The sequence below is a fragment of the Leisingera daeponensis genome, assembly GCF_019801465.1.
Lineage (GTDB): Bacteria > Pseudomonadota > Alphaproteobacteria > Rhodobacterales > Rhodobacteraceae > Leisingera > Leisingera daeponensis_A.
The window spans coordinates 325118-438750 of record NZ_JAHVJA010000002.1; the positions used below are offsets into that span (position 1 = coordinate 325118).

Genomic DNA, 113633 nt, shown 5'->3' on the forward strand with positions numbered 1-113633 from the left:
GCAGGCCAGCCATGCACCCAGCGCAGACCGCCCGCCAGGCAGATGCCGCAAAAAAGCCCGCCGCAGGCCCTCCTGCGGCAGGCTGCATCCGCACCGGACCGGCGCGTTTACTTTTTGGCCGCCTCCAGCGCGTCCAGACGGGCCTTCAGCGCCTCGTTCTCCTCGCGCGCCTTCTGCGCCATCGCGCGCACCGCGTCGAATTCCTCGCGGGTGACGAAATCGCGGTCAGCCAGCCAGCGGTCGATCATGCTTTTCATCGCGGTCTCGGCCTCGTCCCGCGCGCCCTGGGCCACGCCCATCGCGTTGGTCATCAGCTGCGAAATATCGTCCAGGATCTTGTTGCGGGTCTGCATCGTCTTCTCCGTGTCAGGCTTGGCCTCTATATGGGCAAGCAAAGCCGCGGCTGCAAGCCGTTGACTTCCCCCGGACAGCAGAGGCATTCAGACGCACATGCAGGCCATGATCCAATTCCCCGAACTTTCGCCCGAGATCTTCTCGATCTCCCTCGGCTCCTTCGAATTCGCCCTGCGCTGGTATGCGCTGGCCTATATCGCGGGCATCGTCATCGCCTGGCGCCTGGCCGTGGCCGCGCTGCGCCGCCCCGGCCTGTGGCCCGGGCAGCAGCCGCCGATGGAGCCCGGGCAGGTGGAGGATCTGCTGACCTGGATCATCCTCGGCGTGATCCTCGGCGGGCGGCTCGGCTTCGTGCTGTTCTACCAGCCGGCCTACTACCTGGCGAACCCGGCGGAGATCCTGAAGATCTGGCAGGGCGGCATGGCCTTTCACGGCGGCCTCATCGGTGTGATCATTGCAACCCTGATCTATGCCGCCCGCCACGGCATCCCGAAGCTGCAGATCGCCGATCTCGTCGCCCATACCGTGGCGCCCGGCCTGCTGCTGGGGCGGCTGGCGAATTTCGTCAACGCCGAACTGTGGGGCCGCCCGACAGACCTGCCCTGGGGCGTCGCCTTCCCCGGCCAGGCGGCGCAGGACTGCGGCCAGGCCCTGGGGGCGCTCTGTGCCCGCCACCCCTCGCAGCTCTATGAAGCGCTGATGGAGGGGCTGATCCTCGGCGCCCTCCTCCTGTATCTCGCCTGGCGCCGCAATGCCTTTCACACCCCGGGCCGCCTGCTGGGCGTGTTCCTGGCCGGATACGGGCTGGCCCGCTTCATCGTTGAATTCTTCCGCCAGCCGGATGCGCAGTTCGTCACCCCCGGAAACCCGCTGGGGCTGGCCTGGCAAATTGACGGCATCGGCCTGACCCAGGGCCAGGCGCTGTCTCTGCCGATGATCGCCATCGGCCTCTGGTTCCTGATCCGCGCCCGCCGCGCCGCCCGGAGCACGGCATGAGCCTGACCGGTCATCTCACCGCCCGCATCCGCACCGATGGCCCGCTGTCGGTGGCGGACTACATGGCGGACTGCCTGCTGCATCCGAAGTTCGGCTATTACACCACCCGCGACCCGCTGGGCGCCAAGGGCGATTTCACCACCGCGCCGGAAATCAGCCAGATGTTCGGCGAGCTGATCGGCCTCGCCCTGGCGCAGGCCTGGCTCGACCAGGGCGCCCCGGCCCCCTTCACGCTGGCAGAACTCGGCCCCGGCCGCGGCACCCTGATGGCCGACCTGCTGCGCGCCACCCGCGGCGTGCCCGGCTTCCATGCCGCGATGCAGATCCGCCTGATCGAAGCCTCCCCCGCCCTGCGCGCGGCCCAGGCCAAGGCGCTGGAAGGCTACGCGCCGGAATGGCTGGACACGGCGGACGCCCTGCCCGATCAGCCGCTGCTCCTGGCGGCAAACGAGTTCTTCGACGCCCTGCCCATCCGCCAGTTCCTCCGCGCAGGCGGCGGCTGGAGCGAAAAGCGCATCGGCCTCACGGACGGCGCCCTCAGCTTCGGCCTCAGCCCCGCCGCGCCGCAGCCCGCGCTGGACCACCGGCTGGCCGACACGCAGGAGGGCGATCTGGTCGAGATCTGCGAAGCCGCCGCCCCCATCACCCAGGCCATCGCCGCCCGAATCGCGGCCCATGGCGGCGCGGCGCTGATCGTGGACTACGGCGACTGGCGGGCGCTCGGCGACACCCTGCAGGCCCTGCGCGCGCATGAACCCGCCGATCCGCTGCAATCCCCGGGCGAGGCCGACCTTACCGCGCATGTGGACTTCGAGGCGCTGGCAATGGCTGCAAAAACCGCAGGTTGCGCCTTTACCCGCCTCACCCCGCAGGGCGTGTTCCTGGAACGGCTCGGCATCACCGACCGCGCCCGCGCCCTGGCCGCCCCGCTGCAGGGCGAGACATTGGACTCCCTGGCCGCCGCACATCGGCGGTTGACGCACCCCGGCGAAATGGGAAACCTGTTCAAAGTGCTTGGCCTCTACCCGCCTCAGACCACCCCTTTGCCAGGATTGAATCCATGACGCTTGAAATCCTCACGTCCGATCTGCTTGCCCCGGTGCGGCACGGGTTTTTCACCCGCAAGGGCGGCGCGTCCTCCGGCATCTACAGAGGGCTGAACTGCGGCCTCGGCTCCACCGACCAGCGCGAGGCGGTGCAGATCAACCGCAACCGCGTGGCCGCCGCGATGGAGGTGCCGCCGGAGAACCTCAGCGCCGTGCACCAGGTCCACAGCGCCGATGTGCAGGTGATCACCGGCCCCTCGCCGGAGCGCCCGCGCGCCGATGCGATGGTCACCAACGTCCCCGGCCTAGCCCTGTCGATCCTGACCGCCGACTGCCAGCCGGTGCTGTTCTCGGACCCCGCGGCCGGCGTCATCGGCGCCGCCCACGCGGGCTGGCGCGGCACCCTCGACGGGGTGCTGGAGGCCACGCTGGAGGCAATGGAAAGCCTCGGCGCGCGGCGCGAAAACACCGCCGCGGTGATCGGCCCGACCATTTCCCAGCGCGCCTATGAAGTCGGCCCGGAATTCTTCGACGACTTCATGATGCAGGACGAAAGCTTCGCCCGTTTCTTCGCCAGCGGCGAAGGCGACCGCTACCTGTTCGACCTGCCGGGCCTTGGCCTGCACAAGCTGCGCCAGGCCGGCATCGGCGCCGCGGAATGGAACCGCTACTGCACCTATTCCGATGCCGAGAAGTTTTTCTCCTACCGCCGCGCCACCCACGCGAAAGAAGCCGACTACGGCCGCCTGATCTCCTGCATCCGGCTTTAAGGCCCCGTTAACCCGCGCAATTGTGGCGGATTTTCTGAATTTCCGCCGCATTCCCTGCTGCCGCTGCAGAAGCCGCCCGGGGCCGTTTGACTTTCCCGTTTGAAATCAGCCACCTGCCGCGCCGCCCAAGTTCGGCGGCAGGCGGCAGGCACGCGCAGGGCCGGGCCGGAAATGCCCCCTGCGGGTCATAATCCGGGCGCAAAGATTACTCATAAACGGGTCAGACCAATAAACACAGCAGCCGCCCGGCGACGCGGGTGCAGCTGCCGGGCGAAGGACGGACCGACCATGAAATTGAACAAGCGTTTCATTGCTTCCATCACCCGCTCTGCCAAGAGCGAAACCGTAACCCTGCCCTGGGTTGCCGCCCGCCGCCGCCGCGGCCGGGTGCAGCTCCAGGAGGCGGTACGGAAACTGGGTTAACGCCGGGGACGGATGCCCCGGAAGCGGCCCCCCTGGCGCAGCCGCGCCAGCCCGGCCAGCCGTCGACGGGGCATCCAACCGGCCTGATCCGGCAGCCTGCTGATGCTGCGTCAGCGCGGCCGCCCCGAGCCGGCCGGGGCGTTAACCAGTTTGCTCCGGAATTTTTGACAATTCGAATTAAATCCTGCCATTTTGGGCACATCATATCGCTCAAGCACGTCTGCGTTGCCGGTGGGGGCCGATGCAAGCGGGCAGTTTGAAAGGAGAGGTCTGCTGTCATGACCATCCCCCAGTCGCTGCACAGGGCTGCAGCCAATGCCGTCGAGGCCACTGCAATCCTGCAGGATCCCGCTGCGCTGCGCAGCGCGAACAAACCGCAGCTGCGCCGCTACGAGGTCAGCTGCCTGCTGCCCGGCGGCGGCATTTCGGAAACCCGCCACATCGCTCCGGCCCTGCCGCTGTTCGAGAACGCCTTCAGCGCCTTCACCCGCGGCTCGCTGGTGGAAACCGCTCAGGGCCCGATCGCGGTCGAGGACCTGCTGCCCGGCGACGAAATCCTGACCCGGGACGGCGGCAGCCAGCCGCTGCTGTGGATCGGCCGCACCAGCGTGCTGCCCGGACGCGGCGGCAGCCGCTCCCGCGGCTGCACCCTGACCAGTTTCATGGCGGACAGCCTGGGGCTGCAGAAACCCTCCGCCAGCCTGGTGGCCGGCCCCGCCGCGCGCCTGCTGCGGACGCCGCCGCACATGCAGGGCTGCGGCGACGGGCAGCTGCTGACCCTGGCATCGGAGTTCCAGGACGGCATGAGCATCTTCGAGACCGCGCCGCCTGCGCCGGTCGATCTCTGCCATCTTTGCCTGCCGCGGCACGCGGTGATCACTGTCGGCGGCCTGGCGTTCGAGACCTACCACCCGGGGCCGGATGCGCTGAAACTGGCGAGCTACGCGATCAAGACACTGTTTCTGAACCTGTTCGCCCACGCCGACAGCATCCAGGGCTTCGGCCCGCTGGCCTTTCCCCGCGCCGACAGCGCCAGCCAGCCGGGGCCTGCCATTCTGTAGTTCAGGACCGGCGGGCGGAAACGCCCGCCCGTGCAGGCTTCCGGGCAGGCCTCAGGCCTCGCGCGCCAGCCGCTCCTCCAGCACCTCGAACGGCACGCCAGGCTCGTCCTTGGCGCCGCGGATCACCAGCGAGGTCTTGACGCTGGCCACATTGGGCGTGGTCAGCAGCTCGCCGGTCAGGAAGCTCTGGAAGGTGCTGAGGTCGGGGGAGACGCATTTCAGGATGAAATCCACCTCGCCGTTCAGCATGTGGCACTCGCGCACCAGCGGCCAGCCGCGGCATTTCTCTTCGAAGGCGCTCAGCTCCGCCTCGGCCTGGCTCTCCAGCCCCACCATGGCAAAGACCTGCACCTCAAAGCCCAGCTCGCGGGAATTCACATCCGCGTGGTAGCCGTGAATCAGCCCGGCTTCCTCCAGCGCCCGCACCCGGCGCAGGCAGGGCGGCGCCGAAATACCGACCCGCTTGGCCAGCTCGACATTGGTCATCCGCCCATCGGCCTGAAGCTCCGACAAAATCTTGCGATCAATCGGATCAAGACGGGTTGTGACCATGCCAGAAACTCCTGTGAGATTTGCGTTTCTTATAGCACCGCCACCGGGCCGCGCAATATTGTTTCATCGCCGCGCAATATTCTTTGCATGTCGAATGTGCAAGCCTTTAAGACCGCCGCGCAGGCGCTTTCTGTATCCCGCGGCATGCAAAGGCTGGGGGTTTAAGCCAGCGGGTCCTGCCGCTATATGCATTTCCTGACGGCGGCAAGCCCGCCATGCTGCTTACGTAAGGGACGAACATGAGCGAGACGCGCCACACCAAGGTTCTGATCATCGGCTCCGGGCCGGCCGGCTACACCGCAGGGGTCTATGCCGCCCGCGCCATGCTGGAGCCCATCCTGGTACAGGGCATCGAGCCCGGCGGCCAGCTGACCACCACCACCGAGGTCGAGAACTACCCCGGTTTCACCGAGGTGCAGGGCCCCGACCTGATGATCAAGATGCAGGAGCACGCCCAGGCGATGGGCTGCGAGGTGATCGGCGACTACATCACTTCGCTCGACACCTCCGCCCGCCCGTTCGTGGCCAAGGCCGACAGCGGCACCACCTTCACCGCCGACGCGGTGATCCTGGCCACCGGCGCCCGCGCCAAATGGCTGGGTCTGGAAAGCGAAGAGAAGTTCAAGGGCTTCGGCGTCTCCGCCTGCGCCACCTGTGACGGCTTCTTCTACCGCGGCCAGGAGATTGTGGTGATCGGCGGCGGCAACACCGCCGTGGAAGAGGCGCTGTTCCTCACCAACTTCGCCTCCAAGGTGACCCTGATCCACCGCCGCGACGAGCTGCGCGCCGAGAAGATCCTGCAGGACCGCCTGTTCAAGAACGAAAAGATCGAAACCCTGTGGTTCCACACCCTCGAAGAGGTCGTCGGCACCGACAACCCGCTGGGGGTTGAGGGCGTCGTGGTCAAGAACGTGCAGACCGGCGAGCTGAAGGAAATCCCCTGCAAGGGCGTCTTTGTCGCCATCGGCCACGCCCCTGCCAACGAACTGGTCAAGGACGTGCTGGAGCTGCACAACGGCGGCTACGTCAAGGTGAAGCCGGGCTCCACCGAGACCTCGATCCCCGGCATCTATGCCGCCGGCGACCTGACCGACCACAAGTACCGCCAGGCGGTCACCTCGGCCGGCATGGGCTGCATGGCCGCGCTCGATGCCGAGCGTTTCCTGGCCGAGCAGGAGTAACCCCGGATGCCGCATGATTTCGACGCGCAGCGGGCCGGAACCGTTGCGGCATTCAAGGATCTGCAGGCCGAACACGGCCTGCCGGAGGTGGCGGACGTGGATTACTTCTTCGTCCCCGCCCGCGCCGGCGCCGACTGGCGCCCGCTGGCCGAGGAGCTGAGCCGCGAAGGCTTTGCCTGTGCGTTCTTCGAAGCCGAAGGCGAAGACCCGCCCTATCTGGCCGCCACCCTGCCGGACCAGATCATCTCGGCCACCGGCATCTGGATCGGCGAGGAGCTGGCCACCCGCGCCGCCCTTGCCCACGGCTTTGCGCCGGACGGCTGGGGGCTGGAGGGCTAACCGCCCCTGCTCCCGCCTGCAACCGGGCATTGACCCCGCCCCCGCGGCCCCGCAGTCTGCTCCCGGAGGCAGCGACACAGGAGGACCAGGGTGGCAAGCGCGCTCTGGCAGGGCAACTGGATCACCCGCACCCGGATCACAACCGGCCTGGTGCTGCTGGCCTTCGCCTTCTTTCACTTCATCAACATCGGCCTCGGCCTGATCTCGCCCGCATGGATGGATGCGTTTCAGGACGCCCGCCAGGTGATTACCCGCAGCCTGTTGGGCAGCCTGATCCTTTATGCCGCGCTGATCCTGCACGCAGGCCTTGCCTTGTGGAACCTGGCCCGCCGCCGGTCCCTGCGGATGCGCTGGGGCGAGGCGCTGCAGACCGCGCTCGGCCTGCTGATCCCGCTGCAGCTGCTGGCCCATATCGTCTTCACCCGCTACTCGCACGAGATCTACGGCACCAACGACGAGATGCCCTATCAGATCGTGCTGATGTGGAACTCCCCCGAAATCTGGCAGCAAAGCCTGCTGTTGCTGGCGGTCTGGATCCACGGCTGCATGGGGCTGCACTACTGGCTGCGGCTGACCCGCTGGTGGCGCCCGCTGGTGCCCTGGATGGCGGGTCTGGCCGTCTTCATCCCCGGCTTTGCCTTTGCGGGCCTTTTGACCGAGGGCCGCCGCATCTACGGGCTGTTCGTCGAGGGCACCGAGCGCGCGGCGCTGATGGAGAATTTCAACTGGCCCAGCCAGCAGGCCTTTGCCCAGATGTTTGCGGCCGAACGCCTGTGGCTGTGGGCCTTCTTTGCGCTGCTCGGCCTCACCGCCGCCGTCTACCTCCTGCGCAAGCTCATCCGCCGCCGCCGCGCGGTCACCATCCGCTATGCCTTCGGCCCCGAAATCCGGGCCGAGCGCGGCATGACGCTGCTGGAGATGTCGCGCGCGGGCGGCGTCCAGCACACCTCGCTGTGCGGCGGCAAGGGCCGCTGCACCACCTGCCGCGTGGTGGTGGATGAGGGCGGCGAGCATCTGCCGCCGCCGGAACCGCCCGAGGCCCGCAGCCTGGAACGGGTCAAGGCCCCCGCCAACATGCGGCTGGCCTGCCAGATCCGCCCGCAGGCGCCGCTGACCGTCACCCGCCTGTTCCGCCCCGACGGCCGCAAGGGCCGCGCCCATGCCAGCCAGGGCAGCGAACAGCAGTTGGCGGTGCTGTTCCTCGACATGCGCGGTTTCACCGCCCGCACTGCCGGCCAGCTGCCCTATGACGTGGTGTTCCTGCTGAACCGCTTCTTCGACGCCATCGTGCCCGCCATCACCGGCGCCGGCGGCACCGTGGACAAATACCTCGGCGACGGGCTGCTGGCGCTGTTCGAGGCGCCCTCCCCCGCCCGCTCCGCCGCCGCCGCGCTGGACGCCGCCGCCGCCATCGGCGACGCGCTGCAGGACTTCAACGCGCGGCTGAACGCCGACGGCGAGCCCGAGGTCCGCATCGGTATCGGCGTGCATCTGGGCGAACTGGTGCTGGGCGAAATCGGCAGCGCCGCCCATGCCCCGCGCACCATCATCGGCGGCAGCGTCAACACCGCCAGCCGCCTCGAGGCCAAGACCAAGGAGCTGGGCGTCGAACTGCTGGTGTCAGCCCGGGTGCTGGAGGCCGCGGGGTATGATTCGGGCCATCTGCCGCTGGAAACCTTCCGGCTGCGCGGCGTTTCCCGGCCGCTGGAGGCGCTGCCGGTCGAATTTGCCGCCGCCCTGCCCCGGACCCTGGCGGGAGAACAGCGTTAGGCCGGGGGCCCGAAGCGCAAAACGCCTGTTTGCCGCGCCGCGCCGCCCCGCGCCAGCCATCCGGCCCGGCACGCCGCGGCAGAACAATCGGCCGCGCGGCCGCAGTCGTTGCAGCCCTGCAACGCGGCAATAAATCGCCACTTCCTGCCAATTCACCCTTTGCAACCGGGCCGAACCATGCAATGCGTTCACGCGTGAACATACTTTTAACCTGCTGACCCTACTGCTGCGCCCGTGACCGACCCCGCATCCATATCCAACCCGGACGGCGAAGACCTGCTGTTCCGCCTCCTGCGCCAGCTCGACACGGCGCCGGACGCCTCGCAGCGCGCGACCGCTGCGGCGGTGGGGATTTCGCTGGGGCGGCTCAACACCCTGCTGCGGCAGGCGGCGGACAGCGGCCTGATCGCCATCAGCGCCCGCCCCGGCCCGGACAAGCGGCAGCGGTTCGCCTATTCGCTGACCACCCGCGGCGCGGCGGAAAAAGTGCGGCTCACCGATCAATTCCTTGCCCGCAAGCTCGCAGAATACAACGCGCTGCATGCGGAACTCACCGGCTCCGCTAGCGGCCTACCTCCTCTCAAACACAGGACCAACCCGATGCAAAGCAACCTGGCTCCGATTCCTGAGCTTTATGTCTCCTACGAAAGCGCCCAGAAACTGAAGGTCGAAGCAGCCGACCTGGTCAGCTGGGACCTGACCCCGCGCCAGATCTGCGACCTGGAACTGCTGATGAACGGCGGCTTCAACCCGCTGAAGGGCTTCCTGACCGAGGCCGACTACAACAGCGTCGTCGACACCATGCGCCTGACCGACGGCTCGCTGTGGCCGATGCCGATCACCCTGGACGTGTCCGAGGACTTCGCATCCAAGCTGGAAGCGGGCCAGGACATTGCCCTGCGCGACCAGGAAGGCGTGATCCTCGCCACCATGACCGTCACCGACAACTGGGTGCCGAACAAGGCGAAAGAGGCCGAGAAGGTCTTCGGCGCCGATGACGATGCCCACCCGGCAGTGAACTACCTGCACAACACCGCAGGCAAGGTCTACCTGGGCGGCCCGGTGACCGGCATCCAGCAGCCCGTCCACTATGACTTCCGCGCCCGCCGCGACACCCCGAACGAACTGCGCGCCTATTTCCGCAAGGTCGGCTGGAACAAGGTCGTCGCCTTCCAGACCCGCAACCCGCTGCACCGCGCCCACCAGGAGCTGACCTTCCGCGCCGCGCGCGAAGCCCAGGCCAACCTGCTGATCCACCCGGTGGTCGGCATGACCAAGCCGGGCGACGTCGACCACTTCACCCGCGTGCGCTGCTACGAGGCGGTGCTGGACAAATACCCGGCCGCCACCACCTCGATGTCGCTCCTGAACCTGGCGATGCGCATGGCCGGCCCGCGCGAGGCGGTCTGGCACGGCCTGATCCGCAAGAACCACGGCTGCACCCATTTCATCGTCGGCCGCGACCACGCAGGCCCGGGCAAGAACTCTGCCGGTGAAGATTTCTACGGCCCCTATGACGCGCAGGACCTGTTCCGCGAGTTCCAGGGCGAAATGGGCATCGAAATGGTCGACTTCAAACACATGGTCTATGTGCAGGAGCGCGCCCAGTACGAGCCCGCGGACGAGATCGAGGACAAGGACAACGTCACCATCCTCAACATCTCCGGCACCGAACTGCGCCGCCGCCTGGCCGAAGGCCTGGAGATCCCCGAGTGGTTCTCCTTCCCCGAGGTCGTGGCCGAGCTGCGCAAGACCAAGCCGCCGCGCGCCCAGCAGGGCTTCACCGTGTTCTTCACCGGCTTCTCCGGCTCCGGCAAATCCACAATCGCCAACGCGCTGATGGTCAAGCTGATGGAAATGGGCGGCCGCCCCGTGACCCTGCTGGACGGCGACATCGTTCGTAAGAACCTGTCGAGCGAGCTGGGCTTCTCGAAAGAGCACCGCGACCTCAACATCCGCCGCATCGGCTATGTGGCCTCCGAGATCACCAAGAACGGCGGCATCGCCATCTGCGCCCCGATCGCGCCTTACGCCACCACCCGCCGCGCCGTGCGCGAGGACGTGGAACAGTTCGGCGCCTTTGTCGAAGTGCACGTTGCCACCTCTATCGAGGAATGCGAGCGCCGCGACCGCAAGGGCCTGTACAAGCTGGCCCGCGAAGGCAAGATCAAGGAGTTCACCGGCATCTCCGACCCCTACGACGTGCCGCAGAACGCCGAGCTGGTGGTTGAGACCGAGAACGTCGACGTCGACAACTGCGCCCACCAGGTGCTGCTCAAGCTGGAAAGCATGGGCCTGATCAAGGCCTGAGCCTGACACCCCGGCGCGAAACTAGAGCGGCCCGCCATCCGGCGGGCCGTTTTCCGTTCCGCGCAGCGCCGGGGCCGCCCTGCCCCGGCCGCGGCCTAGTGGTACGGCTGCGCCCCGCCTTCCGGCGGCGCGGCCTTCGGCGGCGCCCAGGCCGCGCCTGCCGGGGCTTCCGCTCCGCCCCGCGCCAGCACCGGCGGCGCCCCCGTCCAGCCGCGGGTCATCCACAGCGCCGCAGGCTCCGCATCCGCGGCGCGCGGGGTCAGCCCGTCAATGCTCAGGCTCAGCTGCGCGGCATCATGCTGGGCGGTGACGCGCAGACGGTCGCCCGCCGCGGCAGCCACCGGCTGATCCAGCAGATAGGCGGTGCGCCCCCAATGGCCGCCCGACTGCAGCCCGTTCGCCACCAGAATGCCGGGAGCCAGCTGCATTTCGAAGCTGGCGCATACCGCATGGATGGTGCCCGCTTCCGTGCAGGCCAGCTCCCGCGCAACCCGCGCCGGATCGAGCGTGGGCCTGGCGAAATCAAACCGGAACAGCCCGGCAGGCGCCGCCAGCGGCTTCAGCCTGCAGGCCGCCAGATCATTGGGCGTCAGCTGGGCCACCCGGGCAAAGCGGTGGAACGCGCTCAGATCGAAGCCTTCCGCCTCCTGCGGCCGCCACAGGTCCAGCAGCCCGCGGCTTTCCACCGGCTGCGCCAGCAGCGTGCCCCGCTCAGGCACCGCACGGGCCTCCGGCTTGGCGAGAACGGCCATGGCATGGGTCAGGGTCGCCAGCGCCCCCTCTCCCAGCAGCACCGTGTCCACGATCTCGGAAATCACCACATCGGCCGGTTCCGGCATGTCTTCCCCGATCACGATGTCATGCGACCACTTCGGCAGCACCGTGATCCGGCTGCTCAGGCCGTTGGCGGCAATCACCCGCTCCGCCGCCTGCGCGATCAGCGGCTGCTGCTCGCAGGTGTAGACATGCTTCGCCCCGGCCCGCGCCGCCAGCATCGCCGTCAGCCCGGCGCCGCAGCCGATATCCAGCACCACGTCCCCCGGCCTCACCTTGGCCGCGATGGCCCTGGCATAGGCCTGGTTGCGCGCCCGGTCGGCCAGCATCGGGAAATGCCAGCGGGGCACGAACATCTGGTGCAGCCGCTCCTGCAGCACCTGCGCCTCGTGATGGCGGGAATCCCTCGCCAGCGCGTCCGCCAGAATCTCCGACGTCCGGACCCCGCCGTCAGCCAGAGATTGCGACTTTGCCAGCCGGACCAGCTCGTCTGCGTCCAGCGGATCCTGACGGGGGCCGGACTGAGACGGATGCGGCGCTTGATTTTGAAGCAACTTTTACTTTCCTTATTTTGAAGCAAATGCGGTTTTTCCGACTATCCGCCATCCGCTTCTAAAATTCGGTAAAGACAAAGCGCCTCCGGCCCCGTCCGGATACCGCAGCGGCCGCTGCACAGGCGGTGCCTCCACCGAAAGGCCTGCGGCCTGCCCGGCAGATCCGCCATGCCCCGCAGCAGCACAAAGCCCTCGCCCGCGGCCCGCCCCCCGGCCGCCTGCGCCGCGCCGGTCAGCGCGGCAGTGCAGCCATCCCCGATGCCGCTTTCATGAGAGCCCGGGTTTTCTTGATCAGCCCCGCGATGGCCGCGCATTTTTCGCCGCAAGCGGCGATCCGCAATGGGCTGCAGGATGGCCGCGCCGGTCCCCGGCCGGGCAGCCCCCCTACCAGTAGTAGGGAACCCCGAAGTGATCATGCGCCCGGGTTCCATATTGGCGGTCCCGCTCCCAGCCGCGGGGCCGTTCAGGTGCATTCTGCAGTTGTTCCGGGGTGATATCGGTCACGTAGCCATCCAGCCCCGCGTCATAGCGGAGACTGTTCCAGGGGATGGCTTGCTCCTCTTCTCCCATCCCCAGGAAGCCGCCGAAGGTCATGACAGCATAGGCGACCTTGCCCGAATGCTGGTCGATCATCAGATGGCCGATGTCGCCCACCTGTTCGTGATTGCGGCTGTAAACCTTGGCCCCTGTCACGTCCTGGGACGCGACAAGGGCAGCTTGCGAATCCGGCTGAGCCGTCTTCATCTGGCAGTCCTCCTCATTAACGATGTGCAATGGCACTCACCGCACAGTTTCCAACTCGTTACAGAGACCGAGCCTGCCACCCTCCGCGTCAGGCGTCATTCATCTGTGACATAGCCGGGGTTTGCGGTGCCGAAGGGCGGCGCTTTTCCGCCGGGCGCGGCAGGCCGCAGCGGGAACTTTCCGCCGCGTCACGCGTTTCCGCCCCGCCTGATGAACCCGCGCTAACCTGAAAGGCCCGGCATGCCGCACCCCTCCGCTCCGCCTGCCCGCCCCGGGAAACCACCGCAAGCGCCGGCCCCGCCCGGCGATTTCGCCTGGGCAGTTCCCATCATGCGGGCCGGCTACGCCGGACGCGGACTGGTCTACCTTCTGGTGGCCTCCCTCTCGCTCTGGTCAATCTGGCAGGGCGGCGACGCCAAGGGCACCGAGGAGGCAATGGGACGCCTGCAGGGCGGCGCCGGCTTTGCTGTTCTGGTGCTGATCGCCCTTGGCATGTTCGCCTACGCAGTCTGGCGCGCCGTGGACTGCATCTGGGACCTCGAAGACTACGGAAGCGATCTCAAGGGCCTGACCGCGCGGGCCGGCATGATCACCACCGGCCTGATCCATCTTGGCCTCGGGGTGCTGGCAATCACGGTGATGTTCGGGCGCGCCAATGACACCGGCAAGTCGCAGATGCTCGACCGCCTGCTTGCCGCGCCCGGCGGCCAGGCCATGGCCGGACTTGCCGGCGGGCTGACCATCATCGCGGGCGGCTACTATCTGCACAAGGCCTGGACCGAAGGATACCGCGGCCATCTGAAGGGCAACCCGGCCACCGTGCATCTGAACATGGCCCTGAAGGCCGGCGTGGCGGCGCATGGCATTGCGATCGGGATCATCGGCCTGCTGATGGCGCAGGCGGCCTTCCTTGCCTCGCGCAGCCAGGCCGGCGGCCTAGGCACCGCCTTCGACTGGCTGCAGGACAAAACATACGGCCAGATACTGGTCACCCTGCTGTGCCTTGGGCTGCTGGCCTTTGCCCTGGTGTGTTTTGTGAACGCGGCCTGGCGCATCGTGCCAAAGGCAGATGACCGGGGCATCCGGTCCCTCAGCGATATGCTGAACGCGCCGCAGCCGCGGGGGTGAGACGGCGGCTTCAGACCGTGTCCGGCAGATCCACGGTGCCGCGCATCAGCACAAACCCCTCGCCCGCGACCCGCACGCCTTCGATGGCGTCCGCCGGGCCGACCCGCGCCACCCGCGCCTGGCCGGGGCGGCCCATGCCGTGGCCCTGCTCGGCGGTGAATTCCGCCTTGTCCATCAGCCCGTGGCGCCAGAGATAGGACGCCATCGCGCCGGTGGCGGAACCGGTGAAAGGATCCTCCGGCGGGCTCGGCGGCGCCATCAGCAGGCGCGAGAATGTGTCGCCTTCCGCTGTCGCCCCCTCCAGCGTCACCAGGAACGGCTCCATCATGTCGATGCCGTCGGCGCCCAGCGACTTGCCCAATGCGGCCAGCGCCTCCAGGTTCAGCTCCGCCGCCTCCAGCGCCGCGCGGTCCTTCAGCACGGTGATGCAGAACGGCAGTCCGGTGGACACTTTCTGCGGCCGTCCGACGATGGCCTCCACCGGCAGCGACACCGCCGCCGCCACCTGTGCCGGATCGGCAAAGGGGCCGAACTCCGGCGCCACCTGGGTCATTTCGATCAGATCACCGTCCAGCCGCACCGGTACGATGCCGGCGCCGGTTTCCAAAGTGATGCTCTCACCCGCGATCAGCCCGCGGTCGCGCATCGCCGCCACCGTGGCGATGGTCGGATGGCCGGCAAAGGGGATCTCGCGGCTGGCCAGGAAATAGCGCACCTTGACGTCCGCCACCTGCGACGGGCCGGTGAAGGTGCATTCCACCAGCGAGGTCTCCCGCACATAGGCGGTGCAGACCGCCTCCGGCAGATGCGCGCCCTCATGCACCACCGCACAGCCGTTGCCGCCGAAGGCATGGGCCGAAAACGCATCCACCCAGTCGAAATCATAACGCGCCATTTGCATCTCCCGGTTTGCGAGGCATCAAAAAAGGCGGGCCTGCGCCCGCCTCCTGCATCTTGTGGGACAAATGCCCGAAGTCAATCCGCCGGCCCTGCACAGGGCTGCGGACCGCGCCCTGCGGCGGGCGCCTAATGCACCGGCACCGGCGTCATGTCGTTCTGCCGCGCCAGCACAAAGGCGAGGCGGCGGTCGGCCACCAGCGCCAGCTGGCCGCCCTCGGCGTCGTGCACAGCATAAAGCTGCTCCCGCCCGCCGGCGCTGGCCTGCACCTCTTTGGGAAGATCCGCCACCGCAACCGCCTTCACATAGACGGTCCGGTTGCCGGCATCCTTGAAGTCAAACGGTGTATGCATTGCTCTTACCCCTTTCTGATACTGATCGTCTGGACCACAGTTTCCGGCCGCGCACGGGTCAGGTCCACATGCAGCAGCCCGTTCTCCATCACCGCCTCGCCGACTTCGACGCCGTCGGCCAGCACGAACATGCGCTGGAACTGGCGCGCCGCGATGCCGCGGTGCAGAAACACCCGCCCCTCGCTGTCGTCGCGCTGGCGGCCGCGGATCACCAGCTGGCGGTCCTCGACGGTGATCGCCAGGTCCTCTTCGGCGAACCCCGCCACGGCCAGGGTGATGCGGTAGGAATGGTCTGATGTCTGTTCGATATTGTAGGGGGGATAGCCTTCGTTGCCCGACTTGGCCGAGCGTTCCAGGAGGCGTTCAAGCTGCTCGAACCCCAGCATATGCGGGTAAGAGCCCAAGGTTAGTTTCGACACGCTGTTCGTCCTTTATGCCAAAGCGACGGAAAACCGCGGCCCCGCTTCCGGCAGCCGCTTCCCCAAGAATATGGGAAGTTCTTTTTGGATTCACAAGACCATGTGCCCATAGGTCTAGCGGAAAAGCCTTTAACGAAGTATCTTCACCCTCACTTCATTCATAAGCCCGATTGAGTCTCCCATGAATGCACCCACAGATGTGTCGATGAAGACGGATGAAGTCCTGAAGGTCGAGCTGGAAGTTTTCCGCAGGCAGCACCGCGATCTGGACGAAGCCATCGCCGCACTGGAAGAGCGCGGCACCGCCGATCAGCTGACCATCCGGCGGCTGAAGAAGCAGAAGCTGATCCTGAAGGACAAGATCGCCCTGATCGAGGACCGACTGACCCCGGACATCATCGCCTGAGCGCCCCCCTGACCGGACCGCCGCCCGGACCGTCCGGACCGGGCCGCGGCCTGCTGCCAGCCGCCCGCGCCGCCGCCCGCGGCGCCCCTTCCGCGCCGGCCGCCGCCGGCCTTGCAGGACTGCCCTCCGATGTTCTTCGACCTTGGCCCTGCCGCCCCCTATGCCGCGCTGGCGCTGATCCTGGCGGTGTTCGCCGCCTTTCTCAGCGAGCGCCGCCCGGCGGAGGTCACCGCCTTTTTCGGCGCCGCGGTGGCGCTGGCGCTGGGGCTGGCCTCCGCCGATGACGTGCTGGCCGCCGCTGCCAACCCCGCCCTGGCCACCATCGCCGCGATGTTCATCCTCAGCTCGGCGCTGGTGCGCACCGGCACGCTCGAGGTGATGATCGCGGTGCTGTCGCACCTGGCCCGGCGCCGCCCGGCGCTGGCGGTGGCGGCGCTGATGGGCACCGCCGCGGCGGCCTCCGCCTTCCTCAACAACACGCCGGTGGTGATGGTGCTGATTCCGGTGACGATCGGCCTGGCCCGGCAGCTGGGCACGGTGCCGTCGCGGCTGCTGATGCCGTTGTCCTACATGGTGATTCTCGGCGGCACGGTGACACTGATCGGCACTTCCACCAACCTGCTGATCGACGGGGTTGCCCGCGATCTCGGCATGCGGCCCTTCAGCCTGTTCGAGATCGCGCCGCTGGGGCTGCTGCTGGCGCTGTCGGGCGCCGCCTTCCTGGCGCTGGCGGCGCCGCGGCTGCTGCCGGACCGGGGCACCGTGCTGTCCGGCGCCGCCGGGCGCGACAGCCGTGCCTGGCTGGCCGACCTGTTCATCCCCGAGGGCTCGCCGCTGATCGGCACCGCGCCGCAGGCGATCCAGGCGCTGAAACGCGGCGGCGGCCGGGTCGCCGACGTGATCCGCGGCGGCGCCTCGCTGCGCCGCGACCTGGCGGCGGTGCGCCTGCAGGCCGGCGACGTGATCGTGCTCAAGACCCGCGACACCGAGATTGCGGGCCTGCGCGACGGCGCCGCCCGCGGCCTGCTGCTGCCCGGGCTGGAGGCCGGCGGCCTGCGCCGCTCGCGGCTGATGGAGCTGCTGGTCGCCCCCGGCTCCAAGGCGGTGGGCCGCAAGCTGGGCACGCTGCGCTGGCGGCGCCGGTTCGGGGTCTACCCGCTGGCGCTGCACCGGCGCGGCGAAACCGTCGGCGCCCGGCTGGAGGACACCCCGCTGGAGGCCGGCGACACCCTGCTGGTCGACGGCGCCGCCGAGGATATCGCCCGGCTGGCCCGCGACCAGCGGCTGATCCAGCTGGCGCCGAGCACCGCCCGCGCCTACCGCCGGGCCAAGGCGCCGCTGGCGATCGCGGTGCTGGCGGCGGTGGTGCTGCTGGCCGCCATCGGCGCCGCGCCGGTGCTGCCGCTGGCGCTGATCGGCGCCGCGCTGGTGCTGGCCACCGGCTGCATCGAAGCCGACGAGGCGATTGCCGCCGTCGACGGGCGGCTGATCCTGCTGATCGTGTCGATGCTGGTGCTGGGCAAGGCGCTGGACAATTCCGGCGTCATCGCGCTGGCCACCGGCGCCCTCGCCCCGGCGCTGCAGGGCAGCCCGCCCTGGGTGGCGCTGCTGCTGGTCTATGCCGCGACCTCGGTGCTGACGGAACTGGTCTCCAACAACGCCGTCGCGGTGCTGATGACGCCGCTGGCCGCCGGTCTCGCGGCCGCGCTCGGCGTGGACCCCCGGCCTTTCGTGATCGCGGTGATGTTTGCCGCCTCGGCCAGCTTTGCCACCCCGGTCGGCTACCAGACCAACACGCTGGTCTACAACGCCGGCGGCTACCGCTTCACCGACTTCCTGCGCCTTGGGCTGCCGCTAAACGTCCTGGCCGGCGCGGTCTCGGTCGCGGCCATCCCGCTGTTCTGGCCGTTCTGACCGCCGGCGCCCCGGCGGCCGCCGCGCCGCCGGCGGCCAAATGGATGGCCAAACCGCGCATTTGCGGTTAGGAGCAGCGCAATTCCGTGCCGGAGCCGCCCCGGCGGCGGCCCGCGCACGGACCGCAACACCGCAAAGAACGAGCCAAAAATGACCGCCACCAGCGACCATGCCCCGGCGCCTGACAGCCAGAGCGCCGACTACAGATTCACCCCGAAACAGGCCCTTGCCGGCGCCCAGATGCTGTTTGTCGCCTTCGGCGCGCTGGTGCTGGTGCCGCTGCTGACCGGCCTCGACCCCAGCGTCGCGCTGTTTACCGCAGGCCTCGGCACGCTGATCTTCCAGATCGTGACCCGCGGCCAGGTGCCGGTGTTCCTGGCGTCCTCCTTCGCCTTCATCGCGCCGATCATCTACGGCGTGCAGACCTGGGGCATGGCGGCGACCACCGGCGGCCTGGCGGCAGCGGGCCTGCTCTATGTGGCACTCAGCTTTGCCATCCGCGCCTTTGGCGCCGGCTTCCTGCACCGGCTGCTGCCGCCGGTGGTTGTCGGCCCCGTCATCATGGTGATCGGCCTGTCGCTGGCGCCGGTTGCGGTCAACATGGCCACCGGCCTGGCGGGCGACACCCAGGTGATGCCGCGCAACACCGCACTGCTGCTCGCCGCCATCTCGCTCGGCGCCACCATGCTCACGGCCATCCTCGGCCGCGGCATCATGCGGGTGGTGCCGATCCTCGCGGGCATTGCCGCGGGCTACGCCGCCGCGCTGATCCTGGGCGCCGCCACCGGCAGCAGCCTGATCGATACCGCCGCGCTGTCCGGCGCGCCCTGGTTCAAGGTGCCGGGCTTTGTCGCGCCGGAATTCAGCCTCGCCGCCATCCTGTTCATCCTGCCGGTCGCCATTGCCCCCGCGATCGAGCACTTCGGCGACATCATGGCAATCTCCAGCGTGACCAAGCGCGACTACATGCAGAAACCCGGCATCCAGAACACCATGCTGGGCGACGGCCTTGCCACCGCCGCCGCCGGTCTCCTCGGCGGGCCGCCCAACACCACCTATTCCGAGGTCACCGGCGCCGTCACCCTGACCCGCGCCTTCAACCCGGCGATCATGACCTGGGCGGCGGTCTTCGCCATCGCGCTGTCCTTCGCGGGCAAGCTCTCCGGCGCCCTCTCGACCATTCCGATGCCGGTGATGGGCGGCATCATGATCCTGTTGTTCGGCATGGTCACCGTGGTCGGCCTGTCGGTTCTGGCGAAGCTGGGCGAGGCGCTGACCGAGGCACGCAACATGGTGATCATCTCCACCGTTCTGATCATCGGCCTCGGCGGGCTGACGCTGCAGTTCGGCGAGGGATTCACCCTGGCGGGCATCGGCCTGTCCGGCGTCGCCGGCCTGCTGCTGAACCTGATTCTGCCCAAGCAGCGCGACTGAGCCGCAGATGACCAGGGGCCGCCCCGCCGGCGGCCCGGCGCCGCGCCGCCGCGCGGCGCCACCCCCAACCGCAAGGCGGTGCAGCCCGCTGCATCCCGTGCGGGCGGGAGCCGCCCCCTGCGGCATAGCGCCAAAGCCCCCTGAATCCCGCTGAATCCCCCGGTTTTCCGCCCCGAGGCACATTGCGCAAAACCCGAGATTCCCTATAGTGCGCCCTCCACAAGCCGCGACAGGAGCCAAGCCGATGGCCGACATCAAAGTAGGCATCATCATGGGCAGCCAATCCGACTGGCCCACCATGAAGGAAGCCGCGAATATTCTGGATGAACTGGGCGTTGCCTATGAGGCAAAGATCGTCTCTGCCCACCGCACCCCGGACCGGCTGTGGAGCTACGGCAAGACCGCCGCGGAGCGCGGGCTGCAGGTGATCATCGCAGGCGCCGGCGGCGCCGCCCACCTGCCCGGCATGGTCGCCTCGAAAACCCGCGTGCCGGTCGTCGGCGTGCCGGTCCAGACGCGCGCCCTCTCCGGCGTCGACTCGCTTTATTCCATCGTGCAGATGCCCAAGGGTTTCCCGGTTGCCACCATGGCGATCGGCTCGGCCGGTGCCGCCAACGCGGGCCTGATGGCCGCGGGCATCCTGGCGCTGCAGGACCCGGAGCTGGCGCAAAGGCTGGACGACTGGCGCGCGGCGCTCTCGGCTTCGATCCCGGAGGAACCCGCCGATGACTGACATGCTCTCCCCCGGCGCCACCATCGGCATCCTCGGCGGCGGCCAGCTGGGCCGGATGCTCTCGGTTGCAGCCTCCCGCCTCGGCTTCAAGACCCATATCTTTGAGCCCGGCGCCAACCCGCCCGCAGGTCAGGTGGCCGACCGTGTGACCACCGCAGGCTACGAGGACGCAGAGGCGCTCAAGGCCTTCGCCGCCGCCGTCGACGTCATCACCTATGAGTTTGAGAACATCCCGACCTCGGCGCTGGACCTGCTGGAATCGCAAAAGCCGATCCGCCCGGGCCGCGAGGCGCTGCGGATCAGCCAGGACCGGCTGACGGAAAAGACCTTCCTGCAGGATCTCGGCCTGCAGACCGCGCCCTTTGCCGACATCACCGATCAGGCCAGCCTCGACGCGGCGCTGGCAGAGATCGGCGCGCCGTCGATCCTGAAGACCCGCCGCTTCGGCTATGACGGCAAGGGCCAGGCCCGCATCAAGGCGCCGGAACACGCCGCCGAGGCGCTCGCCGCCATGGCCGGCGCACCCTCGATCCTCGAAGGCTTCGTCAATTTCAGCCACGAGGTCTCGGTGATCGCCGCCCGCGGCGTGAGCGGCGAGATCGCCTGTTTCGACCCCGGTGAGAACGTCCACCGCGACGGCATCCTGCATACCACCACCGTGCCGGCGAAACTCAGCACCGGCCAGCGCATGGACGCGGTGCTGATGGCGGGCAAGATCCTGAACGCGCTCGATTATGTCGGCGTTCTGGGGGTCGAGCTGTTCGTCACACCTCAGGGGCTGATCGTCAACGAGATCGCCCCGCGCGTCCACAACTCCGGCCACTGGACCCAGAACGGCTGCACCGTGGATCAATTCGAGCAGCACATCCGCGCCGTGGCCGGCTGGCCGCTGGGCGACGGCCAGCGCCATTCCGACGTGGTAATGGAAAACCTGATCGACGATGATATCGACCGCATTCCGGAGCTGGCCCGCGAAGCCAACTGCGCGCTGCACCTCTATGGCAAGGCCGAGGCCAAGCCGGGCCGCAAGATGGCGCATGTGAACCGCGTGGTGAAGCCGCAGGAGTAAGCTGGGGTTCTGCCCCGGCCCTCCGGTATATTTCCCGCAAGAGGACGGCGCACGCCCTCGCAGAGAAACGCATGTGAAAGCGGCCCCGCCGCTTTCACGCACCGCAAAGAGGGCCATCCGGCCTGATGCGCGGCGCCGCTCCGCTAAGCCAGGAACCGGCCCGCCACCTCCCCCGACATATAGCTGACCCGCCCGCCGGAAATCGTTGCCGCCACCCGCTGGCTCTGCTTGTCCAGCACCAGAATGTCGGCGCGCTTGCCTCCCTCCAGCGTGCCGCGGTCCGCGAGCCCCAGCAACCGCGCAGGCCCGTCCGAGACCAGCCGCCAGGCGCCTGCCAGGTCCAGCAGGCCGGAGCGGTCCAGCATCAGCGCCGCACGGCGCGGGCTGGGATAGTGGTAATCGGAGGCCAGCGCATCGCACAGCCCCATGGCGATCAGTTCGACAGCAGAGGCGTTGCCCTTGTGCGAGCCGCCGCGCACCACGTTGGGCGAGCCGAGGATCACCGGATCGCCCGCCGCCCGCGCGGCCTCTGCCGCCTCCATCGTCTCGGGGAATTCCGAAATCCGGGCGCCGCGCTCGCGCCAGACGGCCCGGTCCGCGGCGCTCTGGTCGTCATGGCTGCCAAGGCGCACATCCAGTGCCGCCAGTTCCGCGCAAAGCGCATCCAGCCTGCCCGGCACCTGATCCCGGCGCGCGTGCATGTCCATCAGCATCTGCCAGTGGACCTCCGGGTTGCGCCCCGCCTTCAGCGCCTGGCCGGTCAGCCGCGGCGGCTTCTTGCCCGCCGCCAGCCGGCCGTGCGGCAGGTGGTCGTTGAACACCACATATGGTACCTGCCACTCCGCCACCTTGGCTGCGAGGGTGCTGTAATCCTCCAGCATGTGGATCTCGAACCGCAGCTGCGGCAGCAGATCGGTCACGACAGAGCCGCGCACCGCCTGAATAGCCTCGAACACCTGCGCCGCGAACTCCGGCCCGCGCAGGCCGCCCTCCCAGGAGTAGAACTGCGCCAGCACCGCGGTGGTGATGCCGTTGGCCGCCAGCTCTGCCTCGGCGGCGACCACCCCCTCCGCCATCTGCTTCATCGCGCCCCGCCGCGGCGCCAGATGGCGCTCGAACCCGTCGCCATGCACGTCCACGATGCCCGGCAGCACCAGATACCCGCTCAGGTCAACGCGGCGCCCGGCGGGCGCCCCCGTCACCAGACCGCCGTCAATGGCAATCTCGCCGCCGCGCTCCAGCCCGCCGGGGCGCAGCACGTCGCCGCCCTGCAAAGTGAGTTCCAAAGTCATTTCTCCGCCTCTCCGCAGCCGCCGTTCAGCTGGCAGGCCTCGCTGATGATTTCATCCACCGCCGCCAGCCAGCCGAGCGACGGCTCAAACCGCCCCTCCTCCAGGAAATGCAGCGCCTGCGCCATCACCTGCGGGCTGTTCATCATGTAGGTGTGGGTGACCGGCAGCGTCAGATGCGCCGCCATGCCGTCCACCCGGGTGCTCTCGACCGAAACCTTGCCGTCATCCGGCCCCGGGATCAGCGCGGAAAACAGCGGGTTCAGCGTCTCATTGCCCGCAATCACCCCCAGCTTGAAATCCGCCGGCGGCAAGCGCCCGGGCAGGCTGTCCGCACCAGTGCCCAGCTGCAGCCCGGCGGGGCCGTTCAGGTAGCCGAAGACCGCCCAGTCGCCCAGCTCATCCACCAGCTCGCTGCCCTGGTTGGGCGGCCCCATCATCACCACCCGGCCCAGGTTTTGCGGGCGGTTGCCCTGCAGCCAGTAGCGCAGCAGGATGCCGCCCATCGAATGGCTGACCACATGGGCCGTTTGACCGCCGCAAGCGGCAAACGCCGCCGGCAGCGTCCGGTCCGCCAGCACCTCCACCGGCTCCTCCGTGGAAGGGTAGCCGGGCCGCACCACATCGTAACCGCGCGACTGCAGGACCTCCTCCATCACCGCAAAGGAGGTTTCGGACCGCGCCAGCCCGTGCAGCAGGATCACGCAATCGGCCGCCGCGGGCAGCGGCAGCAGCGCCGCAGCGGCGGCAAGGACGGGTTTCACAACATCACGCATGACGCCCAGATAAGCGCAACCGGCGGCACAGGGAAGACCCGGACTGGCCGGCGGCGCTACCGGGCGGCCTGCTTCGCGGCCTGCCCCTTGCGCGCGGGCGCGCGCAGAACCACCAGCGCAATGCCGCCCAGCACCGCGGCGGTGCCAAACACCAGCCGCAGCCCGACCGGCTCGCCCAGCAGCACGGCGCCCGCTAGGATGGCGATCACCGGCACGCTCAGCTGCACCGTGGCCGCCACCGCGGGCGCCAGCTGCGGCAGCACCCGGTACCACAGCGCATAGCCCATGCCGGAAGTCACCGCGCCCGACAGCACCGCCAGCAGCACGCCCCAGAGGCTGACCACCGTGCCGCCGCCCGCCAGCAGCAGCACCGGCAGCATCATTGCGCTGGACCAGGCGAAGTTCACCGCCGTCGCCGCCAGCGGCTGCCGGGCGCCGCGGCCCAGCAGGCTGTAGATGCCCCAGCCCAATCCGCTGGCCGCCATTAGCAGCGACGCCATCAGCGGCACGCCCGTTCCGTCCGCAGGCCAGACCACATAGGCCAGCCCCAGAAAGGCCAGAACCGCCCCCGCCACCTGCATGCCCGCCGCCGGATTGCCGCGGAGGGCGCCCCACAGGAACATCGAGATCTGCACCACGCCGAACAGCACCAGCGCCCCGAGACCGGCATCCAGATCCTGATACGCCAGGGTGAACCCCGCCATATACAGCGTCAGCGCCGCCCCGCCCCACAGGGACGCGGGCCGCAGAACCCGCTCACGGCTCCAGGGGTTCAGCCCGCGCGCGGAACACAGCAGCGCCAGCATCAGCGCGCCGGAGACCAGCCGCCACAGGCCGAACCCGGTGGCATCCATATATCCGCCGCCGATCGCCGCCCGGCCAAGGATCGAGTTGGCGGCAAAGGCCAGCATGGTGAGGCAGACGAGGAGAAACAGGCGCATGCAGCAGGGCTACCCCGGCGGCAAACGCAGGGCCAGTGATTTCTTCGTGTCAGTCGGCTGTCTCCAATTGCGCATCCGCCTGCGCCAGAAGACTTTACCCCTTGAAGACATTTTCCCGATGCCAGCGAAGATATGATTTGTGCGGTTTGAATGCCGGATTCACAGGTTCGATCAAGCGCCGGTCCGGCAGCAGCAAGCGCGCCAGGGTCGCCTCATCCACCGCCTGTCTGGCAACAAGAACCTCATTGTCATCGCTGATCGAAAGCAATCCCCGGTCGAACATCCAATGCACGGTTCCCGACAAGGCCAGCCCGTTCCGCACCGTATCCGGGCCGCGCTCCGAGACCGGAACGATATGCGCAGCCTCCACCTCCGGCCGCCCGCCGCCATTGCGCAACTCCAGCCCTGACATCGAACAGCGGCCGCCATAGGCATGTTTGACCTGCCGCGCAAAACTGCGGTCCCGGAAGGCCCGCTGGGACAGCAGCATCTCGCGAACCTGATCCTGCGGTTCAAAGACGGTCTGCGCCTCGGCAAAACCGGGCTCTGCGGTGAAATCTCCGGTTCGCGGAATGGCATTCGGCTCTTCGCGCGCCGCCAGACCGGCGTTGATAATACGCGCAAAATCCGCGTCGGAGATCAGCCGGACCGCGCTGGTGTTGCTGCCGCGTGACCTGGGCAACCCGGTTTCATACGGCCCCTGCCCCTCCACCCATCGGGGCACAAAATTCTCGAAAGACAACTCGCTGGCTGTATCCAGCAGCGCATACGCCAATGCAGGATCTTTCGGATCATCCTGAACCTGAAGCACGCGCTGAACGGAATGGTAGCCTTTGCCGCCGCCGCGCCGCCCCTCATAAAATATAACCCAGTCTCCGACGGTTTGCTCAACCCGGCTCAGATAGTGTTTCTTCGGAAAATGGTAAGCTTTGCCAGGCTGATCGTCATAACCCGAATGCGAAGACTGAATGAAAACTGCTTTGACCATGGCGGCGACTTTAATCGTTGCTTCGAGACCGAAAAGAGGCAGGAAAACCAGCGCCCCGCTCTTTCACCTTTGCACAAATACTCGCGCCGCAGGCAGGCCCGCAAGGCGGGCCTTCATTACCCGCAGAAACAAAAAGGGGCCGCCCTGAGGCAGCCCCAAATCTTGCAGTCATCAGCGGCGGGCTTCCGGCAGATTGGCCTTAACAGCCAATCGCCTGTCGCCTCATCCCAAATCCCAAAGGGATTTGTGATTACATCATGCCGCCCATGCCGCCCATGCCGCCCATGTCGGGCATGCCGCCGCCTGCCGCGCCTTCTTTGGCGGGCTTGTCGGCAACCATGGCTTCGGTGGTGATCAGCAGGCCGGCAACCGAGGCCGCGTCTTCCAGCGCGGTGCGGGTCACCTTGGCCGGGTCGATCACGCCGAAGGAGAACATGTCGCCATATTCACCGGTCTGCGCGTTGTAGCCGAAGTGGTTGTCCGCGGATTCGCGGATCTTGCCGGCAACCACGGCACCGTCAACGCCTGCGTTCTCGGCGATCTGGCGCAGCGGCGCTTCGATGGCCTTGCGGACGATGTTGATGCCCGCGTTCTGGTCGGCGTTGGCGCCTTCCAGGCCTTCCAGGTTCTTGCCGGCCTGCACCAGGGCCACACCGCCGCCGACGATCACGCCTTCCTGCACGGCTGCGCGGGTCGCGTTCAGAGCGTCGTCCACACGGTCCTTGCGCTCTTTCACTTCCACTTCGGTCATGCCGCCGACGCGGATCACGGCAACGCCGCCTGCCAGTTTGGCAACGCGTTCCTGCAGCTTCTCGCGGTCGTAGTCAGAGGTGGTTTCTTCGATCTGGGTGCGGATCTGGGCAACACGTGCTTCGATCTCGGCCTTCTCGCCAGCACCGTCGACGATGGTGGTTTCGTCTTTGGTGATCTGGATCTTCTTGGCGGTGCCCAGCATGTCCATGGTGACGGACTCGAGCTTCATGCCCAGGTCCTCGGAGATCACCTGGCCGCCGGTCAGGATTGCGATGTCCTGCAGCATGGCCTTGCGGCGGTCGCCGAAGCCCGGTGCCTTGACAGCAGCAATTTTCAGGCCGCCGCGCAGCTTGTTGACAACCAGGGTTGCCAGCGCTTCGCCTTCGACGTCCTCAGCGATGATCAGCAGCGGCTTCTGCGACTGGATCACCTGCTCCAGCAGCGGCACCATCGGCTGCAGCGAAGACAGTTTCTTCTCGTGCAGCAGGATCATGCAGTCTTCCAGCTCCGCGACCATCTTGTCGGGGTTGGTGACGAAATAGGGCGACAGGTAGCCGCGGTCGAACTGCATGCCCTCGACCACGTCGGTCTCGGTTTCCATGCCCTTGTTCTCTTCGACGGTGATGACGCCTTCGTTGCCGACTTTCTGCATCGCGTCGGCGATCTGGCGGCCGATTTCAGCTTCGCCGTTGGCGGAGATGGTGCCAACCTGCGCAACCTCGTCGGAGTCCTTCACTTCGCGGGCCATTTCCTTCAGGCTCTCGACGACCTTGGAGGTGGCGAGATCGATGCCGCGCTTCAGGTCCATCGGGTTCAGGCCGGCAGCAACCTGCTTCAGGCCTTCCTTGACGATCGCCTGGGCCAGAACGGTTGCGGTGGTGGTGCCGTCACCGGCTTCGTCGTTGGTGCGGGAAGCAACTTCCTTCACCATCTGGGCGCCCATGTTCTCGAACTTGTCTTCCAGTTCGATTTCCTTCGCCACGGACACGCCGTCCTTGGTGATGCGCGGTGCGCCGAAGGATTTGTCCAGAACCACGTTGCGGCCTTTCGGGCCCAGGGTCACTTTCACGGCGTCGGCCAGAATGTTGACGCCTTTCAGCATGCGGTTGCGGGCATCGGTGTCGAATTTGACGTCCTTAGCAGCCATTTTTCACTCTCCTAGAGAAATTCTGTGGGTTTCAGCGATCAGGGATCAGAGCAGCCGGACGGCTTACTCGATGATGCCCATGATGTCGCTTTCCTTCATCATCAGCAGCTCTTCACCGTCGACGGTGATCTCGGTGCCGGACCATTTGCCGAACATGATGCGGTCGCCGGACTTCACGGCCATCTCGATCAGCTCGCCGCTGTCCTTGCGGGCGCCTGCGCCGCATGCAACCACAACGCCCTCGCTCGGCTTTTCCTTGGCGGAATCGGGGATGATCAGGCCGCCTGCGGTTTTCTCTTCGCTTTCGGTGCGGCGCACCAGCACGCGGTCATGAAGCGGTTTCAATGCCATCTTTGCAGCTCCTTGAAAGGCTCAAAGGTTGTTATCTATTGGACCTCCGCCTCCCCGGCGGGGCCGTTATCACTCACAGGGGGTGAGTGCTAACGAGGGGAAGCTAGGAATGCCCCCGCATCTTGTCAACACGGAATCAGCAAAAAAGTGAGGGCGCCGGAGCGCCCTCTGACTGCCGCGGGTTCACCCCCTTATGCAGCCTTGGTTTTCAGGTGCGGAAAGCTGTCCCTGAAGCGGCCGAATTTATGCGCGCCGCAGGTGACCGGTTCATAGCGCGCGGGGTTCTCCGCGCTGACGCAGCTGTCCAGCGGCTGGAACACCGCATCCGCATCGGCGTCGATGAAGAACGGAATCGAATAGCGTTCCCGGCCGGAGGCATTCACCACCCGGTGCAGGTTGGCCAGATACAGGTCATTGGTCAGCCGCTGAATCAGATCGCCGATGTTGATGACAAATGTCCCGGCAATCGGCGGCCCCTCCACCCAGGCGCCGTCGCGGTTCATTACCTGCAACCCGCCCACATCGTCCTGCGCCAGGATGGTCAGGCTGCCGTAATCGGTATGGGCGCCGATCCCCATCACGCTTTCGTCGATCTGCCCTTCCTGCGGCGGGTAATGCAGCAGCCGCTGGATGGTGATCGGGTTCTGCATCCGCGGCGCAAAGAAATCCGCCTCCAGATCCAGGCTGACCGCAATCGCCCGCATCAGCCGCTGCGCCAGCCCCTTCATCTCCTGATGGTAGCCATAGACCGCGCGCGCAAATTCCGGCCGCGCCGCGGGCCACAGGTTGGGGCCGAAGAACGGCGCGTCCCCGGCCGGGCTTTCCGGCCCGATGTCGAAACACTCTTTCAGGTCCCTGGTCTTCTTGGGGTCGGTGTTCTCGCCGAAGATCTCGATATAGCCGCGCAGGGCAAGGCCCGACTTGGAGATATGCAGGTCCATCTTGTCCTGCAGCGGCAGGTCGAAAAAGCGGCGGGTCTCCTCAAAGGCGCCGTTCACAACCGCCTCCGGCACCCCGTGGTTCCTGACATAGAAGAAGCCGGCGTTGGTCAGCGCCCAGCGGATTTCCTTGGCCACCTCGAACAGGCTGCCGCCTGTGTTCAGCGCGCTGACGTCGATCACCGGGATCTTGTCGAAGGAGACCCGCTGCGCCCGCAGCCGGTCCTGAAGCCGGTCGATATCCTGATCTGCCATTGCTGTCTCCCCTTGTGCAAAGCTGCGCCAGTCATCGGCCGCCGGGGCGGAACGCTCAACAGGGAAAAAATGCCGATCAGGTGAGATAAATTAAACTCAACAGCGCCTAATACCTTAAATAGAAGCGGATTTGAGCATCACATAGAACGGTATTTTCTCAATCAATGGCAGGGGTGGACACGCCCGCCTCCCAGCTCTCCGCCCAATGCACCAGCCCTTCGCGGCCCGCATCGGTCAGCTGGTAAATGCCGGTCTCCACCCGCTCGAACCAGCCATAGTGGTTGCTGGCCATCAGCCGCGTGGCCCGCGCCACGCCGGTGGCCCTGGCGACCGCCGCCCCCTTGCAGGCGCCCGCTTCGGCCAGATGCGCCGCACAGGCCAGCGCGTCCTGGCGGTAGGCGGTGACAATGCCGTGCCGGGTGGCGCCGCCCGCGTTGGGATCGCCGCGCAAGGTTTGAAACTCCCGCAGCAGCCGCGCCTGCTTCTTCTTCGATTTGCGCGGCGCATAGGGCCCCGGGTCGCAATGCACCTCGGCCCGGCCGTCCGCCAGCACCGTGATCAGCCCCAGGCCCAGCCGCCGGCACATCGCCAGATTGTCCTTCATCATCCGCCGCGCCTGCCGCCCCCCGGGCCGCGGCACCGCGATATAAACCTGATCGGTAATGGCCAGCCGCGCGATCGCCTGGTGAAACAGCGACAGCGAGAACTTCAGCTTCAGCTCGACGATCACCGGCGGCTCCGCGCCGCGCACAGCCACCACATCGGCGGCGCCCACCTCGCCCTTCACGGCGTAGCCCTGCCCTTCCAGCAGCGCCTTCACCGGCGCATACAGCTGATCCTCGCGTTCCATGCCCCATGACTGGCAGGAACCGGGCGCCTTGGCAACTCAGTGCCGGTCGCCGCTTTGCCGGTTGGCTTCGCTGATCCAGTCCGCGGCAAAGGCCACCAGCGCGCTGTAGCTGCAAAGGCGGCACTCCGCTGCGCCCAGCCGCCCAGTTGCGACCGCCCCGGCGCCCTCAAACGCCGCCCCCACCAGTGGGAACAGCCGGTTCAGGTCATCGGCCGCATCCGGCGTCTCCATCCAGGGCGCGTCACCGCTGCCGGTCTTGAACCGGCGGATCTTGGTGCGCTTCACCTCCGCCAGGCTTTCCGCGGTGTGCAGCGCCGAGCAGCGGTTCCAGCCCACCCCAACCAGCAGAATCTTCATCTGCCGCCGGTGCCGCAGCCGGCCCATCGGCGTGCCCTCGCCCAGCGCCCAGGCCAGCCGGTGCGGTTCCAGGTGCTCGGCGGCATCCGCCCCGTTCAGGCAGACCGACACCGCCGGGTGGCTGCTGCGCAGGGTGCCGGGCCAGGTCCGGAAAGTCTCGGCGATCACGCCCATTCCCGCGGTCGGCGACCGCTCCGGATCATGGCCGGGAACCGCCCTCTCCGCCTCCGCCGCAGCTGCCTCCGGCAGGCTGTCCCGGTCCAGGTCCGCCGGAAAATAGGCGTCGGTTGAAAACCCCGGCATTGCCAGCAGCCCCGACGGTCCCGCAGCCGCCTGCATCGCTTCAATCACCGCAGCCGCTCCGCCTGCAACCGGCCCCAGCGCCCGCATCGAGGCATGCACGAACAGCCCGTCGCCGGGCGCAACGCCCAAGGCCTGCAGATCCGCGGCAAGGGTATCGGAAGTCAGAAGTGCCATGATGTGACAGGGCCTGTGTCAAAGCGGCCGAGCGCCCGCTGGTTTTTCGCAGACTGCCCGCCGCCGCCCCCGGCGGCAAGCCGGTTTTCACCCGCTGCAAGCTCTCATTCTGAAGGAGACGGAGGGTTTTACATTGCCGCGCCTGCTGCCCCGCCCTAGGCTCATATACTCAGGCCGCAACTGCTGGGGCCGCAACCCAGGCCGCAGTTCCGGCACTTCCGGGGAAAGGGCGCGCGATGAAACGGATAGCACTGGCACTTGCCCTGATTCTGCAGGCCTCTGCCGGGTTTGCCGCCTGCCGCGGCATCGACTACCGCGACCACCTGCCCGCCGCTGCCCGGGCGCATCTGGACCGCGAGATGGCGGCCACCCCGTTCTCCGAGGGCAACCACTGGGTCGCCACCAAGGGCGGCCGCACCATTCACGTGATCGGCACCATGCACGGCGGCGATGCCCGCATGGCCAAGGTGATGCGCACCCTGCGCCCGGCGCTGCGGTCGGCGCAGGCGATCTACCTGGAGACCTCGGACCAGGACATGCAGCGCCTGGACCCGATGCCGCCGGCCCTGGCCCGCAGCTTCCTGCTGCCGCAGGGGCGCGAGCTGCGGCAGCTGCTGCCGCCGGACGCCTGGCGGCGGTTCGAACTGACCGCCCGGGTGGCCGGCGCCAACCTGGAAACCATGAACCGGATGCAGCCCTGGGCGATCTCGATGTTCCTGGTGCAAAGCGGCTGCCGCCCCTACGGCTTCGGCCTGCGCCGCGGGCTGGACGACCGGATCGCCGATTTCGCCCGCCGCAAGCGGATTCCGCTCGGCGCGCTGGAAACCCCGGAGCAGGCGCTGGCCGCGATCGCCAGCCTGCCGCTCAGGGACCAGGCCCGGATGCTGGAGCTGGAGCTGCAGCTGGTGCAGTCGGACAAGCCCGAGGACGCCACCCCGGTTGAGGCCTATTTCGACCAGAGCGTCTGGACCTCCTTCGTGCTGGCGCCCTGGATCAGCGCCCAGTACAGCAGCTTCACCCATGCCGAGACCAAGCGGCTGTGGGCCCAGTACAACCGCCGCCTGCTGGACCAGCGCAACATCCGCTGGATGAAGGTGATCCAGGCCGCCCGCCAGGACCGCTTCGTGATCGCCGTCGGCGCCGCCCACCTGCCGGGCAAAAACGGGCTCTTGAACTTGCTGCAGGCCAAGGGCTTCAGCCTCAGCCGCGCCCCGTGGTAGGCTGCGGCAGATCGGCCTTGCACTTCCCCTTTCAGGATATTCTTTCATGCGTTTTCTCCTCGCCCTTGCCTTCCTGCTGCTGCCCGCGCCGCTTTGGGCCGCCTGTTCCGGCACCGATCAGCGGCTGGCGCTGTCCGCCGTTGAACGGGCCGAAATCGACGCCCGGGTCGCCGCCACACCGTTTGCCGAGGGCAACCACTGGATCGCCCGCCGCGGCAGCCGCACCGTGCATGTGGTCGGCACCATGCACATCAACGACCCGCGGCTGGACGCGGTCACCGAAGCGCTGAAACCGCTGATTGCCGAAGCCGACCTGCTGCTGCTCGAAGGCACCCGGCGCGAGGAGGCCGAGATGATGGCCGCGATCGGCCGCGACCCGTCGCTGACCCTGATCACCGACGGCCCCAGCCTGATCGACCGGCTGGAGCCGCAGGAGTGGCAAAGCCTGGCCGAAACCGCCCGCGCCAATGGCGTCGCGCCCTGGATGGCCGCCAAGATGCGGCCTTGGTTCCTGGCCGTTTCCCTGGCGGTTCCGCCCTGCCTGCGCGGCTCGCCGGAACTGACCCGCGGCCTCGACAAGCGGCTGGAGCAGGCCGCCAACGAGGCCGGCACCGGCACCCGGGCGCTGGAAAGCCCGATGACCGTGTTCGAGGTGTTCAACAGCGAGCCGCTGGAGGAGCAGGTCCGCCAGCTGCGCGCCTACCTGACGCTTCTGGGCGGCGAACAGGATGCGATCCTCACCATGATCGAAAGCTATTTCGACGAGCAGGCTCAAACCTATTTCACCATCTACGAGCGCGACTTCCTGCAGTCGGACGCGCTGCCGCCGGAGGAAACCCGCCGGATCTGGCAGGAGGCGATGGAGGACCTGCTGGACAACCGCAACCGCGCCTGGATCCCGGTGATCGAGGCGGCGGAGGGCGATCTGATCGTGGTGGCCGCCGGGGCGCTGCACCTGCCCGGCGCGCACGGCGTGCTGAACCTGCTGAAGCAAAAGGGCTACGCATTGGAGCGCGCCCCGTTCTGAGCACAACGCCGCATTGCAGCAGCTGCGGGGTGACAAGCCTGCGCGCCAGCCCTATAAGGCGCGCAAATCCCGCATTTCTGACCTTATGCATGAACAGGACAGCCCCATGACCATCCAAGTTTTCGGCCATAAATCCCCCGACACCGATTCCACCGGCTCCCCGATCATCTGGGCCTGGTACCTGAACGAGGTGAAGGGCGTTGCCGCCGCGCCCAAGCTGCTGGGCGAGCCGAACACCGAAGCCGCCTTCATGCTGCAGCGCTGGGGCTTCGAGAAGCCGGAAATCATCGCCGACGTGGCCGATGACGCGGCTGTTGTCATCGTCGACACCAACAACCCGGCCGAGCTGCCCGCCAACATCAACGGCGCCGACGTGCAGGCGATCATCGACCACCACAAGCTGGTCGGCGGCCTGGAAACCAAGGGCCCGATCGACATCACCATCCGCCCGCTGGCCTGCACCGCCACCATCATGTTTGACCTGATGGGCGACGATGCCGCCAAGATGCCCGAGGCGATCAAGGGCGCGGCGCTGACCTGCATCCTGTCTGACACGCTGGAATTCCGCTCCCCGACCACCACCGCGCATGACAAGGCCGTGGCCGAGAAGCTGGCCGCCGACCTGGGCATCAATATCGCCGACTACGCCGCCGAGATGTTCGCCGCCAAGTCCGACGTCTCCTCCTTCTCCGACGCCGAACTGCTGCGCATGGACTCCAAGGAATACGAAGTCGACGGCACCAAGTTCCGCGTTTCGGTTCTGGAAACCACCGCGCCGGCCGTGGTTCTGGACCGCAAGGCGTCGCTGATGAACACCATGACCGATGTCGCGTCTGAGGACGGCGTCGATCAGGTGCTGCTGTTCGTTGTCGACATCCTGAACGAGGAAGCCACCCTGCTGGTGCCGAACGACCTGGTGAAGACCGTGGCCAGCAAATCCTTCGGCGCCGATGCCGCCGGCGACACCGTGGTGCTGCCGGGCATCATGTCCCGCAAGAAACAGATCATTCCGAACCTCAAGGTCTGATCGCGGCCATCCCGCAAACGGATCAAAGGCGCCCTGCGGGCGCCTTTTTCTTTTTGAGGCAAGCTCTGCTGCGGCGGCTGCCGCGGCTGAATCGCTTCCGGCAAGTGCGCCGCCCGGCTCCCCCGGCCGCCGGGCGGCGGATCTTCCGGCACCCCGCCATTCAGGAGCCGTCACCACTCACTCGCTACGCACGCACCCGCCGGAAACGGCCGTCCGGCCCATTAACCGGACGCAAAACAAACATTGCCTGATGGCCCTTGGCCGGCCAACCTAGTGATATTGCTAGGGCTGTGGATTCTCATAAGGCTAAACGACCGACAGATCCGCCCGGTTAAAGTGTGCTCAGCGAGTGAATGGTGCTGCCATGAAAAACGCCTTGATCGACACCCTTGATACGCTGCTGCATCCGCAGGACCCCGGCGGGCGCTGGCTGGCCGCGCAGCAGCTGGCCCGCGAGATGGGCGTGAAAAGCATCCTGGTGGCCCAGATCAGCGGCCCCAGCAAGCACATCGGATGGATCAGCACCGACATGCCTGCGGCCTGGATGGAGGAATACCTCGGCGAGGGCTATATGGCGGTGGACCCCTTTCTGAACGGCCTCGCGGACAAGCCCGGCAGCATGCAGCTGGACAGCGGGGTGCTGCGGCGGTCCGAGGCCGGCAGCAAACAGGCCTGGGCCCTGAACCACGGGCTGAAGGACGCGGGCTTCGGCGGGCTGATCTGCTCGCGCTACGGCGCCGCGGGCGGTCCGGGAAAGCTCGTGACCCTGGCCTTCGACTGCCCGGCGGAAACCGCCAGGGCGGCTGCGCCGCTGGAGGTGCAGCTGTTCTCGGCCCTGCTCGCCAGCACTCTCGGCCAGGACGATCCGCCTGCCGCGGAGCGCTACAGCAGCCCCGGGCGGCCCCTGCTGACCGCGCGCCAGCAGCAGGTGCTGTCGCTGCTGGCCCAAGGCATGATGACGGCCCGCATTGCCGAAACGCTTGGCCTGTCAGAGGCGGCGGTGTCGCTGCATTTTGCCAATGCCCGGAAGGCCCTGGGCGCCGCGACCCGCGAACATGCCCTGGCCCTGGCGCTGAAGCAGGGGCTGATTTCCCTGTAGCCGCGGAAACGGCAGCCCGGATCCGGGCTGCCGCAGGCATGTCCGGGCTGAAGCGGAAGCGTCAGGCCGAGCGGGCCGCCGGGCTGCCGCTGTCAGCCGCGCCGGCGACGGCCTCCCAGGTCCGGTCGGCCCGTTCCTCCGCGGCCGCCTGCGCCTGCGGCTCTGCCCCGGCCGGGGCAGCGGGCGGCTTTCCGTCAAGCAGCACGAACTGGCCGACCATCCGGTTCAATTCCACCGTCTCGCCGCTCATCGCGCGGATGGCGGAGCCGGTTTCCTCCACCATGGAGGCGTTCTGCTGGGTCACCGTGTCGAGCTGGGAGACGCCGATATTGATCTCGCCCAGCCCCTGCGCCTGTTCCGCCGACTGGCGGGAAATGCCGGCCACCAGCTCTGTGATGCGGCCGACCTGGCTGACCACGGTGTCCAGCGCCCGGCCTGCGCCGTCCACCTTCTGCACCCCGTCCTTCACATGGGCTGAGCTCGCGCTGATCAGCGTCTTGATCTCCATCGCAGCGTCGGAGGAGCGCTGCGCCAGCGCCCGCACCTCGGAGGCCACTACCGCAAAGCCGCGGCCGACCTCGCCCGCGCGGGCGGCCTCGACGCCCGCGTTCAGCGCCAGCAGATTGGTCTGGAAGGCGATGTCGTCGATGACGCCGATGATCTGGCTGATCTGGTTGGAGGAAGTCTCGATTTCGTTCATCGCCGCAATGGCGCCCTCCACCACCTCGCCGCTGCGCTCGACGTCGGCGCGGGCGGCCTCGACGGCGCCCTGCACCTCCTGAGCGTTCCGGGCCGAGGAATTGACGCTGGCGGTCATCTGCTCCAGCGCGGCGGCGGTCTGCTCCAGCGTTGCCGCCTGGCTTTCGGTGCGGTTCGACAGGTCCTCCGACGCGGCGCGGATGCCGTCCGCCTGGCTTTGCAGCCGCCCCCCGGCCTGCACCACCTGGGACAGCAGCCCGTTCAGCCTGGCCACGGTTTCATTGTAATTGACCCGCAGCGGCTCGTACTCGCCGCCGAACTGATCGGTGATCTGATCGCTGAAATCGCCGGCCGCCAGCCGCTGCAGCGCCCCGCGCAGGCGCTCGATCACCGCCTCGCCTTCCTCGCGCAGGGCATTCTGCTCCTCCAGCGCCTCGACCACCCGGCCCGAGACCGCATCGATATCCTTGGCGATTTCACCGAAGTCGTCAGCCCGCATCCGGTCCGCGACCTTGAGCCTGATGTCGCCTTCCGCCACCTCCCGCAGGGCGGCACGCAGCCGCTCGATCGGCCGGGTGATGGTCAGCGTCACCGTGCGGGAGTTCCGCAGCATGATGACCGTCGCCGCCGCCGAGATCGCCAGCACCAGATACAGCAGGTTCTGGTCGTTCCGGCGCGCCGCGGAGGCGGTGTCCGCCGCCGAGACCTTGATCGCCGCGCCCAGCCGGGACAGTTTTCCGGAGATATTCGCGGAATAGGACTGGAAGGCCGGCAGCGCGTCGGCCCCCGCCTCAGTATCGGTGAAGGCCAGCGCCATCACCTCTGCGCCGCTGGTGTTGAAACCGTCGACCAGGGGCAGCAGCGAGGCCACCATTCTGCGGATGTCCTCCGGCAGCTCCAGCGCATGCAGCGCGTCCATTTCGGCACGGAATCTCTGCGCCTCCTCCTCCGCCACGGCCAGAAGCTCCGCCTTGCGGGCTTCGGCCCCGTCCTGGCCCAGCACCACCGCCGAGACCACCGCGGCGCTGATGTGGCTGTGGGCGATGTCCGCCGTCAGCTCATGCCGGACCGCCTGGGTCACGTTGATCTGGCGCTCCAGGTTCAGCTCGCTCTGCCACAGGCTGAACAGCGACACCGCGGCGAGGATCAGCACCGATGACATTGCGATAATGCCGGACAGCAGCAGCCGGCGCTTGAGGGATAACGTGCGAAACATGACAATACACCACAGGTTGTTTTGCCCCAGAGAAGATCGCCAAAGTTAATTTTCAAAAAACCTGCGGCGACCGCGCCGTTTTTTACGGTGGCTCAACGGAACGGCCAGCGCCCCGCAACAGCCCGCGCCACTGGCCTTTCGCCGCCGTCTCTGCCATAGCTGGCGGCAAGTGAAATACGCGCGAAGGCCCGGCCATGACCCAGATCGTCACCTCCCTCTCCGACATTTCCAGCCGCTACAGGGCGCTGTTCGTGGACCTGTGGGGCTGCGTCCACAACGGCATCACCGCCTTTCCCGAGGCAGTGGCGGCGCTGCAGGCCTACCGCGCCAAGGGCGGCACCGTGGTGCTGGTGACCAATTCGCCGAAACCGCGCGCGGGCGTGGCGGCGCAGCTGGGGCAGTTCAACGTGCCGGAGGACGCCTATGACACCATCGCCACCTCGGGCGATTCCGCGCGGGCGGCGATGTTCACCGGCGCGGTCGGCAACAAGGTCTATTTCATGGGCGAATGGGAGCGCGATGCGGGCTTCTTTGAGCCGCTGCATGTGATTCATGATCCGGTGGAGATCACCCGGGTGCCGCTGAAGGAGGCCGAGGGCATCGTCTGCTGCGGCCCGTTCGATCCGCAGGCCGATCCGGAGGTGAACCGGCCCGATTTCCTCTATGCCAAACAGATGGGCATGAAGCTGCTGTGCGCCAACCCGGATATCGTGGTGGACCGCGGCGAGAAACGCGAGTGGTGCGCGGGCGCGCTGGCGCGGCTTTACACCGAGATGGGCGGCGAGAGCCTGTATTTCGGCAAACCGCATCCGCCGATCTACGACCTGGCCCGCCTGCGGCTGCAGGAGGCCGCCCCGGGGATCGCCGATTCCGAGATCCTGGCGATCGGCGACGGGCCGCACACGGACATCGCCGGCGCCATGGGCGAAGGCATCGATTCCCTGTTCATCACCGGCGGGCTTGCGGCCAGAGAGACAAAAACGTCAGACCAGCCGGAGGCGGACGCGCTGGCGGCCTATCTGGCGCAGGAGCAATCCGCGCCGACCTATGCCATTGGATTCCTGCGGTAACTTCCGCCTTCCGCACTGCCGTCTGCCGGCCCGCCTCTGCAACCCTGCCCGCACCGGGCGGGGTTTTCTTTTGTCAGAAACCTCTTGATTTTCTGCAACTGCAAAGTAATAAAGTTGCGCAAGGCGTCACGCTGGCGCGCAAAAGTTACAACGCCAAACGGTCAAATGATGCGTTCAGGGCCGGGCGAACGGAGGATGAAATGTTGGACAACATGCCGCGCGGAACCATCTGCATCGAGGACATCGAGATGGGCATGGTGCGTTACCTGCGCAAAGTCATCACCGATGAGGACATCGAGAAGTTCGCCCAGGTGTCGACCGACCGCAATCCGGTGCATCTGGACGACGAGTATGCCCAGGACACCATTTTCGAGGGCCGGATCGCGCATGGGATGCTGACCGCCGGGCTGATCTCGGCGGTGATCGGCGAGCAGCTGCCCGGCCACGGCACCATCTACATGAGCCAGTCGCTGAAGTTCCTGGCGCCGGTGCGCCCGGGCGACCTGGTGCTGGCGGAGGTCGAGGTGACCGACATCGTGATCGACAAGCGCCGGGTCAAGCTGGACTGCCGCTGCATTGTCAACGGCAAGAAGGTACTGGTCGGCGAAGCCATGGTGATGGCGCCGTCGCGCAAGTTCGACTGAGTTTTCCGGTTCACAGCAGTTTCAGCCGCCGGGGGCCTTTGCCCTTGGCGGTTTTTGCTTTGCTGGCCTCTGCTGTTCCGCTCTTTCCGTTCCGTTGTGCCTGTGTCCCAGTTAAGGGGGCGGCGCCGCCGGGCGGAGGTGGACAGACCCCGCCGGGGGCCTGCTCGGACAAGCTCGCTTGGACGAGCCCCTTTTTATCGGGGCCGGTTTCCTGGTGTCGCGCTGGCAGCCGCACAGATGCCTGCGCCTCGTATCATGGCCCCGCGCGCGGGAACCATGGCGGGGGATCGCGATCATTTGAAAGTGTCGCATAGGGCCATGAGGATTGCGTGAAGGCACCGTACGCCGGGTGCGCAACACCCTGCGGATTGCCGCATCTATGGCCTGATGCTGAGGGCGGGCGCCTGCCTGCGGGGCGGCCTGCTCGGGGCAGTTTACCCCTGCAACATCCGTATGAGCAAACGAGGGAGCACTCCCCTCTGCAAAGCACCTGCCCGGCAGCGCTGCGCGCCTTGTTCCGGGCGGGGAAGAAACGTACTTCTCCCGTCCGCCCACTGGCCGCTTGAACCGCCGCGCGGCTGCGGGTACGGATGCGCCATGCGTATCGTCAGAGATTATGAATTCGTCGAACACCAGGACCGGGGCGCCACTGTCGCCATCGGCAACTTCGACGGCGTGCATCTGGGCCATCAGTCGGTGATCGAGCTGGCCCGCAAGGCGGCGCCGGACGCGCCCCTGGGGGTGATGACGTTCGAGCCGCACCCGCGCGAGTTTTTTGCGCCGGACAGCCCGCCGTTCCGGCTGATGCGCGCCGAGACCCGCGCGCACCGGCTGGAGAAGCTGGGGGTGGAGCGGCTTTATGAGCTGAACTTCAACACCGCGCTGTCGAGCCTGACGCCGGAGGAGTTCGCCCGCGACGTGATCGCCAAGGGACTAGGGCTGCGCCATGTGGTGGTCGGGGCCGATTTCTGTTTCGGCAAGGGGCGCGCGGGCAATGCCGAGGATCTGAAGCGGTTCGGCGAACAATACGGTTTTGGGGTCACCATTGCGCCCCTGATGGAATATTCCGAACACGCGGTGTCCTCCACCGCGATCCGCAACGCGCTGAGCGAAGGCCGCCCGGCGGATGCCAAGGAGATGCTGGGCCACTGGCACCGCATCGAGGGCGTGGTGATCGGCGGCGAGCAGCGCGGGCGGGAGCTGGGTTTTCCCACTGCCAACATGTCGATCGACGGGCTGCACCAGCCGCGGTTCGGGGTTTATGCGGTGCTGGTCGATGTGCTGGACGGGCCGCATGCCGGCAGCTACCGCGGCGCGGCCTCGATCGGGGTCAGGCCGATGTTCGGCGGCGTGTTGCCCAATATCGAGACCTTCCTGTTCGATTTCTCCGGCGACCTTTACGGCGCGACGCTGTCGGTGGGGCTGGTGGCCTTCCTGCGGCCGGAGCTGAAATTCGACGGGCTGGAGGCGCTGACCCGCCAGATGGATGCGGATTGTGCCGAGGCGCGTGATATACTGGCGGCGCTATGAAACCTGCAAAAGACGTGATTGACCGTTCTGGCCTGGGCAAGCGCTTCTGGGAGAAGAAGCCGCTGACCGAGCTGAACCAGAAAGAATGGGAAGCGCTGTGCGACGGCTGCGGCAAATGCTGCCTGAACAAGCTGGAGGACGAGGACACCGGCGAGGTCGCGCTGACCCGGGTGGCCTGCCGCCTGCTGGATGACAGCACCTGCCGCTGCGCCCAGTACCCGATCCGCCACCAGTTCATCCCCGAGTGCATCGTGCTGAAGCCGGATAACCTGGACACCCACGCCTACTGGATGCCGCAGACCTGCGCCTACCGGCTGCTGTGGCAGGGCAAGCCGCTGCCGGAGTGGCATCCGCTGCTGACCGGCACGCCCGAGAGCGTGCATGAGGCCGGCGTTTCGGTGCGCGGCTGGACGGTGTCGGAGTTCGAGATTTCCGAGGACGAGTGGGAAGACCACATCATCGACGAGCCCACGGGCTGAATCCGCAGCTCTGCGCCGCATCCGGAACAGTTAAACAGCACTGCAACTTAAAGTTGCATTCCGCTGCCTCCCGCCCCCATGATGAAGGAACCCCAGCGGGTTCCCCATGAGGAGGGCAGCAGATGCCATTTGAGCACGGCACCTATTTCAGCGATAAAGAAGCCTACAAGGCCAGGGAGTTCCTTACGACTTTGGGCCTCAGCAACAGCCAGGCTGCGCAGACCCAGTCCTGGCACCAGTACCAGCTGGGCAGATCCAGTCCTGGCACCAGTACCAGCTGGGCAGGCAGCTGACGGTCTGGGCCACTGTGGGGACCTGCGCCGGCATCGGGCTGGGAGTGCTGTTCGCGCAGATGTTCTGACCCGCCGTCCCTGCGGAACCGCCTTGGCATCGGCGGCGGAACTGCCTACTGCTTGGGGCAGACCCAAGACAGCTGAAGGATCCCGACCGATGCATTTCGCCTCCGACAACTCCGGCCCGGTGCCGCAGCAGATCCTCGACGCGCTGGCGCGGACCAACCAGGGCTATGCCATGGGCTATGGCGCGGATGCGGACATGGCGGAGGTGACGGAGCGGATCCGGGAGATTTTCGAGGCGCCGGAAGCGGCGGTCTACCTGGTGGCCACCGGCACCGCCGCCAATGTGCTGGCGCTGTCCACCCTGGCGCGGCCCTGGCAGACGGTGTTCTGCACCAAGCCCGCGCATATCAACATGGATGAATGCAACGCGCCGGAGTTCTACAGCGGCGGCGCCAAACTGACGCTGGTGACGGACGCCGACAAGATGACCTCCGAAGGGCTGCGCGCCGCCATCGAGGGCGAGGAGACCCGCGGCGTGCACGGGCCGCAGCGGGGGCCGGTGTCGCTGACCCAGGTGACGGAATTCGGCACCGTCTACAGCCTGAAGGAGCTGCAATCGGTCTGTGCTGCCGCCAAGGAATACGGGCTGCCGGTGCATATGGACGGCGCGCGGTTCACCAATGCGCTGGTGTCGCTGGGCTGCACGCCGGCCGAGATGACCTGGAAGGCGGGCGTTGACGCGGTGTCGTTCGGCGGCACCAAGAACGGCTGCATGGGGGTGGAAGCGGTGATCTTCTTTGACTCCAAACACGCGCAGGAGTTCGAGTACCGGCGCAAGCGCGGCGCGCATCTGTTTTCCAAGCACCGCTACCTGTCGGCGCAGATGCTGGCCTATCTGACGGATGGCCTGTGGCTGGAGAACGCCCGCGCCGCCAATGCCAAGACCGCGCTGCTGGCCGAGGGGCTGGAGGCGGCGGGGGCCCGTTTCACCCATCCGGTGCAGGCCAACATGATCTTTGCCGCCCTGCCCCGCGGCAAGCATCAGGAGCTGTTTGCGGCTGGCGCCATCTACCACCTGTGGGACGGGCTGCTGCAGGGGCCGGAGAACGAGATGGTCACTGCACGCTTCGTCTGCGACTGGTCGGTGCCGGAGGAAGATATCCGGGCATTCCTGTCGCTGCTTTGATGTGTTGCAGGGCGGCGGCTACCGCTTGCCCTGCGCCCAGAGGAGCGCATCCTCCAGCCGGTCGTCGCCCCAGAATATCTCTCCTGCGACCGCAAAGCTGGGGGCGCCGAAGATGCCCAGCGCCATCGCCTCTTCCGTGGCATCCGCGAGCATTTTCACGGTCTTGTCCGACACCGCTTCTGCCAGAACCCGGGCCGGGTCCTGGCCCGCGGCCTGCAGGCTGGCGCTGAGGTTCGGGTCCTCGCCCGCCGGCTGGCCGGCCTCGAACCAGCAGCGGTAGGCGGCCTGGGTATAGGCCTCGCCCCAGCCCTCCGCCGCGCCCAGCGCCGCAACCTGGTTGGCCAGCACCAATTCCGGCAGCGGATAGGGCGCGGGCAGCCGCACATGGAGGCCGTAGCGTCCGGCGCGGCGTTCGATATCGCGCCACATATAGGCGGTCTTTTCCGGCTTGTCCTTGAACGGGATGTTGTTCTGCACGGTCATCACGTGGCGCACGTTGAAGGGGCGCCAGCGGACGGGGATGCCTGCCTGCGCCGCCGCATCGCCGATCCGCATCACGGTGAGGTAGCTGTAGGTGCTGCCGATCGAATACCAGAAATCCAGTCCGGGCATGGGAGCCTCCTGTCAGTCTATGCCTGCGGTAGAGTTTAGCGGCGGGGCGCGGTTAATCCACCCGGCCCCGGCACCGCCCCCTGCTGCTGCAGACCGTTTTATGTTAGGATTGCGGCATCAGCGGGTGGCAAGACCCGCGTCCCGGGGCCCTGTGCGAGCAGCATTTGCCAGCGAGGGAGGGGACATTCATGACACGATCCGGAAATGACAGCGCGGCGCTGGAGTATGCCGCGGGCGGCGGGCTGCTGAGCCGCCGGATGCTGCTGGCCTCGGCTGCTGCCGGGACCGCAGCGGGGCTGCTGCAGCCGCGCGGGGCACGGGCAGAGGCGGATATCCCGGAATGGACCAAGGCCGCGGGCGCACGGGCGCGCGGTTACGGCACGCCGGCCGCGGCGGAGGCATCGGTGCAGCGCGCCATCATCGAACCCTGGCAGGACGTGGCGCCGGCCTTCAGCCTGTCGGGCACACCGCATCACCGCCTGCGCGGCACCATCACCCCCAACGGTCTGCATTACGAGGTGCATCACGGCGGCCGGCCCGACATTGACCCGGCCCGCCACCGCCTGATGATCCACGGGCTGGTGGAGCGCCCGCTGCAATTCGACCTGGAGGCGCTGGAGCGTTATCCGATGGCCACAGCCATCCATTTCCTGGAATGCGCCGGCAACAGCCTGTTCAACGCGGTGATGCCGGAGCCGATGCAGGCGGGCTGCGACATGCTGCACGGCCTTGTGTCGAACACCGAGTGGAGCGGCATCCCGGTGAAGGTGCTGATGGAGGAAGCCGGGGTGCAGCCCGAGGGCAAATGGGTGGTGGCCGCGGGTGCCGACGGGCCGAGCCTGGCGCGCTCGGTCCCGATGGAGAAGATCATGCAGGACGGCATGCTGGCGCTGTACCAGAACGGCGAGCGGATCCGGCCCGAGCAAGGCTATCCGATGCGGCTGCTGCTGCCCGGGTTCGAGGGCAACATGAACATCAAGTGGCTGACCAGCCTGTGGGTGACGGAGGCGCCGGTCCATACCAAGGATGAATCGGGGGAATACACCGAGATACTGGCCGATGGCTCCTCGCTCCAGTTCACCTTTGCAATGGGGGTGAAGAGCTTCATTACCCATCCCTCCGCCACCATGACGATGAGCGGGCCTGGGTTTTACGAGATTTCCGGGCTGGCCTGGTCCGGCGCAGGCAAGGTCGCCAAGGTCGAGGTCTCGGCCGACGGCGGCGCCAGCTGGGCCGAGGCGGCGCTGGCCGCGCCGGTGCTGCCGCAGGCGCTGACCCGGTTCAGCCTGCCCTGGCACTGGGACGGATCACCGCTGGTGCTGATGAGCCGCGCCACTGACGAAACCGGTGCGGTGCAGCCTGCGCGCGCCGACTGGAAGGCGCGCTATCACGCCTCGAGCTTCCTGCATTACAACGCCATCCAGCCCTGGCAAATCACGGCAGAAGGAGCGGTTCAGAATGTCTATCTTTAACCTTGCCACCGCCGCCCTGATGCTGACCGCCGCTGCCGCCCGCGCCGAAGGCCCCGGGCTGGGGCAGCCGCTGGAGACCGCGGAGATCCCGTTTTATGCCACCTATGTGAAACCCGATGGCACCGGCCTGCCCGAAGGCAGCGGCACCGCGGCTGACGGGGAGGCGCTTTATGCTGCGAAATGCGCCAGCTGCCACGGTGCGACCGGCAGCGAAGGCCCGGTGATGCCGCCGGTCGGCCCCAATGATATCTGGGCCAAGCCCGCGGGCAGCTATTGGCCCTATGCCACCACGCTGTTCGACTACATCCGCCGGGCAATGCCGCTGGAGGCGCCGAAGTCGCTGAGCGACGACGAGACCTATGCGCTGGCGGCCTATATCCTGGAGCGCAACGGGGTGATTGATGCGGAAACCGCGATGACGGCGGAGACCCTGCCGCAGGTGAAGATGCCGAACCACGGCAATTTCCTGGACGTCTGGGCCAGGCAGGGCGCGAAACCCTGGTGAAGGCGGCCGGGCGTCAGGTGCGGGTCCAGAAGCGGCGCAATTGGGCGGCGGTCTCTGCCGGGCGGGTGACCGGCAGCATGTGGCCTGCGCCCGGCACCTCGGCATGCGCGGCAGAGGCCAGACGGCGGCAGAGGCTGCGGGCGATGGCGGGGATCACCGGCGGGCTGCCGGCGCCGGTCAGGATCTGCACCGGCATGGTGACCACATCCAGCGCGCCGGGGGCCAGGGTGCCGTTTGCGTCCTCATGCAGCACCGCTCGGCTGGCCATCACCACCGGCATCGCGCGGACCATCGCGGCGCGGGCGGGAGCGGGCAGATCGGGCCATTTCGGCTCCCCCGGCCCCCACATGCGGTTGAACAGCCGGGTTGCCAGTTCGCGGTCGCCTGCCGCCCAGGCAGCTTCGGCGGGCCGGCTGGCCTCCTCCAGCGCGGCAAAGGCGGCGGGGTCCTCGTCCCGCGCGGCGGCGAACAGCACCGGTTCGATCAGCGTGAGGCTGCGCACCAGGTCCGGGCGGGCCATCGCCATCCGCAGCGCCACCGTGGCGCCGAAGGAATGGCCTACGAGGTCCAAGGGACCCGTCAGCAGCGCGAGCCCCGCCTGCACGTTCAAGAGCTGGTAGTTGCCCTGCCCGTCCCAGTCCGGGCTGCGGCCGTGGCTGAGCATGTCGAAAGCGGTGAGCGTGATCTCCTCTGCCATCGCCTCTGCCACCCCGCGCCAGGCGCCGGAGTGGGCCAGCGAGCAATGCACGGCCAGCACCGGCCGCGGGCCATGGCCGAAACTGCGGCGGAAAACCTGCGGGGCGCGGCTCATGCGGCCGGCCCTGCGGCGCCCGGAGTTTGACACAGGGTTGAAGGGCCTTGCCTGGATGCCACCAAAAGCTGTTTCTCCCGCTTAGAACTTTGCGCGAGGGTAAGTGCATGGTAAGCGGGGTTCAATATCACGAATCTGACACATTGCCATTGCTGCCTGGGGATCACAGCCAATGCCGACCTTGAACGAACCCAAGCTGATTGCTGGGAACGCCAACCTCCCTCTTGCCCAAGCCATTACCCGCCGGATGAGCATGCACCGCGGTGTTGACCAGGGGCTGGTGGACGCCCGCGTCGAGCGGTTCAACGACGGCGAGATCTTCGTCGAAGTTTACGAGAACGTCCGCGGCGAGGACATGTTCATCATCCAGCCGACCTCGAACCCGGCCAATGACAACCTGATGGAGCTCTTGATCATCGCCGACGCGCTGCGCCGCTCCTCGGCCCAGCGCATCACCGCGGTGATCCCCTACTTCGGCTATGCCCGCCAGGACCGGCGCACCAAGGCGCGCACGCCGATCTCGGCCAAGCTGGTCGCCAACATGCTGACCGGCGCGGGCATCGAGCGGGTTCTGACCATGGACCTGCACGCGGCGCAGATCCAGGGCTTCTTCGACATTCCGGTCGACAACCTCTATGCCTCGCCGATCTTTGCGCTGGATGTGAAAGACCAGTTCAAGGACCGGATGGACGAGCTGATGGTGGTCAGCCCCGACGTCGGCGGCGTGGCCCGGGCCCGCGAGCTGGCCAAGCGCATCAGCGCGCCGCTGTCGATCGTCGACAAGCGCCGCGAGAAGGCCGGCGAAGTGGCGGAGATGACCGTGATCGGCGACGTGAAAGACAAGATCTGCCTGATCGTCGATGACATGTGCGACACCGCCGGCACTCTGTGCAAGGCCGCGCAGGTGCTCTTGGACAACGGCGCCAAGGAAGTGCACGCCTATATCACCCACGGCGTGATGAGCGGCCCGGCGGTGGAGCGCGTCACCAACTCGGTGATGAAATCGCTGGTGCTGACCGACACCATCCAGCCGACCGAAGCGGTGATCAATGCGCCGAACATCCGCATCGTGCCGACCGCGCCGCTGTTCACCCAGGCGATCCTGAACATCTGGCACGGCACCTCGGTGTCGTCGCTGTTTGAGGACAAGACGCTGGTTCCGATCTACGAGAGTCTCTATTCCAACGGCGGCTGAGGCGGCTGTTTGACGAATTTGAAAAGCCCCGCACTTGCGGGGCTTTTTTGCTTTTTAGGCGCTGGCGCGGTGCCGGGCTGGATAGAGTGCGGCAATCAGTGCAGCCGCAGCCATCAGGCCCAGCACCGCGGCGGCGCCTGAAAAGGTGCCGCCATAGCCCCAGCGCACGATGGCAGGGGTGGTGAAAAACGGCGACAGGAACTGGCCGCAGAACACAGACGCGGTGAGGATCGCACCAGCCGTGCCACGCCGTTCTGAAGGAGCCAGCGCCAGCGCAATGGCGACAAAGCCGGGGGAGACCGTGGCGTAGCCGATGCCGACACCCATGGCGCCTGCGAGGGACAGCGCCGCGCTGCCCTGCTGTGCCAGCACGGCAAGACCTGCGGCCAAGGCACAATAGCCGAGGGCAAAGATGGCGGCGTGGGATAGTTTTGATTTCAGCCGCCCGTAGAAAAGTGCGGCGACACCGCCGCAAAGCGACAGCAGACCCAACCCAGCCCCGGTCATAAGCGCGCTGTTGAGGCCCTGGGCGGCAAAGAAGAAGGGCAGCTGTGTCGGCATCATGAAGAACAGGCCGTTGGTCAGCATCTGCAGCGCCGAAACAGCTAGGACCAGTGGCAGCCAGGCCGGGTGGCCCGGAGCCTCTGCCTGCCCTGCCCCGCCGGTGCTGCGACGGGGTTCGGGAGCGTGGCGCCAAACGGCGTAGAGGCACAGGAAAGCCAGCCCGTAGATCAGAAACGGCAGCCGCGGCGACTGCGTGGCCGCCAGCCCGGCAGTGCCGATGAACAGCAGCCCGCCGAAGTTGCGCGCCGAGATCTGCAGGCCGGTTAGCGCCTGGCGGCAGGCACCGGTGAAATAGTCGCCGATCAGCGCGGTCTGCGCGGTCATGATCAGCCCGACAGAGATACCGAGGCCAAAGCGGCTGGCGAGCATTAGCTGCAGGTCTGGCAGGTAAAAGCCCGCGGTGCCGCACAGGAGGAACAGCCAGATGCCCGCCAGAAGAACGCGCCGCCGCCCGTTGCGGTCAGTGAGCCAGCCTGCCAGCGGCGCGGTCAGCATCACCCCCAGCGAGGGCGCGGTGACCAGCAGCCGCACCATAAAGCCCGCATCAGGCACCTCTGCAAACTCCTGCTCCAGCCCTGCCAGCGCCGGGCTGATAGTGGCATTGGCCATCACCGTGAGGCTGGCCGCCATCAGGAGCGCCAGTGCCTGCGGCTGCCGCCAGAGGGGTGTTTCGAATGGTGTCATGCTGAAAATCCTTGTCCGATCCGTTCAAGGCTGGCAGCCTGCCAATTAAAGCCAGCTTGAGGTCAAGGATGAAACTTCTGGATATCGGCGAGGTGGCGGAACGCTCCGGCGTGGCCCCCTCGGCGCTGCGCTACTATGAGGAAATCGGGCTGATCGCCTCGGCCGGGCGCAAGGGGCTCAGGCGGCAGTACGGAGCGGCGACCCTGCTGCAGCTGTCGCTGATAACGCTGGGCAAGGCGGCGGGGTTTTCGCTGCAGGAGATCGCCGGCATGTTCGGCCAGGACGGCCGGCCCGACCTGCCGCGGGACCAGCTGCATGCGCGCGCCGATGCGCTGGAGGCGCAGATCCGCGAGCTGACGGCCCTGAAGGACGCGCTGCGCCATGTGGCGGACTGCCCGGCGCCCAGCCATCTGGAGTGCCCCAAGTTTCAGAAGCTGCTGCGGGCCGGGTCGATTACGGCGGAGGTTTAGCCGACGTCCCAGTCATCGGCATGGGGCAGCTCGCCGATGGCCAGCCAGGCAGCCCGCAGGCGGGCGGCGCGGCTGTCGGCCCAGGTGCGGAAAACGATGTCGAAGCCGTGGCAGGTGATGTTTTCCGCCACCAGTTCGGCGCGGATAGCGGCGGAAGTGTCCATGTCCCAGAGCGACACCGACACATGCACCGCGGGCGGGCGGGCATAGGCCTCGGCGAATGCGACCGCCTTGCGCCGCACCCTCGGGCCGGAGCCGGTCCACATCTCGCCGCCCTTCTCGAAGTCCGAGAAGACTTCGACATCCCCCTGTTCGATCCCGGTGCGGGGATTGCGCAGTCGTTTCATTCCCGTCCTCAAGCTGTTCGGCCGTTTCTCAGGGTAAGTCATACAGCGCGGGAATCCAGAGACCAGCACAAACGCCGTGCGGCCCGTTTCCGGCGGTGCAGCTGTTTTTCCTGAGGGGCAAAAACACCATCTCCAATCGGAAACTTTTCCCGGTTTGCGCACGCAAATCCCCCCATGTCGCAAAAGATACAGATTCCGGCGCACAGGGATCGTGCCCGGGACCGCGATCTCTGGTGTGTGGCTGCATCCGCCGCACGCAGGCGATCTGACCTTAAGGAGGAGACACCCGTGTCACCAAATGATCCCCCCCTTGCCAAGCCCGGTTTCTGGCTGGCGCTGCTGCCCATCGTGCTGACGCTGGCCGTGCTGGGCATGCAACTGTTCTACTTCGGCGATTTCACCCCGCATATCCCGCTGGCGATCGGCATTGCCCTCACCGGGCTGGTGGGGCTGTCGCTGGGCCACAAGTGGGACAATATCGAACAGGGCGTGTTCCACGTCGTGACCATTTCGCTGCAATCGCTGGCGATCCTGATCACCGTGGGCATGATCGTCGGCATCTGGATTGCCAGCGGCACCGTGCCGACGCTGATCTATTACGGGCTGAAGATCCTGTCGCCGGAGCTGTTCCTGGCCGCGGGCATGCTGCTGTGCTCCATCGTGTCAGTGTCGCTGGGCACCTCCTGGGGCACCGTCGGCACCGTCGGCCTGGCGCTGATGGGCATCGGCGCGGGTTTCGGCATCCCGATGTACTGGACCGCCGGCGCCGTGGTCTCGGGCGCCTTCTTCGGCGACAAGATCTCGCCCCTGTCGGACACCACCAACCTGGCACCCGCCGTCACCGGCACCAACCTGTTCGACCACATCCGCAACATGCTGCCGACCACCATCCCGTCGATGCTGATCGCGCTGGTAATCTACCTGGCCGTGGGCTTCACCCTGATCGACACCTCGCAGGTGTCGTTCGAGCGCATCGAGGCGATCACCGCGGCGCTGGACGAGGCGTTCTGGATTTCCCCCGTCATGCTGCTGCCCGCGCTGCTGGTGATCGCGCTGGCGGTGAAGAAGCAGCCGCCGGTGCCGTCGCTGTTTGCCGGCGCCGTGCTGGGCGGCATCATGGCCATCGCGTTCCAGGGCGAAGGCCTGCACGAGACTTTCACCTACGCCAACAGCGGCTTCTCCATCGACACCGGCGTGCCGGAGATCGACCCGCTGCTGAACCGCGGCGGCATCCAGTCGATGATGTGGACCATTTCGCTGGTGCTGCTGGCGCTGGGGTTCGGCGGCGCGCTGGAGCGGACCGGTTGTTTGCAGGCGATCATCGAGGTGATCATCGCCCGGGTGAAAAGCTTTGCCGGCATCCAGACATCGGCGATCCTGACCTCGGTGGCGACCAACACCGTGGCGGGCGACCCCTATCTGTCGATCGCCCTGCCCGGCCGCATGTACGCGCCGGTCTACCGCGGCATGAAGTATTCGCCGCTGAACCTGTCGCGCGCCGTCGAGGAAGGCGGCACGCTGGTATCGCCGCTGATCCCCTGGAACGCCGGCGGTGCCTTTGTGATCTCGGCGCTGGCGCTGGGGATCGCCGACGGCAATTTCGAGAACCTGCTGTACATCCCGCTGGCCTTTGCCTGCTGGCTGTCACCGCTGATCGGTATCTTCTATGCGGTGACCGGGCTGTTCTCGCCCAAGGCCAGCGACGCCGAGGTCGCCGCCTGGGAGGACACCGGCGAAGCGGTGTCCGAAGTTCCCGCCTGAACACACGGCGCGCCGGGGCCGGCCCCCGGCGCGCCTTGATGTGATCCACGCATCTGGTAGGGTACCGTCATGCATCCCCGCAGCTTTGTCCCGAAAGGTGCGGCCAGTTTCCGGGTCGACTACGACGGGCCGCCCAAAGACATCTATTTCCTGCTTCTGCCGAAGCTGACCATGCTGGCCTTCAGCGCCGCGGTGGAGCCGTTGCGGATTGCCAATCAGGTCACCGGCAAAGAGCTGTACCGCTGGTTCCTGATGAGCGAGGACGGCGCGCCGGTGGCCTGTTCCAACGGCATCGAAATCAACACCGGAATGGGGCTGGAGGACCTGCCGCGCGGCAGTTTCGCCTTTGTCTGCGCGGGCACCGAGCCCGCCGCCAGCGCCAGCCCCAAGGCGCTGGCCTGGATCCGGCGCCAGTACGCCCACGGCAGCCGGTTCGGCGGCATCTGCACCGGCGCCTTCGCGCTGGCGCAGACCGGCATCCTGCAGGCGCAGCGGTTCACCCTGCACTGGGAGAACCAGCCCGCCTTCACCGAGCACTTCCCGGAACTGGAGCCGAGCGCCAACCTCTATGAGATCGACGGCGGGCTGATGACCTGCGGCGGCGGCAATGCGGCCACCGACATGATCCTGGAGATGATCGAGACCGACCACGGCAAGGACCTGGCGGTGATCGTGTCGGACATGTGCATCCACTTCCGCTCCAACAACCGCGAGGCGCTGCAGAAGTCGGCCTATTCGGTGGCGCTGAGCAGCCGCAACCAGCATCTGATCACTGCGATGCAGTACATGCACGACACCATCGAGGAGCCGGTGGAAGTCGGCGCGGTGGCCGAGCATGCCGGCATTTCGCGGCGCCAGCTGGAGCGGCTGTTCCAGCGCTATGTCGGAACCTCGCCGGTGCAGTTCTACATCGACTTGCGGGTGGGCCGGGCGCTGGCACTGCTGAACGAGACCAACATGACAGTAGCAGAAATATCCGCCGCCACCGGTTTCAGCAGCGCGACGCAGCTGTCGATCCGTTTCAAGAAGCGCTACGGGCAGTCGCCCGCGTCCTTCCGCAAGAGCTGGGCAGAGCAGAAAACCTGACCGCGGCGGCCGGTCAGGCCTCCTCGCTGGCGAGCGCGTTGCTGAGTTCGGAGATCCGTTCGAGCCGTGCCGATATCCGGTCCTGGAACAGGCCCAGCTCGTCGATGATCGAGTTCAGCGATTCCCCGACATTGCCCAGGCGGGCGCATTCGATCTTGCACAGCACCCGGGTGGTGGTCAGCGCCATGAAATGGCGGTGCAGCGTCTGGCAGGCCTTCTGGATGCGCCCGGCCTCGAAGCGGACGTCCTGCAGGCTGCTGCGGGCCTTGCCGAACTGGATCTCGGTGAGCTGGTTCAGAATGCCCTGCTCGCGGAGGATATCAACCGCTGCGGTGGTGCCTTCCTGCTCCAGCTGGCGGGCGCATTCAGTGAGGATGCGGGCCAGGCCTTCGACGAAGATGGCGGCTGTCACCGTGCCCTTGATGGCGCGGAAATTGCTGTCCTTGCCCCAGACGTGGGCTTCGAACCAGCTCGACATGTCGCGCGACATCGAACTGTAGTTCTGCGACAGCACCGTCACCGGGCCGCCTGCCGGCTCGATCCGCGAGGCAATGACCCGCAGGTTATGGGGAATGGTGCGCATGGATTCGAATTCCTGCACCAGCGCCTCGGTTTCCCCGACCAGCGTGCCGGCGGTGCCGTGCATCGCGCGGCGTTCAGCCAGGCGGGCGCAGGCCGGGCGTTTCAGGCCGGCATCGCGGGCCAGAAGCTCCTCGGCCAGGGCGTGGCCGGCAAAATCATCGTAGGTGGCATAGCCGAGCTCCTTGAGGCGGGCCAGCAGCCGGTCCGCGCTGTCCTGCGGGCTCAGCGCCCCGGCCTGTTCCGCCTGATGCAGTCTGGCATATTCCTGCTGCACCGTCTTGAGCAGCGGGCTGGTCGGCTTGATCCGGGCCGACAGGTAGCCGCCCTCGCAGGGGGTGACCACCGCAAAGACCCAGTAATAGCTGCCGTCGCGGGCGCGGTTCTTGACATAGGCGCCGACGGTGCCGCCGCCCTTGATGGTGTCCCACAACAGCTGGAACACGGCACGCGGCATGTCCGGGTGGCGGATCACCTTGTGCGGCGCGCCCAGAAGCTCCTCCATCCGGTATTTGGCGACCCGGCTGAACACGGCGTTGCCGGCCTGGATCACACCGCGGGGATCGGTGCGGGAAAAGAACACTTCATCGAGGGCAAAGGCCGATTCACGGCCCGAGGATTGAGCTGCCAGAGCGCGGTCTTCAAAGGACACGTTTCGGTTCCTGTCGGTGGTTGTCTCGTGGTGCCACCTGTCTAACGGCCAGTGCTTGTCAAATCGCTAATGCGGGGCGGGGTCCGCAGGCTTATCCCGCCCCGGCGGCGCAACAGTTCAGGCCGCGGCCTCCCGGGCCTGCGCCGGGGCCTGCCCGCGGTCCTCCAGCGTCAGGCCGAGGCTTTCGCAAAGCGGCAGCCGGCGGGCCGCGAAATTGCCCGCGCGGGCGCGCAGGAGGGCAAGGTTTTCCTCCGCGGTCCCCAGAACCCGGCCGTCATACTGCAGCCGCTGGCCCTGCGGCGCCAGGATGCGCCAGACCAGCTCCGCCCACTCCGACGGGGTTTGCAGCCCCTCGCTGCGGGCCAGCAGGAACAGCTGCTCGAACCGGTCCAGCTCCACTCCGCCGCCGGTGACAGGGGACGCGAGATAGCGCAGGGAATCGCTTTCCTCGGCCCGCTTGCAGACCGCGAGGTTGAAGGCGCGGCAGGCGGCGGCGCGGCCCTCAAGCCCTTCCGGCGGCAGGGCCGGGACGATCTGGCCGGTGCCGGCCAGCACCGTCAGCATCCGGGTGATGGCGGACCACTCGAGGGCTCCGAAGGCCCCCTGGTCCAGCAGGCTGCGCACCGTGGCCGGGCCTTTGGCCAGCGCCTGCAGCACCGGCGCGTAGTCTTCCTGCGCAAGCGGCACATCCCGGCCGCGGTGGTGGAACCGGAGCGCGCCGCCGCCGTAGGGGCGGGCCAGCGCCAGCGCCGCGCCAAACCAGGCGCCGATTCCGCCGCGCGGGGTGTGCGGCAGCCTTCCCTTGACGAAGATGTCAGTGCGGAAGTGCTCGTTCAGCAGCACGTCGCGCAGGCCTTCGCGGCGGACCGGCTCGCTCTCGCTTTCCAGCAGCGCGCGCTGCTGCGGCGTGAAGCGGACGCAATCGAGGTTGTCCAGCAGGCTGACGGAGCCTGCAATGCTGAGCTTGGCAGCGCCCAGTTCGGCGGCGAGATCCTCAAAGAAGAACGGAGTCCAGTCCTTGTTGAAATACTCATGCGCCACATAGTTTTCCGGCATCGAGGCCATGTGGTCCAGACGGGCCGTGACGGACGGGTTCCTGCCGAAATAGCCGCCTCCGGCGGTGGCCAGCCGGCGCGCGAAGTCCATCGCTTCGCTGATCCGCTCCTCCAGGGGGCCCCTGCCCTGTTCGGCCCGGGCAGCGAGGATCCGGCGCAGGGGCACGGCAGCGGCCCAGCCGGGCTGGGCGTTGCTGCTGACATAGACCAGGCCGCCCGGTTTCAGCCGGTCGGCGATGAAGCGCAGGATGTGCTGGCGGTTCTCTTCGGAGACCCAGCTGTAGACGCCGTGCAACGCGATGATGTCGAAGGCTGCCGGCAGGCCGGACGTTTCGCCGAAGTTCTCGAAACTGCGTTCGTGGAAGTGCATGTTCTCCAGCGCCGCCTCCTGCGCCAGTTCGCGGGCGCCTGCGATATGCGAGGGGCTGAAGTCCATCGCGTGAAACTGGATATGCGGGTTGGCGGCTGCCAGCAGGTTGGCGGAGAACCCCTGGCCGCAGCCCAGCTCGCAATAGGTGAGGCCATCGCCGTCCAGCCCGTGCCGGAGGCCCTGGGCGGTTGCGGCAAAGCCCAGCAGCGCGGGGGTCAGCTGGCGGTGGAAGTCAAAGGTGTAGTCAATGCCGGCGACATAGCCGGAGGTCCAGTCGGTCACGGAGGCTCCTGCAGATTGGGTAGATGTCATGCAGGGCAATTTCGGAAAATTTGATGAGAATAGGGTTAAGGACGGAGGAATGGTTCCGCGGAGGTATGCATGCCTTGGAAGGAGGTCGGCGGTACCACAGCCCCGCCGCTCTTGCCGTCGCGGGCTTTGGATGAAATTACCTGAATCAGCTGCGCCGCCACGGACCCGTTCAATAAATCCAGATTGAGAGCTCGAGTTCTGCAAGATTAGTCATCCCATTGAGGGTGACAATGTCGCCTTTGCCGAAGTCAAAAACCACAACACCAGAATGTTCCTCACCAAACCGGTCGATAATGTCTCTTGCGGTGAGATGGCCGGTCCAAAGGTTTTTATCTAGTCTCAGCACGTCTGAACCAATTGAAAAATCGGTCACGACATCAGAATCATAACCTGCCTTGAAGATAAACACATCTCTACCCTCGCCGCCGGTGAGCGTGTCACTACCTGCTTCCCCGTACAGGACATCATTACCAATGCCGCCACGTAACAGATCGCTGCCAGCACCGCCGCGCATAAAGTCATTGCCAGCTTCGCCAATCAACCGATCGCTGCCACCGCCGCCGAACAAGACGTCAGCGCCCGCTTCACCGTTCAGGGTATCAGACCCTCTACCCCCGAACAGAGAGTCAATGCCGTCCCCGCCATTCAGGACATCCAAGCCATTGCCGCCATTCATCGTGTCCGCTCCAGCTCCGCCGATCAGGTAATCATTACCGTCGTCACCTCGCAGGCGATCAGTTCCGCTGTTGCCTAGCAAGGTGTCATTGCCGCTTCCGCCAGAAAGCATGTCACGACCGTTGCTGCCATTCAGGTGATCGTTTCCCTGCGCCCCAACTAGAGTGTCATTGCCGTCTGCCCCAATCAGAACATCCGCATCACTGCCACCATTCAAAACATCGTTCCCGATAGCACCATTCAGAAAGTCACGCCCTGAGCCGCCGAACATACTGTCATTGCCAGAACCGCCGCGCAGAGTATCGCTGCCTCCGCCACCGAATAGCCAGTCATTTCCGGCGCGACCATCAAGCGTATCTTTGCCGCCTCTACCGTAAAGTGAGTTGTCTTCGGCATTTCCAAAAAGCCCGTCCGCTCCGTAGTGGCCTTCTGCGCCTTCTATACCGAAAAGGAAATCGTCGGCAGCCAAACCTGTGCTCCTTGCCGGATCAGCGAGATCGACAACAGTACCGTTGCCATCGAGGTAAACGGCTATGTCGTGCCCTTCTCCTCCTCTGAGAGTATCTGCCCCTTGGCCACCGTTGAGACTATCATTGCCGCCACCGCCGTGAAGGCAATCATCGCCGTCATCTCCGGTCAGGTAATCGATGCCAGCGCCACCGTTGAGAATGTCGTTCCCCGTGCCTCCATTAAGCAGGTCCTTTCCGGCACCCCCTGATAGAGTGTCCCGCCCTCCGTCACCGAAGAGGCTATCAGCGCCACTGTTACCATTCAGACTATCCGATCCGCCGCCGCCAAACAGCTGATCGCCAGCAGAAGCGCTGCCGGAATTAGAGCCTACTATCGTGTCGTTGCCCGCTCCGCCGTGCAGTTCCCCGCCTCCAACCAAGACGAAAATGAAATCGTTGCCGCTGCCCCCAAAGACAGTGTCAATTCCGTGCCCGGAGTAACCCCTGATTGTATCGCTTCCGGCGCCTCCAAGGATGCGGTCATTTCCGCCGCCACCTGAAATCATGTCGTTGCCGTCACCACCGAAAATCAAGTCATTCCCGTCGTCGCCGTCCAGACCGTCATTGCCACCACCGCCAAAAAGCGTGTCGTCACCGTCATCACTCATCACCTGATCGTTGCCTGAGCCGCCGTAAATCAAGTCATTGCTCCAAGCAGTAGCGATGTCGTCGTTACCGCCGCCGCCATAAATCGTGACAACTTCACTACTGCCGCCGCCGTGGATTGTGTCGTGGCCTCCCAGCCCCCGAACGAGACGCCCTCCGGTTCCAAACTCAATTCTGTCTGAAAACTCGGATCCGTCAAATTCAGCAACATCAGAAGGCAAGGCATAATTATAGCCCAAGCTTCGGTATGCTATCGTATACTCAAAGAGTTGACCTTCACGGCCGCTCGTTATTGAAAAATGAAGCGGGTTGTCAGGCCCGAAAGATATGCGCTCAGGAAATTCGTGAACAGTGAGTGTTCCATATGTTCCGCCTTCCGGCGCAGGCGCCCAAGGCTGAAACTCCAGATATGTAAAATATCTATCTAATACAGGGGCAAACACTTCCAACCCAACATCCGGTCCAGCTGACCTCCCGCCTTCGTAAGAACAGGTGAAAGTGATTTCATAAATTCGATTTGGGTCCATAGAGATTTCAACCCAATCGGATCTTTCGTTCGCAGTAATGCTTCCCTCGAAGGTGTCGCCGTCTGAAATTGTATAAACAGTCGCTTCCGAATCCGCTGCAGCAACAGCTTCAGTTTCTTGAACTAACGCCAATTAATTGCTCCCTTGGTCGATCTCCCAATTGAACCGAGCCAAGTAATCTGAATGGTGTAACCTGTCGCAACGCGATCAGCGCACGCTTACCGCCGAACACGTTATAGATGTAATTTCCTGATGGTTATCAGCCGATTATCTAGCTGTCCAGTCGCACTGCCGCAGTTCAAATGAATACGTTGCGCCGTAAGGAGAGCGAACGACCGCAAGGTCCAACCGATTTACACGAGATTCGCAGCACCCATCAGGCAATAGAATGGTTTCCACCCAGCCTGTTCTCAATACCCGCACGCCTAAAAAGAAAACCGGCCCCCAAAGGGAGCCGGTTTCCAAATCGTCCAATCCGCGCTCGGATCAGAGGGACATGTGGGTGCCCAGGGCTTCCATGTCGGCGAGCAGCTTGGCTGCGTCCTCGACCAGGCCGTGCGGCTGGTCTTCCTCTTTCGCGGTCTTGTACATCTCGCGGGCTTCCTCGATCAGCGCGTTCATCTGATCGCGGGTCATTTCGGCCATCGGGATCGCGCGTTCGGCCAGTACCGACAGGCTGTCGCCTGCGATTTCGGCAAAACCGCCGGTCACCAGATACTCCGAGTTGCCTTCCGGGCTTTCGACCTTCAGCACGCCGGGGCGCAGGGTGGTGATGGTGGGCGCATGCTGCGGCATCGCCGTCATGTCGCCCTCAGCACCGGGGATCTGAACCGCGCTGGCCTGCAGCGACGCCAGGGCGCGCTCGGGGCTCACGAGGTCGAATTGCATCGTTTGTGCCATTGGGGCCTCCTTTCAGGGTCCCCCCGCACCGCGAGGGCGCGGGGGAAAATCCGTTCTTAGGCGGCTTCCGCAGCCATCTTCTCGGCTTTGGCGAGCACTTCGTCGATGCCGCCAACCATGTAGAAGGCGCCTTCGGGCAGGTGGTCGTATTCACCGGCCACAACAGCCTTGAACGACGAGATGGTGTCTTCCAGCGGAACCTGCACACCGTCAGAGCCGGTGAACACCTTCGCAACGTCGAACGGCTGCGAGAGGAAACGCTGGATCTTACGCGCACGCGCAACGGTCAGCTTGTCCTCTTCCGACAGTTCGTCCATGCCGAGGATGGCGATGATGTCCTGCAGCGACTTGTAGCGCTGAAGGATCTGCTGAACGTCGGAAGCAACCTTGTAGTGCTCTTCGCCAACGATCGCCGGGTCCATCAGGCGCGAGGTGGAGTCCAGCGGGTCCACAGCGGGGTAGATGCCGAGCTCGGAGATCGCGCGGTTGAGAACGGTGGTCGCGTCCAGGTGGGCAAAGGTGGTTGCCGGTGCCGGGTCGGTAAGGTCGTCCGCGGGAACGTAGACGGCCTGGATCGAGGTGATCGAGCCGTGCTTGGTCGAGGTGATGCGTTCCTGCATCGCACCCATGTCGGTGGCCAGGGTCGGCTGGTAGCCCACAGCGGAGGGGATACGGCCGAGCAGAGCCGACACTTCGGAACCGGCCTGGGTGAAGCGGAAGATGTTGTCCACGAAGAACAGAACGTCGGTGCCGGACTGGTCGCGGAACTGCTCGGCCAGGGTCAGGCCGGTCAGCGCAACACGGGCACGGGCTCCCGGAGGCTCGTTCATCTGACCGTAAACCAGGGCCACCTGGGATTCTTCCAGGTTGTCCGGCTTGATCACGTTGGATTCGATCATTTCCCAGTACAGGTCGTTGCCTTCACGGGTCCGTTCGCCAACACCCGCGAACACGGAGAAGCCCGAGTGCACTTTTGCGATGTTGTTGATCAGTTCCATGATCAGAACGGTCTTGCCCACGCCGGCGCCGCCGAACAGGCCGATCTTGCCGCCTTTGGCGTAGGGCGCCAGCAGGTCGATCACCTTGATGCCGGTCACCAGGACTTCGGACTCGGTGGACTGGTCGTTGAATTCCGGTGCGGGCTGGTGGATCGCACGGGTCTCGGTTGCGTTCACCGGGCCCTTTTCGTCCACGGGCTCACCCACCACGTTCAGGATGCGGCCCAGGGTGGCGTTGCCGACCGGGATCGAGATCGGCGCACCGGTGTCGGTGACTTCCCGGCCGCGGACCAGGCCCTCGGTTGCGTCCATAGCGATGGTGCGGACGGTGTTTTCGCCGAGGTGCTGGGCAACTTCCAGAACCAGGGTTTTGCCGTCGTTTTCGGTGTGCAGCGCGTTCAGAATTGCGGGCAGGTGGTCGTCGAACTGGACGTCCACAACGGCGCCGATGATCTGGGTCACCTTGCCTTTTGCTTGTGCCATTTGTTGGTCTCCGGTTGTCTCTTAGAGCGCCTCAGCGCCCGAAATGATTTCAATCAGCTCGTTGGTGATCACGGCCTGACGGGAACGGTTGAACTCGATGGTCAGCTTGTCGATCATCTCGCCCGCGTTGCGGGTCGCGTTGTCCATCGCGCTCATCCGGGCACCCTGTTCGGATGCGCCGTTCTCCAGCAGGCCGGAGAAGATCTGGGTCGCCACGCCGCGCGGCAGCAGGTCCGCGAGGATCTGCTCTTCGCCCGGTTCATAGTCGTAGACGGCGCCAGAGCTTTCACCTTCCTCGGCCTCGAACGACGCCGGGATGATCTGCTGTGCGGTCGGGATCTGGGTCACGACGTTGACGAACTCCGAGAAGAAGATCGTGGCAACATCGAATTCACCAGCATCGAACCGGGTCAGGATGTCCTTGGCGATGGCCTGCGCATTGGCGTAGCCGATGCGCTTGACGTCGCTGAGGTCCACATGGCCGACGAAATCACTGCCGAGGTCGCGCTTCAGGGCGTCGCGGCCCTTCTTGCCGACGGTCAGAACCTTGACCGTCTTGCCCGCGGCCTTCAGCTCGGCCGCCTTTTGGCGGGCGAGCTTGGCAATGTTCGAGTTGAAGCCGCCGCAGAGGCCGCGTTCGGCGGTCATGACCACCAGGAGGTGAACCTGGTCCGAGCCGGTGCCGCGAAGCAGCTTGGGCGCGGAGTCGCTGCCGCCGACCGAGGCCGCCAGCCCTGCCATCACGGCGTTGAACCGCTTGGTGTAGGGCCGGGAATCCTCGGCAGCTTCCTGGGCGCGGCGAAGTTTCGCCGCGGCCACCATTTGCATGGCTTTGGTGATCTTGCGGGTCGATTTGACCGACTCGATCCTGTTTTTAAGGTCCTTGAGAGAAGGCATGTCCCGACTCTCTCCTTATGCGAAGGTGGCGGCGTATTCGTCGATCGCAGCCTTGAGTTTGTCAGCGGCCTCGCCCTTGATCTTGGGATCTTCGTTGGTGATCCAGTCCAGGGTCTCTTTGCCTTTGCCGCGCATATGCGCCAGCAGGCCTGCTTCCCAGCGGCCGACGTCCTTCAGCGCAACCTTGTCGAGGTAGCCGTTGGTGCCGGCGAAGATGACGCAGACGATTTCGGCGTTGGTCAGCGGCGAGTACTGCGGCTGCTTCATCAGCTCGGTCAGACGGGCGCCACGGTTCAGCAGCTGCTGGGTGGCGGCGTCGAGGTCGGAGCCGAACTGGGCGAAGGCCGCCATCTCGCGGTACTGGGCCAGCGACAGCTTAACCGGGCCTGCAACGGTCTTCATCGCGTTGGTCTGGGCCGAGGAGCCCACGCGCGAAACCGACAGACCGGTGTTCACGGCCGGGCGGATGCCCTGGTAGAACAGTTCGGTTTCCAGGAAGATCTGGCCGTCGGTGATCGAGATCACGTTGGTCGGAATAAACGCGGACACGTCGCCGCCCTGGGTTTCGATGACCGGCAGAGCGGTCAGCGAGCCGGCGCCGAAGTCCTCGTTCAGCTTTGCCGAACGCTCCAGCAGGCGGGAGTGCAGGTAGAAAACGTCGCCCGGATACGCTTCACGGCCCGGCGGACGGCGCAGCAGCAGGGACATCTGGCGGTAGGCCACGGCCTGCTTGGAGAGGTCATCATAGATGATCAGCGCGTGCTTGCCGTTGTCACGGAAATATTCGGCCATCGCGGTTGCGGCGTAGGGCGCCAGGAACTGCAGCGGTGCCGGGTCGGACGCGGTTGCGGCAACCACGATCGAGTATTCCATTGCGCCGGATTCTTCCAGCTTCTTCACCAGCTGGGCCACGGTCGAGCGCTTCTGGCCGACAGCGACGTAGACGCAGTACAGTTTCTTGGACTCGTCGTCGCCTGCGGCGTCGTTGTAGACCTTCTGGTTCAGGATGGTGTCCAGAGCCACGGCGGTCTTGCCGGTCTGACGGTCGCCGATGATCAGCTCGCGCTGGCCGCGGCCGATCGGGATCATCGCGTCGACCGATTTCAGGCCGGTTGCCATCGGCTCGTGCACCGATTTACGCGGGATGATGCCCGGCGCCTTGACGTCGGCAACCTGACGCTGCGCGGCGTTGATCGGGCCCTTGCCGTCCAGCGGGTTGCCCAGACCGTCGACAACGCGGCCCAGCAGCTCGGGGCCGGCCGGAACGTCCACGATGGAGTTGGTGCGCTTGACGGTGTCGCCTTCTTTAATGTCGCGGTCGGAGCCGAAGATCACGATACCGACGTTGTCGGCTTCGAGGTTCAGCGCCATGCCCATGATGCCGCCCGGGAACTCGACCATCTCGCCGGCCTGAACGTTGTCGAGGCCATAGACGCGGGCAATACCGTCACCGACGGACAGCACGCGGCCGATTTCTGCCACTTCGGCTTCTTGACCAAAATTCTTGATCTGGTCTTTCAGGATCGCAGAAATCTCTGCTGCTTGGATACCCATTTATCCGACCTCTTTCATTGCATTCTGTAGGGAGTTGAGCTTGGAGCGGATCGAGCTGTCGATCATCTTCGAGCCCACTTTAACGACAAGACCGCCGATGATGGAGGCATCGACGGAAGCATTGATGGTAACTTTCTTGCCCACGCGCTCGGCCAGGGTCTTGGCCAGTTTCTCGCTCTGGGTCTTGGTCAGCGCCTTGGCGGAGACCACTTCGGCGGTCACTTCGCCGCGGGCATCGGCCAGGCGGGCGCGCAGCGCCTCGATCAGCGCAGGCACCACGAACAGGCGGCGCTTGTCGGCCATCAGAGCCAGGGTATTGCGCAGGACGGGATCAATGCCCATCTTGTCCGCCACCGCGGTGATTGCGGCGCCCTGCTCTTCGCGCGACACGAGCGGCGAGTTGATCAGGCTGTTGAGCTCTGGGCTGTCAGCCAGGGCGGCTGCCAGATCATTGATGCTGGTTTCAAGGCTGTCGAGCGCCTTGTTCTCTTCCGCGATGTCGAACACCGCCGTAGCATAGCGCGCGGCAATGCCTGCAGAAATCGAAGCTGGTTCGGACACGTCCACCCTTCCGATATGTTTTTGGCCCCGGTTGGCGTACCTGGCTTCAGGAGGCGTCCGGGGGCGTGAGACATCCCCCTTGGCAGCGGGGCGTTGAAATCAGCGTGGGTCTAGCAGAGCGGATGCGACCTATCAACTGCCTATAACGGTAACAGGGAAAAGCATGTTTCATTTGTTTTCAAAGGCTTGCAGCAAGTGCGGCCCTTTGACCACAGATGAATTATAAAAAAGTGCGGCCGAACTGCAGGATTTGGCGATTCCGGAAAGCGGCATTTGCGGCAAAAAGCGTCACATAACGGTGCCGGAGCCGCCGGAAGGCCCGTTTCGGCCGATTTCGGGAATCGAAATCCGGTGCCGCATTCGCGGCTTCCCTCACACCGGTTCCGGCATCGGGTTGGAGAGGCCTTCCAGCACCCGGATGCGGTTCGGGGCCTTGGTGCGGGTCATGTGGCCCTTCTGCGGGTAGGTCTGCTTGCTGACCTCGACCATGAACACGCCGCCGGCCAGCATCGCGGGCAGCTTGCGGCCCATCTTTTCCAGCATGGCCCCGGATTTCAGCCAGAACCGCTTGTGGCTGGGCAGCCGGTACAGCGCCGCGGTATGCTGTTCGATGGCGAACTGGTGGTCGCGCAGCTGGCCCTCCAGCTGGCGCAGCGTGTAGGGCCGCCCGAACCCGAACGGCGTGAGATCCGAGCGCGCCCAGAGTCCCGCCCGGTTCGGCACAATGAAAATCGCCCGGCCGCCCGGCCCCAGCACCCGCCAGCATTCCTCCAGCAGCTTGCTGGGCCGCTCGGAGGTTTCCAGCCCGTGCATCACCACCAGCCGGTCGGCGCGGCCGGTGTCGATGGGCCAGCTGGTCTCCTCGCACAGGATCGAGACGTTGGGCATCCCGGCAGGCCATTGCATCACCCCCTGCGGGCCCGGCATCAGCGCCATCACCCGGCGCGCCTCCGGCAGGTAGGGCCGCAGCAGCGGCGCGGCAAAGCCGAAGCCTGCCACCGTCAGCCCCTCCGCCTCCGGCCACAGTTCCAGCAGGCGGCCGCGGATCGAGGCCTGCGCCGCGCGCCCCAGGGTGCTGCGGTAGTAGAAGTTCCTGAGATCCTGAACATCAAGATGCATTGCGGGCGCCTGCTGCTTCGGCCAATCTGGGCGCAGTTTAGCAATGTAAAGGCGAATGACCATGCCTCTTGAGATCGTCACCCTGCCCTGCCTGTCGGATAACTATGCCTTTTTGATCCATAATCCGGCCTCCGGGGAAACCGCGCTGGTGGATGCGCCCGAGGCCGGCGCCATCAGGGCCGCCCTGTCGGAGCGCGGCTGGGGGCTGGACCGGATCCTGCTCACCCACCACCACTGGGACCATGTGGACGGGGTGGCGGAGCTGCGCGAAGCCTATGGCGCCAAGGTGATCGGCGCCGCGGCCGACGCCAGCCGGCTGCCGCCGCTCGACATGGCCGTGGAGGATGGCGGCACATACCCCCTGCTGGGCGAAGAGGTGCAGGTGATGGATGTCTCCGGCCACACGGTCGGCCACATCGCCTTTTACATTCCGGGCGCGGAGGCGGTGTTCACAGCCGACAGCCTGATGGCGCTGGGGTGCGGGCGGCTGTTCGAGGGCACGCCGCAGCAAATGTGGGCCAGCCTGTCGCAACTTGCCGCGCTGCCGCCGCAAACTATGGTTTACTCCGGGCATGAATACACCCAGGCTAACGGTGCCTTTGCGGTCACCGTGGACCCCGGCAACCCGGCGTTGCAGTCGCGGATCAGCGATATCGCGGAGGCCCGGGGAAACGGCCTGCCGACAGTGCCGTCCTCCCTGCAATTGGAACTTGACACCAATCCGTTCCTGCGGGCCGCCGACAGAGCCATCAGAGCCCACCTGGGAATGCAAGATGCTGAAGATGCAGAGGTTTTTGCCGAAATCCGCAAGCGCAAAGACAATTTCTGAGCAAATCAAGGGCATCGGGGCGCAACAGGGAGAAAATAATTGTGACCCCAAAATGAAGAAAAGACCTTGAAGCCGGCGCGCTATCAACCAAACTCTAACCTTATAAGCACATGGTTGAACTGAGGGGTTGGTTAATACCGCCCCACCGGCCAACCCAAGATCAGAGGAGCACGCCCGTGCCTTCATTCTCGAGCACCCTGGAACAGGCCATTCACGCAGCGCTGGCGCTGGCGAATGAACGCCGTCATGAATTCGCAACCCTGGAACATCTGCTTCTGGCCCTGATCGACGAGCCCGATGCCGCCCGCGTGATGCGCGCCTGCAGCGTCGACCTGAGCGAATTGCGATCCTCCCTGGTGGAATTCGTGGATGAGGACCTTGCCAACCTGGTGACCGATATCGACGGATCGGAGGCGGTGCCGACCGCTGCCTTCCAGCGCGTCATCCAGCGCGCCGCGATCCACGTGCAAAGCTCCGGCCGCACCGAGGTAACAGGGGCGAATGTGCTGGTCGCCATCTTTGCCGAGCGCGAGAGCGACGCCGCCTATTTCCTGCAGGACCAGGAGATGACCCGCTATGACGCGGTGAACTTCATCGCCCACGGTGTGGCCAAGGACCCGGCCTACGGGGAATCCCGCCCGGTCACCGGCGCCACCGAGCAGGAAGAGGACAACCTGACCGCCGCCCCCGAGGGCGAGAAGAAGGAGTCGGCGCTGGCCAAGTACTGCGTCGATCTGAACGCGAAATCCCGCGACGGCGACATCGACCCGCTGATCGGCCGCGACCACGAGGTCGAGCGCTGCATCCAGGTGCTGTGCCGCCGCCGCAAGAACAACCCGCTGCTGGTGGGCGACCCCGGTGTCGGCAAGACCGCCATCGCCGAAGGTCTGGCGCGCCGCATCGTGTCCGGCGAAACCCCGGAAATCCTGTCGGAAACCACCATCTACTCGCTCGACATGGGCGCGCTGCTGGCGGGCACCCGCTACCGCGGCGATTTCGAGGAGCGGCTGAAGGCCGTGGTCACCGAACTGGAGGATCACCCCGACGCGGTGCTGTTCATCGACGAGATCCACACCGTGATCGGTGCAGGCGCCACCTCCGGCGGCGCGATGGATGCCTCCAACCTGCTGAAGCCTGCGCTGCAGGGCGGCAAGCTGCGCACCATGGGCTCCACCACCTACAAGGAGTTCCGCCAGCATTTCGAGAAGGACCGCGCGCTGTCCCGCCGGTTCCAGAAAATCGACGTGAACGAGCCGACGGTGGAGGATTCCATCGAGATCCTGAAAGGCCTGAAGCCCTATTTCGAGGAGCATCACGGCATCAAATTCACCTCGGACGCAATCAAGACCGCGGTGGAGCTGTCAGCGCGCTACATCAACGACCGCAAGCTGCCGGACAAGGCCATCGACGTGATCGACGAGGCCGGCGCCGCGCAGCATCTGATCATCGAAAGCAAGCGCCGCAAGACCATCGGCGTCAAGGAGATCGAGGCCGTGGTCGCCAAGATCGCCCGCATTCCGCCCAAGAACGTCTCGAAAGACGATGCCGAGGTGCTGAAGGACCTGGAGAAATCGCTGAAACGGGTGGTCTTCGGCCAGGACGATGCGATCACCGCGCTGTCGAGCGCCATCAAGCTGGCCCGCGCCGGCCTGCGCGAGCCGGAGAAGCCGATCGGCAACTACCTGTTTGCGGGCCCCACCGGCGTCGGCAAGACCGAAGTGGCCAAGCAGCTGGCCGACCAGCTGGGCGTGGAGCTCTTGCGCTTCGACATGTCGGAATACATGGAGAAACACGCGGTCTCCCGCCTGATCGGCGCGCCTCCGGGCTATGTCGGCTTTGACCAGGGCGGCCTGCTCACAGACGGTGTCGACCAGCACCCGCACTGCGTGCTGCTGCTGGATGAGATCGAGAAGGCGCACCCCGATGTCTACAACATCCTGCTGCAGGTGATGGACAACGGCCAGCTGACCGACCACAACGGCCGCACCGTGAACTTCCGCAACGTGATCCTGATCATGACCTCCAATGCCGGTGCGTCGGACATGGCAAAGGCCGCGATCGGTTTCGGCCGCGACCGCCGCGAGGGCGAGGACACCGCAGCGATCGAGCGCACCTTCACGCCGGAGTTCCGCAACCGTTTGGACGCGGTGATCTCCTTCGCGCCGCTGGGCAAAGAGGTGATCCTCCAGGTGGTCGAGAAGTTCGTCCTGCAGCTGGAAGCGCAGCTGATGGACCGCAACGTGTCGATCGAACTGACCCGCAAGGCCGCCGAATGGCTGGCCGACAAGGGCTACGACGACCGCATGGGCGCGCGTCCGCTGGGCCGGGTGATCCAAGAGCACATCAAGAAGCCGCTGGCCGAGGAGCTGCTGTTCGGCAAGCTGACCAAGGGCGGCGTCGTCAAGGTCGGCATCAAGGACGGCAAGCTGGACCTGCGGCTGGAGGGTCCGGGCAAGCCGCGGATCTCCGGCGACAAGCCGCCGCTGCTGACCGCGGACTGATGCGCCTCGCAGCGCTGCTGACATCTTTATCGCTCGCCGCGCCCGCCGCGGCGGGCGATTTTCGTTTGCAGTTCCCGCTCGACTGCACCCTGGGCGAGGACTGCCACATCCAGCAGTTCACCGATCACGACCCCGGCAAGGGCGCCACGGATTTCACCTGCGGCACGCTCAGCTACGACGGACACAAGGGCACTGATTTTGCCCTGCCCTACCTGTCGGACATGCAGGCGGGCGTTACCGTGCGGGCCGCAGCAGATGGGGTTGTCCGCGGTATCCGCAACGCAATGCCGGATCAGTATGCTGACGGCGCGAACGATGCCGCCATCGACGGCAAGGAATGCGGCAACGGCGTGGTGCTGAGCCACGGCGGCGGCTGGGAAACCCAGTACTGCCACATGAAGCAAGGCTCTGTCCGGGTGGAAAGCGGTCAGAAGGTCCGGGCCGGCGATGTGCTGGGCGAGGTTGGGCTTTCCGGCAAGACCCAGTTTCCGCATCTGCACCTGTCTGTGCGCAAGGACGGCGCGGTGGTGGATCCCTTCGCCCCGGACAGGCCGGGCAGCTGCGGCGGCGCCCCGGCGCGGACGCTGTGGGCCAAACCGCCCCCCTACCAGCCGGGCGGCCTGCTGGGCGCCGGGTTTTCCGCTGCCATTCCCGGGTTCGGCGCGATCAAGGCGGGTGCGGCTGACCAATCGCCTCTGGCAGCGGACGCGCCCGCAATGGTGTTCTGGGCCTATGCCTTCGGCAGCCGGGCGGGCGACAGGCTGGAGCTGGCAGTGACCGGGCCGGGCGGCGAGGTGGTCTCGCACAGCGAGGCGCTGGAGCGGACCCAGGCGCAGCTGTTCCGCGCGGCCGGCCGCCGTCTGCGCGGCGGCCAATGGCCGGCGGGAACCTATACCGGCACCGCCCGGCTGCTGCGCAACGGCGCGGAAGTGGACAGTTTCTCCCGCAGCATGGTGATCCCGCCCGCGGCGGACGCGGCCTCTCAGTAGCGCAGCGACCGCAGCCGCCGGGGCGTCAGCCCCGGCGGCTGCGCGGCCCAACGGGCGCGGCGCACCCTAAGGGCAGCCTGGCGCCGGGCGGGAGGCCCCTGCCCGCAAGCCGTGCCGGCCCTGTCAGCCGCTTCAGATTTGATAACCCCGTAAATCGCAATAGGTTATAAGGCAGCCCTACTGCCCGGTGGGGCAGCAACCCGTGTGTAACTAGTAGCTTGTCTCCTTTAGTGAAGCGGGTTGCACCCCGCGGGCCGTGGCAGGGGTCATCTCCCGCTCAACGGGTCCGCCGCAGCCTGCCGTCCGTCTGGCTCACTTCTCGGTAAATTTCAGCTCGATCCGCCGGTTCTGGGCGCGCGCCTCCGGCGTGTCCGCCGGGTTCACCGGCTGGTATTCCCCGAACCCGTTGGCGGCCAGCCGCGACGGCGGCACTCCCAGCGCTTCGACCATGTAGCGCACCACTGACAGCGCCCGCCCCTGGCTGAGCTCCCAGTTGTCGGCAAATTTCGGGTGCGCCCCCAGCGGCGTGCTGTCGGTATGCCCGTCCACCCGGATGATCCAGTTGATCTCCGGCGGGATCGCCGTCACCACGCTTTGCAGGATCGACACCACCTTGGCGATCTCCACCCGCCCTTCCGGCGACAGCGTGGCGCTGCCCGGCGGGAACAGAACTTCGGAGGCAAACACAAACCGGTCGCCCTGGATGCGCACGCCTTCCTGAGTGCCAAGGAGATCCCGCAGGCGCCCGAAGAACTCGGAGCGGTAGCGCTCCAGGTCCTGCGCCTTGCTGGCAAGCCGTTCCGCCTCGGCCTGCAGCCGCTTGCGCTCCTGCTCCTCCAGAAGCCGCCGCTTGCGCTCTTCCGAAGCGGCGCGGGCCAGCGCCGCGTTCAGATCCTGCCCCAGGTTCTGCAGCTGCACCTGCTGCGCCGCGTCGCGGGCCTGGTAGTCGTCCAGAATCGCCTGCAGCCCCCCCAGCTGCTCGCGCAGAGCGGCCACTTGCTGGTTCAGGAGCGCTGTTTCGCGGCGGGCTTCCTCGGAAACGGCCCTTTCTTGCGACAGGGCATCCCGCGCCTGCGCCAAAAGGGCCGCGCGCTCTTCCGCCTGGGTCAGCCGCTCCGAGGCTGCTGCCTCTGCCGCCTCCTGCGCCGTCACGGCTGCCAGCAGGCGCTGGCGCAGCACGTCCAGGTCTTCCGCTTGGGTCTCTGCAGCAGCCAGGGCGGCCTTCGCCTCAGCCAGCTCGGCTGCCATCCGGCCGGCTTCCGCATCAGAGCCTGCGCGAGCGGCTTCCAGTTCCGAAAGCTGCGCGTCCAGCTGTTTCTTCGCGGCCTCCGCTGCTGCCAGCAGGGTGAGAGTGTCTTCCGCCTGCTGCCGCTGGGCTTCCAGTGCCAGAGTCATCGCGGTCAGCTCGGCATCCGCCGACTGCAGTTTCGCCCGCAGGGCCTCCGCCGCCGCTGCCTCCACCAGGCGGGCGGCCTCTTCGGCGCTCAGCTGCTCCTGCAGACCGGCGATTTCCTCGGACCTGGCGGCTTCCTCCGCTTCCCGGCTGGCAATCAGCGCCTCCATCGCCTCACGCTCTGCCGCGGCCAGCCGGGCGGCCTCGGCCTGAGCGTCGATCTCGCCGCGGGCCTGCGCTAGTGCCAGGTTCAGGGCCTCCTGCTCGCTCAGCAGGGCGTCGCGGGCGGCTTCCAGGCTTTCACGGTCGGTGTTCAGCTCGGCAACCCGCGCCTGTGCGGCGTCGCGGCTGGCAATCAGGGCGGCCACTTGCGCCTCGAAACCGGTGATGCGGCTGGCGGCTTCTGCCAGCTCGCCAGCCTGGCGGTCACGCTCAGCCGTGAGCGAGGAGATCAGGCTGCGCGCCTGGGTCAGGTCTTCTTCGGCAGTGTTCAGGGTCGAGGCCAATGCCCCGAGCCGGGCGTTCAGGCGCCGGTTTTCGCGCTCCTCCAGCCCCAGGGCAGAGGCCAGCGCGCTGACCTCGGCTGACAGTTCATCCAGCTGGCTTTCCTGGCCGGTAATTGTCTCGCGCAGCACGAACTGCACCACCATGAAGATGGTCAGCACGAACATCAGCACCAGCAGGAGCCCGGTCATCGCATCGACGAATCCGGGCCAGATCGAGGCCTGGAACCGCTGTCCTGTGCGCCGGGAAAGGGCCATCGCTTACGCCCCCGCGTCCCGGTCCGGCAGGCCGCCGCGCGACAGGCCGCGCGGCCGGGCAAAAGCCTTGATCATCAGATCGATGTCCTTGCGCAACTCGCTGAGGCTTTCCTGGCGGCCGGCCGAGATTTCCTCGAGGATGCGCAGCATCTGCACGTCGATCGAGCGCAGCCGCATCCGGCTTTCGGCGTCGATGCCGCCCTGTTCGCCCTGGGCGCGCAGGATCTCGGTCAGCGCCTCCTGCCCCACCGCGACCCGGTCCAGCGCCGCGGTGATGGTGCCGGTATGCTCCTGGCGGCGGTTCATGTCCTGGATGGTTTCGACCAGGTCGCCCAGTTTCCGGTCCACCGCCGCGCGGCCCTCGGAGGTTTCGGCGAACATGGCCTGCAGCGCGTCCATCTGCTCGGCCATGGTGTCGAGCACCTGGGAAACCACGCCGCTGTCGCCGGCGCCGTCCTCGCCCGAGGAGAAGCTGACGCGGGTGATCGAGGAGAGCCATTCCTCCAGCTCGCGGTAGAACCGGTTCTGGCCGTGGCCCGCGAACAGTTCCAGCAGGCCGACGATCAGCGAACCCGCCAGGCCCAGCAGCGAGGAGGCGAAGGCGACGCCCATGCCGCCCAGCTGCGCCTCCAGCCCCGTCATCAGGCGGTTGAAGACCGACAGGCCCTCCTCGCCCTCCTGCGGGGCCAGGCTGCGGATGGTGTCGACGACGGCGGGAACGGTGGTGGCGAGACCATAGAAGGTGCCCAGAAGGCCCAGGAAGATCAGCAGATTGACAATGTAGCGGGTGATTTCCCGGTCCTCGTCGATGCGGCTGGCAACCGAGTCCAGGATCGAGCGGGTCGAAGCCGAGCCCAGCTGCATGCGCGCGCTGCGCGTGCCGAGAAGCGAGGCCAGCGGCGCCAGCATCGAGGGCGGGCGGCGGTGCTCCTGATTGTCGCCCGCGGCAAAGCGCTCGATCCAGCGCACCGAGCCGATGAGCTGCACCACCTGCCAGAAACAGGCCAGGACACCGATGACGAAGACCAGTACGATGAAGCCGTTGAGCCAGGGGTTGGCCTCAAACACCGGCAGCACCCGCGGCAGCGCCACGAAGGCGCCGAAGCCCGAAAGCCCCAGCGCGATCAGCATCATGATGATCTGCCGCACCGGCTGGGAGAACTGCGGCCGGGTCTTGCGGTCTGGCTGCGCCATATTGCTTGGCTCCTGACACTTTTGACTGCTCGTATTGCGTTCGCAGCCTATAAGCAAAGTGTCAGAAGCGCCAAGGCTTTATGCGGTGATTTCCCGCACCCTTCCCGCCAGCCAGTCGAGATCGCGGTCGTGCAGGCCGATCTCGGCGAGATGCTCGGCGGTGTTGTAGAGGTATTCGGTGTTGGGACCGCGCCCGCCCACCGCACGGGCGATGATCTGGGCCTGTTCCTCGAGGCTGAGACCACCGCAATACTGCACATGGTTCGGATCGATCACATAGGTGACGGCGGTGACGCTGGAACCGTCACCCAGCTCCACCGCCAGGTCCCGCTCCAGGTAGGCCGAGGAGATCAGCTCGCGCTCGCGCAGGTCTGCGAGGGTCTGCTCCTCGTGGCCGGCTTCAACCGCCAGCGCGATGCCTTTGCAATGGGCGCCGTCCGTTTCGTCCAGCGCCAGCACCAGGCCGGGCTTGTCCTCGCTGCCGCGGTGGTGGATCGAGGACATGCAGAAAGAGCGCGCATAGCCGTGCAGCACCGCCACCTCGCGCCGGGCCACCGGGAAGCCCGGGTTCCAAAGAAGCGATCCGTATCCGAATACCCACATGGTCATGTCATCTGGCCCTTTCCGTGCCCTCCCTATAAACAGCAATCCTGATCCGGACAAAAGAGGCTATCCGATGCGCCTGGCAAAACTGCTGATTGCCGCCCTCCTGGTGTGGAGCCTTTACTGGGCGGCGGCGGCCTGGGGTCTGAAGAACGGCATCGCCGCCTGGTTCGAGGCGCAGGAAAGCCGGGGCTGGCAGGCGGAGTACGCGGCGCTGGAAACGCAGGGGTATCCGCTGCGGCACCTGACGCGGATCAGCCGCCCTGCCTTGGCCGATCCCCGCACCGGCACCGCCTGGCGAGCGGACTGGCTGGAGCTGTCGAGCCCCGCCGCCTGGCCCGGGAAGCTGGAGCTTCACTTCCCCGCCGCGCCGCAAAGGCTCTCCTACTTCGACCGGACGGCGGTGATCGCTACAGAGGGGCTGCAGGCCAGCCTGCACCTGAAGCCGGGAACTGCGCTGGAGCTGCAGCAGATGGCACTGGTTGCGGACCGCTGGCAGATCGCGAAGGACGGAGAAGCGGTGCTGAGCGGTGCCGCGCTGGACCTGCGCATGGAGCAAACGGAGGCCCCCGAGACCTACCGGATCAGCGCCGGAGCAAGGGAATTCGCGCCGCGCGCCGCCTGGCGGCGGCTACTGGCGGCCAGCGCGCCGCTGCCGGAACGGTTCGACACGCTGATGCTGGAGATGGCGGTTGCCTTCGACGCGCCCTGGGACCGGTCCGCGCTGGAACAGAAGCGGCCGCAGCCGCGCCGGATCGACCTGAAGCTGGCCGATGCCCGGTGGGGGGATCTGAGGCTCAAGGCCGCGGGCAAGCTGACGGTGGACGAAGCCGGCCTGCCGGCAGGCGAGATCGCGCTGCAGGCGGAGAACTGGCGCGGCCTGGTGCTTATGGCGGAGCGCAGCGGCGCGCTGCCGCCCTCCCTGCGCGGCACGGTGGAGCGGGTGCTGGGGCTGCTGGCAGAGGCCAGCGGCAACCCGAACAACCTCGATATCACGCTGGGCTTTGCGGATGGCTATGTCACGCTCGGCCCGCTGCCGCTGGGCCACGCGCCGCGGCTGATCATCCGCTGACCGGGGAACCCGCCTGTCAAGGGCCGTGCAGCGCGCGCCGTTCACCCTTTGCAGGCAAACCCCAGTACACTTAACGCGCTTCAGCGAAGACCTGCGCTGAAGCGCTTGTCAGCAATAACCCCGCGCGCGGAGCGCGCCCGGCCCAAGGCTGTAATATGCCCGTCAGGGCATTTTCAGGCGCGGGAGCCAGCCGTCAGCGGCAATAGGTGCCGCCGCGGTGCCGGGCCACGTCGAGGTGGAAGTGGTCCTTGTGATAACGGTCGGACTCCGGTCCCAGCACGGTGCCGAAGGGGCCGCAGGCGGCGCGCCAGATCTTTTTCAGCTTTTTGCGGGTCTTGCGGTTCTGCCAGCCGCGCAGCACCGACACGGTCTCGCCGCTGGCGAGCGTAAAGCCGGAGATGTCGATGGCCCGCGCCTTGCCGTGCTCCGAAATCCTGGCGCCGGGGCGGTTGTTGCGGGTGCGGCAGGTGTAATGGGCCGCGACGCGCAGGGACACCACCTTGTTGCGGCGCCCGAAAGCGGTCTCGACCTCGCGGCGGATCCAGGTCTTGAGCGCGCGGGCGGTGTTGCAGGTCATCAGGGAGGCCTGGCTGAGCCGCACCCCGGCAATCTCGCGCACCCGCACCGCATCCTTGGCGCCGCAGCCGGGCAGCGTGCCCGAAACATGGCCGACATTGTCGCCCTGAATGCCGATGTCGCCGCAGACCGAGCCCTTGCGCAGCTGGCGGCGTTTGAACAGCACCTGTTCGGCAAGGCTGTCGGGCCGTCCCGACGGCAGCAGGGACTCGCCAGGTGCCAGCAGCGGCAGGTCCGCGGGCCGGGCTGCTGCTGCCAGACGCTGCTCCGATTGGGGCCGGGTTTCCGGCCGCATGCCGGATGCGGGCGCCCAAACGGCCCCGCTCCCCGCCTCTGCCGCCGCGTGCAGGGGCGCTTCCGGCGCGGTTTCCAGGGCCGAAGCCGCAGCTGCGCTGCCAACAATGGCGGCCAGCAGCAGAACGCCCGCGCGGCTCACTTCTTCTGCCCCCGGCCGAAATCCGGCGCATCGGTATCCTGACCCGCCTCGATGATGCTGCGCCGGATGGCACGGGTGCGGGTGAAGTAATCGTGCAGATGCGCGCCGTCGCCGGTGCGGATGGCGCGCTGCAGGGCAAAGAGCTCCTCGGTGAAGCGGCCGAGGATTTCCAGGGTGGCGTCCTTGTTGGTCAGGAACACATCGCGCCACATGGTGGGGTCCGAGGCGGCGATGCGGGTGAAGTCGCGGAAACCGGCGGCGGAGTACTTGATCACCTCGCTGTCGGTCACCCGGCGCAGGTCGTCGGCGACACCCACCATAGTGTAGGCGATCAGGTGCGGCGTGTGCGAGGTGACAGCCAGCACCAGATCGTGGTGATCGGCGTCCATCTCATCGACGTTGGCGCCCATCCCCTCCCACAGCGCACGCAGGCGGGCGGTGGCCTCCGGATCGGTGCCCTCGACCGGCACCAGCAGCGACCAGCGGTTGTCAAACAGTTCGGCGAAGCCGGATTCGGGGCCGGAATGCTCGGTGCCCGCCAGCGGGTGGGCAGGCACGAAATGCACACCCTCGGGAAGATGAGGCTGCACCGCCTCGATCACATGGCGTTTCACCGAGCCCACGTCGGAGACCGTGGCGCCGGTTTTCAGAACCGGCGCGATGTCCTCCATCACCGGCCCCATGGCGCCGACGGGGACGCAGAGCACCACCAGGTCGGCGTCCTGCACCGCCTCGCGCGCGCTGTCGCAGACACGGTCGCACAACCCGATGCGGCGGGCGGTGGCGCGGGTTTCCGCGCTGCGGGCGTAGCCGGTGACCTCGCCTGCCAGCCCGGCGCGTTTCATCGCCCAGAACATCGAGGACGCGATCAGGCCCAGGCCGATCAGCGCGACGCGGCCGTAGACTTGCCCGCTCATGCCTGGCCCTCTTTGAAGGCCTTCACCGCTGCGGCCACCCGGCGGCAGGAGTCTTCGTCGCCGATGGTGATGCGCAGTGCGGTGGGCAGGTTGTAGCCCGCCACCCCGCGCACGATCAGCCCCTGCGCCTGCAGGTACAGGTCGCAGGCCTCCGCTTCTGCCCGGCTGGTGAAGCGGGCCAGGATGAAGTTGGTGCTGGAGACATCCGAAGGCACGCCGAGTTCCGCCAGCGCATTGGCCAGCCAGGCGCGCCATTTGGCGTTTTCGGCGCGGCAGTGATCGACATAGTCCGTATCCCGCACCGAGGCCTCCGCCCCCGCCAGCGCGGTGCTGGAGACGTTGAACGGCCCGCGCACCCGGTTCAGCACATTGATGATCTCCTTAGGGCCGTAGCCCCAGCCGATCCGGGCGCCGCCCAGCCCGTAGATCTTTGAGAAGGTGCGGGTCATGAAGACGTTATCGCGGGACCGGATCAACGCGGCACCGGCATCAAACCCCTCAACGTATTCCGCATAGGCGCCGTCCAGCACCAGCAGCGCACCATCGGGCAAGCCATCGGCCAGGCGGGCCACCTCGGCCTCGCTGATCATGGTGCCGGTGGGGTTGTTGGGGTTGGCGATGAACACCAGCCTGGTCCGGGCGGTGCAGCCCGCCAGCAGCGCATCCACATCGGTGACCCGCTCGCGCTCCTTCACCTCCACCGGGGTGGCGCCGGCAGCCAGCGCGCTGATGCGGTACATGGCAAAACCGTGTTCGGTGTAAAGCACCTCGTCGCCCGGGCCGGCATAGGCCTGGCACAGGAAGGCGATGATCTCATCGCTGCCAGCGCCGCAGATGATCTGCTCCGGCTCGAGTCCGTGCACCTCGCCGATCGCCTGCCGCAAAGCGCCGTGGTCCGAGCTGGGATAGCGGTGCATATTGGCCGCCGCCTCCTGCATCGCCTGCACGGCGCGCGGGCTGGGGCCGAAAGGGTTCTCGTTCGAGGAGAGCTTCACAACATTGCTCACCCCTTTCACATGGGCAGCCCCGCCCTGATACAGAGCGATGTCCATGATACCGGGCTGCGGTGTGAGTTGGGTCATAATACGGGCTCCTTAATTCCAACCCGTCATAACGGCCCAATCGCTGGCGGGGAAGCACCAAGATGACGCTTCCCCCATGCTGCCGCCCCCGCCGGCAGCCTGCCCCAGCCGCAGGGCCGCGTTAATGCGCGGATGCAGACTTGGGCATGTTGCGCTTAGCCTCGGCCATGATGATCTTCTGGATCTTCTTACGCAGGTCCATATCCTTGCGCATCGCTTCATTGGCCTGCTTTTGCATCGTTGCAGCCGATTGCGAGCCGTCGGCGCCGTTCAGCGCCTCGCCCGCGTATTTGCTGAGCGTCTTGCCGGATATCTGCTTGGCGATCTCGCCATAGACCGCATCGCCGTGCAGCTTGATGAAATCCTCGGTGGCCTTGGTGCCGTATTTGGCGATCAGGTCCTTCTTGACCGCGCCTTCCATCGCGGCTGGCGCCAGCTTGGTCTTGAGGAAACTCTCCGCGCCGGAAGTGAAACCGGAGGAGAATTTCTCCAGCGCCTTGCCTGCGCCGGCAGACATGATGCCTGCGGTCAGGATCTTGGCAACGGATTCCTTGATTTCCTTGGAATTGGGCGGGCGGCCTTTTTCGATCAGCGGCTTTGCCAGGCCAATGGTCTCCTTCAGCGCCTCGGTCACCATGGCCTCCCCGGCCTTGGACTTCAGGAACTTCTCGAAGAAGACCTTGACCGCCTTCTTCGGCATCTCGCGCGACAGCTTGGAAGCCGCGGCCTTGGCCAGATCGTCGGCAAGCCCTGCGGACAGTTTGGACGTCAGCTTGCCGCCAGCAGCCCCTGCCAGCCCGGCGATAAAGCTGTCGATGAACACTTTCTTGGCCGCGTCATCCCATTTCACCTCATTGCCGGCCAGATGCTCGCCCAGCTGGCCGGCACTCGATTTCAGCGCCTCGGTGCTGGCGGCGGCGATGGCGTGGGCCTTCGCGGGCGACATGCCCTTGGTCGCCACCAAACGTGCGGTCATATAGGTTTCGACCACGGCAAAGGAGACCTCGCGCACCACTTCCAGCTTCCAGATGATGGCGCCGGCGGTGCTGATGCGCTGGTCGATGAATTTCTTGAAGGCCTTGCCGCCCTTGTTATAGGCCTTGGTCGCCTTGACGTCCTGCTTGTAGACCTTTTTCCAGTCCGGCTTCTTCTTGCTGGTCAGGGTCTTCAACAGGCTCGCCTCGGAGCGCGCGTTCAGGATCGCGGTCCAGGGCGGGTCGGTCTTGTCGTTGACCATGCTGACGGCGAATTCCGTCAGCGCATTCATAAAGGTCTCGTTGCCCTGACGGGTCTTTTCAACGTCATTGCAGAAATCCACCCAGGCTTCGGCCTGGCCGTACATCATTTCGGCCTTGGCCAGGAGCTTGCGCCGCAGCTCCTCCTGCCCGGATTCGAATTCGGCCACGGTGATCAGTTTTGTCTTGCCGTTCTCAACGACTTCGACCCGTTCGATCTTGGCGTCGGCGGACACCTGGGCGGCCAGCTTGGGCAGGCCTGCGTTCCAGGTCCGCATACCCGGGTCGACAATACCGTCGGGTTTCCTGAACCCCAGCTTCTTTTTCTGGAAATCGCGGATGGTGCTGATCAGTCCGGCATCGCATTTGGTGCTGATCTCGACGGAATAGCCGTTTGCCTTGAGCATCAGGCGGACCAGTTCGACATCCGCGGGGGCGTTCTTGACCGGTTTGAATTTGCTTTCGCCGGTCTTGGGGTCCGGTTTGGTGATGCGTTTCTTGTCACCAACAGGGGCAGAAAGCTTGAGGCCCATAACTTTGCTCCAACCAATTAACTACTGGTTCAAGCCTGCCACACCAATGCCAGCGCCGTCGCGGGGATTTGGAATAGACTTTCCCCCTTTTAATGGCAGGGGCCGGTGCCTACATATCACAAGCATGTGAGGTGCTTCCCCGGCGCGGGAAAGCACCCTTTCAGACTGAGTTCAGGCCGCCTGAGCCTTGAACCGCGCAGTCACGGGGTCGGCGTCATACCGCGCCGCAATCTCCTCCGCCTTCACCGACAGCTCATTGACGCAATCGATGATGTATTGCGCGGTCTCCTCCTCCATCAGGTAGGAGAAATTGAGCCGCACCCAGCCCGGCTTCTTCATTTCCTCGCCGGCCTGCAGGTCCGCAAACAGGGTTTCCGATTCCGGCCGGCTGATGCCCAGCAGGCGGTGCGCGTAGGGTCCGGCGCAGGCGCAGCCGCCGCGGGCCTGGATGCCGTAAACGTCGCTCAGCATGCGGGTGAACAGCTGCTGATGCACTGGGTTGCCCGTGCCGTCGGAGACCAGGAAGGAGAAGATCGGCAGCCGGTGCGCCGTGCGGTGGCCAAGTATGCGCAGCCGCGGGTTGGCGGACCAGCCGTCCCAGGCCATCTGCGCGAACTTCGCCTCGCGGACCTCGATTTGCGTCTGGTCCACCGCCTCCTTGACCAGAAACGCCAGGGCGGCGCGGATGTCGCCGATCACGTTGGGGGTGCCGGCCTCTTCGCGGGCGGCGAGGTCGCAGCTGTATTCATGCCGCCAGGGGGAGACAAAGCTGACGGTGCCGCCGCCGGGCCAGGAGGGGCAGCGGCGGCGCACGGCGGCGGTGTTGACGATCAGCACGCCGGAAGCGCCGGGACCGCCCGGGAACTTGTGAGGGGATACCACAACGGCGTCCTTGCGCGCAGCCCCGTTGCCGCCCATGTCGACCGGCAGATAGGGGCCGCCGCCGGCATAGTCCCAGACGGCCAGCGCACCATATTCGCGAAGCAGGCGGCTGACCGGGTCGGGACCGGTCACGATGCCGGTCACATTGGAGGCGGCTGAGAAGCTGCCGATTTTCAGATCGCTGTCCGCATGCTGCTGGAGCGCCATTTCCAGCGCCGCCAGGTCCGGGCCGCCCTCCTCCGCTTCGGGGATCTCCACCACTTCCGCCTTGCTCTCGCGCCAAGGCAGGATGTTGGAGTGATGCTCATAGGGACCGATAAAGACAACCGGACGGACAGCCTCATTGACACCGAACAGGCTGACCAGCCGGTTGAGGCCCGCGGTAGCGCCCGATCCGGTGAAGATCACCGCATCCTCCGCCGTGGCGCCGGTGATGCGGGCGATCTCGCTGCGCGCCTCGCGGCGCAGGCGGGTCATCTGCATGCCGCAGTAGGAGGCCTCGGTATGGGAATTGGCGTAGAAGGGCAGCACCTGGCCTGCCACGAAGTCCTCCACCTGGCGCAGCGCCCGGCCGGAGGCGACGTAGTCGGCATAGACCAGCGGCACCTCGCCATCGAGGCCGGGGATCATCACCCCGTCGCCGATCACGCTGCGGCCCAGGGTTCCGTCCTGTGCCGCTTGCCGGATTGTTTGTTTGAATGCTGCCAGGGTCATGTCGCGTCTCCGAATTCTGTGGAAGCATAATGAACGGCTCTTGGCGCAGAAACTTAATCATTTACTGAGTGGATTCCTAAATTTTTGTGTCATATGATCGTCCAATGAGCAAAAATGCAGACAAGATTGACCGCGCCATTCTGCGCGCTCTGCAAAGGGACGCCAGCCTGTCGCAGCGGGAGCTGGCGGACCAGGTGGGACTGTCGCAGAACGCCTGCTGGCGGCGGCTGAAAGCGCTGAACGACAGCGGGCTGCTGAAGGGCTCCACAGCGCGGCTGGACCGCAAGCAGCTGGGGCTGGATCTGGTGGTGTTCGTGCTGCTGCGGACCCGGCATCATTCGGCGGACTGGCTACAGAAATTCCGCCGCCATGTGCTGACCATTCCCGAGGTGGTGGATTTCCACCGCATCGGCGGCGACTACGACTATCAGCTGAAAGTGGTGACCGAGGACATGGCCAGCTACGACAGGGTCTATCAGCGGCTGATTTCAGGCGTCGAGCTGGACAGCGTGACCTCTTACTTCGCAATGGAGGCCATCGCCGAAGGGCGGCCGCTGCCCCTGTGAGGGCAAAGGCAGGGGGCGGCCCCCTGCCCTGCGGTTACGGCTGTCAGTGCCCGAAGGCGCTGTTTTTCATCCATTTCGGGCGCTTGCCGTCCGGCCCCATGCGCATATGCAGGCAGGCGGTGCCAAGGCGCTGGAAATAAAGGATATCGACCGGGTACCAGCCGGCCGAAGGCACCTCGACCTGGGTCACGATGGTGCTGTCGCAGGACTGGCGGCCGTCAAATTCCCCCACCACCTGGCCGCCGATCTTGGCCAGCAGGCCGTCGTTGGTCAGAAAATCGATGTTGTGGATGCCCGGCGTGTCCAGTTTCACATAGCCGGTGATGCGCGCCGCCACATGCATCGGCCGCTTGGCGGTCAGCGTGTTCTGCCCCTCCTCGGTATCGCGGTTGTCCAGGCCGGCAATCGGACGGCCCGGCTCGCTGCCGATTTTCAGCGCCGAGGAGGCTTCCGCCAGAGACTTCACGTCCTGCGGATAGGCGTAGACCACCGCCAGGCCGGGCTTGAGGCCGGAGGGCTGCGGATTTGCAGGTGTGAGTTTCAGCGGCGCGGCACCGGCTGCCGCCGCCAGAACCGTGAGCGCGGCGGCGGCCGCTGCTTTCATCAAGATCTTCATTGGTCACTCCCTGTCGTTTTGGATCAGGATAGTACCAATGGCCCTGCCGGACCACAGCTTTTGCACCGCCTGCCCCGGCACGGGGATACGCCAAAGGAAAAGGGCTGCCCAATGGACAGCCCTTCCGCCAGTTGCCCCGGGGGCAGCAGGCTTAGTTCTTGGCGTAGAATTCGACGACCAGGTTCGGTTCCATCACAACCGGGTACGGCACGTCGCCCAGCGACGGGGTGCGCACGAAGGTTGCGGTCATCTTGGAGTGGTCGGCTTCGATGTAATCCGGCACATCGCGCTCTGCCAGCTGAACGGCTTCCAGAACGGCAACCATCTGCTTGGACTTGTCGCGGACCTCGATCACGTCGCCTTCTTTGACGCGGTAGGAGGGGATGTTGACGCGCTTGCCGTTCACCAGGACGTGGCCGTGGTTGACGAACTGGCGGGCCGCAAAGACGGTCGGCACGAACTTGGCGCGGTAGACGACGGCGTCCAGGCGGCGCTCGAGCAGGCCGATCAGGTTTTCACCGGTGTCGCCCTTGACGCGCTCGGCTTCGCCGTAGATGCGGCGGAACTGCTTTTCGGTCAGGTCGCCGTAGTAGCCCTTGAGCTTCTGCTTGGCGCGCAGCTGGATGCCGAAGTCGGACAGCTTGCCCTTGCGGCGCTGGCCGTGCTGGCCCGGGCCGTAGTCGCGGCGGTTGACCGGGGACTTCGGGCGGCCCCAGATGTTTTCGCCCATGCGGCGGTCGATTTTGTACTTGGCAGACGTGCGTTTGGTCACGGCTGATCTCCTTCGTTTATGGTTTCGAAGGGCGTTGTCCTCTTGCCTTGCGGCATGACAGGGATCCCCTTGCGGGGGCCACCAACACCAATGAAGCCGCGCTTATATAGGGGGACGGGGCAGAGTCAACACGGCGACTGCCAATTTGCCTGGAAATCTGCAGACGGCAGCCGGATCCGCGCCCCGGATAGCGCCCCGGCCCTGATGCGTAAAGCCCTCAGGCTGCTTCATGCCCCAGAATCGCGGCTTCCGATGCGCTCAGATTGCGGCGGGCATAGGCGCCGTATGACAGCGGGTTGCGCTCCAGCTGCGGCTGCAGGCGGAACAGGCGCGCCCGGTCTGAATCACTGAGCGCGGTGAGCGACGCATTGGACGGGTGGAAGCTCTCGGTCTCCACCCCGTTGGCCCAGAGCACCTGGTGATCGGCCAGCATGAGGTGAATATAGGTGACCTCACGCACCGAGGCGTCCGGCTGGATGGTGCCGCCATTGACCAGATCGCTTGCTGCCACCAGCACTTCAGGCGTGTTGAACAGCGCCCGCACCCGGTCGCCGCGCAACAGCATACGATGATCCGGCGAGACCAGAAGCTCCTGTTCCGGCCGGTCTATGCCCAGCGCGCCGGCGTGAATGCGGATCGGCCGAAGCCGCGGCATGACAAAGAGCCGCGCGCCGCTGATCCGGCGGGAGCCGATCCAGAGGATCTCCTGGGCGCCGTTGTCACGGGTCTGGACCTTTTCGCCTTCGCGCAGCTGCTCGACCCGTTTCGGGCCGCTTGGCGTCGCGATGACCGTGCCAGGCGTGAAGCAGATCACCCCGCTTTCTCCCTGAGGCCGTTCGGCGCAAATGGTGCCCAGAGAATGATGCACAACCCACAGGTCGGTGCCGCGCGGCGGCAATTCGTCCACGAACATCAGCAGCGGACGCTGGTCCGGGCCGACCTCGATCAGGGTGACGGTGTAGCTTTGCACGCCGTTGGTCACGACAAAGCTGCTGTCCATCAGCGGCTCATCGACTTCCACCGCGTCCACGTCGGTGCGGTTCTGCACCGCAGCCCCCACCAGCCTGCGCACCGACCGCGCAGCCCGGCGCCGCAACTCTGCCTCGCCGTTTGCCATATCCAGCCGCAAAAGCCCCGCCGGCCCGTCCACCCGCACAGCATCGCCATGCCAGGACCAAGCCGCCCCCACATCCAGAGCGTCCACCGGTGCGGCCGGGAGGCCGTCAATCTCGGTTTGCGACCAGGAAACAACAAACGTGCCACGAAAGCCCGTTTTCATCTGCCTGTATGCCTGCTTCAATTTATAATTATTAACGAAACGTTAACAAAGCGGCGGGCGGCAGGAAACAATGAAGCGGATAAAATGGCTGTGAGCGTGCCCTTTACGCACCAATCCTCAAGCAGTTGAAGTTGACGCAAGGGCACTCAATCCAGAATGGTCCGCTGCCGGGCGCATCCGCTCCTCCGGTGCGGGACTGGGCGTCAGCGCATTGTTTCATAGGTGGAACGCAAGCTGTCTGCGGCCTGCCGGACCACGTCGGCGACCTGCATCAGCTGCCGTGCAAGCGGGTTGCTGCGGCGCCAAATCATGCCGATGGTGCGCGACGGCTGCGGATCGCGGAAGCGGGCCACCGAAACCACCGCGGACCGGGTCTCCACCGGAACGGCCATTTCGGGAATCAGCGTCACCCCGATTCCGGCGCTGACCATCTGCACCAGGGTGGACAGGGAACTGCCATCCAGCAGTTCCCGCGGAGCGGCGGATTGCATATTGCAAAAGGACAGCGCCTGATCCCGGAAGCAATGCCCCTCCTCCAGCAGCAGCAGGCGCATCTCGCGCAGACCCTCGGGGCCGGGCACCGGGGTGCCCGCATCCGCGCCGGGGCGCACCAGAACAAAGTCCTCGGAGAACAGCGCCACCTCCTCATAAGAAGGCTCTGAGACAGGCAGCGCCACAATGGCCGTATCCAGCCGCCCCTCGCCCAGCTCTTCCAGCAGCTTGGGGGTCACGGTTTCACGCACACGGACGTCCGCCTCCGGGTACTGCCGGGTCAGGTTCCCGACGATGGAGGGCAGCAGGTATGGCGCAATTGTGGGAATCACCCCGATCCGCAGCCGTCCCGCCAGGCCGTCGCGCGACGCGCGCGCCAGTTCGCCCAGCTCATCCACCGAGCGCAGGATGCCGCGCACCCGCAGGGCGAGATCCTCTCCAAAACTGGTGAGCCGGACCTGGCGCGCAGCGCGCTCCACCAGCTGCACCCCCAGCTCCTCCTCCAACTCCTTGATCTGAACAGACAAAGCCGGCTGAGAAACGGCGCAGGCATCTGCTGCCCGGCCGAAATGGCGGTGCAGGGCCAGCGCCTCGAAATAGCGCATCTGGCGGAGGGTCACGTTTATCATAGGATTTCATTATCACTGTGATGAATAAATGCAACTTATCCCAATGGATTTTCCCTGCTAGCCTCATTCCGAGGAAGACAGGGAGACCCGGAAGGCGCAGTTCTGCCCCGCTTGCATTTTCAGGCGGCGCGCAGGCTGCCGGACTGGTTTCCAGGCCCTTCCGCCACATCGCAGTTCAACTGTTTGAAGCCACGATCGGAGAAGATAATGGACGGAAATACCCCCGCAGGAAAATGCCCGGTTATGCACGGCGCGGCGCTGAACGCCAGCGGCGGCGGCACCTCGAACCAGGATTGGTGGCCGAACCAGCTGAACCTGAAGATCCTGCATCAGCATTCGCCCAAGTCGAACCCGATGGGGGCGGATTTCAATTACCGCGAAGAATTCAAGAAGCTCGACCTGGAAGCGGTGAAGAAGGACCTGTTCGCGCTGATGACCGACAGCCAGGACTGGTGGCCTGCGGACTACGGCCACTACGGCGGGCTGTTCATCCGCATGGCCTGGCATAGCGCAGGCACCTACCGCACCGCCGACGGGCGCGGCGGCGGCGGCACCGGCAATCAGCGCTTCGCGCCGCTGAACTCCTGGCCGGATAACGGCAACCTGGACAAGGCGCGCCGCCTGCTGTGGCCGGTGAAGCAAAAGTACGGCAACAAGATTTCCTGGGCCGATCTGATGATCCTGGCAGGCAACTGCGCCATCGAATCGATGGGCGGCCCTGTGTTCGGCTTTGGCGGCGGCCGTGAGGACGTCTGGGAGCCCGAGGAGGACGTGTATTGGGGGGCCGAAACCGAGTGGCTGGCCACAAGCGACCAGCCCAACAGCCGCTATTCCGGCGACCGGGAACTGGATAATCCGCTGGCCGCGGTGCAGATGGGCCTGATCTACGTGAACCCGGAAGGCCCCGACGGCAACCCGGATCCGGTTGCCTCGGGCCTGGACGTGCGCGACACCTTTGCGCGCATGGGCATGAATGACGAGGAAACCGTGGCGCTGGTGGCGGGCGGCCACACCTTCGGCAAAGCGCATGGCGCAGGCAATCCGGACCTGGTGGGTGCAGAACCGGAAGCAGGCGAGATGGAGCTGATGGGCTTTGGCTGGATCAATGCGCATGGCGCCGGCAAAGGCGGCGACACCACCACATCGGGCATTGAAGGGGCCTGGAAGCCGAACCCGACCACCTGGGACATGGGTTATTTCGACGTGCTGTTCGGCTATGAGTGGAAACTGGTCAAAAGCCCGGCCGGCGCCAACCAATGGCAGGCGCAGGACGTCAGGCCGGAGCACATGGTGGTGGATGCCCACGATCCCGGCAAGACGCACCCGCCGATGATGACAACCGCCGACATGTCGCTGCGGATGGACCCGGTCTATGAGAAGATCTCGCGCGATTTCCATGCCAATCCGGAGAAATTCGCCGATGCCTTCGCCCGCGCCTGGTTCAAACTGTGCCATCGCGACATGGGGCCGAAGTCGCGCTATCTGGGGGCGGACGTGCCTGCGGAAGACCTGATCTGGCAGGATCCGGTGCCGGCGGTGGATCACGCGCTGGTGGACGCGCAGGATATCCCGCAGCTGAAAGCGGCGATCCTTGATACCGGGCTTTCGGTTTCAGAACTGGTCTCCACCGCCTGGGCTTCGGCTGCAACCTTCCGCGGCTCGGACATGCGCGGCGGCGCCAATGGCGGCCGTATCCGGCTGGCGCCGCAGAAGGACTGGGAGGTGAACGAGCCCGGGAAGCTGGCCAAAGTGCTGTCGGCGCTGGAGCAAATCCAGGGCGAGTTCAACGCCAAGGCGTCCGGCGGCAAGAAAGTGTCGATGGCGGACCTGATCGTTCTGGCCGGCGGCGCCGCGGTTGAGGAAGCCGCCAAGGCGGCAGGCCACCCGGTTGAGGTGCCTTTCACCCCCGGCCGCACCGACGCCAGCCAGGAGCAGACCGACATCGAGGGCTTTGCGGTGCTGGAGCCGGAGGCCGACGGGTTCCGCAATTACCTGAAGACCGAATACAGCGTGCCCGCCGAAAAGATGCTGGTGGACCGTGCGCAGCTGTTGACCCTGGGCGCGCCGGAGATGACCGCACTGGTCGGCGGCCTGCGGGTGCTGGGCGCCAATCACGGCGGGTCCAAGCACGGGGTGTTCACGGACCGTGTTGGCGTGCTGAGCACCGATTTCTTCACCAATATCCTGGATATGGGTGTGGAGTGGAAACCGGCAGCCGACGGCACCTATGAGGGCCGCGACCGGGCCAGCGGGGCGGTGAAGTGGACCGGCACCCGCGCGGACCTTGTGTTCGGCTCGAACTCGCAACTGCGGGCGCTGGCGGAAGTCTATGCGCAGTCGGACAACGAAGCCGCCTTTGTGCGCGACTTCGTGGCGGCCTGGGTCAAGGTGATGAACGCCGACCGCTTCGACCTGGCAGCCTAAGCCGCCGGACCGGACAGGTGAAAGGGCGTCCCGGCATTTCCGGGGCGCCTTGCCTTTTGCTTGTACTGCGTGCCGGTGCCCGGATCACTCCGGCAGGTATTTCTCAGACCAGCGCTCCCCGGCTGCGCCACTGGCGATCATCGCTTCCGTTTCGCCGGCAGAGTAGCCAAGCCGTGCCAGGATCGCCCGGGTATGGGCACCGTATTTGGGCGCGGACCCGGGGATGGTGATCCGCCCGGCCTGCGGGCGCACCGCGTTGGGCGCCACCAGATCGCACCATCGCCCCATCGGGTGCCGGTCGTGGCGGATCACCCGGAAGGTTGCCTGCGTCAGATCGATATTGCCGGCGGTTTCCAGCTGCAGCGCCGCGTCGCGGGTGTCATGCAGCGAGGACAGCGGCACTGCCGTTGCCGAGGTACCGGCAAAGGCCGCGCGCCAATGCGGCAGCGGCTGCGACCTGAAGCGTTCAGACAGCGCCGCGTGCAGCTGGTCCTCCGGCAGCTCTGCCAGATCCGCCAGTTCCGGGACCCGCGCCAGGGTGGCAGTCCGTTCGGTGGGGGCGGCGAAGAAGAACCAGCAGTCCGCCGCCTGATAGCAGTGGTAGAACGCCCCCCAACCCAGCGCCGCGCGGCCCGAGGGCTCGTCAAAGGGCGCCCTGCCCTCATGGTCATACATGAACTGCGCCTGGATCAGGTTGCCGGCCGCCGCCAGCGAGGCACGCGCCACCCCGCCCTTGCCGGTTTCGTTCAGCCGCAGCAGGGCACCGCCCAGGGCCACGCAGGCGCAGAAGCCGGTCAGCACGTCGATGGTGCCGAAATGGGCGTGTTCTTCGGGCGTTTCCATGCCGCCGCCAAAGCGCAGCATCACCCCGGTTGCGGCCTGCGCCAGATCGTCATAGCCGAGATGGTCGGACTTCGGCCCGCGCATCGGGCCGCCGAAGGCATCGAGCTGCACCAGGATCAGACGCGGATTGATCTGTTCCAGCCGTTCCGGCGACAGTCCCAGATGATCCCGCTGCTGGTCGGTGCCGTTCATGGTGATGACATCGGCTTCGGCGATCAGCCGGGTCAGCGCCTCCTGCCCTTGTTCACTGCGCAGGTTCAGCAGGATGCTCTCCTTGCCGCGCTGCGCGTGGATCCCAAAGACGACGGTGTTCCAGGGGTCGACCGACGGGTCCACCGGCTGCACCAGCGTCACCTCGGCGCCGTAGCGTGCCAGGGTCGAGCCGATGGTCGGCCCGGCGATCACATTGGTGAGGTCCAGCACTTTCAGCCCGTCGAGCCAGCCCTTGCCCGCCTGCCCGCCGGCCCCGCCGCGCTCCGGCTCCGCCAGCAGCGCCGCCAGGTCTGCCTCCGCCGCACTGGATTTCCGTGCCGCGCCCTCGTCGCCGGACAGCCAGGCCACATTGCCCATCTGCTGCATCAGCCCGTGCCTGGCGTCCTCCACTTGCAGGATCAGCCCCGACGCCAAGGCGTGCGGGTCGTGCAGCCATTCGCTGGTGAAGCGCTGCGCGGTGGCGGGTGCCTTGGCGGCGCCGAACAGCTCCTCCCACTCGTGGGAAGGTTTGGTCAGGAAAGCCGCCTTCATCGCCGAGGACACCCGTTCCCGGTCGGACGCCCCCACCGGGTAATTTCGCATCGACCATTCGGCGGGCCAGTCCCTGGTATCAAGGTAGGCGGAGAAATCCGGCAGTTCGTCCGCCAGATCCTTAAGCCCCAGGGTCTCCAGAACCCGGCGCGGATGGGTGGCGACCGAGCCGCTCACCACATAGAAGCCGCGCCCGTCAGCGCAGGTATAGGTGCGGTAGAACGGGTCGAGGAATTCCGACAGCTCCTCGAACTTCAGGTTCATCGGCAAGCCTTCGGCTTCGCGGCGGTCCAGCTCTACCTCGCGCGGGGATTTGTAGCGCGCGGGGTAGTCTTCGATCTGTTCGCAGTTATAGACCAGCCCCTCCAGCAGCGCGGCGGCCAGCGGCACCTCGATATGGTCGCCGCCGTTCTGCTCGCGGGCGTTCAGGGCAAACAGCACCGACATGGCGCCGAAACTGGCACCATAGGCCGAAGCCAGGGTCAGCGGCGAGAAGGACGGGTTGATGCCCATCAGGCGGCGGTTCAGGCCCATGTCTGTGAACTGGCCGGTGTAGGCGGCGATCACCGCCTCCCAGGCAGGCAGGTCCGACAGTTCCGGATCGGTGGAAGCAAAGCCCGGCATCGACAGATAGACCAGCCGGCTGTTGGCGGCCCGCAGTGCCTCCGGCCCCAGGCCGAGGCGCTGCATCACACCGGGGCGGAAGTTCTCGATCACCACATCTGCGCGCTTGGCCAGCTCAATGGCAGCGGCGCGGCCTTCGTCCGACTTCAGGTCCAGCTCCAGCGCCTGCTTGCCCCGCGACAGCATGTCGAAGGCCGGGCCGTCAAACCCGGTGCCGCCCGGTGGGGTGATGCGGATCACCTCGGCGCCCATGTCGGCCAGCATCATGCCGGTCAGCGGGCCGGCCAGGTAATGGCCGAAGTCGAGAACGCGGATATGGGAAAGGGGGCGCTGCGGCATTGGAGGGGCCTCTGACTGTTACGGTATGCTGTTTTGCTTGACGCAGATTATCCTTGCGCGCGGCGATATCCACTGGCCTAGAAGCTATGCTTCCCATAACAATTTATTATGCAACGCTCGATACGCCCTACCTCCGGATCGCTGAACTCCCTCCTGGTTCTGGAGGTCGCCGTGCGGCATGCCAGCTTGTCCCGCGCCGCCGCTGAGCTGGGGATGAGCCAGCCCGCCGTGTCGCGCCACATCTCCACCTTGGAGGGGCGGTTGCGCCAGCCGCTGTTCGAGCGCAACAACAACCGGATCGCGCCCACGGCCAATGCAACCCGGCTGGCAGACGCGGTGGCGCTGGGGCTGGGCCATGTGGATCAAGCCTGGAGCGAAGTGCTGGCGGCGCCGGAGACGGACGAGGTCACACTGGCCTGCACCTTCGGGTTTGCCGATCAATGGCTGATGCCGCGCTACTCGGATCTGCGCGCCAGCCTGGGCGGCACGAGAGTCAGGGTGGTGACGACGGATCAGCTCGGCGATATCGATCTCAGCCGTCTGGATGCGGCGGTGGTGTGGGACCCGGCGCGGATGCCGGAGCGGCCGTATTTTCCGTTGGTACCGGCGGAAACTTTTCCGATCTGCAGCCCCGGCTTTCTGGAGGCATATCCGGAGGCGGCTGAGAACCTGTCCGCGCTGCCGCCGAACCTGTTCCTGCATTTCGACACCGGCACTTCGGGGTTCCTGACCTGGCGGGGCTGGTTTGAGCAGGCAGGGCTACCACAACCGCGCTTTGGCAAAGCACCTGAATTCGACGCCTATCCGTTCCTGCTGCAATCGGTGCGGCGCGGCGAAGGAATCGGGCTGGGCTGGACCGGGATCGCCGACAATGCCCTGGCCTGCGGCGAGGTGCTGAGGCTGGGGCCTGCGGTTTCGGACAGGCCGTACAGCTATTTCGTGCAGCATCGCGCGCCAGCCGCCAGCAGCAGCGCGCTGGAGCAACTGCTGGACTGGTTCAGGTGTCAGTCGCCGCTGCTGCAAAGCCAGCCATAACAGAGCAGAAAAAAGCCGGAGGATGGCTCCTCCGGCTTCCCCGCCCCCCCGGAGGGAGGCTGTTTTTTTACACCGGGCACACCGCAGCTGCGTTGCCCGGTGCAGGGTTTATTCGGCCGGAGCCGCGGCCTTCTCGCGCTGGCCGTCGCGGAACAGCGCCTTGGCCAGCGAAATGCACATCAGTCCCATGACCATGGTGAACGGCAGAGCACCGATTATCATCGCGCTCTTCAGCGCTTCCATCGGGTCTGCTGCGCCATTGGTCTTGCCTGCGAACAGCAGGGTGCCGATGACGGCGGTCAGAATCAGGCCCCAGACGATCTTGTGCTTGTTGCCGATGTTCTGGTCGCCGCCGGACATGATGGTGTTCATCACCAGGATGCCGGAGTCCGCCGAAGTGACCAGGAAGGTCATGATCAGAACCACGCACATGATGGTGATGCCGGACAGCAGGCCGCCGTCGATCATGCTCTGCAGGGTCACGAACAGCTTGGCGGTGTTGGAAGCGCCGATGATGGCGCCTTCTGCCGCGCCGGACACTTCCAGGTCGATGGCGGTGCCGCCGAGGATGGCCATCCAGGCAAAGCAGACCATCGCCGGCGCGATCACGCAGCCGAGGATGAACTCGCGCACCGAGCGGCCGCGCGAGATGCGTGCCAGGAACAGGCCGACGAAGGGCGAGAACGCGATCCACCAGGCCCAGTAGAAGGTGGTCCAGCCGGCCTGCCAGCCGAACTGGCGCTGCGGCTCGCCCGCTGCATAGGCTGCTGCCAGAACCTCGTCGGACAAGGTAGCGGCTTCGCCTTCCAGGCCGGATTTGAAGCCGTCGAAAGAGCCCCAGGCATTGGTCGCGCCACCGCGCAGAGCATCTGCGTAGGGGGCTGCGTCAGCGGGAAGCGCTGCGGCGAACTCAGCCGGCGATTGCGGTCCGTAGGCACCGAAGCTCAGCGAGGTGAAGTGCAGGATGTAGTCCACGAAAGCCGACGCATAGGTGGTCATTGCGAACATGAAGGAGCCAAAGACCACGAAGGTCAGCAGCAGGATAATCGACAGAACCAGGTTCAGGTTCGACAGATACTTCACGCCGCGGCCGACGCCGGAAACTGCCGAAACGACCGACAGGCCCATGATCGCGAACAGGCCGGCCAGCAGGCCAACGGTGCCAGGCGCAGGCACTTCGCCGCTCATATCCATCATCCATTCCATGCCGGTGATGGCATAAACGCCGTCCACGAACTGCGACACGCCGAAACCGATGGTCACGGAGACGCCCAGGATGGTGGCGACAACCCCCAGCACGTCAACGACGTGGCCCAGGAAGCCGTTCATCAGCTTGCCGAACAGCGGCGTCAGCGCGGTACGGATGGTCAGCGGCATGTCGCGGGTATAGGCGTAGTAGGCCAGCGACAGGCCGGTCACAACGTAGATCGCCCAGGCGTGGAAGCCATAGTGCAGGAACGTGTAGCGGAAGCCCGACTGGATGGCTTCTTCGGTGTTCGGTGTCACTTCCTGCGCAAGCACCACCGGGTTAGAGCCCCAGAGGCCCAGAGGTTCCGCGGTGGCGAAAACCATCAGGCCGACGCCCAGGCCGGCGCCGAACATCATCGAGAACCAGGAGAAATCGGAGAACTCCTTGCCCTGGCCCGGCCCCCCCATAATCCGCTTACCGGTTTGCGGCAAGGCGGCGACCACAAACAGGAAAAAGGCGAAGAAACCGACGATGATGATGTAGAAGGCGTTGAAATCCTCAAGGATCCGCCAGTTGAGGCTGCCCAGCACGCCAGTGGCGTTTGCCGGCCAGACCAGGGCCCAGAGAACCAGGGCGACCATGATCCCCTTGCTGAGCAAGGCGATCTCGACGCTGTGCCCCTTATAGAAGCCATCGTCGGAGGTCTTGATCTCCAGATCCGTAAAAGGTTGCTTTATTGACATGCGTTTCCTCCCGTTTCGCACGTGCCGCACCTGGGTGCGGATGGTCCGGCGGTTCGCGCGACCGCCGGTATCTGGCGTCAGCCCAGCAGGGCTTCGATCCTGGCCAGTGTTGCTGCACTGACCGCGACGCCGTCCTTGCGGGCCTGCAAGCGCTTTGCCCGCCGCCCGTCTCCGGGCAGGTGTGCGCCCTCTTGCCCGCGCACCGCTTCCACGATTCCGGCCATTCCAGTGCGAAAGCCGTCATTTGATGTCGCTGCCGGGTCGATTGCGATGAACATCTGGCCGGTTTTCGGCGGGCCGCCCGCGGTGCCGGAGAACGGCGAGGCATTGATGCCGAGGGTGGCGCCGGTCAGCGCGGCGGCCATGATTTCGGTCAGCAGCGCCACGCCGACGCCCTTGTAGCCGCCCGAGGGCGCCATCGAGCCCTTGAGGCCGGCGTCCGGATCGGTGGTCGGATTGCCATCGGCATCCAGCGCCCAGCCCAGCGGGATCTCCTTGCCTTCGCGGGCGTGTTTCATCACTTCGCTTTTGGCGATGGTGCTTGCGCTCTGGTCGATCAGCATCTCCGGTTCGCCGCCTTCGCCCGGCACCGCAACCGAGAACGGGTTGGTGCCGACCACCGGCTTCTTGCCGCCTGACGGCGCAATCGACGCCGGCGCATTGGTAAAGCCCAGGCCGACCAGCCCGGCGCGGGCCAGGCGGGCGGTGTGATAGCCCAGCACCCCGCAGTTATAGCTGTTGCGGATCGCAAGCACCGCAATGCCCTGCTCCCTGGCGGCCGGGATCAGCTCCTGAAACCCCATGTCGATGGCGGAATGGGCAAAGCCGGTGGCTGCGTCGACTGCCACGACGCCGGGACGCGGGCGGCTCAGCACCGGTGCCGCCTGCCCGTCCACCTTGCCGCATTGCACGTGCTCGGCGTAGATCGGGATATAGGCAAGGCCGTGGCTGGCCACGCCGTCCGCTTCGGTTGCCGCGGTCGCGACGGCCAGCGGCCGGGCATTGGCCTCGGACGTGCCTGCTGCCACCAGGGCGCGGAAGGACAGGTCCTCGATTTCAGCAAGGGTCATGGTTCTGGTTTCGGTCATGTCGATGCCTCTTCAGTCGTTGTCCGACAACCCGGCGCCGGCGCCGAGACGGCGCGACTCCTCGGTGGCCGGAGCGTAGGTTTTATGGGCGAAACGGTTGAGAACGGCCCAGGCCGCCTCCTCCGGTTCCGCGCGGGTGCAGTTGGGGTTTGCGCTTGCGAGGCTTCCCGCAGCGCGGATGGTCAGCTGTGCCGCCGTATCCGGCAGTGCGCCTTCGCACCGCAAGCCGATGCCATCGGTGACAGCCTGGAAGCCCTCCCCCTCGACGGTGACGCAGACGCCTATCTGGCGTGCGGCCATCGCAGCAAACGGAAGGATCATTGCAGGCCGGAACACCGGTCCGGCTTTCAGCGGCGCCTGCAGCAGCCGCGCCGCACAGTCGGACAGGGCCGCACCGGACGCCAGCGGGCACAGCGGCGCTTGCGCAAGCCAGTCCCCTTGCAAGTCTTGCGGCACATGGGCGGGCAGACCGGCGGCAAAGCCTGCGTCCAGCACCCCCGCCAGCACTGCGGCCCCGTCCAGCCCCTGCGCGCAGAGCCAGCGGGCGGCTTTCGCGGCTTCCTCGGCCAGGCCCCAGTCATAGCCTGCGCCGCGGGCGGCGCGTTTGGCGGTGGCTTCCACTTCGTTCAGCGCATAGCTCATTGGTCGGCCTCCGGATAGACCCACAGGTCGGCGTTGGCGGTGGTCAGGTCTTCGGGATACGGCGCGCCCGCATACATGCAGATCCGCACCCAGCGGTCGGAGCGCGGGTCGAAATGCGTCGCCCCGAAGAACGACAGCTTGGCCCGCAGCATGTCGATCGGCAGCACCCTGTCGCTGATGGTGTTGCTGCGGATCTCGCCATAAGGCGCGGCCTGGCTCATCTGCGCCCGGCGCACGGTGTGGCGGTGTTCCGGGTGGTGCAGCAGAAAGGCCGCAACCGGCGCGTCCGCGTCCCAGCCCGCCAGCGCCGCATGGGCGGCCGCTGCGTCCCGGGCCGGGGCCAAGGGCTGCTCGTAGTCGGCAATCGGCTCTTCAAAGCGCTCGCCCATGCGCGGCTCGAGCTTCTCTTCCGAGACATACCAGGCCCGGGCGCAGTTTTCCCGGGCGCTCCAATCCAGCTCCAGCGCCCAGCCGAAACTGTTCATGATCAGCTCCCGCACACGTGCAACCGGCATTGCGCCGTCGATGATGAACGCGTCCTTGTTGGTATCCGCCATGCAGTCGGACAGGCCGTCCACCAGCTCGGCATAGGGCTCCAGGATCAGCGAGGCCGCCAGTTCCTGTCCTTCCAGACCCAGCGCGTCCTCGCTCCAGCGGATCAGGCGGTCCCAGGGGCGGTTGCCGAGCAGATCATCCGCGGCCACCCAGGCGGCAAGCGCCTCAAGATCCTTGGCCAGGCCTGCCAGCTTCTCGAGCTGCACCGGGTGTTCCGAGTGCCACCGGGCTGCCGACAGTTCGCTCCGCCGCAGCATCCGGCGGAAAAAATCCGCTGCCTCCGGTGTGGCGGTTTCGACCGAGCGCACCCGGGCAATCGCCTCCTCCCGCGCCATGATCCAGTTGTTGAACAGCACCGGGTGGTTGACGATGTAGGGCGCCATGCCGAGGCCGGTGGAATTGCCGATGCCCAGCCGCCGCGCAGTTCCGGGCGCCAGCGGCACCGCCTGATCGCCGCCCTTGGCACGGGCCATGTGCTCGACCAGATCACGCACAAAGACCCGCGTCAGATAGACCGACAGCATCTCGGCCTGGAACGGGGTGCTGAGTTCGGGGCGGTCGGCAATCGCCTCCCGGTCGGCAGCACCCAGCTTGCCGGAGCCGTAGACGGCGGTGGTCCGCATCAGATAACCGACAGCCTCCACCTGGGCCGGGTCCGGCTGGCGGCCCTGGGACAGCGCGTCGACGAAATGCGCCCACAGGCGCACGGAGCGGTTTGCCCGGGACACCGACAGCGACTTCTCGTCGACCCGTCCGGCTTCCTGGTACGGCACATTCTTTGCGAGCCGCGCGATGTCCGCATCCGTTGGCACCCCGTCGAACAGGGTAAAGGTCGCATCCCAGGCAGTGGCGATCACCCGGTCCGAGCGCATTTCCGGCGGCAGGTCGTGGGCAAAGGCGATCAGCGAATAGGTGCGCGCGGGGCCGGTGGCGGTATAGACCGCCACGCCCACACCCTTGGCGTCGATATCGAACTTGGGCCGCGCAAAACTCCAGTTCTCGCGGGCCATCCGGCGGGTCAGCACCCGCATGAAGGACAGCCGGGACTGGTGCAAGGATCCAAGCCGCGCAAGGCGCATAACCCGGTCCGGATCGCGGCGCGCAATATCGCTCATAGAAGTGGCCCCCAGTTGGAGTTACGATGATGTGCGGCCGGGCTCCCGCAGGCGCCCGGCCCTGTGTTCAGCCGGTCTTGCCCTTGGCCAGGGTGATGCGCAGCGCATCCCACAGCGAGGGCAGCAGCAGCAGCGACACCGGAACGGCGGTCACCACGATGAAGCTTTGCAGCTTGGACACCCCGCCGGCGCCCACCGAGATCAGGATCACGGCCATCAGGCCCATCGCGGCGCCCCAGAAGATCCGCACCGGCATCGACGGGTGGCCGTCGCGGCTCATGGTGACAGAGATAACATAAGTCATCGAGTCGCCGGTGGTGGCCACGAAGATGGTGGTCAGGACCAGGAACAGCACCGAGACCAGGAACCCCATCGGCAGCTGCTGGGTGATCGCCAGCAGTGCGGCCGGCAGGTTGAAGCCCTCAAACGCCGCCGCCACGGTGCCGGGGTTCTCCAGCTCAAAGGCGATGCCGGAGCCGCCGACGATGGTGAACCAGAAATTGGTGACGATGGGGGCGATGACCGACAGCATGATGATAATCGAGCGGATCGAGCGGCCGCGCGACACCCGCGCGATGAACATTGCCATCAGCGGCCCGTAGCCCATGAACCAGCCCCAAAAGAACACGGTCCACCAGCCCAGCCAGCCCGGCGCGCCGAACAGGCCCGCATCGCCGCGGTAGAGCGCCATGCCGAAGAAGCTGCCCAGATACTCGCCGAAGCCCGAGAAGAAAGTGGAGAAGATGAATCCGGTCGGCCCCGCCACCAGCATGAACAGCAGCAGACCGGTGGCCAGCACGACGTTGATCCGGCTCAGCAGCTGGATGCCCTTGGACAGGCCGGTCATTGCCGAAACGGTATAGAGCAGTACCAGCGCGGCGATCACTACGGCCTGGGTGGCGAAGCTGTTGGCGACGCCGAACAGGTCGCTCAGCCCGTAGCCGACCTGCAGGCCCAGGAAGCCGATCGGGCCGACGGTGCCCGCCACCACAGCGATGATCGAAGAGGCATCGGCAATCAGGCCGATCGGGCCGTTGATCGCCTTGTCGCCGAACACCGGATACAGCAGCGTCCGCGGCGCCAGCGGCAGGCCTTTCTCATAGTGGTAGTGCATCAGCATCACGGTGCTGAGAGAGCCGAGGATCGCCCAGGCCAGGAACCCCCAGTGCATGAAGCTTTGCGCCATCGCCGGGTTCACCGCGGCCGCGGTGCCGGCTTCGGCGCCGAACAGCGGCGGCGGCGACAGGAAATGCGCCATCGGCTCGCCTGCGGCCCAGAACACGCCGCCGCCGGCCAGCAGCGTGCACATGATCATCGAGCCCCACTGGAACACGGTGAACTCGGGCCGGGCCAGACCGCCCAGGACGGCCTTGCCGCCGGGCAGCACGCACAGCAGCAGGCCGATCAGGAATGTCGCCAGCAGCAGGAGCTGCCAGTAGAAGCCGAAATAGGTGGCGGCGATGTTGAATCCCCAGTCGACGGCGCCGGAGAGCGCGTCGAGGTTGAACAGCGCCAGCAGGCAGAAGCCTGCGATGAAGCCGCCGGAGATCAGGAACAGCGGCAGGTTGACCCTGCCGCCGTCCTTCGCCCCGATTTCAAGTGATGTGTCCGTCATAGCGTCCTCCCGTCGCGGCGCGGGACGGCGCCGCCGCATGGCCTTCAGCCTGATCCCCTCAGGCGGCAGTGAAATTGTCCTTGAAGAAGCGGTACCAGTTGCCGCCCATGATCCCTGCGACCTCTTCGGCATTCATGCCCGTGGCGCGCAGGCCCTCCTCGATGTTGCCGAAATCGCGGTTGTCCTTGAACCAGCCGGGCATTTCCGGGAAGCCCGGTGCGGCGGCTGATCCTTCGCCGTAGTCGATCTCCTTGGTCCAGCGGCCGACCCGCATCCACTCGACCACGCTGTCGGGCTGGTCTTGGCAGAGGTCGGTTCCGATGCCGAGGTGCTCAACCCCGTATTTCTCGGCGGTGCGGGCAATCATCTCGCAGAAGCTCTGCAGGGTGCAGGCAGACTTGTCCTTCAGGTGGTGCGGATAGACCGAGAAGCCCAGCATGCCGCCGTGGCCGGTGACAGCCCGCAGCACATCGTCCTTCTTGTTGCGCAGCGCCGGCGACCAATCATGCGGATTGGCGTGGGTGATGGCGATGGGCCGGGTGGATATCTCCGCCGCCTCGATGGTGGAGCGGTCGGCGGAGTGGCTCATGTCCACGACCAGGCCGACCCGGTTCATCTCCTTGATCACCTGCTTGCCCATGCGGGTCAGCCCCATGTCCTCGGCCTCGTAACACCCCGTGGCCAGCAGCGACTGGTTGTTGTAGGTGAGCTGCATGAAGCGAGCGCCGAGCGTGTGCAGGATCTCGACCAAGCCGATGTCGTCTTCCATCGGCGAGGGGTTCTGGAAGCCGAAGAACACCGCTGTGCGGCCGGTTTCGCGCGCCTTGTCGATGTCCGAGGCCCATTGCCCCTTCATGATCAGGTCCGGGTACTGCTCGAACCAGCGGTTCCACTTCTCGAAGTTCAGAACCGTTTCGCGGAAGTTCTCGTGATAGGCAATGGTGACATGGATCGCGTCCACGTTGCCCTCGCGCAGCTGGCGGAAGATCTTTTCCGACCAGTTGGCATATTGCAGGCAGTCGATACGGTATCCGGTCATTCAAGCACCTCGGTTTTCAAAGTCCAGCGCCCGGCCTTCTGGCAGCGGGCAGGAGGCGCCCGCCGCAGGGGAAACGAAGAGGGCGGGCGCTTCCGCAATCTGGCAAGCCGGTGTCCGGCACTGCCAGGGTTTCAGTCTCAGGCCGGTTTGCCGGCGCTGATGTAGGCGGTCTTGACGGTGGTGTAGAATTCCGCCGCTGCCTTGCCCTGCTCGCGCGGGCCATAGGAGCTGTCTCCGCGGCCGCCAAACGGCACGTGGTAGTCGGTGCCTGCGGTCGGCAGGTTGACGGTGACAACACCGGTGCGCGCGTTGCGACGGAAGTGGGTGGCGCGGGCCAGCGACTGGGTGACGATGCCCGAGGTCAGGCCGAAGTTGGTGTCGTTCACCACGCTCAGCGCCTCGTCATAGCTGCCGACCTTGATAACGGAGGTCAGCGGCGCGAACATTTCCTCGCGGTTGATGCGCATGTCGTTGGTGGTGTTCAGGAACACGCCGGGCGACATGTAGAAGCCCTCGTGCGGCATCTCCAGGCGTTGGCCGCCGCAGGCCAGCTCGGCGCCTTCGGATGTCCCCAGATCGACATAGGCCAGGTTCTCGTTCAGCTGCTGTTCGCTGACCACCGGCCCCATCTGCACGCCCGCTTCCAGCGCGTGGCCCACTTTCATTGCCTGCGCACCCGCCACCAGTTTTTCAACAAAGGCGTCATGCACGGCCGCGTGGACCACGAGCCGGGAGGAAGCAGTGCATTTCTGACCAGTGCCGCCAAAGGCGCCGCCCAGCGCCAGAGTGACGGCCAGATCCAGGTCGGCGTCGTCCATGACGGCCAGTGCGTTCTTGGAGCCCATCTCCATCTGCACCTTGGTCAGGTTCTGGATGGCGGCAGCGGCGATGCCCTTGCCCACCGGCACCGAGCCGGTGAAGGAGATCGCGTTCACCTTGGGGCTTTCGACCAACCGCTGGCCGATCGAGCGGCCCGAGCCCATAACCAGCGAGAACAGGCCCTTGGGGATATCCTGGCGCTCGATGATTTCGGTCAGGGCCACGGCAGAGGCCGGGGTGATGTTGGCGGGCTTCCAGACAACCGCGTTGCCGTAGCAGAGTGCCGGCGCAATTTTCCAGGACGCGGTTGCGGTCGGGAAGTTCCAGGGCGAGATGATGGCAACAACGCCCACCGCCTCGCGGCGCACGTCCACCTCGATGTCGGGGCGCACGGAGTCGGCGTTTTCACCGATCTGGCGCAGGCATTCGGCGGCGTAATAGGTAAAGAACTGCCCGGCCCGGTAGACTTCGCCCTTGCCCTCGGCCAGCGGCTTGCCTTCTTCGCGCGACAGCAGCGTGCCCAGCTCTTCGGCGCGCGCCATCAGCTCATTGCCGATGTTCATCAGAACCGCCTGCTTGCGCTCCAGGCCGTAAGCAGCCCACTCTCGCTGTGCAATCTGCGCCTGATCCAGCGTCGCCTCCAGCTGGTCGGTGCTGGCCTGGGCAAACATGCCGACCAGATCGCTCAGGTCCGAAGGGTTGCGGTTTTCGATTTCGCTTTCGCCCGCCAGCCATTCGCCGGCAATCAGGTTCAGTTTGGTCACGGAGAAGCCCCAGATGCTGAATTTCAGGTCTGCAGCAGGATGGACTCCCCGGAGAGCATCAGTCAAACTCAATTAACTGAAAGCAACTTCAGGAAAGTTGAAGAATGGCCCTGAAAATCGAAATGCTGCGCGCCTTTTGCACCGTAGCGCAGACTGGCAATCTGTCCGAGGCCGCGAACCGTTTGGGACGGACCCAATCGGCGGTGTCCATGACGCTGAAGCAGATGGAGGACCATCTTGGCAAGAGGCTGTTTGAAGGGGAGCGCAAGAACCAGTTATCGCCGCTGGGCGAGCAGGTTTTTGAGTTGGCGCAGAAGCAGGTGCGGCGCTTCGATCAAACCGTGCAAAGCATTGAACTGGCGGCAGAGGCCGCACATGGCCTGCTTCAGATCGTCTCGGTCCCATCCGTTGCCGCGCTGGTTTTTCCGCCAGTTCTGGAACACATGACGGCACGCCATCCCGGCCTCAAGGTGGAATTGCGCGACACCGACACGCAGGAGGTTCTGGATGCGCTGGCAGAGGGCAAGGCTGATATCGGCATCGCCTCCGGCTATCATCCGCTGAACGGTGTCAGGGCAGTGCCGTTGTTCGCGGACCGTTTCGGGCTGGTCTGCGCGACGGACCACCCGCTGCACCGGCAGGAGACCGCGCCCACGATAGCCGATGTGATCAGCTCGTCATTTGTCCGCAATGCCCTGTGCGGCCTGATCCGCAACGAGCGCTTTGTCGAGGCGAGCAGCAATGCGGATGTGACAATCCACAACACGCATTCGCTGATCACAATGGTCCGGACCGGCAAATGGGTCACGGTGCTGCCGCAGACCGTTGCCCGCTTCATGCCGGAAGCAACCGCCTTCCGGCCGATAGCCGACCTGCCCGATAAGCGGGAGGTCTACCTGTACCAGCGCGAACGCTCCCGCTTTGCGGCACTGGCCGAGGAGTGCTGCGCCTTCATTCAATCCTGCGACCTGTCCGGAGATCCCGGCTGACTGCCTTGGCAAGGCACGGCGCTGATAGATGTGCGGCGGCGGCTTCAGGCCAACTGGAAGGATAAAAAGGGAGCATCGCCCGCGGCATCCCGGGCCCAGCGGGCCTTGATACCGAAAAACTCGGAAACTGTTTCGGGAGCCAGCGCCTGCGCGGGCGCCCCCAGGGCCACCAGGCGCCCGTGCGACAGCACCGCCACCCGGTCGCAGGTCAAGGCCTGATTGAGGTCATGCAGAGCCACCACGGTGGTCACTTTCAGGTTCCGGATACAGTTCAGAATCGACAGCTGGTGGTGGATATCCAGGTGGTTCGTCGGCTCATCGAGAAGCAGAAGCCCCGGACGCTGTGCAAGGGCACGGGCGATGTGCAGCCGCTGCCGCTCGCCGCCGGACAGGGTGGACCATTCGCGCGGCGCAAATTCCTCCATTTCCACCGTGCGCAGCGCCTTGTCCACATGTTGCGTGTCTTCGCCGCTCCAGGGTTTCAGTGCCGACAGCCAGGGGGTGCGGCCCAGCTCGACGACAGACCGTGCGGTGATGCGTTCGGCCGTGTCGGCCTGCTGTTCAACAATTGCGATCCGCTGGGCAATTTCCCGGCGGGTGAGCCGGGCCAGCGGCTGATCCGCCAGCAGCACGTCGCCCTGCGAGGGCTTGGCCAGCCCGGACAGCAGCCGCATCAGGGTCGACTTGCCAGAGCCGTTAGGACCGACCAGCGCCAGCGTTTCTCCCGGCTGCACGGCCAGCGACACATCCTGCAGCAGGGTCTTGCCGCGCACAGAAAAGGACAGGCTGCGGGCTTCGATCTTCATCGTGCCGTCCTTTGGCCGCGCACCAGGATCACCGCAAAGGACGGCGCCCCGATCAGGGCTGTAACCACTCCGATGGGCAGCACCTGCCCGGGGATGATGATGCGCGACACGATATCGGCCGCGATCAGGAACACTGCCCCGGTCAGGGCCGCGACGGGCATCAGCCTGCGGTGGCCCGGTCCGACCAGGAACCGCGCCGCGTGCGGGATCACCAGGCCGACAAAGCCAATGGAGCCGACGATCGAGACCATAACCGCGGTGGTCAGAGCGGTGGCAAAAATCAGCACCAGCTGCACGCGGCGGACCGGGATCCCCAGCGAGGCTGCGGAGTCGCTGCCAAAAGTGAAAGCGTCCAGGGCACGCGCGTGAAACCGGCAGATCATCCAGCCTGCGATTGCCAGCGGCACTGCCAGCCATACGTCCGGCCAGCGCACGCCGCTGAGGTTGCCCATCAGCCAGAACATGATGCCGCGGGCCTGATCCGCATTGGCGGATTTGGCGATAATGAAAGCGGTCAGCGCATTGAACAGCTGCGAGCCGGCAATGCCTGCCAGCACAATCTGCGCCGCCGCAGCGCGGCTGCCCCCTGCCCCGGCGGCCCGTGCCAGAATGGCGACAAAGCCGAAGGCCAGGAGCGCCCCGTTGAAGGCGCCGAAGGACAGCGACAGTGCGCCGCCGCCAAGACCGGCAATGGTGACCGCAACCGCCCCGGTCGAGGCCCCTGCCGAGATGCCCAGAATGTAGGGGTCTGCCAATGCGTTGCGCAACAGGGCCTGCAGCACAACGCCGGCCACCGCCAGCGCCGCGCCGCACGCGCCCGCCACCAGCGCCCGCGGCAGCCGGTAGCTCCAGATGATGCCCTGATCCACCGGATCCACCGGCAGGCCGGCCCCGGCCAGCTTGTTGGCCAGAACCGAGAGCACCAGGTCAGGCGCAAGCGAGGTTTCCCCGATCATTGTGCCTGCCAGAACCGCCGCAGCCAGCACCGGCAGAGCCAGGCAAGCGCCCCGGGCGCCCTGCCATGCAAGTGCGGCGGCTGCGCTCATTCGCCGTTGCCGATCGCGCTGAGTTCAGCGGCCAGGTCTTCCAGCGCCGGGATCGCACGGATGGTAGCGTCCATCGCCTGGGCGTCCATCACCACGATCCGGTCGTTCTTGACCGCATCCATCTGGCTGGCAACCGGGTCGGTGCGCAGGAATTCCAGCTTCTTCTGATAGTCATCGGCGGCAAAGCGGCGGCGGTCCATACGGGCGATCACGATCACCGTCGGGTTGGCCTTGGCGATGGTTTCCCAGCCGACGGTCGGCCATTCCTCGTCGGTCTCGATGACGTTCTTCAGCCCCAGCTGTTTCATCATGTAGCCCGGCGCGCCTTTCTGGCCGGCCACGAACGGGTCGCTTTCCATTTCCGGGGAAGAGAACCAGAACACGGCGGAGGCATCCTCCAGCGCAACCTCCTGAGCCTTGGCAACAGCCGCAGCCTCGCGGGCCTTGTAGTCGGCGACCAGCTCGGCACCCTTATCGGCCTCGCCAAAGATCGCAGCCAGTTCTTCGATCCCCTGGTAGAGGCTGTCGGTGGTGAACATTTCGGTCCGGGTGCCGTCGCCGCCGGTGGTGTTGTCCTTGCCGACGCAATCAGCGGGCATCACGTAGGTCGGGATGCCGAGGTCGTGGAACTGCTCGCGCTTGGCGACGATGCCTTCGGGGCCGACGTGCCATTCATACTGGGCAGCCACCAGGCCGGGCCGCTTGGCCACCACGCTTTCAAAGCTGGGGTCGTTGTCGGCAAGGCGCTCGACCTTGGCATTCAGTTCCGCATATTCCGGCAGAACCTCGTTGAACCAGACCGAGGTCCCCAGTACCTTGTCGCCCAGACCCAGGGCATAGAGCACCTCGGTGGCGGCCTGGCCGACGGTCACGGAGGACGCAACCGGCGCCTCGAAGGTGACGGTTTCGCCGCAGTTTTGAATGGTCAGCGGAAATTTGTCGCTGGCGGCGGCAGCCTGGGCCGCAGCGATGAAGGAAAGGCCCAGAAGGCCGGAACGCAGGAACATGATCTTCGATCTCCATGTGTCAATGACCGGAGAACGGGTGAAAGGGCATTGACCGGCAAGACGGAGGGCCAGTCCCCCCTTTTGCGGTGCCGGGTAGCGGCAGCGCATCTTACCGGCAACCTCCCCGGACAACCCCGTCCGGTGTGTTTCGGTTTTCACCGGCAGGTCTCCTGACTGGCGGGTCACTGTCTGCCCCGTCTTCCCGGACCGTTCGGCCCAGTGACACGATGGGACAGCACTCGCCGCCTACAGTTGCGGGGGCAGTTCCGTTTGGCGCCTTGCGGCACCGCGGATTCCCTCTTAGCCCTTTCGGGACCGGTGAAACGCGGGTAGCGCATCCCATTTGCCGCGGCAAGAAAAAGTTCATGCCCCCGGCCGCGCCCGGCGGCAGATGACGACCGGTTTTGCCTCTGGTGGAGAATTCCGGAAACGGCCTGGGCTGCACGTTGAAGAACACATCAAAGGGCTGAGAGCTCTGGTCAGAGCCGGTGGCCTTTTCCGGTTTGATGCCGCAATGAACACTTCGTTGCCCAAAGGCAAAGGCATGAACTGGCAGCGCCGATATCTTGCATGAACGCCTCCGACCGGCGCAGATTTTTTGTCTGCGCCGGTCTCAGCAATTCACCTGACGGAAACAGCCGCTAGCGGCTGCGCCAGGCCTGGGTCTTTTTCAGGATGCCGCGGGACGCAAGCAAGTGGATGATCCGGGCCAGCGCGTTGGTGTAGAAGATCATCATCCCCATGGCAGCAGCCGGAGCGATGTCGCCTGCGTCATCCATGTTCAGCACCGCAATCGATGCCAGCGTGGTCTTGGGCGAATAGAGGAACACCACCGCAGACACGGTCGTCATCGCGTTAACGAACAGATAGATGGATATGTCCAGCACCGCGGGCAGGCAGACCGGCACCGTGACGCGGGCAAACAGCTTCATGGTCGGCTGTTTGAGCGAAGCCGCCACCGATTCAAACTCCCGGTCCATCTGCTTCAATGCCGTCACGGCAGTCAGGTGCGACACCGTGTAGAAGTGGGTGACGGTGCAGACCACCAGGATCGCCATGGTGCCGTAAATCGCATTGAGCGGATTGGCCGGATTGTTGAAGAAGAAGATGTAGGCCAGCCCCAGCACCATCCCCGGGATGGCCATCGGCAGCATGGCAAACATCTGGAAGAGGGCGCGGCCGGTGCGGAAACCCTTGGACTTTTCCACCAGATAGGCGCCGAAGAACACCACCGCAGTGCCGGCAACAGCCGTCATCAGCGCCAGTTTAATTGAGTTCACATAGGACCCCCAGCCGCCGCCATCCATTCTATCGAACTGGTAGTTGTTGAGGCTGAGACTCAGGTCATAGGGCCAGAACTTTATCAGCGCGGCAAACTGGCAAACCGCCAGCAACCCGGCGATGAAAATGCCGATCAGGGTGCAATAGGCAAAGAAGATCCGGTCCATCTTCTTGTTCGGCTGCGGCTCATACGGGACCGAGCGGGCGGACAGCAGCGCCACCTGCTTGGACTGCACCAAGCGGTCGATGGCAAAGGCGAGGATCGCCGGGATCACCAGCACCACCGAGACCACCGCGCCCATTTCGAAGTTCTGCTGGCCAATCACCTGCTTGTAGATATCCACCGCCAGGACGTTGAACTGGCCGCCGATCACCTTGGGCAGGCCAAAGTCGGTGATCACCAGGTTGAAGACCACGAAAGCTGCCGAGATCAGCCCGTAGCGCGCGCCCGGCACGGTAACCGTCCAGAAGGTGCGCCAGGGGCTGGAGCGCAGGCTGGCCGCAGCCTCGTAAAGGCGGGCGTCAGAGATCGCCAGCGCGGTGGAGATGATGATGAAGGCGTGCGGGAAGGTGAAGAAGACAGAGCCGATCACGATGCCTATCGGTCCGTAGATACTGGCTCCGAACAAAAGCTCCTTGATCATGCCCTGGTTGCCGAACAGGTAGACCAGCGCGATACCGGGCAGCAGCGACGGCACCAGGATCGGCGCCATGGCAATGAGGCGGAACACGCCCTTGTATTTCATGCAGCTGCGGTTCAGCGCGTAGGCGAACCAGAAGGCCAGTGACACGGTGACAACCGTGCTCAGCACCGCAATCCACAGCGAGTTCTTGATCGAGTTGAACAGCGCGGGCGTCGAGAAGTAGGAGACAAAGTTATCAAGTCCCTGCGCCTTAACGGGCCGCAGCTGCACCCGGCGGAAGGTGTTGGAGTCGAGCGTGACCCAATCGGTGCCGGTCTGCAGGTTGGAACCGATCAGAAAGCGGCCCGTATCGGTGGTATTGCGGATCTGGTACATCACCGGGCTGCGGAAGCTGAAGTCCGGGAAGAAACCGGTGACTGGCAGCCGCCCGTCGGCGCCGGTGGACAGATCGGCGTCGGCAAAGGTGTTTGTACGGGCGTTGAGTTCAGCACCGGTCAGGATGGTGCCGTCGAACCGTCCCGCCTCGTTGCTCACCTGGAATTCATATTGCGAGAGTTCCACCCGGTAGGTGGAGAAGGATTTCGACAGCATCGCATAGAGCGGGAAGACCAGCGACACGACCAGATAAAGAGCAATGATGATCATGCTGCCGCGCATGATGATGTCGTCGCGGCTGAGCTTGCCTTTAACCGCCGGGCCGGAGGGCAGCATGTCCTGTGCGGTATCGGTCATTGCTTTGCCCCTTCCCCGCCGGCAACGGGAAAGGCCATCAGCCGGTTGTCGGGCAGTTCGATTTCCATCTGGCAGCCGGCCTCCAGTCCCAGGCGCCGCACTGCATTGATAGAGAAGTCGGCGATCAGCTCCTTGCCGCCGAAACGTTTGTTGGTCAGGCGGCAGCGCCAGAACGAACCCAGAAATTCCATTTCGGCCAGCTGAACGTCGATGCAGTTGCGGTTGCCGCTGGTTTCCAGATAACCGGCCTCATGCGGGATCACGTCCTCGGGCCGGACCGCGGCGATCACCGGGGTGCCGTCAGCTAACCCGTGCGGCAGGCAGGCAAAGGTCTTTTCACCCACGGCCAGGCGGCCTCCTTTGGCAACCGAAGAACCGATCTGATTCATTTCGCCGATGAAGTCGGCAACAAACAGATTGGCGGGCTCGCGGTAGATTTCCGTGGGGGAGCCGACCTGCTCAATCACGCCGTGGTTCATCACCACGATGCGGTCGGCCATGGCCAGCGCTTCTTCCTGGTCATGGGTCACCATAATGGTGGTGACGCCCAGCTTGCGCTGGAGCTCCTTGATCTCGTGGCGAAGGTGGACGCGCACCTTGGCATCCAGCGCCGACAGCGGCTCATCCAGCAACAGAAGGCCGGGGTTGGTGGCAATGGCGCGCGCCAGGGCAATCCGCTGCTGCTGGCCGCCGGACAGCTGTGCCGGGTACTTGCGCCCCTGGTCAGGCAGGCCGACCAGCTCCAGCAGTTCCCGCACGCGGGCCGTGATTTCCGCCTTGCTGCGGCCCGCGTTTTCCAGGCCGAAGGCAATGTTCTTTTCGATCGTGAGGTTCGGGAACAGCGCATAGGACTGGAAAACGATGCCGAAGTCCCGCTCCGACGGCGGCAGATTGGAAACGTCCTGGCCGCCTTGGGTCACCGTGCCCTTGGTTTGCAGGTCCAGGCCCGCAATGGCGCGCAGCAGAGTGGTCTTGCCGCAGCCGGAGGGGCCGAGGAAGCAGATGAATTCGCCTTCCTTCACGTCGAGGGAGATGTCCTTCAGCGCGATGAAGCTGCCGAAGGCTTTCCAGAGGTCGCGTATGCTCAGGTAGGTTTCTTTTGGCGGGATCATTTGAAGCACGTCGTCAGTCCTTGCATATGCCGGCGCCGCACCTTGGCTGTCATCAGCAGGCGGCAGGGCTCAGGGCATGGGGCAATTTGATACAGGAAGGCGGAAGGGGCGAAGGGCAGGCCCTCCGCCCCGGAAGGCTTATTGCGCCTCCGACTTTCCGTCGTAGCGGGCCTGCCATTCCTTCAGGATTGCAGCGCGGTTGTTCGCGGCGAACTCGAAATCGTTGTCGATCATCGCGTCCAGCAGGCCTTCGGGGAAGTGCTCCACCGGCTTTGCAACCCCGGGATAGGCCACCACGGCATAGCCGGTGTTGTACATCTCGTTGGCTTCCTTGGTGACAGTGAAGTCGACGAGCTTCTGCGCTGCTTCCAGATTTGCTGTGCCCGCGACAATAGCGGTTGCCTCCATATCCCAGCCGACACCCTCGGACGGAACGATGATTTCCAGCGGCGCGCCCTCTGCCTTGGACTTGGCGCCGCGGAAGGCGAAGGAGATGCCGATCGGGATCTCACCTGCGGCAGCCAGTTTGCACGGCTTGGAGCCGGAATGGGTGTAGCGTGCGATATTTTCATGCAGCGCATCCATGAACTTCCAGCCCTCCTCCTCGCCGAACATCTGCAGCCAGCTGGAAACATCCAGGAAGCCGGTGCCGGAGGAATTCGGGTTCGGCATGATCACATGGCCGGCATACTGGGGATCGGTCAGGTCCTTCCAGGACGTGGGCGGCGTCAGCCCGAGCTTTTCCGCCTCAACCGTATTGTAGCAGACCGAGGCCACCCAGGCGTCCATCCCGACCCAGCTGGGCGGGTTGTCGCCATCGACGAATTTGGGGTCGAGGTTTTCAACACCGGCCGGGGCATAGGGCTCCAGCATGCCTTCGGATTTCAAGAGCAGCAGCGAGGTCGCCGCCAGCCCCCAGACCACATCGGCCTGCGGATTGTCACGCTCCGCCAGCAGCTTGGCGGTGATGATCCCGGTGGAATCCCGCACCCAATTGATATGGATGTCCGGATGGCTCTGATTGAAAGTCTCCGCGTACCGCGCAAGATCTTCCGCCTCCACCGCCGTGTAGACGGTCAGCTCTGTTTCTGCCAGCCCGGCGCTGGCGGTTGTCATAGTCAAGGCCAGTGCGGTTAAGAATGACGCTTTCTGTTTCATGGATTTCCTCTGTTGGCATGGTGTCGTTTTTGCACGCCTTCTGACGAGGCGCTTTGGACTTATTGCTTTTGGTGACTGGCAGTTTGACAGAATTACAGAGCAAGAAAAATCGATTATACACATCACATCATAGGCTCAGCCTATAACCATTTTTTTGGTCAGGGCGGCGATCCCGCGTCAGCCCCGACCGTTTCATTTTCCGGAAATGCAAGGCCAACCCGGGCTAGCTCAGCAGATCATCATTGGCTGCGGGAGCGGAAACCACGCCCCAATAATCGGCTGGAACAAACCAGTCGAAACTGTCAAATGCGGTTGCGATGCCGCCGCGGCCTGCAATTGCGTGAATGGCCTCGATACCAAACACGGTGATACCGAGATCGCTAAGAACACCATTCGCATTGCCAGCCTTGAAGGCGGCGTAGCTGGCATCATCCAGGACAAGATACAGGGTGTCGTTTCCTGTCCCGCCGCGGAAAACATCCTGTGATGGCCCGCCGCCGCCAATGAGTGCGGATTCAGTGAAGACAAAAGTGTCGTCGCCCGCCCCGCCGAACACCAGGTCATCGCCGCGTCCGTCTGCGATCACGTCATTGCCAACCGCGCCGCGCAATAAATCCGCACCGTCACCGCCGCTGATGACATCATTTTGACTGCCACCGTTCAGGGTGTCATTGCCGCTGCCGCCGATAAGAATATCTTTGCCCTTTGCTCCATAGACCCTGTCATTTCCGCTGCCGCCGATCACGACGTCAGCACCGCCGCCTGCATTGACGGTGTCATCACCGCCCAGTGCAAAAACAGCGTTTGCAGCGCCCCCTTCGCGCAGGAGCGTGCCGCGATCATCCAACAGGGATGTCCTGCCGCCGCCCATTACGAATTCGGCGTAGGCGCCCCAGATCTGGTGCGGCGTTTCCGCCGGGTGGATGGAATCCCAGGCCAGAACCTGATCGCTGCCGAACGCGCTTCCATCGATCAGATAATCCGTCCGGTCCGCGAGAAGGCCAAATCCCGCAGGATCCTCAGTGATCGCCTGAGACACCGCAAACAGGTCAACGGCCCTGGCATCGCTTCCCTCGGCGACGAGGACTGCAATGGCTTCCGCGATCCTGCCATTGAAAGTGTCGACTAAAAGATCCGCGAAACCGGCCTGAACCGGGGAGAGTGTATCGAACTCCGGATAAAACCCGTCCGCAGGCTGGGTGGCGAGAAACACTGTGCCGACCCCGGCCCCAATGGCGGTACGGGCGGCGGAGAGGATCTGCGCGATCAGCCCCTCTATGACCGGTGTTGCAAGGGACAGGAAATCGGCCTGGGTCGTGATTTGCTGCTCCTGAACGGTGTCCAGCAGGTCAATGAAGTCATTTCCCCCAATGAGAAAGAACGCAGCCGAATCCGCCGGGACACCGCCCGCGGCATCCTCGGTGAAATCCGCGACCTGGGCTTCGAGGTCTATCAGGTCTTGCAGAATGCTGTCGCCCAAGGCAGTGGCCGTTGCCACCGCATAATTCACCACCTCAAACCCGCCGAGAGCGGCCGCATAGCTGGCATGGGTCAGCGCGTTGGTTATTGCGCCTTCCGGGCCGGCTTCGGAAAAACTGTCTATGATGGTCTGCCGGGCGGCAACTTTGGCTTCGGCCCGCAGACGGTCCAGATCGCCTGACGATGGGAAGCCGCCGAAACTTGCGATCAGATCCAGCAGGATGAATGGTTCAATGGCCGACGCCAGAAGATCAACAGCGTTGCCTTCGTCAGTCAGGCTGTCGCCGAAGTAATAGACCCGCGAAAATGGTGTCATCGGTCCCCCCTTCCGAGTTCCGGCAGAGCAGAATCACAGTTGCTGGATCGAAAGAGAACAAGGCGCGGCACTTTCAACCCAGTGCCCTGCAGCATGTTTTTTGTGCGCGCCCCTGCTGAATATGGAGCGCTCGGTCGGCAAGGCAAGCTTGCTCTCCGCGGCCGCTGCTAGCCCGAGGACTGGCTATACAAGTCGGGGTAGTCAACGCCGAGGCGGCCCGCGTCAAAGCTGTCCAATTTCTTGCGCCAAACCCGGCCGGGCCACAGCAGTTCCGCTGTCAGGTCGCAGGGATGATACGCCGCCGTGTAAAGCGTGCCGAACCCTTTGTCGAAAGCCAGCGAATAGAGCGGCGGCTTCAGGAACGACCCGGTGAATTTATCCTTGGTTTCCGGATGCAGGGTCAGGCGCTGCAGCAAAAATCGCTCCCGCTCCACCGAGGCTGTCAGCCGGGCGTGGCTGGTCCATTCGACGCGTTCCTGATGGTTGGTGGCTACCGCCGCCCGGGTGATGACAGTGGGCCTGTCGGGCGCAAGGTAGGCGGTAAAGAAGTTCCGCCTGCGGTCCAGCACTGTCACGTTATAGCTCATATGGCAGGGCACACGGCGCAAAACGTCCTCCGCCTCATCCAGTGCGGTACAGGTCTGCAAGATGTATCGCAGGATCAGCGGCACGCCAAAGCCGTCCCCCATCGCGCGGCGCCCGCCGAAAGTGAGCGACACCGTGAGCCCAGCGTCGTTCATTCCGTCCAAGAGGCCGAACAGCCCGTCGGTGCTGCCCATCACCTGCCGTCCGCCCCAGCCGGACTTCAGGAACACCGCGTCGAAGGCCGCGGGGTTGTAGTCATAGTTGCGCACCAGCAGCGGCTCCCTGCCTTGCCAGATGGCCTGGCTGCACCCTGCCAGATAGCGCGGCGGGCAGTAGAAGCTCAGGAAGCGCGCTTCCATATCGCCGCCGCCGGCCGCGGCGCACAACTGGTCGTAGATACCCAGTATCTCAGGCATATACGCATTGAGCGCCCGGCGGCACTCCGCATATGTCGGGCGGCCCGTCAGCCCCTCCCCCGCCCACCAGTTCAGGTAAGCGGTACGGTATTCATAGAAGAGCCCGGCCAGTTGCTGTCCCGGCTCCGCCTCCTCGACGGCGCGGAATGTCAGTTTCATGCAGCCTACATAATCTTGAACGCCGGATCCTCAAAGGCCTGCGCCGAAGGCAGCGGCCGCGCCGAATAAGCGTTCTTGATGCCGTCGATCCAGCGTTTCGATTTCTCTGTCAGCTGGAAGCCCTTGGTCATCGACCGGCCGCGGGTGACCAGGATGCCCAGATCAGCGCCTTCGTAGCGGTAATCCCCAGCATTGGAAATGCGCAGGAAGAAGGCTTCATCCTCGCTTTCCACCGCACGGCGGTGGTAATCGAAGCGGTCAAAAACCACCTGGCCGTCCGGCAGCATCCTGTAGATGCCGGACTCCGGGGCTTTGGTCACGATGTCCACGGTGTCCTCCGTGTGCTTGATCACCATCTGCGACCAAGAGTCGATCATGTCCGGATCCGCCCAGCGCGCGTTCAGTTCCTCCACATCCAGCTTGAATGGCTTCTTCGAGAACTCCAGCAAATGGAACAGGAACAGCGGCGCATCGGCATGCGCAAAGGCAGCGTGGTTGGTCATCGAGGACGCCCCGGTGATCCGCGGGTTAAGTTCGCCCAGCCAGATATCGCCGGTTTTCTTGTCGATCAGGAAATCCAGCTCGAAGTAGCCGCTGTAACCTTCCTTGCGCAGCTGCTCGCCGAATTTGAAAGTCAGCTCGCGCGCCTTTTCACGGGTCTTCGGCGGGAAAGCCGTCGAGAAAATCTCGTTGCCGCACCAGCCGCCGCGGTACGGGGTCAGTTCCTTGAAGCCCACAAGCTCTGTCATCAGCGGGCCGACAATAGTGCCCTCAGACGTGCAGCAGGCCTCAATCGCTGATCCCCGGCAGTCGATCCGCTTCATGATCTTTATTTCGCCCTGGCCGACAATCTCATGCTCGTGCTTGCGGAAATCGGCCTCGCTTTTGATGAAGAAGGTGGTGTGGCCGGAATCCCCGAAGGCGCTTTGCAGCACAAGGTCGTCGCCCAGATCCGCCTTCTTGCAGATTTTCGTGAGATGGTCGTAGCTCTCGACCTTGGACAGCGTATTGGGCACTGACGGCACCCCCGCCTTGTTGCCGACGCGCACTGTCTCGATCTTGTTGTCCATCTTGGTGCGCAGCTTTGCCTTCGGGAACCAGACCTCGCCGCCGATCTCCTTGGCCAGCTTTTCGGTTTTTTCATCGAACATCAGGAACACGAATTTGGGCTTGCCGCCGCGCGCCTTTACGTAATCGATGACCTCCTTGTGCTGCAGCAGGTAGTTGTTGATATCCTCGATCGACTGGAATTCATCATGCGGCAGCTCAGACGGCACCAGCACATTGGGATGGCGGCCGTCGAAACAGTCCATGTAGCAGATGTATTTGAAATTCTTCACCCATTCATCAAGCCCAAGAAGATTGAAGTTCGTCGCTGAGACAAAATAGATCGGGTCCGAGTTGGTGTGAAAATAGCGGCGGATCTCCGAAATGTTGTTCAGAACTTTCTTCGGCATGTATCTTCTCCCTGTTGATTTTGCTGTCTTCCGGACTTCTATTTCTTGACGGATTTAAGGGCCTCCTTGGTGAAAACCCGCAGGCCCAGGTCAGCGCGGTATCCGTGGATCTCGCTGACATCCAGGGCCCGCATGAATGACAGGATTTCCGGGCTGATGACCTGCCCGGGCACCAGGATCGGGAAGCCTGGAGGATAGGGGATAATAAAGCTGGATGACACCAGCTCCTCTCCCGCTTCCAGGCGCTGCATCAGGCTGTCGTCAGTCGGAATGTAGTCGCAGTTGTCCTCGTTGTAGGCGAGGAAGAAGGCCGTGCGGATGTCGCCCTCGGGCGTGTCCTTGCCGTGCCGGAAGGCGTCGTGAAAGCGGCTGAAATCGGGCAAGGGCGGCACATGCTCCACCAGGGCCGACACCCGGTTTTCGAAGGAGCGGCGCTCCATTTTGGAGGCATCGTCCAGCAATTCGTCCAGATCGTTGGCGATCTCCACCATCACCTCGATCAGGTAGGCAACCGAAGACCGGGTGGTGCCGATATTGGTCATGAACAGCACGGTGTTGCGGGAGGTCTTGTTGATCTGGATCCCGTATTTGTCCATCAGGATCTTGGTCTTGAAGGTATCGCCGTCCCAGCCGGTGCCGCCCACCGCCAGGGTGACGCGGGTCGGGTCCAGCACGAATTCATCCTGGCCCCACATGTTCCAGGTGTCCGCCCAGCCATGATCGGGGTCATAATAGGCTTCAACCCCGCTTTCCCGGAAAGCTTCCGGGATCATGTCGCCGGCCGTCAGCACCCGGAAGTACTTGTTCAGCAGCGGATTGTCCGAAACGGCGCGGCGGATGGACATCGCGCTTTCAATCTGTTTCTGGACGAATTCGAACCCTTCCAGTTCCACTTGGCGCCGGCCCACATCCAAAGAGGCGATGATCTGGTAATTGGGGGAGGTAGAGGTATGCGTCATGTAAGCCTCATGAAAGGCCTGCTCGACCTCCCCCTTGAAGTCCTGATCGTTGACATGGATCATCGATCCCTGGCGCAGCGATGTCAGCGTTTTGTGGGTGGATTGCGTCGCATATGCCCGCACCCTCGCATCCGGCGGCGGCACCAGCCGGGTGTCCAGCCAAACCTCCTCATCCGCATCTTCCAGCGCCTTCTGCTGCGCCTCCCAGGCCTCTACGGTTTCCTTGGTGCGCAGCGTCTCCCTCAGGGTGTTGGCAACCCCCATTGCGGTGCGCTGGCGGTAGGTGGGATCAAACCGTGCAAACCCGAACCAGGCCTCGTCCCACAAGAAGATCAGGTCCTTCTTGATCGCCAGGCACTCCTCCATCACCCGGCGCACATTGTAGACGATGCCGTCAAAGGTGCAGTTGGTCAGCAGAACCATCCGCACCCGGTCCAGCTTGCCCGCGGCCTTCAGGCGCAACAGGGTGTGCTTGATTTCCCTGAGCGGCACCGCGCCGTACATCGAATGCTCATGCAGCGGATAGCTGTCCATGTAGGCAACGCTGGCACCCGCCAGCACCATCCCGTAATGATGCGACTTGTGGCAGTCGCGGTCTACCAGAACGATGTCGCCGGGCCGGACCACCGACTGCACCACGATCTTGTTGCAGGTCGAGGTCCCGTTGGTGGCAAAGAACGTGTGCTTG

The 113633-nt window shown here is 65.5% G+C and carries 98 protein-coding genes, 1 pseudogene and 1 riboswitch (1 of these 100 cut by a window edge); of the genes and pseudogenes, 39 read left to right on the top strand and 60 right to left on the bottom strand.

The genetic code is table 11. The features are described 5' to 3' along the window. Positions 1–107 precede the first annotated feature (107 nt). On the bottom strand, positions 108–353 hold the full coding sequence (locus KUV26_RS06390; protein ID WP_222504593.1) for an accessory factor UbiK family protein: 246 nt from the start codon (positions 351–353) through the stop codon (positions 108–110). A gap of 97 nt (positions 354–450) precedes the next feature. On the opposite strand from KUV26_RS06390, the gene lgt reads away from it, so the two are divergent. The 5 genes from lgt (at position 451) to KUV26_RS06410 (ending at position 4650) form a co-directional block, all read left to right on the top strand. Next, positions 451–1350, top strand: a complete 900-nt coding sequence (gene lgt / locus KUV26_RS06395) for a prolipoprotein diacylglyceryl transferase (protein ID WP_222507739.1) — start codon at positions 451–453, stop codon at positions 1348–1350. Then, positions 1347–2414, top strand: coding sequence for a class I SAM-dependent methyltransferase (locus KUV26_RS06400; protein WP_222507740.1), 1068 nt, complete (start codon positions 1347–1349; stop codon positions 2412–2414). Before lgt ends, KUV26_RS06400 begins: the two co-directional genes overlap by 4 nt. Next, positions 2411–3166: a peptidoglycan editing factor PgeF gene (pgeF, locus tag KUV26_RS06405; protein ID WP_222504596.1), complete on the top strand. Its 756-nt coding sequence runs from the start codon at positions 2411–2413 to the stop codon at positions 3164–3166. The genes KUV26_RS06400 and pgeF overlap by 4 nt, the downstream gene beginning before the upstream one ends. A 288-nt stretch (positions 3167–3454) precedes the next feature. Beyond that, on the top strand, positions 3455–3589 hold the full coding sequence (locus KUV26_RS23550) for a hypothetical protein (RefSeq protein WP_261399758.1): 135 nt from the start codon (positions 3455–3457) through the stop codon (positions 3587–3589). A 278-nt stretch (positions 3590–3867) separates the two neighbouring features. Further along, entirely contained in the window at positions 3868–4650 is a 783-nt protein-coding gene (locus tag KUV26_RS06410; protein WP_222507741.1) for a Hint domain-containing protein, read from the top strand. 51 nt (positions 4651–4701) lie between these two features. Here KUV26_RS06410 and KUV26_RS06415 read toward each other — a convergent pair whose 3' ends face one another. Then, complete coding sequence (locus KUV26_RS06415; RefSeq protein WP_222507742.1) at positions 4702–5202, bottom strand: Lrp/AsnC family transcriptional regulator; 501 nt, start codon at positions 5200–5202, stop codon at positions 4702–4704. A 239-nt stretch (positions 5203–5441) separates the two neighbouring features. On the opposite strand from KUV26_RS06415, the gene trxB reads away from it, so the two are divergent. From trxB to KUV26_RS06435, 4 genes are all read left to right on the top strand, one after another. Then, the gene (trxB, locus tag KUV26_RS06420; RefSeq protein ID WP_222504599.1) at positions 5442–6383 is read left to right on the top strand and encodes a thioredoxin-disulfide reductase; all 942 of its coding nucleotides are present in this window, start codon (positions 5442–5444) and stop codon (positions 6381–6383) included. 6 nt (positions 6384–6389) lie between these two features. After that, on the top strand, positions 6390–6722 hold the full coding sequence (locus KUV26_RS06425) for a hypothetical protein (protein ID WP_222507743.1): 333 nt from the start codon (positions 6390–6392) through the stop codon (positions 6720–6722). A gap of 90 nt (positions 6723–6812) precedes the next feature. After that, positions 6813–8492 (top strand): adenylate/guanylate cyclase domain-containing protein, encoded by a 1680-nt coding sequence (locus tag KUV26_RS06430; RefSeq protein WP_222507744.1) that lies wholly within the window; start codon positions 6813–6815, stop codon positions 8490–8492. Positions 8493–8726: 234 nt separating this feature from the next. Next, the gene (locus KUV26_RS06435) at positions 8727–10802 is read left to right on the top strand and encodes a bifunctional sulfate adenylyltransferase/adenylylsulfate kinase (RefSeq protein WP_222504602.1); all 2076 of its coding nucleotides are present in this window, start codon (positions 8727–8729) and stop codon (positions 10800–10802) included. Between the two features lie 95 nt (positions 10803–10897). Here the strand turns inward: KUV26_RS06435 and KUV26_RS06440 are convergent, their stop codons facing one another. Next, entirely contained in the window at positions 10898–12130 is a 1233-nt protein-coding gene (locus KUV26_RS06440) for a 50S ribosomal protein L11 methyltransferase (protein WP_222507745.1), read from the bottom strand. 384 nt (positions 12131–12514) lie between these two features. Continuing rightward, positions 12515–12874 (bottom strand): PRC-barrel domain-containing protein, encoded by a 360-nt coding sequence (locus tag KUV26_RS06445; protein ID WP_222507746.1) that lies wholly within the window; start codon positions 12872–12874, stop codon positions 12515–12517. Between the two features lie 330 nt (positions 12875–13204). On the opposite strand from KUV26_RS06445, the gene KUV26_RS06450 reads away from it, so the two are divergent. Beyond that, complete coding sequence (locus KUV26_RS06450) at positions 13205–14002, top strand: DUF1206 domain-containing protein (RefSeq protein WP_261399760.1); 798 nt, start codon at positions 13205–13207, stop codon at positions 14000–14002. Between the two features lie 10 nt (positions 14003–14012). Here KUV26_RS06450 and KUV26_RS06455 read toward each other — a convergent pair whose 3' ends face one another. The 3 genes from KUV26_RS06455 to KUV26_RS06465 all read right to left on the bottom strand — a co-directional run bounded on the left by KUV26_RS06455 (position 14013) and on the right by KUV26_RS06465 (position 15672). Next, positions 14013–14897, bottom strand: coding sequence for a PhzF family phenazine biosynthesis protein (locus KUV26_RS06455; RefSeq protein ID WP_222507748.1), 885 nt, complete (start codon positions 14895–14897; stop codon positions 14013–14015). 131 nt (positions 14898–15028) lie between these two features. Next, positions 15029–15253, bottom strand: a complete 225-nt coding sequence (locus tag KUV26_RS06460) for a DUF1150 family protein (RefSeq protein WP_222504607.1) — start codon at positions 15251–15253, stop codon at positions 15029–15031. A 5-nt stretch (positions 15254–15258) separates the two neighbouring features. Then, positions 15259–15672, bottom strand: coding sequence for an Hsp20 family protein (locus KUV26_RS06465; RefSeq protein WP_019298576.1), 414 nt, complete (start codon positions 15670–15672; stop codon positions 15259–15261). A 181-nt stretch (positions 15673–15853) separates the two neighbouring features. On the opposite strand from KUV26_RS06465, the gene KUV26_RS06470 reads away from it, so the two are divergent. From KUV26_RS06470 to KUV26_RS06490, 5 genes are all read left to right on the top strand, one after another. Then, entirely contained in the window at positions 15854–16078 is a 225-nt protein-coding gene (locus tag KUV26_RS06470; RefSeq protein WP_039185773.1) for a YdcH family protein, read from the top strand. Between the two features lie 129 nt (positions 16079–16207). Next, on the top strand, positions 16208–17992 hold the full coding sequence (locus KUV26_RS06475) for an SLC13 family permease (protein WP_222507749.1): 1785 nt from the start codon (positions 16208–16210) through the stop codon (positions 17990–17992). A 150-nt stretch (positions 17993–18142) separates the two neighbouring features. Then, positions 18143–19426, top strand: coding sequence for a uracil-xanthine permease family protein (locus KUV26_RS06480; RefSeq protein WP_222504609.1), 1284 nt, complete (start codon positions 18143–18145; stop codon positions 19424–19426). Positions 19427–19670: 244 nt separating this feature from the next. Beyond that, positions 19671–20159, top strand: a complete 489-nt coding sequence (purE, locus tag KUV26_RS06485) for a 5-(carboxyamino)imidazole ribonucleotide mutase (protein WP_222507750.1) — start codon at positions 19671–19673, stop codon at positions 20157–20159. After that, positions 20152–21228 (top strand): 5-(carboxyamino)imidazole ribonucleotide synthase, encoded by a 1077-nt coding sequence (locus KUV26_RS06490; RefSeq protein ID WP_222507751.1) that lies wholly within the window; start codon positions 20152–20154, stop codon positions 21226–21228. The genes purE and KUV26_RS06490 overlap by 8 nt, the downstream gene beginning before the upstream one ends. Positions 21229–21371: 143 nt before the next feature. Here KUV26_RS06490 and KUV26_RS06495 read toward each other — a convergent pair whose 3' ends face one another. From KUV26_RS06495 to KUV26_RS06535, 9 genes are all read right to left on the bottom strand, one after another. After that, positions 21372–22520, bottom strand: a complete 1149-nt coding sequence (locus tag KUV26_RS06495; RefSeq protein ID WP_222507752.1) for an alpha-D-ribose 1-methylphosphonate 5-triphosphate diphosphatase — start codon at positions 22518–22520, stop codon at positions 21372–21374. Next, a complete protein-coding gene (locus tag KUV26_RS06500) occupies positions 22517–23293 on the bottom strand; it encodes an alpha/beta fold hydrolase (RefSeq protein WP_222507753.1) in 777 nt (258 codons plus the stop codon). The genes KUV26_RS06495 and KUV26_RS06500 overlap by 4 nt, the downstream gene beginning before the upstream one ends. 56 nt (positions 23294–23349) lie before the next feature. Then, positions 23350–24234: a DMT family transporter gene (locus KUV26_RS06505; RefSeq protein ID WP_222507754.1), complete on the bottom strand. Its 885-nt coding sequence runs from the start codon at positions 24232–24234 to the stop codon at positions 23350–23352. A gap of 94 nt (positions 24235–24328) precedes the next feature. After that, entirely contained in the window at positions 24329–25222 is an 894-nt protein-coding gene (locus KUV26_RS06510) for an HNH endonuclease (RefSeq protein WP_222507755.1), read from the bottom strand. A gap of 250 nt (positions 25223–25472) precedes the next feature. Continuing rightward, complete coding sequence (groL, locus tag KUV26_RS06515) at positions 25473–27122, bottom strand: chaperonin GroEL (protein WP_222507756.1); 1650 nt, start codon at positions 27120–27122, stop codon at positions 25473–25475. Positions 27123–27185: 63 nt separating this feature from the next. Continuing rightward, positions 27186–27473, bottom strand: a complete 288-nt coding sequence (locus KUV26_RS06520; protein ID WP_008554234.1) for a co-chaperone GroES — start codon at positions 27471–27473, stop codon at positions 27186–27188. A 191-nt stretch (positions 27474–27664) separates the two neighbouring features. Further along, positions 27665–28666 (bottom strand): isopenicillin N synthase family dioxygenase, encoded by a 1002-nt coding sequence (locus KUV26_RS06525; protein WP_222507757.1) that lies wholly within the window; start codon positions 28664–28666, stop codon positions 27665–27667. Between the two features lie 157 nt (positions 28667–28823). After that, on the bottom strand, positions 28824–29516 hold the full coding sequence (locus KUV26_RS06530) for a DUF2161 domain-containing phosphodiesterase (protein ID WP_222507758.1): 693 nt from the start codon (positions 29514–29516) through the stop codon (positions 28824–28826). 36 nt (positions 29517–29552) lie between these two features. Beyond that, positions 29553–30350 (bottom strand): aminoglycoside N(3)-acetyltransferase, encoded by a 798-nt coding sequence (locus KUV26_RS06535; RefSeq protein ID WP_222507759.1) that lies wholly within the window; start codon positions 30348–30350, stop codon positions 29553–29555. A gap of 236 nt (positions 30351–30586) precedes the next feature. Here KUV26_RS06535 and KUV26_RS06540 point away from each other — a divergent pair, with 236 nt between their 5' ends. From KUV26_RS06540 to KUV26_RS06555, 4 genes are all read left to right on the top strand, one after another. After that, the gene (locus KUV26_RS06540; protein WP_222504907.1) at positions 30587–31570 is read left to right on the top strand and encodes a TraB/GumN family protein; all 984 of its coding nucleotides are present in this window, start codon (positions 30587–30589) and stop codon (positions 31568–31570) included. 46 nt (positions 31571–31616) lie between these two features. Next, positions 31617–32597, top strand: coding sequence for a TraB/GumN family protein (locus KUV26_RS06545; protein WP_222507760.1), 981 nt, complete (start codon positions 31617–31619; stop codon positions 32595–32597). 106 nt (positions 32598–32703) lie between these two features. Next, positions 32704–33624 carry a manganese-dependent inorganic pyrophosphatase gene (locus tag KUV26_RS06550; RefSeq protein ID WP_222507761.1) on the top strand — a complete coding sequence of 307 codons (921 nt, stop codon included), beginning with the start codon at positions 32704–32706 and terminating at the stop codon, positions 33622–33624. Between the two features lie 364 nt (positions 33625–33988). Continuing rightward, complete coding sequence (locus KUV26_RS06555; protein WP_222507762.1) at positions 33989–34723, top strand: helix-turn-helix transcriptional regulator; 735 nt, start codon at positions 33989–33991, stop codon at positions 34721–34723. A gap of 61 nt (positions 34724–34784) precedes the next feature. Here KUV26_RS06555 and KUV26_RS06560 read toward each other — a convergent pair whose 3' ends face one another. Further along, positions 34785–36638: a methyl-accepting chemotaxis protein gene (locus KUV26_RS06560; RefSeq protein ID WP_222507763.1), complete on the bottom strand. Its 1854-nt coding sequence runs from the start codon at positions 36636–36638 to the stop codon at positions 34785–34787. 194 nt (positions 36639–36832) lie between these two features. Between KUV26_RS06560 and KUV26_RS06565 the strand changes: the two genes are divergently transcribed. The 6 genes from KUV26_RS06565 to KUV26_RS06590 all read left to right on the top strand — a co-directional run bounded on the left by KUV26_RS06565 (position 36833) and on the right by KUV26_RS06590 (position 41846). Continuing rightward, complete coding sequence (locus KUV26_RS06565) at positions 36833–37708, top strand: TIGR01459 family HAD-type hydrolase (protein WP_222507764.1); 876 nt, start codon at positions 36833–36835, stop codon at positions 37706–37708. Between the two features lie 200 nt (positions 37709–37908). Further along, the gene (locus KUV26_RS06570; RefSeq protein ID WP_222507765.1) at positions 37909–38352 is read left to right on the top strand and encodes a MaoC family dehydratase; all 444 of its coding nucleotides are present in this window, start codon (positions 37909–37911) and stop codon (positions 38350–38352) included. A gap of 597 nt (positions 38353–38949) precedes the next feature. Then, positions 38950–39882 carry a bifunctional riboflavin kinase/FAD synthetase gene (locus tag KUV26_RS06575; RefSeq protein ID WP_222507766.1) on the top strand — a complete coding sequence of 311 codons (933 nt, stop codon included), beginning with the start codon at positions 38950–38952 and terminating at the stop codon, positions 39880–39882. Beyond that, positions 39879–40361 (top strand): YcgN family cysteine cluster protein, encoded by a 483-nt coding sequence (locus KUV26_RS06580; RefSeq protein WP_222504914.1) that lies wholly within the window; start codon positions 39879–39881, stop codon positions 40359–40361. Before KUV26_RS06575 ends, KUV26_RS06580 begins: the two co-directional genes overlap by 4 nt. A gap of 122 nt (positions 40362–40483) precedes the next feature. After that, positions 40484–40654: a hypothetical protein gene (locus tag KUV26_RS06585; protein ID WP_222507767.1), complete on the top strand. Its 171-nt coding sequence runs from the start codon at positions 40484–40486 to the stop codon at positions 40652–40654. A gap of 157 nt (positions 40655–40811) precedes the next feature. Further along, positions 40812–41846, top strand: coding sequence for a threonine aldolase family protein (locus KUV26_RS06590; protein ID WP_222507768.1), 1035 nt, complete (start codon positions 40812–40814; stop codon positions 41844–41846). An 18-nt stretch (positions 41847–41864) separates the two neighbouring features. On the opposite strand, the gene KUV26_RS06595 is transcribed toward KUV26_RS06590, so the two are convergent. After that, entirely contained in the window at positions 41865–42458 is a 594-nt protein-coding gene (locus tag KUV26_RS06595; protein WP_222504917.1) for a 2-hydroxychromene-2-carboxylate isomerase, read from the bottom strand. Between the two features lie 188 nt (positions 42459–42646). Here KUV26_RS06595 and soxC point away from each other — a divergent pair, with 188 nt between their 5' ends. Both soxC and KUV26_RS06605 read left to right on the top strand, forming a co-directional pair. Then, positions 42647–43930 carry a sulfite dehydrogenase gene (soxC, locus tag KUV26_RS06600; protein WP_222507769.1) on the top strand — a complete coding sequence of 428 codons (1284 nt, stop codon included), beginning with the start codon at positions 42647–42649 and terminating at the stop codon, positions 43928–43930. Beyond that, entirely contained in the window at positions 43917–44435 is a 519-nt protein-coding gene (locus KUV26_RS06605) for a c-type cytochrome (RefSeq protein ID WP_222507770.1), read from the top strand. Before soxC ends, KUV26_RS06605 begins: the two co-directional genes overlap by 14 nt. Positions 44436–44448: 13 nt before the next feature. Here the strand turns inward: KUV26_RS06605 and KUV26_RS06610 are convergent, their stop codons facing one another. Next, positions 44449–45246: an alpha/beta fold hydrolase gene (locus KUV26_RS06610; RefSeq protein WP_222504920.1), complete on the bottom strand. Its 798-nt coding sequence runs from the start codon at positions 45244–45246 to the stop codon at positions 44449–44451. Positions 45247–45418: 172 nt separating this feature from the next. Here KUV26_RS06610 and KUV26_RS06615 point away from each other — a divergent pair, with 172 nt between their 5' ends. Further along, on the top strand, positions 45419–46441 hold the full coding sequence (locus tag KUV26_RS06615; RefSeq protein ID WP_222507771.1) for a ribose-phosphate pyrophosphokinase: 1023 nt from the start codon (positions 45419–45421) through the stop codon (positions 46439–46441). 54 nt (positions 46442–46495) lie between these two features. Here the strand turns inward: KUV26_RS06615 and KUV26_RS06620 are convergent, their stop codons facing one another. Beyond that, a complete protein-coding gene (locus KUV26_RS06620; protein ID WP_222507772.1) occupies positions 46496–47689 on the bottom strand; it encodes an MFS transporter in 1194 nt (397 codons plus the stop codon). A 68-nt stretch (positions 47690–47757) separates the two neighbouring features. On the opposite strand from KUV26_RS06620, the gene KUV26_RS06625 reads away from it, so the two are divergent. Next, positions 47758–48159 carry a helix-turn-helix domain-containing protein gene (locus KUV26_RS06625; RefSeq protein ID WP_222507773.1) on the top strand — a complete coding sequence of 134 codons (402 nt, stop codon included), beginning with the start codon at positions 47758–47760 and terminating at the stop codon, positions 48157–48159. On the opposite strand, the gene KUV26_RS06630 is transcribed toward KUV26_RS06625, so the two are convergent. Then, positions 48156–48506 carry an H-type lectin domain-containing protein gene (locus KUV26_RS06630; protein ID WP_222504924.1) on the bottom strand — a complete coding sequence of 117 codons (351 nt, stop codon included), beginning with the start codon at positions 48504–48506 and terminating at the stop codon, positions 48156–48158. The genes KUV26_RS06625 and KUV26_RS06630 overlap by 4 nt on opposite strands. 288 nt (positions 48507–48794) lie before the next feature. Here KUV26_RS06630 and nhaC point away from each other — a divergent pair, with 288 nt between their 5' ends. Together nhaC and KUV26_RS06640 are read left to right on the top strand one after the other, a co-directional pair. Then, positions 48795–50267, top strand: a complete 1473-nt coding sequence (gene nhaC, locus KUV26_RS06635) for a Na+/H+ antiporter NhaC (protein WP_222504925.1) — start codon at positions 48795–48797, stop codon at positions 50265–50267. Positions 50268–50336: 69 nt separating this feature from the next. Beyond that, entirely contained in the window at positions 50337–51353 is a 1017-nt protein-coding gene (locus KUV26_RS06640) for a GlxA family transcriptional regulator (protein WP_222504926.1), read from the top strand. A gap of 13 nt (positions 51354–51366) precedes the next feature. Here KUV26_RS06640 and KUV26_RS06645 read toward each other — a convergent pair whose 3' ends face one another. The 9 genes from KUV26_RS06645 to KUV26_RS06685 form a co-directional block, all read right to left on the bottom strand. Then, positions 51367–52584, bottom strand: a complete 1218-nt coding sequence (locus KUV26_RS06645; protein ID WP_222507774.1) for a PAS domain-containing protein — start codon at positions 52582–52584, stop codon at positions 51367–51369. 117 nt (positions 52585–52701) lie between these two features. After that, positions 52702–54321, bottom strand: coding sequence for a class I SAM-dependent methyltransferase (locus tag KUV26_RS06650; RefSeq protein ID WP_261399761.1), 1620 nt, complete (start codon positions 54319–54321; stop codon positions 52702–52704). A gap of 169 nt (positions 54322–54490) precedes the next feature. Continuing rightward, positions 54491–56770: a calcium-binding protein gene (locus KUV26_RS23795; RefSeq protein ID WP_222507775.1), complete on the bottom strand. Its 2280-nt coding sequence runs from the start codon at positions 56768–56770 to the stop codon at positions 54491–54493. A gap of 354 nt (positions 56771–57124) precedes the next feature. Further along, on the bottom strand, positions 57125–57538 hold the full coding sequence (locus KUV26_RS06660; RefSeq protein WP_222507776.1) for a F0F1 ATP synthase subunit epsilon: 414 nt from the start codon (positions 57536–57538) through the stop codon (positions 57125–57127). Between the two features lie 56 nt (positions 57539–57594). Continuing rightward, the gene (gene atpD / locus KUV26_RS06665) at positions 57595–59019 is read right to left on the bottom strand and encodes a F0F1 ATP synthase subunit beta (protein WP_222504930.1); all 1425 of its coding nucleotides are present in this window, start codon (positions 59017–59019) and stop codon (positions 57595–57597) included. 21 nt (positions 59020–59040) lie between these two features. Further along, positions 59041–59916 (bottom strand): F0F1 ATP synthase subunit gamma, encoded by an 876-nt coding sequence (locus tag KUV26_RS06670; protein WP_222504931.1) that lies wholly within the window; start codon positions 59914–59916, stop codon positions 59041–59043. A gap of 15 nt (positions 59917–59931) precedes the next feature. Beyond that, complete coding sequence (gene atpA, locus KUV26_RS06675) at positions 59932–61470, bottom strand: F0F1 ATP synthase subunit alpha (RefSeq protein ID WP_222504932.1); 1539 nt, start codon at positions 61468–61470, stop codon at positions 59932–59934. Continuing rightward, positions 61471–62031: a F0F1 ATP synthase subunit delta gene (locus KUV26_RS06680; RefSeq protein WP_174148154.1), complete on the bottom strand. Its 561-nt coding sequence runs from the start codon at positions 62029–62031 to the stop codon at positions 61471–61473. 372 nt (positions 62032–62403) lie between these two features. Further along, positions 62404–63150 carry a class I SAM-dependent methyltransferase gene (locus KUV26_RS06685; RefSeq protein ID WP_222504933.1) on the bottom strand — a complete coding sequence of 249 codons (747 nt, stop codon included), beginning with the start codon at positions 63148–63150 and terminating at the stop codon, positions 62404–62406. Positions 63151–63205: 55 nt separating this feature from the next. On the opposite strand from KUV26_RS06685, the gene gloB reads away from it, so the two are divergent. From gloB to KUV26_RS06700, 3 genes are all read left to right on the top strand, one after another. Continuing rightward, complete coding sequence (gloB, locus tag KUV26_RS06690; protein WP_222507777.1) at positions 63206–63979, top strand: hydroxyacylglutathione hydrolase; 774 nt, start codon at positions 63206–63208, stop codon at positions 63977–63979. Positions 63980–64155: 176 nt separating this feature from the next. Then, positions 64156–66480 (top strand): ATP-dependent Clp protease ATP-binding subunit ClpA, encoded by a 2325-nt coding sequence (clpA, locus tag KUV26_RS06695; protein WP_222504935.1) that lies wholly within the window; start codon positions 64156–64158, stop codon positions 66478–66480. Further along, a complete protein-coding gene (locus KUV26_RS06700; RefSeq protein WP_222507778.1) occupies positions 66480–67469 on the top strand; it encodes a M23 family metallopeptidase in 990 nt (329 codons plus the stop codon). The genes clpA and KUV26_RS06700 overlap by 1 nt, the downstream gene beginning before the upstream one ends. A gap of 312 nt (positions 67470–67781) precedes the next feature. Here the strand turns inward: KUV26_RS06700 and KUV26_RS06705 are convergent, their stop codons facing one another. The 3 genes from KUV26_RS06705 to KUV26_RS06715 form a co-directional block, all read right to left on the bottom strand. Then, positions 67782–69623, bottom strand: a complete 1842-nt coding sequence (locus tag KUV26_RS06705) for a peptidoglycan -binding protein (protein WP_222507779.1) — start codon at positions 69621–69623, stop codon at positions 67782–67784. Between the two features lie 3 nt (positions 69624–69626). Continuing rightward, positions 69627–70817, bottom strand: coding sequence for a biopolymer transporter ExbB (locus tag KUV26_RS06710; protein WP_222507780.1), 1191 nt, complete (start codon positions 70815–70817; stop codon positions 69627–69629). 78 nt (positions 70818–70895) lie between these two features. Further along, the gene (locus KUV26_RS06715; RefSeq protein ID WP_222504939.1) at positions 70896–71426 is read right to left on the bottom strand and encodes a gamma-glutamylcyclotransferase; all 531 of its coding nucleotides are present in this window, start codon (positions 71424–71426) and stop codon (positions 70896–70898) included. 67 nt (positions 71427–71493) lie between these two features. Here KUV26_RS06715 and KUV26_RS06720 point away from each other — a divergent pair, with 67 nt between their 5' ends. Next, on the top strand, positions 71494–72492 hold the full coding sequence (locus KUV26_RS06720) for a DUF2125 domain-containing protein (RefSeq protein ID WP_222507781.1): 999 nt from the start codon (positions 71494–71496) through the stop codon (positions 72490–72492). Positions 72493–72685: 193 nt separating this feature from the next. Here KUV26_RS06720 and KUV26_RS06725 read toward each other — a convergent pair whose 3' ends face one another. The 5 genes from KUV26_RS06725 to KUV26_RS06745 form a co-directional block, all read right to left on the bottom strand. Then, the gene (locus KUV26_RS06725) at positions 72686–73504 is read right to left on the bottom strand and encodes an extensin family protein (RefSeq protein WP_222507782.1); all 819 of its coding nucleotides are present in this window, start codon (positions 73502–73504) and stop codon (positions 72686–72688) included. Then, a complete protein-coding gene (locus tag KUV26_RS06730) occupies positions 73501–74421 on the bottom strand; it encodes a prephenate/arogenate dehydrogenase family protein (protein WP_222507783.1) in 921 nt (306 codons plus the stop codon). The genes KUV26_RS06725 and KUV26_RS06730 overlap by 4 nt, the downstream gene beginning before the upstream one ends. Next, positions 74418–75503: a histidinol-phosphate transaminase gene (hisC, locus tag KUV26_RS06735; RefSeq protein ID WP_222507784.1), complete on the bottom strand. Its 1086-nt coding sequence runs from the start codon at positions 75501–75503 to the stop codon at positions 74418–74420. Before hisC ends, KUV26_RS06730 begins: the two co-directional genes overlap by 4 nt. Positions 75504–75624: 121 nt before the next feature. Then, positions 75625–77271 (bottom strand): peptidoglycan-binding protein, encoded by a 1647-nt coding sequence (locus KUV26_RS06740; RefSeq protein WP_222507785.1) that lies wholly within the window; start codon positions 77269–77271, stop codon positions 75625–75627. A 171-nt stretch (positions 77272–77442) separates the two neighbouring features. Beyond that, a complete protein-coding gene (locus tag KUV26_RS06745) occupies positions 77443–78867 on the bottom strand; it encodes an aminotransferase class V-fold PLP-dependent enzyme (RefSeq protein WP_222507786.1) in 1425 nt (474 codons plus the stop codon). Positions 78868–78971: 104 nt separating this feature from the next. On the opposite strand from KUV26_RS06745, the gene KUV26_RS06750 reads away from it, so the two are divergent. Then, positions 78972–79433, top strand: coding sequence for an Lrp/AsnC family transcriptional regulator (locus tag KUV26_RS06750; protein WP_222507787.1), 462 nt, complete (start codon positions 78972–78974; stop codon positions 79431–79433). A 43-nt stretch (positions 79434–79476) separates the two neighbouring features. Here KUV26_RS06750 and KUV26_RS06755 read toward each other — a convergent pair whose 3' ends face one another. The 4 genes from KUV26_RS06755 to KUV26_RS06770 all read right to left on the bottom strand — a co-directional run bounded on the left by KUV26_RS06755 (position 79477) and on the right by KUV26_RS06770 (position 83221). Further along, positions 79477–80049: a PA14 domain-containing protein gene (locus tag KUV26_RS06755; protein WP_222504947.1), complete on the bottom strand. Its 573-nt coding sequence runs from the start codon at positions 80047–80049 to the stop codon at positions 79477–79479. A gap of 151 nt (positions 80050–80200) precedes the next feature. Then, positions 80201–80821, bottom strand: a complete 621-nt coding sequence (gene rpsD, locus KUV26_RS06760; protein WP_174148137.1) for a 30S ribosomal protein S4 — start codon at positions 80819–80821, stop codon at positions 80201–80203. Positions 80822–81038: 217 nt separating this feature from the next. After that, entirely contained in the window at positions 81039–82100 is a 1062-nt protein-coding gene (locus KUV26_RS06765) for a Hint domain-containing protein (protein ID WP_222507788.1), read from the bottom strand. 203 nt (positions 82101–82303) lie between these two features. Then, a complete protein-coding gene (locus KUV26_RS06770; protein WP_222507789.1) occupies positions 82304–83221 on the bottom strand; it encodes a LysR substrate-binding domain-containing protein in 918 nt (305 codons plus the stop codon). 207 nt (positions 83222–83428) lie between these two features. Here KUV26_RS06770 and katG point away from each other — a divergent pair, with 207 nt between their 5' ends. Continuing rightward, a complete protein-coding gene (katG, locus tag KUV26_RS06775; protein WP_222507790.1) occupies positions 83429–85645 on the top strand; it encodes a catalase/peroxidase HPI in 2217 nt (738 codons plus the stop codon). Between the two features lie 84 nt (positions 85646–85729). Here katG and KUV26_RS06780 read toward each other — a convergent pair whose 3' ends face one another. Next, positions 85730–88195 (bottom strand): CoA transferase, encoded by a 2466-nt coding sequence (locus KUV26_RS06780; protein WP_222507791.1) that lies wholly within the window; start codon positions 88193–88195, stop codon positions 85730–85732. A gap of 108 nt (positions 88196–88303) precedes the next feature. Between KUV26_RS06780 and KUV26_RS06785 the strand changes: the two genes are divergently transcribed. Further along, positions 88304–89230: a LysR family transcriptional regulator gene (locus KUV26_RS06785; RefSeq protein ID WP_222507792.1), complete on the top strand. Its 927-nt coding sequence runs from the start codon at positions 88304–88306 to the stop codon at positions 89228–89230. A 108-nt stretch (positions 89231–89338) separates the two neighbouring features. Here the strand turns inward: KUV26_RS06785 and KUV26_RS06790 are convergent, their stop codons facing one another. The 7 genes from KUV26_RS06790 to KUV26_RS06820 form a co-directional block, all read right to left on the bottom strand. After that, complete coding sequence (locus tag KUV26_RS06790; protein ID WP_222507793.1) at positions 89339–91162, bottom strand: BCCT family transporter; 1824 nt, start codon at positions 91160–91162, stop codon at positions 89339–89341. A gap of 77 nt (positions 91163–91239) precedes the next feature. Beyond that, positions 91240–92250: an Ldh family oxidoreductase gene (locus KUV26_RS06795; protein WP_222507794.1), complete on the bottom strand. Its 1011-nt coding sequence runs from the start codon at positions 92248–92250 to the stop codon at positions 91240–91242. A gap of 12 nt (positions 92251–92262) precedes the next feature. Next, a complete protein-coding gene (locus KUV26_RS06800; protein WP_222504955.1) occupies positions 92263–92892 on the bottom strand; it encodes a DUF3726 domain-containing protein in 630 nt (209 codons plus the stop codon). After that, entirely contained in the window at positions 92889–94562 is a 1674-nt protein-coding gene (locus tag KUV26_RS06805) for a hypothetical protein (protein ID WP_222507795.1), read from the bottom strand. The genes KUV26_RS06800 and KUV26_RS06805 overlap by 4 nt, the downstream gene beginning before the upstream one ends. Positions 94563–94629: 67 nt before the next feature. Beyond that, positions 94630–96177: a BCCT family transporter gene (locus KUV26_RS06810; protein WP_222504957.1), complete on the bottom strand. Its 1548-nt coding sequence runs from the start codon at positions 96175–96177 to the stop codon at positions 94630–94632. Between the two features lie 58 nt (positions 96178–96235). Next, positions 96236–97216, bottom strand: coding sequence for a membrane dipeptidase (locus KUV26_RS06815; protein ID WP_222504958.1), 981 nt, complete (start codon positions 97214–97216; stop codon positions 96236–96238). Positions 97217–97353: 137 nt separating this feature from the next. Continuing rightward, the gene (locus KUV26_RS06820; RefSeq protein WP_222507796.1) at positions 97354–98799 is read right to left on the bottom strand and encodes an aldehyde dehydrogenase family protein; all 1446 of its coding nucleotides are present in this window, start codon (positions 98797–98799) and stop codon (positions 97354–97356) included. A gap of 104 nt (positions 98800–98903) precedes the next feature. Between KUV26_RS06820 and KUV26_RS06825 the strand changes: the two genes are divergently transcribed. Further along, on the top strand, positions 98904–99788 hold the full coding sequence (locus tag KUV26_RS06825; RefSeq protein ID WP_222504960.1) for a LysR family transcriptional regulator: 885 nt from the start codon (positions 98904–98906) through the stop codon (positions 99786–99788). Between the two features lie 295 nt (positions 99789–100083). Here the strand turns inward: KUV26_RS06825 and KUV26_RS06830 are convergent. The 10 genes and pseudogenes from KUV26_RS06830 to KUV26_RS06875 form a co-directional block, all read right to left on the bottom strand. Next, positions 100084–100594 (bottom strand): annotated as a pseudogene (locus KUV26_RS06830) (ABC transporter ATP-binding protein); the annotation flags it as partial. After that, positions 100591–101640 carry a FecCD family ABC transporter permease gene (locus tag KUV26_RS06835; RefSeq protein WP_222504962.1) on the bottom strand — a complete coding sequence of 350 codons (1050 nt, stop codon included), beginning with the start codon at positions 101638–101640 and terminating at the stop codon, positions 100591–100593. The gene KUV26_RS06835 and the pseudogene KUV26_RS06830, both read right to left, overlap by 4 nt. Continuing rightward, entirely contained in the window at positions 101637–102647 is a 1011-nt protein-coding gene (locus KUV26_RS06840; RefSeq protein ID WP_222507798.1) for an ABC transporter substrate-binding protein, read from the bottom strand. The genes KUV26_RS06835 and KUV26_RS06840 overlap by 4 nt, the downstream gene beginning before the upstream one ends. 142 nt (positions 102648–102789) lie before the next feature. Next, a riboswitch (cobalamin riboswitch) is annotated at positions 102790–102982 on the bottom strand. A gap of 306 nt (positions 102983–103288) precedes the next feature. Continuing rightward, on the bottom strand, positions 103289–105304 hold the full coding sequence (locus tag KUV26_RS06845) for a putative 2-aminoethylphosphonate ABC transporter permease subunit (protein ID WP_222507799.1): 2016 nt from the start codon (positions 105302–105304) through the stop codon (positions 103289–103291). Further along, on the bottom strand, positions 105301–106416 hold the full coding sequence (locus KUV26_RS06850) for a putative 2-aminoethylphosphonate ABC transporter ATP-binding protein (protein WP_222507800.1): 1116 nt from the start codon (positions 106414–106416) through the stop codon (positions 105301–105303). Before KUV26_RS06850 ends, KUV26_RS06845 begins: the two co-directional genes overlap by 4 nt. A 138-nt stretch (positions 106417–106554) precedes the next feature. Next, on the bottom strand, positions 106555–107538 hold the full coding sequence (locus KUV26_RS06855; RefSeq protein ID WP_261399762.1) for a putative 2-aminoethylphosphonate ABC transporter substrate-binding protein: 984 nt from the start codon (positions 107536–107538) through the stop codon (positions 106555–106557). A 259-nt stretch (positions 107539–107797) separates the two neighbouring features. After that, positions 107798–109369 carry an SGNH/GDSL hydrolase family protein gene (locus tag KUV26_RS06860; protein WP_222507802.1) on the bottom strand — a complete coding sequence of 524 codons (1572 nt, stop codon included), beginning with the start codon at positions 109367–109369 and terminating at the stop codon, positions 107798–107800. Positions 109370–109536: 167 nt separating this feature from the next. Further along, positions 109537–110529: a C45 family autoproteolytic acyltransferase/hydolase gene (locus KUV26_RS06865; protein WP_222507803.1), complete on the bottom strand. Its 993-nt coding sequence runs from the start codon at positions 110527–110529 to the stop codon at positions 109537–109539. Between the two features lie 5 nt (positions 110530–110534). Next, entirely contained in the window at positions 110535–111986 is a 1452-nt protein-coding gene (locus KUV26_RS06870; protein WP_222504969.1) for a biotin carboxylase, read from the bottom strand. Between the two features lie 38 nt (positions 111987–112024). After that, positions 112025–113633 carry the 3' portion of an aminotransferase class I/II-fold pyridoxal phosphate-dependent enzyme gene (locus KUV26_RS06875; RefSeq protein WP_261399763.1) on the bottom strand. The gene runs 1136 nt beyond the window's last position, so 1609 of the gene's 2745 nt are visible here — the last part of the coding sequence; the start codon falls outside the window, past its right edge; its stop codon occupies positions 112025–112027.

What these genes read in the sequence shown, in the direction of transcription:
- KUV26_RS06390 (WP_222504593.1), bottom strand. Translation starts at nt 353, where the DNA reads ATGCAGACCCGCAACAAGATCCTGGACGATATTTCGCAGCTGATGACC.
- lgt (WP_222507739.1), top strand. Translation starts at nt 451, where the DNA reads ATGCAGGCCATGATCCAATTCCCCGAACTTTCGCCCGAGATCTTCTCG.
- KUV26_RS06400 (WP_222507740.1), top strand. Translation starts at nt 1,347, where the DNA reads ATGAGCCTGACCGGTCATCTCACCGCCCGCATCCGCACCGATGGCCCG.
- pgeF (WP_222504596.1), top strand. Translation starts at nt 2,411, where the DNA reads ATGACGCTTGAAATCCTCACGTCCGATCTGCTTGCCCCGGTGCGGCAC.
- KUV26_RS23550 (WP_261399758.1), top strand. Translation starts at nt 3,455, where the DNA reads ATGAAATTGAACAAGCGTTTCATTGCTTCCATCACCCGCTCTGCCAAG.
- KUV26_RS06410 (WP_222507741.1), top strand. Translation starts at nt 3,868, where the DNA reads ATGACCATCCCCCAGTCGCTGCACAGGGCTGCAGCCAATGCCGTCGAG.
- KUV26_RS06415 (WP_222507742.1), bottom strand. Translation starts at nt 5,202, where the DNA reads ATGGTCACAACCCGTCTTGATCCGATTGATCGCAAGATTTTGTCGGAG.
- trxB (WP_222504599.1), top strand. Translation starts at nt 5,442, where the DNA reads ATGAGCGAGACGCGCCACACCAAGGTTCTGATCATCGGCTCCGGGCCG.
- KUV26_RS06425 (WP_222507743.1), top strand. Translation starts at nt 6,390, where the DNA reads ATGCCGCATGATTTCGACGCGCAGCGGGCCGGAACCGTTGCGGCATTC.
- KUV26_RS06445 (WP_222507746.1), bottom strand. Translation starts at nt 12,874, where the DNA reads ATGAAGACGGCTCAGCCGGATTCGCAAGCTGCCCTTGTCGCGTCCCAG.
- KUV26_RS06450 (WP_261399760.1), top strand. Translation starts at nt 13,205, where the DNA reads ATGCGGGCCGGCTACGCCGGACGCGGACTGGTCTACCTTCTGGTGGCC.
- KUV26_RS06455 (WP_222507748.1), bottom strand. Translation starts at nt 14,897, where the DNA reads ATGGCGCGTTATGATTTCGACTGGGTGGATGCGTTTTCGGCCCATGCC.
- KUV26_RS06460 (WP_222504607.1), bottom strand. Translation starts at nt 15,253, where the DNA reads ATGCATACACCGTTTGACTTCAAGGATGCCGGCAACCGGACCGTCTAT.
- KUV26_RS06470 (WP_039185773.1), top strand. Translation starts at nt 15,854, where the DNA reads ATGAATGCACCCACAGATGTGTCGATGAAGACGGATGAAGTCCTGAAG.
- KUV26_RS06475 (WP_222507749.1), top strand. Translation starts at nt 16,208, where the DNA reads ATGTTCTTCGACCTTGGCCCTGCCGCCCCCTATGCCGCGCTGGCGCTG.
- KUV26_RS06480 (WP_222504609.1), top strand. Translation starts at nt 18,143, where the DNA reads ATGACCGCCACCAGCGACCATGCCCCGGCGCCTGACAGCCAGAGCGCC.
- purE (WP_222507750.1), top strand. Translation starts at nt 19,671, where the DNA reads ATGGCCGACATCAAAGTAGGCATCATCATGGGCAGCCAATCCGACTGG.
- KUV26_RS06490 (WP_222507751.1), top strand. Translation starts at nt 20,152, where the DNA reads ATGACTGACATGCTCTCCCCCGGCGCCACCATCGGCATCCTCGGCGGC.
- KUV26_RS06495 (WP_222507752.1), bottom strand. Translation starts at nt 22,520, where the DNA reads ATGACTTTGGAACTCACTTTGCAGGGCGGCGACGTGCTGCGCCCCGGC.
- KUV26_RS06500 (WP_222507753.1), bottom strand. Translation starts at nt 23,293, where the DNA reads ATGCGTGATGTTGTGAAACCCGTCCTTGCCGCCGCTGCGGCGCTGCTG.
- KUV26_RS06505 (WP_222507754.1), bottom strand. Translation starts at nt 24,234, where the DNA reads ATGCGCCTGTTTCTCCTCGTCTGCCTCACCATGCTGGCCTTTGCCGCC.
- KUV26_RS06510 (WP_222507755.1), bottom strand. Translation starts at nt 25,222, where the DNA reads ATGGTCAAAGCAGTTTTCATTCAGTCTTCGCATTCGGGTTATGACGAT.
- groL (WP_222507756.1), bottom strand. Translation starts at nt 27,122, where the DNA reads ATGGCTGCTAAGGACGTCAAATTCGACACCGATGCCCGCAACCGCATG.
- KUV26_RS06520 (WP_008554234.1), bottom strand. Translation starts at nt 27,473, where the DNA reads ATGGCATTGAAACCGCTTCATGACCGCGTGCTGGTGCGCCGCACCGAA.
- KUV26_RS06525 (WP_222507757.1), bottom strand. Translation starts at nt 28,666, where the DNA reads ATGGCAGATCAGGATATCGACCGGCTTCAGGACCGGCTGCGGGCGCAG.
- KUV26_RS06530 (WP_222507758.1), bottom strand. Translation starts at nt 29,516, where the DNA reads ATGGAACGCGAGGATCAGCTGTATGCGCCGGTGAAGGCGCTGCTGGAA.
- KUV26_RS06535 (WP_222507759.1), bottom strand. Translation starts at nt 30,350, where the DNA reads ATGGCACTTCTGACTTCCGATACCCTTGCCGCGGATCTGCAGGCCTTG.
- KUV26_RS06540 (WP_222504907.1), top strand. Translation starts at nt 30,587, where the DNA reads ATGAAACGGATAGCACTGGCACTTGCCCTGATTCTGCAGGCCTCTGCC.
- KUV26_RS06545 (WP_222507760.1), top strand. Translation starts at nt 31,617, where the DNA reads ATGCGTTTTCTCCTCGCCCTTGCCTTCCTGCTGCTGCCCGCGCCGCTT.
- KUV26_RS06550 (WP_222507761.1), top strand. Translation starts at nt 32,704, where the DNA reads ATGACCATCCAAGTTTTCGGCCATAAATCCCCCGACACCGATTCCACC.
- KUV26_RS06555 (WP_222507762.1), top strand. Translation starts at nt 33,989, where the DNA reads ATGAAAAACGCCTTGATCGACACCCTTGATACGCTGCTGCATCCGCAG.
- KUV26_RS06560 (WP_222507763.1), bottom strand. Translation starts at nt 36,638, where the DNA reads ATGTTTCGCACGTTATCCCTCAAGCGCCGGCTGCTGCTGTCCGGCATT.
- KUV26_RS06565 (WP_222507764.1), top strand. Translation starts at nt 36,833, where the DNA reads ATGACCCAGATCGTCACCTCCCTCTCCGACATTTCCAGCCGCTACAGG.
- KUV26_RS06570 (WP_222507765.1), top strand. Translation starts at nt 37,909, where the DNA reads ATGTTGGACAACATGCCGCGCGGAACCATCTGCATCGAGGACATCGAG.
- KUV26_RS06575 (WP_222507766.1), top strand. Translation starts at nt 38,950, where the DNA reads ATGCGTATCGTCAGAGATTATGAATTCGTCGAACACCAGGACCGGGGC.
- KUV26_RS06580 (WP_222504914.1), top strand. Translation starts at nt 39,879, where the DNA reads ATGAAACCTGCAAAAGACGTGATTGACCGTTCTGGCCTGGGCAAGCGC.
- KUV26_RS06585 (WP_222507767.1), top strand. Translation starts at nt 40,484, where the DNA reads ATGCCATTTGAGCACGGCACCTATTTCAGCGATAAAGAAGCCTACAAG.
- KUV26_RS06590 (WP_222507768.1), top strand. Translation starts at nt 40,812, where the DNA reads ATGCATTTCGCCTCCGACAACTCCGGCCCGGTGCCGCAGCAGATCCTC.
- KUV26_RS06595 (WP_222504917.1), bottom strand. Translation starts at nt 42,458, where the DNA reads ATGCCCGGACTGGATTTCTGGTATTCGATCGGCAGCACCTACAGCTAC.
- soxC (WP_222507769.1), top strand. Translation starts at nt 42,647, where the DNA reads ATGACACGATCCGGAAATGACAGCGCGGCGCTGGAGTATGCCGCGGGC.
- KUV26_RS06605 (WP_222507770.1), top strand. Translation starts at nt 43,917, where the DNA reads ATGTCTATCTTTAACCTTGCCACCGCCGCCCTGATGCTGACCGCCGCT.
- KUV26_RS06610 (WP_222504920.1), bottom strand. Translation starts at nt 45,246, where the DNA reads ATGAGCCGCGCCCCGCAGGTTTTCCGCCGCAGTTTCGGCCATGGCCCG.
- KUV26_RS06615 (WP_222507771.1), top strand. Translation starts at nt 45,419, where the DNA reads ATGCCGACCTTGAACGAACCCAAGCTGATTGCTGGGAACGCCAACCTC.
- KUV26_RS06620 (WP_222507772.1), bottom strand. Translation starts at nt 47,689, where the DNA reads ATGACACCATTCGAAACACCCCTCTGGCGGCAGCCGCAGGCACTGGCG.
- KUV26_RS06625 (WP_222507773.1), top strand. Translation starts at nt 47,758, where the DNA reads ATGAAACTTCTGGATATCGGCGAGGTGGCGGAACGCTCCGGCGTGGCC.
- KUV26_RS06630 (WP_222504924.1), bottom strand. Translation starts at nt 48,506, where the DNA reads ATGAAACGACTGCGCAATCCCCGCACCGGGATCGAACAGGGGGATGTC.
- KUV26_RS06640 (WP_222504926.1), top strand. Translation starts at nt 50,337, where the DNA reads ATGCATCCCCGCAGCTTTGTCCCGAAAGGTGCGGCCAGTTTCCGGGTC.
- KUV26_RS06650 (WP_261399761.1), bottom strand. Translation starts at nt 54,321, where the DNA reads ATGACATCTACCCAATCTGCAGGAGCCTCCGTGACCGACTGGACCTCC.
- KUV26_RS06660 (WP_222507776.1), bottom strand. Translation starts at nt 57,538, where the DNA reads ATGGCACAAACGATGCAATTCGACCTCGTGAGCCCCGAGCGCGCCCTG.
- atpD (WP_222504930.1), bottom strand. Translation starts at nt 59,019, where the DNA reads ATGGCACAAGCAAAAGGCAAGGTGACCCAGATCATCGGCGCCGTTGTG.
- KUV26_RS06670 (WP_222504931.1), bottom strand. Translation starts at nt 59,916, where the DNA reads ATGCCTTCTCTCAAGGACCTTAAAAACAGGATCGAGTCGGTCAAATCG.
- atpA (WP_222504932.1), bottom strand. Translation starts at nt 61,470, where the DNA reads ATGGGTATCCAAGCAGCAGAGATTTCTGCGATCCTGAAAGACCAGATC.
- KUV26_RS06685 (WP_222504933.1), bottom strand. Translation starts at nt 63,150, where the DNA reads ATGCATCTTGATGTTCAGGATCTCAGGAACTTCTACTACCGCAGCACC.
- gloB (WP_222507777.1), top strand. Translation starts at nt 63,206, where the DNA reads ATGACCATGCCTCTTGAGATCGTCACCCTGCCCTGCCTGTCGGATAAC.
- KUV26_RS06700 (WP_222507778.1), top strand. Translation starts at nt 66,480, where the DNA reads ATGCGCCTCGCAGCGCTGCTGACATCTTTATCGCTCGCCGCGCCCGCC.
- KUV26_RS06705 (WP_222507779.1), bottom strand. Translation starts at nt 69,623, where the DNA reads ATGGCCCTTTCCCGGCGCACAGGACAGCGGTTCCAGGCCTCGATCTGG.
- KUV26_RS06710 (WP_222507780.1), bottom strand. Translation starts at nt 70,817, where the DNA reads ATGGCGCAGCCAGACCGCAAGACCCGGCCGCAGTTCTCCCAGCCGGTG.
- KUV26_RS06715 (WP_222504939.1), bottom strand. Translation starts at nt 71,426, where the DNA reads ATGACCATGTGGGTATTCGGATACGGATCGCTTCTTTGGAACCCGGGC.
- KUV26_RS06720 (WP_222507781.1), top strand. Translation starts at nt 71,494, where the DNA reads ATGCGCCTGGCAAAACTGCTGATTGCCGCCCTCCTGGTGTGGAGCCTT.
- KUV26_RS06730 (WP_222507783.1), bottom strand. Translation starts at nt 74,421, where the DNA reads ATGAGCGGGCAAGTCTACGGCCGCGTCGCGCTGATCGGCCTGGGCCTG.
- hisC (WP_222507784.1), bottom strand. Translation starts at nt 75,503, where the DNA reads ATGACCCAACTCACACCGCAGCCCGGTATCATGGACATCGCTCTGTAT.
- KUV26_RS06740 (WP_222507785.1), bottom strand. Translation starts at nt 77,271, where the DNA reads ATGGGCCTCAAGCTTTCTGCCCCTGTTGGTGACAAGAAACGCATCACC.
- KUV26_RS06745 (WP_222507786.1), bottom strand. Translation starts at nt 78,867, where the DNA reads ATGACCCTGGCAGCATTCAAACAAACAATCCGGCAAGCGGCACAGGAC.
- KUV26_RS06750 (WP_222507787.1), top strand. Translation starts at nt 78,972, where the DNA reads ATGAGCAAAAATGCAGACAAGATTGACCGCGCCATTCTGCGCGCTCTG.
- KUV26_RS06755 (WP_222504947.1), bottom strand. Translation starts at nt 80,049, where the DNA reads ATGAAGATCTTGATGAAAGCAGCGGCCGCCGCCGCGCTCACGGTTCTG.
- KUV26_RS06765 (WP_222507788.1), bottom strand. Translation starts at nt 82,100, where the DNA reads ATGAAAACGGGCTTTCGTGGCACGTTTGTTGTTTCCTGGTCGCAAACC.
- KUV26_RS06770 (WP_222507789.1), bottom strand. Translation starts at nt 83,221, where the DNA reads ATGATAAACGTGACCCTCCGCCAGATGCGCTATTTCGAGGCGCTGGCC.
- katG (WP_222507790.1), top strand. Translation starts at nt 83,429, where the DNA reads ATGGACGGAAATACCCCCGCAGGAAAATGCCCGGTTATGCACGGCGCG.
- KUV26_RS06780 (WP_222507791.1), bottom strand. Translation starts at nt 88,195, where the DNA reads ATGCCGCAGCGCCCCCTTTCCCATATCCGCGTTCTCGACTTCGGCCAT.
- KUV26_RS06785 (WP_222507792.1), top strand. Translation starts at nt 88,304, where the DNA reads ATGCAACGCTCGATACGCCCTACCTCCGGATCGCTGAACTCCCTCCTG.
- KUV26_RS06790 (WP_222507793.1), bottom strand. Translation starts at nt 91,162, where the DNA reads ATGTCAATAAAGCAACCTTTTACGGATCTGGAGATCAAGACCTCCGAC.
- KUV26_RS06795 (WP_222507794.1), bottom strand. Translation starts at nt 92,250, where the DNA reads ATGACCGAAACCAGAACCATGACCCTTGCTGAAATCGAGGACCTGTCC.
- KUV26_RS06800 (WP_222504955.1), bottom strand. Translation starts at nt 92,892, where the DNA reads ATGAGCTATGCGCTGAACGAAGTGGAAGCCACCGCCAAACGCGCCGCC.
- KUV26_RS06805 (WP_222507795.1), bottom strand. Translation starts at nt 94,562, where the DNA reads ATGAGCGATATTGCGCGCCGCGATCCGGACCGGGTTATGCGCCTTGCG.
- KUV26_RS06810 (WP_222504957.1), bottom strand. Translation starts at nt 96,177, where the DNA reads ATGACGGACACATCACTTGAAATCGGGGCGAAGGACGGCGGCAGGGTC.
- KUV26_RS06815 (WP_222504958.1), bottom strand. Translation starts at nt 97,216, where the DNA reads ATGACCGGATACCGTATCGACTGCCTGCAATATGCCAACTGGTCGGAA.
- KUV26_RS06825 (WP_222504960.1), top strand. Translation starts at nt 98,904, where the DNA reads ATGGCCCTGAAAATCGAAATGCTGCGCGCCTTTTGCACCGTAGCGCAG.
- KUV26_RS06835 (WP_222504962.1), bottom strand. Translation starts at nt 101,640, where the DNA reads ATGAGCGCAGCCGCCGCACTTGCATGGCAGGGCGCCCGGGGCGCTTGC.
- KUV26_RS06840 (WP_222507798.1), bottom strand. Translation starts at nt 102,647, where the DNA reads ATGTTCCTGCGTTCCGGCCTTCTGGGCCTTTCCTTCATCGCTGCGGCC.
- KUV26_RS06845 (WP_222507799.1), bottom strand. Translation starts at nt 105,304, where the DNA reads ATGACCGATACCGCACAGGACATGCTGCCCTCCGGCCCGGCGGTTAAA.
- KUV26_RS06850 (WP_222507800.1), bottom strand. Translation starts at nt 106,416, where the DNA reads ATGATCCCGCCAAAAGAAACCTACCTGAGCATACGCGACCTCTGGAAA.
- KUV26_RS06860 (WP_222507802.1), bottom strand. Translation starts at nt 109,369, where the DNA reads ATGACACCATTTTCGCGGGTCTATTACTTCGGCGACAGCCTGACTGAC.
- KUV26_RS06865 (WP_222507803.1), bottom strand. Translation starts at nt 110,529, where the DNA reads ATGAAACTGACATTCCGCGCCGTCGAGGAGGCGGAGCCGGGACAGCAA.
- KUV26_RS06870 (WP_222504969.1), bottom strand. Translation starts at nt 111,986, where the DNA reads ATGCCGAAGAAAGTTCTGAACAACATTTCGGAGATCCGCCGCTATTTT.